Genomic DNA, 115,343 nt, shown 5'->3' with positions numbered 1-115,343 from the left:
TTCATCGTTGATCCGGCAGCTCCTCCTGTTACAGGCACAGTAACTTCTAATAGTGCTTCTACACAAATTAATAACGCTACTGTTACAACGCTTTTAGAAGCAGATCGAACAATCGTATCTATTGGAGATATAATTACGTACACTGCAACATTAACAAACACTGGAAACTTCCCTGCAAACTCGGTATTACTCATTAACGGCGTTCCTGAAGGGGCATTATTTGTTCCAAATAGTGTCACGCTTAACGGGATTTCACTTCCAGATGCAAGTCCAACTCTCGGTATTCCAGTTGGTATTATCGCACCAGGTGATTCTGCTACGATTACGTTCCAATTTCTTGCAAGCTCTATTCCACCGCAAGGAGCAATTATAAATCAAGCACTTACAAGTTACACATATATTGTCGATCCAAGTCAACCTCCAGTTACAGCAACATCTTCATCTAATACAGTTACTACAACTGTCGTTGATGCATCACTATCTGTAATTAAAAATACAGATTCCCTCGTACAATCTACAGACGGTACAATCACTTACACTGTAGTCGTTCAAAACAACGGTAATACAGCTGCAAATACAGTTACTTTAACAGATTTGGTCCCAGAAGGAACTGCATTTATTCCGAATAGTGTGACCATTAATAGCGTCTCAATTCCAGGCGCCGATCCAAACGTAGGAATACCCTTAAACTCCATCGCGCCGTCAGAAATCGTCACCGTCACATTCCAAGTTATCGTTCAATCTATTCCAAGCGTGAATCCAATTTCTAATATAGCCCGTATTGACTATACTTTTATCGCCGATTCAACTGCTCCTATCGTCTCTCGAACAATTACTTCGAATCCAGCTTTCACACAAATTTCAGATGCGAATATTCTTTCTTTAAAAGCCGTCAATACACAACAAGCAACAACTGGCGACATTTTAACCTACACGATAACACTAGAAAATACCGGAAATATTCCAGCTACAAATCTCATATTTTCAGATACTATTCCAGAAGGGACTACATTCGTAGAAAATAGTTTTACACTTAACGGAACAGCTACTGGGTGCAAATCCAAATGTAGGTGTTACTTTGCCTAACCTAGCAGCAAACGCTACTCACCTTATTGCGTTCCAAATTCTTATTAACGATCCATTCTCGCAAGAATTGATTACAAATCAATCTAATACAACATATACAATTCAATCAGACCCAGGGCAACCGCCTATTACGGAAACATCTACAAGTAATATTGTCATTACAAATTTCGTGCAAGCACAATTGACAATTACAAAAACGTCCAATCCAATAACTGTAGATATTGGCGGAACTATACTTTATATTTCTGAAGTGAAAAATAGCGGCAATGTTGACGCAATAAATATTATTTTTACAGATTCGATTCCAGCTGGGACTACATTCGTTCCTGACAGTGTCACAATTAACGGTGTACTTCAGCCTGATGCAAATCCAGAAAACGGAATACCAATTGGAACGATTCCATCAAACAGTTCCAAAACAATACTATTTCAAGTACAAACAAATAATCCACCTACTGAAACCGAAATTGTAAATCAATCTTCAGCAACTTACCAATATGTAAGTATTCCTACAGCTCCACCAGTGAATCGCTCTGCAAATTCTAACATTGTTACAACATCACTTCAAAATGCAAATATTATTTCTGTTAAAAGCGCAGATGTAACTTTCGTATCCATCGGACAATTTATTACCTACACAAATACACTACAAAATGTAGGAACTGTTCCAGCTAACAATACGGTGTTCATTGACAACATTCCAGAAGGGACTATATTCATTGAAGATAGCTTATCAATAAATAATGTCATTCAGCCTGGCGCGAATCCCGAAAACGGAGTAACTCTCGGCACGATACAACCAAATGAAACAGTCACTATTTCATTCCAAGTACAACTTATAAGTATACCTCCAGGTAATACAGTCATTAACATTTCAGACACTTCGTATGAATACCAAATTGACCCTAGTTCCCCTATTATTCAGCGTAGATCATTATCAAATGCAGTAAATACTGAAGTACGGACGGCAAATGTTAGTGCAATTAAATCTGCTAACAGATCCATTACACGCATCGGTCAAATCATCACATATACAGTCGCAGTTACAAATGCTGGTACAGTACCTATTACAAATACTCTCCTAATTGACGCAATCGCTGCTGGCACCACATTCGTTCCAAATAGCATTCTTGTAGATGGCATACCAAGACCTAACGAAAATCCAATTACCGGAATCACCCTAGATATTATCCTTCCAAACAATACGATTATCGTTACGTTCCAAGTAAATGTAGTCTCTACACCTTCTCAAAATAACATTAATAATATCGCCGTCATTCACTATGAGTATCAACCAGACCCAAGCTTACCACCAATTTCAGAAACGACCTCTTCCAATACTACAAATATACAATTTATTGATGTTATTCTTATCGCTACAAAATCCGCTAATACAGTATTAGCTAATATTGATGAAACCATTGAATATACAGTACTCATTCAAAATAACGGATCCACTATAACTAACTCCATCTTTTTTACAGATACGATAGAAGATGGAACAGTCTTTATTCCTGGAAGTGTTATAGTTAACAACACTGTACTTCCTGCAGCAGATCCAAATATCGGTTTTTCTATTCCTAATATTGCGTCAAGTCAAGTGACTACAATAACATTCCAAGTTTCCGTTACGAATTTACCTGCTGTAAATCCAACACCTAATACTGCAAACATCGTCTACGACTTTATTTTCAATCCTGACTTTGCACCAATTCAAAAATCTACTACTTCTAATACTACTTTCGTTCAAATTAATGATGCTGATATCGTTTCACTGAAAACTGTTGATTTGACTTCTGTAACGATTGGTGACATTTTAACTTATACAACAACTTTAACGAATACAGGGAATACGGATGCTACTGCTGTTGTATTTACAGACAATATCCCTGATGGAACAACCTTTATAGACGGTAGCGTTTTAGTAAATAACATTCCGCAGCTTAATGCCAATCCAAGTAACGGTATACTTGTAGGAACGATTGCTCCTAACGTTACGATCCCAGTCACATTTTCCGTTACTGTGGTAGCTCTTCCAGCTAGCGGCCATGTTCAAAATCAAGCAACTTCTCGTTATACAATAAATGGTGAAGAACAAATATCAACTAGTAATATTACCTTCACTGAAGTTATTTCTGCAAATGTAATTGCAACAAAAACAACACCTATCCAATATGCTGACCTACAAACTATCATCCCTTATACAATTTCCATCACAAACAATGGGAATATACAAGTGGAAAACATTATCGTTACAGATATCATCCCAGCAAATACGGGCTTTATAGAGAATAGTGTTATTGTGAATGGAAACGCTCGTCCAAATGACGATCCACTTAGCGGTATACCAATTGATAACATTCCGCCTAATACGACAGCCACTATTCTATTCCAAGTACGGGTTACTTCGATTCCGCAAACAAATCCAATCTCTAACACGAGCACAATTGAATACCAATACACGGTACCAGATCAACCACCTATTACCGAAACTATTATTTCATCAGCTGCTTTAACAGAAATTAATCATGCGAATTTGGATAGTAATAAAGCTGTTGACCTTGCATTTGCAACGGTCAGTGATACGTTAACGTATACGATTACACTTAATCAAACTGGTAATGTTGCAGCAAATGATGTAATCATTCAAGATATTATTCCTCAAGGTACTACGTTTATAGAAAATAGCGTTATTGTAAACGGAGAAACTCTTCCTGGAGTGAATCCAGTAAGCGGCATACCAATTGGTACTATAATTGTAGGTGGAGACGCTATCGCTTCATTCCAAGTAACTGTGACTTCTATTCCAATACAAAACGAACTCAACAACCAAGCAATCACTACTTTTAACTATATAGTCAACCCAAATAACGTACCTGTTACAAATACGACTACAACAAATACAGTCACAACAACCGTCCAAAATGATAATGTCATTGCCATAAAAGCTGTTGATTTCACGAGTGCCTTACCTGGTCAAATTTTAACGTACACCATTACTATTACTAATAGTGGTAATATCACTATTGAAGATCTTCTTCTAGTAGACACGGCACCTGTAGATACGACATTCGTTATTGGTAGTGTTACGATTAACGGAATCAATCAGCCTAATGCGAATCCTGAAAATGGTATTACGTTAGGAACTCTTGCTCCAAATGAATCTGTTATTATTACATTCCAAGTGACAATATCTTCTTCTACTCTTCAATCTACAATCAATAACGATGCTACTATTTCCTATACGCCTATTGTCGGTCCAATCGAACCACCTATTACGATTACAAGACAAATAAATACCGTTACAAAGCAAACAAATACTGTTACAACGACAGTAGTTGATCCGATGGTTAGTATTGAAAAAACAGCCGATAAATCTATCATAGCGACAGGAGATACCATAACTTTCACATTAGAAGTGATAAATCATTCACCAATTCCTACAATCAGTACTTCCGTCCTAGATATAATTCCAGCTGGTACAACATTTATAGAAAATAGCGTAACAATTAACGGGACTCCGGTTCCAAATGTTCGTCCAGACACTGGTATTAATATTGGCGCTTTACCTGCAGATACAGTAGCAACGATAACATTTAAAGTTCTCGTCACTTCTATTCCTTCAAACAGTACAATTATAAATTCTGCAACATTTACTGCTGCTTCCCAATTGACACCACAGGATCCAATTATTACTTTTATTGTTAATTCAAATATTGTTCGTATACCAGTTCAATTTGTTACTGCAACAGTCACGAAAAACGCTTCCTTCAGCTCGGCTTATTTAAACCAATATTTTGATTATACAGTGCGTATTACGAATACTTCTGCTATTTCACTTTCAAATGTTTCTTTACAAGATACTATTCCAGCAGGCTTACAATTTATGAACGGCACTGTCTCCATTAATGGGGAACGTTCTCCACTAGCAAATCCAAATATCGGTTTCCTAGTCGCTACTAATTTGGAACCAAACGAAACTATTATTGTGTTATTCACAGTACAAGTGATAAGTCCACCTGTTAATAATGAGTTTAAAAATACGGCCAATATTTCGTTACAACTTCAAGTTTCACCTATCGACCCACCAATTACAGTAACCGTCACAAGTAACGAAAATATTGTCACCTTTGTTCCAGAAAATCCAGATGAAACACTTCCAAATTTTAATTGCTTCTTTGACGGTGAACGCTTCATACGCATTACTCCTGGAAATGTACGAAATTACCTTTGGACTTGGATTTGGTGGAGTTAAATGAAACAAAAAAGAGATTGTAGTTTGGTTTCAACCAAACTACAATCTCTTTTTCATTACCTTTATCGCACTACGTTGTAACTCGTCCAATGATATACAATTAAGCATCATCTCAAGTTATTTTCGTCGTAACAAGTTGGCCAGCCTCATTTATAGTAACTTTCCATTTCGCTCCACTAGCAGTCTTCATAACGATACCTTTACTTGCTTCTATTTCAATATCTCCAAACATTCTTCCGCCAGTTGTTGCTAACCAAGCATTCCCATTTTCCATAGAAGACCTTGCAAACATACGATTAATCCGAAAACGCTTATGGTCTTGAGAATAACCACTCAATGTAATTCTAACTTTATATAACTGACTCGCTTTCATATTCGATATAATTGTATCGCCTACATTTAAAGGAACATCCGATGCAACAACCCAATTTCCAGTTGCACTTAATGCATATTCAATTTTAATTTTCTTCGGACTCTCTCCCCATCCAAAATACATTCCAAAACAATTCAACATTTTGATTGGATTCTTCGTAAAATCTAGTTCAATGACAACTGGATTACTATCAGGAACATCAATATAGTTTACACTTTGTTCATCTATTAAATTAAAGCAATTTGCGAGATTTCCCCCGTATGGTACTTTCCCACTTACTTGCTTAATCGTATACTTCTGCTGAGCATTTACTAAAATATCATCTTGATTCCCTATTAAATGTGGTTTATTTAACGTAATCGGTAACTGAATTCGAAGAGATTCTTCATAGGTAGACTTGCAAACATTGTATTGCCCTTTATCTACAATAGTTGTAGAAAGTAAATTTGAAAAAAGATAGTTACGATGCGAATTAGAAGAAAATTCAATGACAATCTGTTCACTACTCATCCGGTACGTATCCCAAATCATACAATCAAATGTATTATAGGCACCCGTACAACGAATGACTTTTTTCGTTTGCTGTCTACATTGCACTTGAATATCATGAAACGTATTGCCTGAACTTTCATTTGGTAAATCACTGTTTCCATCAACTTCTATCCCATACTGACATCCATCAATAAATATAGATTGAAATACATTTGCGTTAATCCAGCAAGGTGTATTTATATCATCTATATATTCTGTCTTCAAATGTATTGCAGTTTGAAAGTTTTTAATTTGAATAAAGTTAACTTGAAAGAAACTAATATAATCCCATGCTTTTTGACAATAAAAGTATATAGCCTTACCTTTATATAACGACGTTGTATTTATTATATTTATATTAGATATAAGAGAGTGATTAGGAACTTCTATTTGTTGTGAACCGGAAACATAAATAACAGCAGATTGAAACACTGGATTTATAACTTGAACTGTACCACCTGTTATAGATGCATTTTGTTGCAGTTCAAACGCATTAAAATCTCCATCAATTTGCAGCGTAACAGTAGGATCTAACTCTAATCTTACGTTTGATTTAATAACAATCGGCTTTACAATTTTGTACGTATTTACCCCTGTAATTCTAACCGTCGAAATTCGATTCGCTACACAATAATTTATAGCTTGCTGAATTGCTAATGAACTATCATTTCCCGAGTTCGGAACTGCACCAAAACAATCAATATGAACACTATTTTCCGGTGCACAATCTCCTTGTGATAAAATATACTCTGACAAAACAAATTCACTCCTCATATTACCTTTTTCATATAATATGTGAGTTGTCCCTTAAAAGTTTCTATAATAAAAAAAACAAACGACTTCTACCGTCATTTGTTTAATTCATATATATCTTTCGTTTCTTCTATCATTTTAGTTAATGAGAAATACCTCTCTGCTTTCTCTCTTGCTTTCAACCTAATATCATTCGCCTTTTCTTCATTCCCTTGTAGTTCCTCAAGCGCACTTGCAAATTCAGATTCGCAATATTCATGTATCAAAACACCTGATTTCCCATTTATTACCGCTTCATTTATCCCGCCAACATCTATTGAAACAATCGGTGTTCCTGTAGCCATTGCTTCAATTACTACCATTGGAAACACTTCACGAAAAGATAATAAAAGTAAGGCATCCATATTTCCTATAAATCCGTGCGGATCGGAAATATTCCCCAACATCTTTACACTTTGCTGCAATCCATATTTTTCTATTTCTTTCATAATAGATTCTTTCTCTGGCCCATCACCAGCAATATAAAACTTAAAATCATTTCTCTCTTTCAACACATTTGCAATTTTTACAAATAGTTGATGGTTTTTCTCTTTGGATAATCTAGCTAATATCCCTACATTATAAGTAGATTCTTTCTTTTTCTGCTGGAATAAAAACTTTTCTATATCCACACCATTATAAATTGTCTTTATTTTCTCTTCAGCTACATACATTGAAATTAAGTTATTTTTTTCAAACTCACTTACTGTAATAATATTGTTCACATATTTATTCATGAAATAACGAAAAAGAGTTGGCATTTTCTTTTCTAATATCGTTACATTATGTTTCGTATACACGACTTTTATCTTTCTTCTCACAAACTTTTGAAGTAGAAAAGCATATAATACCATTCGCAAACTATTTGCATGAATAAGTTCTATCTTTCGTTTACAAATTTCTTTTCGTAAGTAATGAATATTTCTCAAATGATTCCATCGGCTAAGTAACATGAAATTTTCTTTTTTAGTAAGAGATTCATATAGTTCCCCCTCACCTGCAGCTGTATAAACTGTAAAGTTCTCATAGCGTAAATTGCTTTCCAATTTACAGAAATAACTCTCGGCTCCACCAGTTATTAATTTATCTGTCATCAACAGTATATTCATATTTTTGTCTTCCCAACTACATTGATTTTATTTTTTCTATAGGCATGATAAGCATACTTACTAAAATAAAAAAAGGTTTGAAATGAATTAAGTGGTTTTTGTTTTCTTAATAAATTCCAATATCGGAAAGCCGCTCTTATTTTATTTCTCGAAACAGAATTTTCAACAATCCTATATTTTGCTAATACTTGTTGTATCCCCCTTGCTTCATATCCTTCACTTAACAAGTTCAACCATAATGCAGTATCTTCAGGTTGCATACTAGGCATTTCAATATAAGAAATTTTCTCCCTATCAAGCATTACTGTTAAACAGCCGATAATTGTATTTCCCGCTAAATAATGATAATCCACAAATTCTGGTACATTCACTTCTCGATTTAGTTCATTACCGTTTTCATCTATTAAACTATACGATGTATACGAAAAGTCCACATCCATTTCTTCCATAAATAACAATTGCGTCTTCAATTTATGTGGCAACCATATATCATCGCTATCTAAAAAAGCAATATACCTTCCTCTCGCCTCTTTGATCGCTAAATTCCGAGCTTTCGCAGCACCAACATTTTCTTTTAATGATAATATCCTAATACGCGAGTCCCCTTTTATTATCTCTTTAATTTTTGTAGCAGATTGGTCAGTTGAAGCGTCATCAACGATAATCATTTCCCAATTTTCATATGATTGATTCTGTACAGATAAAATCGTCTCACCTATAAATCGTATACTATTATAAGAAGGTGTTATTACGGAGACATGAGGCGTCTTATTATGCGCTAATAGACATTTTACCATCTATCTTTCCCCTTCCTTCATATATTGAAATGTACTTCACAACAATTGCTAAAAATAAAAAGAACGCTTCGTTAATAATGAGTGACAATGACATCATCTGAAATAAAAATGCAATCATAGTTAATAAAAGATACGGTTTTTCGCGAAACAAAGTATACTGCGTTAACTTGGACATTAATATGATTAAAAACGCGCTATATAAAAGAAAACCAATTGTACCTGATTCAGACAAAATTTCTAAAAATGTATTGTGCACATATAATTTTTCATTAAATTGAAACTCATAATAATTCGAAAAATTAAACGCACCGATTCCGATATATGGATTGGATACATAATATTTAAAAGCAGCTTCCCATAATGTAAATCTGCCACTTCCATTATCGTGCGAAAAATCAGAAATTCTTTTATTCAATATGTCATCCAATTGACCACCCATTACACTATTCGATAAACTAAAAATTACTACACTAAACAATAGTAAACTCACCATTATTTTTATTTTTTTTGCAAAACTAGATGTACATACATATACAAAAACGACAAGCACAAGTGCTAATATACCTCCTCTTGAAAAAGTTAATAAACTCGTCGTAACACATAAAATCAATCCTATAATGTTCGTCATATTATGTAAATTTGTCATATAATACATAAAAAATATTGTATTATAAAAAATAAAAATGTTAGGATCATCTAGCAATCCAATTAATCTTGGATATCCTCTATCAACTAATAGTCCAGCAAAAATTTCTCTCTCTTCTCCACCGTATAATCCAAAGTGCTGTAAACCGACTATATAAAGTATTAGGCTTACAATATTAAATAATAATCCAACATAGACAATGGATGATTCAAGTGTTGCTATTTCAACATTTCCTAATAAATTTCTCATTATAAAATAGCACCCTAAAACAAGTAGCACGCCAAAAATCATACGAATACTAGCATTTAAATATATAGAAAAAATTCCACTCAAACAATAGATGAAATAAAATAGTAAAAATACAACTTCATGAAAATATAGCTTTTGAATATGAAAGTTTTTAATTGTTAAACAAAAATATATGACTAAAAAAATCATATATATCTTCAACGAAAATCCAATATATATGTTGTATTTACTTAACATAACAAATAATATTAGAAGCATAATCCATTTCATCGATATTTTCATATTATTTTCCATAGGCTATATCCCCTGTTTCGTAATATAATCCTTTTTGCGTGTTTTTCTTATAAATGACAGAAGAAGTTTTTTCAGCTCATAATCATATAGGAATATACCAACTACTACGATTAACGTATTAAGAATGAGCGCAATTAAATGATATGTATGCAATATATATTGCACTCCAATAAAAGTTACGCCAAAATAAATTGTATAAGGTATGACAATTTGGAATACAATTTTTTTCTTCACTACACTTACCACTATATACCCAACTAGAGCCACAATTTCAAATAAAACCATAGCATAAGCTGCTCCTATTACTCCACCAATACTACTAAAGCTATAAAGCATAACCCCACCTATCACTAACGCTATACATTGCACAACAGTTCTTTTATTTTGACGTCCACTCGTTGTTAAGCCGTCAGCTATAGCAATATTTAAACTTTGCAACACAATGAGAAATGATAATATTTGGAGTGGCTCTACTGCATTACTCCACTCCCCATGAAAAAATATAGAAATAAAGTATGGCGCTAAATAATATAAACCTATCGTCATACATATTCCCACAATCGCCATTGCTTTTATTTGAAGTAAGTTTAATTTCGTATGCTCTTCTAAATTATTCTGGTTATAATGCTTAAAGAGCACTGGAAAAAATGCACCTGCAATCACCCCTGGTACTTGATATAAAGCTGCTGGCATCCGGTACGCCACTGCAAAAACACCGATCATACTTAATGGCAATGTATAGTTGAGCAAGATTGGCGCTAATTGTGGCGTACTCATTATTAAAAAACCGCTAATAATAAACGGAGTTAATTGCCAAAATAATGCTTTATGAATTACGACCTTCATATTCATACTCGTCTTTTTTCTCATGATATATATGCTGAATACACCACCAATCATATAACCAAAAGCATATAAACGAGCTGTTACATACACCGGTAACTCTCCGAAAATACAAAAACATGTAATTAAGATAACAACTGACGCTGATACAACTTTAATAAGTGCTATATACTTCATACGTTCCGTCAGTTGAAAATAGGCAATCCCTATATTTTGCCAAGTTAATCCTATTAACATGAAAAACATTACGTTTATCATCATATAAATTAAATTTCTATCCGCATACATATAATGAACAGCAATATAACCGATTATAGAAATGAAAATAAGTAGAATCATCCTTATTTTTATATACGACGATAAAATCGTCTCTAAGTCTACGCCATCTTTTGCTCCTTCTCGAAGAAACGTATTCGTAAGTCCTAAATCTGTAAAAAATAACATAACAAACGTCACTGCTATAGCAACACTAAACATCCCATAATGTTGTGCATTAAAAAAATTTGCTAAAGCAATTAAACTCACAGCCTGAAGCAGATTAGCTAAAATCGTGCTATAAAATAGATGAATAATATTATTTAGAATAGATCTACCCATACCAGTTCTCCTTTGCGAGCAACCTACTTACATATTATTTATCTTGCACCGTTACCGTTCAATACAATTAAAACAGTTTTACATAAAATACGAATGTCCATCCGAATCGTTTTCATTTCAATATACTCCATGTCCAATTTCAATTTTTCTTTCGGATCAAGATTATATCCTCCATTTATTTGTGCCCATCCTGTTAACCCTGGCTTCACGATTAAACGATCCTTGAATTCTGGAATATACGTATCAAATTGTTTATAAAAATACGCTCTCTCTGGTCTAGGTCCAACAAAGGACATATCACCTTTTAAAATATTTAAAAGTTGCGGTAACTCATCAATTCTCGTTTTTCTTATAAATGATCCAACTTTAGTAATTCTTGGATCATTTTCATTTGCCCATTGCGGTCCATTTATTTCAGCATCTTTTACCATCGATCTTAATTTAAATACATTAAATTTCCTCCCGTTTATCCCTAAACGTTCTTGAAAATAGATTGGAGCTCCTGCTGTTTCGAAAGCAATCATAATACAAAAGAACAACATAATTGGTATCGTTACTAGTAACAATATGAGTGAAAATATAATATCAAACAAGCGCTTTATACTTCGATTCAACATACTGGTCTTTGCTTGAGCTGGAATCGTATACAACTTGGCTTGGTTTGTTTCACGAATCATAGATCGTTACCCCCACATTCAAGAATATAAAACTATACCTATTAATTCACATTCTTTCCTCTTTATGTCCGCTATTACTTTTTGCACAGTACGCAGGGAATCTTTTCTCTTTTTAACTGCTAAGACCACTCCATCGCATTTCCCTGTAATAATGTGCGTGGCAGGAAGCTCAAATACTTCAGAGGAATACAAGAAAATGTAATCAAAATCTTCTTTCCACCTCTCAATTGCACGATCAAATTCATCCATAGCAACTAAAGTCGTTCCGGTGTGTACTGTTTTTTTTGCAGGAATACAATATAAGTATTTAGATAAATTACTAGAAAAGGATTCGTAACTACAGGTGGAATCGCTTATTATATCATTCACTGTTTTCGTATGATTGCTTTGTAATAGTAGATGTAGTTTAGGATCAGAAAAATTCACGTCGATAAGTAACACCTTTTTTTTCATTTCCGCAAATACTAGCCCCATATTTACTATAAGCGAAGCGACAACACCTCTATCCTTCGTTGAACTAACTGTGAACACTTGTTTTCCCGATTTTTTCAACTCGTGATACACAGTATAAAACTGCTCTTTCATTAGAGCATCATGCGGATCAAATGGCAGCTGTTTCTTTGTCTTAAACATCGACATGTTCACCTCGATATATAGATGATTGCGGATCAACTTCTGTAGATTTCTTTTTTCTTTTCGGTTTCATATTTATGTGACCAATAACAGAGACTGTTGTTATTTTCTCTAAATCCTGTTCTTCGTATATACGTTCATCAAAATAATCTCGAAATACCGCTAAACCTACCCCAACAAAAAAACTAACAATTAAAGAGATAGGAATGATAAGTTGAAATTTCGGAAACAACTTTTCAGCTTTTTCTTGTAACTCAGGGTCAGTTAATATTTTTATCCCCTGTACATTCGTATACTGTTGAAAGCTTTTTTGAGATTGTTCTGCCAATGACTTTACAATTTCCTTCACGATTTTAGGGTCCGAATCTTTTACTGTAACAGTAACAATTTGTGAATTGTCCATATTCACCACTGAAATTTTTTGTGCTAACTCATAACTTGATTGCTCTAATTTCAAAGTTTTTTTGACTGTTGAAATAATAAGCGGACTTTTTAAAATATCAACATACGAAGTTACGAGCTGCTTATTTTCTTGTGTTTTATTCACTGCATTTTCCTTATTAAACCCATCTAAATTCCCAACAAGAATTTGCGTTGAATATTGATATGAAGGCTTTAATACATACATAGAGATAAGAATTAAAGAGATAGTTAAACAGCACATCGTCAAAATGATTGTTACTATCCTTCTTTTCAATAACTGTTGAAAATCCTTCATACTAATTTCTTGCTTCAATTATTTCACCGCCTTTGTTTGAATGGCATCCTGCAACTCACTTTCTACAGATAGTCCTTTCTTTTCTAAATTCGATTGCTTTGTTACATACTTTCCGATCCTGAATGCAAATTTTTCTACAAACAAATAAGAAATCATCGCAAGTATAAACGAAAGAATAAGCGAAAAAATTAAAACAAGAGATAACGGGAATATTTCATGGAGCATGTACATAAGGGAAAATAAAGATATGATATGGTATAAATAAAGACTGTAAGAAATCTTCCCCAAATATAATAAGTATTTATTACGCAGCAAGGATGACAAAGTTGATACTGACAAACTTAATATGACAAATAAACACGCACTTATCGCTACTACGTAGTCTCGAAATATAAAATTATTGAGCAATTTAATTTCTCCAATAAGCCCTTCATACATATAAAGTAAAATCGCAAATAAAAACCATGCAATTTTCTCATTTTTAGTACGATTACTATAAAAAACTATTAAATTATTTTTATACTTCGCAACTAGTGCTCCTAGTAAAAACAGCACCGTGTAATGTGGCGTTAATACATAGCTTGTTAATGTTAAACTCGAGCGAAATAAAAATAATATCACGACAGAGCATATACTAAAACTAAACAATGATAATAATGAATACATCAACGTTTTTCGTAAACAAACCATCAAAACTAACGGGAAAATTATTGATATTCGCATTTCATGGACAAGTGACCAAATTACGCCGTTATATGCATCTGTATTATATTTCCCAACCAATAAAATATGTTGCGCTATTAGGCTTAAAGAACCTTCAATCGTCCATGAGCGATTAAACCATTCACTTAAATTAGAAATACCATATTTACTCATTGTAGTTTGGCATAAAATAGCTATAATTATTGCTACGATATATGGAATATATATTCTGCATATACGCTTTACAACAAATGACCTATAGCTATCGTAGTTTTTTTGAATGGATGTATACAAAACAAATCCACTCAAAACAAAAAAGATAATAACAGATTCGTTACCACTACTAAAAATTAGACGAGCAGGCGTTTCTTTTAATAGATAAATAACAAATGGTTTATTATCTTCATAGCTATAATTTTGAAATACTGAAAAAATCATTAAATGATGGCCAATCATTACTACCAATGAAGAAATCCCTCTAATTGAATCCAGTTCTTCATACCTATCCATCGCTTTACATCAACTCCTACTGAAATGATAATAATCATTTCGAAGCGACACCATTATTCATATTCCTCTCCTTTCTTTTCATTCCAATTTTCATTTTAAAGCGATTTTATAGCATAAATTTGAATGTATTGTAACATTTTTTGTAATATTATGAATAGCGAATCTTAAAAATTGGCATATACCAATTTCAACCTCGAAAAATGAGTAATATTGATAGAAAAACACTATAAAAATATCTTGCATATTTACATAAATCAAGAGAGGAATAACGTTTTTTCAATATAAAATAAAAAAGATAGCCTTGTAAGGCTATCTTTTTTATTTTATTTAATTACTGGCACCACTATATGCTACATGTCGTTTCTCAATTCGTTCCTCAATTTCTTTCATATTTTCTTTATTATTTAATAGTGATTGTTTATTTTCAATTAATAATTGTTTAAAAGACTTTCTCACTTTTTTTCTCATTTTCATTGTCCTCCTTGGGGGATGGTTTATATAAAAGATAAAGAATTATCTGGTTGTTCTTATAATAATTGATTGTTGTGAATTCTATTTGAACTTCATATGAAAATTCCACTTATTTTCTGACAACTTTGTGAACACGAAAAAAAAGATCCTCCTACAATCATTTTGAAGTCGATTCATTTGATTATATAAATTGCTATCTTCATCCTCTTATATCGATTTATCTTGTCGAAATATTTATATATTTCAAGCTAAGTCCCCTATACTTTCACTTACTAACATACTGTTTTCGAAACAAAAAAGAAGGTGTCACCTAGTCAACGTTCGACTCATGCAACATCCCTCTTACCAAACTATTTACAGCATATTGATTAATATTTCAGGTCTTCCCCAATTCATTTCTTCACATACGAATCGTAGTTTTTCTTCGTTCATTGTGTGTAATCCTTCTTCTAATGAACATGAAATAGGAACTTCACAATGAATTTGTGCTAATTGTAATGAAATATTTAAATTCTCTAAATCACTTTCAATCTTCGTACGCTGTGCTTTCGTTAACGATGATACATTTTCTAGTACGGTTGCTACTGTCCCATGCTCTTGAATAAGCTTGTACGCTGTTTTTTCACCAATACCTTTTACACCTGGATAATTATCACTCGTATCGCCCATGAAAGCTTTCGCATGCACGATTTGCCAAGGTTCTACACTTTTTTCTTCCATAATTTTCTCTGGTGTGTAATATTCGTAATTTCCAATTCCTTTGCGCAAAAGCATAACTGTAACGTTCTTATCGACAAGCTGAAGTAAATCCGTATCACCTGTTAAAATATAAACTTCCGCTTCATTACAATATTGTTTTGCAAGCGTACCGATACAATCATCCGCTTCATATCCTTTCATACCGATGACTGGAATTGATAATTTCGCAGTCATTTCTTGTACTAAATCAAATTGCGGAATTAATTCTTCAGGCGGCGCTGCACGATTCGCTTTATAATTTGAGAACGATTCTGTTCTAAATGTCGTACTTCCCATATCCCAGCATGTTACGATGTGTGTCGGTTCAATTGCTTGCATAGCTGTTAATAAATGTTTCATATAACCATGAATCCCGTTTGTAGGGGTACCATCTTGTCGTTTCATAAATTGTCCGTAGACACTTGTTGCATAAAAAGCACGAAATAATAGTGCCATACCATCAACTAATAATACTTTTTTCATAATCCCTCTCCTACTAAAAAAAAATAATAACCCCACGTCATCACGTAAGGTTATATAAATAGATTACCATTCTACGTTTTTTCAACTTTGTCTATTATACATTGTTTTTGTATATTTAGCATCATTTACACATTAAGACGTTCTACTACAACAAGTATGAAGAATTCCTGAATACGTATTTTTCCCAGTTGAAACAACTACAGCCTTTGCATTTCCACCAACAATATACGTCCCTTTGAAACATACGTTTTCAAGTTCAAGTGGATTATAGTCTTTCATTCGTTTTAAAGGAATAAATCGTTTGCGCTCAAGATGATAGCAGCTTTCAAATTTTTCAATACTTACATCGTTTCCTGTTAGCACAGCTTCATTTACTAATAAATCATTCGCATAAATGATACGTACATCTGCTGGTACTGTATCACCTTCTGAAAGAAAAATCATATCGCCAGGAACAAGCTCTTGTACTGGCAAATTCATCATTTTCAATTCACCATTTAAACCTGTTATACTAGAACATTCTACTCGAGACACAGTAATTTTCTCACATTGTAATCCATCACGCACATGTTGTTTTGACAGACCTGGGATCATTCCAGTTAGCTTCATCATTACTTCCGCAATACGCGCTCTTTTTGAAGTTAATTCATTTCGGCCGTATAATTGAATACGTTTTTGTGCCTCTTTCATAGATAATCCGTCTCTTGTTGTTTTAAAATACGCAAATACAGATTTTACATCTCTCGTTGCGATTTCAATTAATAAATCTTTATTTTTTTGAAGCATTGTTTGTTCTTTCATTGATTTTTTACTTAATTTATATGACGTGTTACCCACAGTTTTGTTTGCATATAACATATTATCGTCTCCTCCATTACAACATAGGAAGAAACGCTTTGTTTCTCAATTTATCCACTTTACTGTGAAAGTGTCTAGCGCTTAAACATACATATAAACGCTACATGATGATAAATATAGAGGGAGGAACAAGTCGTTTCCTGCCTACATCATATATTTTTGATTTGAAGTATATGGGTAACGGAACCGAGTCAGAATTTGACATGCTCCTCACCTCCTCGTTTAATTTTATAGTTTATACTATGAAATTACTCATAGCTTGGTAACAAAAAGACCCTTACTCCGAAAAGAGTAAAGGCCATTACATACACAAATAAACGATTCCTAATACAATTAGAAATCTACGGACCTCTCCCTCGCCGAGTTTTAGCACTGTATAGCATAGGTACGTTACCAGCTACGTTAAGAAAAACCTTAATTCGATCATTCCTGTTGACCCATTGGCGTCTCTCGACATTTTTGGGCAGTAGCATTTCTCTATACAGGAGCCTCACCTAACAGAGACTTATTTTATTACATAGAAAATGTTACTCTTATTTAAAATAGATGTCAACACTTTGAATGGAATCTTTTCCTTATTAAAACAACTCCCTCTCATATACACACTATTTCTCTTTCGACTCATTAAATGAATCAAACACACATTTCAAAATTAGTAAAAATAAAAACCTTACGTTTAAACGTAAGGTTTTTAATAAGTTATACACCCAGCAATTACAATCCCAATTGAAAGCGATAAAAACATAAGAAAAAGACCGACTGCTTGATTATCTTCTTCGAGACTTTTATTTATATTAAAGCGTGGTGTAAGCCACTCAGCTAAATAAAAGACGATAATTTGAGCAAAAATCCCAACTGCCCCCCACGAAACCATATCAAGAAGTGAAATGGAATTAGCTGCTGTCGAATATAATACAATAGCTAACCCAAGTAATCGCCCTCCAAGTACATAGCTTACCGCCTTATTTCCTTGGGCCATTAGCTTAAATTCTTTTACTTTCGTTGTCACTTCCATTAGGAAAAGACCAATGCATAAAAGGCCAAGTGTTACCGCTAAATATAATAAAAAATTAATCATATACTTTCCTCCTTTTTTATACCTACTGGTAAATAGTACGATTCATTCCCCGTAATTTTTTCCCCTGCACGAATACCGATACTACTCGCTTTTCCGGCAATTAAAAACGAACCAAACACATACGACAGTTTCTCTATCCCTTTTTCTGTTTCCAAGGATACGACTGGCAGTATTGTATACTTTTGAAAAATCGGCAGTGACGCCTTATACGTTTGATGTGCATTTTGAAGCATAATATGTTCGTTCTTATCACGAATGGTAATTGTGTCTCCTTCTCTACCAAATGAAGGTTTTTGAACGAAAGAATCTTTTCCTAAAAATAAATCTGGTTCTAAGTATGTAGGTAACATATATTCTTTAATCCACTGTTGTTCCTCATTTGTATAAAAAGCCTCTTCTTCTGCTAATCCCCAAATAAGACACTGAACTGATTTAGGCTGAAGTAAAACTGCTGACAATGGATTGATTATAAAAAGCTTTCCGGCTTTTACAAGTTCCAACAGTTCCACACCTACCAAATCTCCTGTTTCAGGATCTTGATCCTCAATTAAATCTTCTATCGGATATGTTTGGCGATATAACACATCAATCTGTACCCCATCCCTATCCACTAAAGCATCTTTTGTAATTCTAAGTTCTGACATTGGCACTACTTTATTTTCAACATGGCATAATTGACTCAAATACACAGTCGTATTCCAATCCTCAATATGTTCATGATGTGCTGTAAAAACAACATTTGGGTTGTCTATTCCCTTTGTCGCTTCCATAACAGCTTTTGTAACACCAGAAGATAGTAGTCGTTCTTGATCCGAGTTTGGATCATCATAGCCTAGTTGCTCGCAAACTTTCCCATTCATTTGAAAGCATTCCATAATAAAAGTTGGTGTATCACTATTAAATTCGAGCATTTTAATTTGGTTATCATCTGTTAAAACGAAATCAAACCGCGAAATAACAGATTCAGGATATAATCCTTTCATTCTAATGAACGATAAGCTTGCAGGAGGAAACCCGAGTTCAATAAGCTGTTCGTCGCTTAAATTGCGCAGAAGTCTAGCAGTCTTAAAAAATATTTTCCCCATTCGTTCAGTTGCTAACTGTAATTGTTTCATAGTCTCATTTGTTATAGAGAAAACATGAAACAAACTATATTCACATTCATATAAATCCGACCAAAAATTCGGATATTTCGAATAAAATTCTTTTCGATTCCTTATGTATTGCGACATATTTTAGCCCCCAAATCCTCCCTTTGAACCGCTTCCAATTCCACCTTTAAATTCCGCAGACGATTGATAAGATTTAAACGCCGATGAATTTTTGAAAGTGGATTTATTTTGATAGTATCTTCCACCATAGAAGTAATGCCCACGATATCCTGAACTACTATCATCACACTGCCATACCCCAAGTTCATCATCCCAATCCCAATCTGAACAACTATTATCATTCGGTTTTGGGGGAAGATCTTGCGCGCAGCCAAATAAAGTGCCAGTCATTAAAGACGTTACGACACCACCTACTAGCCATTTCGTTTTTGTCACCTTCGCACTCCCCTTTTTAAATTCTATTCCTATTATATAGGATAGCATGATAAAGTAGAAGAAAAAGGAAGAAGAGGGATAAAATGCGCTTAGAATATCGACTTAATGATGAAACGAAAGAGTATCCTGCTTTATGGAACTACGCAAATATTTCTAATTCTGAAATCATCGCACGCATGACTTGTGAATATTTTATAAAAGATAAAAATACATATGTTGTTACTGCAACTTCTGTAGATCCAGACGGAACAGCAGTTATATATATTCAAAAAGAAGAGTTTGCAAATGACCCTTCAGACCCGACATACTCCCACATCGGTTTTGAAGTTAGAGAACTAAGTGAAACGAGTTCAAGCATAATAGATAGTAAAGATGTATGGAACTATGAAGAGATTTTGCCATCTCTTCATTCAGATATTATCTATATTCAGCGCGACGGCATGTATATGGAGTTTACTTTAGATTCAAGAGAAATTGATGAAGACAGAAAGTGCTATATTTATTATGGAAACTTTACAGGTGAATCGAGATAACATGAATATATGTATGCAACAAAAAAACCTTACGTATAAAACGTAAGGTTTTTATTTAGCCCCACATATGCCGTTCTCTCTAGATGTCCATAAACCTGCTCTCACAGGTGGATGCTCTCACAAATGTTTGTAACTTCCTTCTTAAAAAGATGGCATGTTAGCTACATTTAAATATCGAACTTCCATATTAAACTTATTGGTTTAAGACATGCATAAGCTACGTACACCGTAGGAATTTTATATAATGTTAGTTGAAATAAGACCCCCGCACGTGCCGCTCCTCGTAAATGTCCAAAAACCCGCTACTCGCAGGTGGATGCCCTCACAGTTACCGTACATCTTCCTCCACAAGGAAGGCTTGATGATGGTCGCTAAATATTGAGCTTCCGTATAACTAACATCGGTTTTAGACATAAATAAGTTACGTACACCGCAGGATGTATTATTTACTTGTCGTTATATTATCACATTGTTTCCAATGTGTAAAATACAAAGTTTTTCGAGCAATCTCTTGCTTGTGTCCTTATTTTAATACAAATTATTTTTGCATGCAAGTGATTAATCTTCTTCTTTTGCAATTTGATTTTCTGGATAAGAAATCCAATCACTCCAGCTACCTGCATACAATTTAACATTTTGAAATCCAGCTAATTTTAATGCAAGGATATTTGGACATGCCGTAACACCAGAACCACAATATACAATTGTTTCCTTATCTTTAGAAAGATTTCGGAATCGTTCTTGTTGCTGAGCTTCATTCTTAAATTGTCCTGATTGTGCAATTCCATCCTTCCAAAAATAGTTTACGGCTGTCGGAATATGTCCTGCTTTTGGATCAACAAGTTCCTCTACACCAGCATAACGTTTTGGCTCTCTAGAATCAATTAACGTAACATCTGCACCTGCATGAATATTCTCTCTAACCGTTTCCATCGTTACAAGCATATGATCTTGTATATTGGCTTTGAATGTTTTTCGTATAGCAACAGGAATTTCCGTTGTTATCGGTAGTCCCTTCTCTTCCCAAGCTGGAAATCCGCCATCTAATATATATACTTTCTCATGTCCTACATAGTTTAATAACCACCATACACGAGAAGCATTTGCACCCGCTTGACTGTCATATGCAACTACTGTCGTATGTTCATCAATACCAGCTCGCGAAAGCTTGTCTGCAAACTCCTCAATGTTTGGCAACGGATGACGACCACCATGTTCTGTTATTGGACTTGATAAATCTAAATTTAAATCTAAATATAACGCATGAGGAATATGTTCTTCCTCATACTTTTCTCTACCCCAATTAGGATTCGCTAAATCAAAACGACAATCGATTATACGGACATTCTCATCTTCTATATGCTCACGTAACCATTCGACTGTAACTATCATCTTTAACGACCTTCTTTCTCTTGCAAACGACTTACATACTCCATAACCATTTCTTCTGTAACATATTTACGCTGTAGTGTAACACCATTTTTTGCAAGATCATTAATTTGCTTTGTTACAACATTAATGACATCAACCGAAAATTCTTTCCCATTTGACGCAAGAGATACGGCTGCTTCAATAGCTGCTTCACGCTGCGCATCTAATTGTAAACATGCTTTTACACTTTCATTTTGTTTACGAGAATGTGCTGTAATTGCTTTATGTACTTCCATCTTCTCTTCCCCCTAAATAAGTTATACGTTCTAATTCAATTCCATTGCAAGTCGAATCATATCTCGGCATACAATCCCATTTTCAATAATCTCTTCTTCATAATGCTTCGAAAAGTAATCAAAATCAATAGAAAAAATACGAAATCCACATTTTTGATAGAAAGCAAGTTGTGAAACACTAGAATTGCCTGTACCAACTTCAAGTTGTAACATACCATGTTCCTTAGCTGTTTCTACCGCATGCTCTAATAATTTCTTTCCAATACCTTTTCCTTGCATATGCTCTACAACCGCAATATTCATAATTTCCATCGTCTTCGGTCTTGTTTCCAAAAGAACAAATACACCGATAACACTCTCCTCTTGCTTAGCTACATATGTTAACCCTCTTTGTACATATGTATCAATTTGCTGGTCGCTTGGATCAGCAAGCAATAATAAAGGCTTCGGTATTGCTTCTTTCGAAATATACTCTATTACTACACCCATAAAAATTCCCCCTTCTCTATTGTTCTAAACCCTCCTTGTCTACCATAAGTAATAGAAAGGAGGGATTCATCATGGACAACAATGAGAAAAAATGCAACGTCATCTCTATTGATGGAAAGAAGAAGAAAAGCGACACGTATTCCTATCCAAAATTAGTAGTAGAAAACAAAACATATGAATTTTCTTCATTCGTCTTATGCGGTGAAACACCAGACGGCAGACGACTCGTTCTTACTCATATGATTTCTACCGATGAATTTGCTGGGTTTGTCAAATCTTTAGATACGGTACTACAAAAGAAAATTGAACGAATCTTTTTCTCATAACGACTATATCACATAAATTTCTTTTTCAATCTCTACTAACTGCTTTTGCAATTGTTCTTTACTTTGTTCATATAGTGATACATCAATTGTTTCAGCCAATGCAAATAATACACTTTCATAATAGTTCATCACATCTTGCTGCATCACTTTTTGGAATAGGTTCCATTTCAAATCCCACTCTTGCTTATAATGATGAACAAATAAATCTTTTTCATCAGCTACATAGTTTGATACAAATGGTTCTAATACAGCTTTAGCCTCTTCTTGCATGAAAGCTTTATCATTTTTTTCAAAAAAGCTTTTTTCATTTTTAAAATGTGCCAGTGCTTTTTTGAAATCTTTTATTTCAACTGAAGGGAACGGTTCTTTATGTGTAATATCTTTATATTCATAATCCACTGTTCCACTCATAGAAATTGATTCATTTTCTACTTTACAGTTCACCACAATTTCATTCTTTGCACGCTTCATCGCTTCATCTATCCATTTTTCAAGGCGTAACGACGTCGCACGCATTTCTTGTAATAAATCATGCTGAATAAATGCTACTAATTCCATAACGCACTGCTGCAACTGCACTTTCACATTTCCATCCGTTCGAAGCGATGCTGGATTAATAAATTCAGTAAACACATCGTTATAGCGTAGGAATAGACGTTGGTGTACATAATAAAGCAATTCTTTCACTTCATTTTGCATCGCCTGTTCTTCAGCAAGCACACTATATGATGAAATAATATGAAGTAGTTGATCACGCTCTGCTTCATATTTTTTCGTTTGCTTCTCTTTCTCTTCATTCCCCTGCTTTGCACCATTTATCATATTTACTAAAAGCTGATCTGCTCCCTGCAACGCACCATATAAAGCATGAACAGATACGAGCATTAAATCTCTCATCATAAAGGATGTAAATGATTCCTCAAACTTAGCAATCCCAGAGTTTTGTAAAATACCGTACTTCTCTTTTTCAATATTCTTTCCTTGTTTCTCTTCAAGCGCACATAAACTTGAAATTGCAAATAAACGCGGATTTCTAATACCGTATTGCAGTAGCTGGTCTGCGATATAACCTTTTACCATTTCAAGCTCATCTTCAGACGCTGCTAAATCGGCCGCATTAATTAAGAAGAACATTTTATCAAGAGCAAAAGTATCCTTTACACGACCAAGCTGAATTAAAAATTCACGGTCAGCACGAGAGAACACATGGTTATAATACGTTACAAATAAAATAGCATCTGCGTTTTTAATATACTGGAATGCAACGTCTGTATGGCGGGCGTTAATAGAATCTGCTCCAGGTGTGTCTACAAGCGCTACTCCTTGCCTTGTTAAAGCACAATCATAATAAAGCTCCATATACTCAACAAAACACGATTTTTCTTCATTCGCTACATAATCAGAAAACTCTTCTAATGTAACTTGTACTTGCTTCCCTAAATATGCAGAAACCGTATCATACCCTTTTTGTACCGCTCGTAAAAAGCTAAATGTTGTTTTTTGCTTCCCAGTTGGTGAAGGATATTTCATAACTTTATCAATTTGTGCTAACGCTTCATCTAACGTCGTAATCTCATAATGAAACAGCTTGTAAACAGCTTTCATATCCTCTAATAGAGCTTGCTTTGATTTAAATTGAACCATTACTGTTCCATGTGGTTTTTCCTCTGTAACAGGCAAAATTTGATTAATCGTTGCCGTCGTCGGATTTGGTGATACTGGAAGTACCTTCTCACCAAGCAATGCATTGGCAAATGATGATTTCCCAGCACTAAAAGCTCCGAATAACGCTACTGTAAATTGTTTCGTTTCCACACGACGCCTTTTCTCTATTACCTCTTGCTGTACATGTTTCAGTGTAGACAATGGTTCTAATATCGTTTCAGCTTTCTTCACTTTCTCTAATATACGCTGAATATTTAAAGCTGCCGTTCCTTTTATCTCTTCTTCATGAGCTACTACGTTATCATTTACAATTTCCTGCTCTTGTAATGTGAATTTCTCACTAACAATTTGTTTTTCACTTTGCAATATGTCCTCTACTTGCAACCCTTCTGGCGTAGCAACACGCTCGTGCCAAATATTTTGCAAATAACTTTCATATGTCTCCAAATTGTTACTGTATTGTAATTTCGTTTCTTTTGCCGTTTGCAACATCGTATATGTTTCAATCTCTTCTTCAATACGAGCAACTGCTTCCTTCACCTTTTGCTTTAAAACGACCGCACTTTTATCAAAAATTTGCTGTGCTTTTATAAAATAACGCTTCTTTAGTTCATTCGCTACATCCGCTGTATAAAGAAGTAAGTAATCACCAGTGAAACCTGCGCCTTGTTTAATTACTTCAGCCAACATTTCTGGTCCGAAAGCAATTTCTAAAGCATATATGTCTTTCCCAATTTCCTCTGTGAACAATCCTTCTTCTTTTAAGAAGACAACAATAAATTCTTTCACATGAAAATCAAGTTGCGTTTCAACAGTCTTTTGTAAAGCAGAATAAAAAGCATCAACACGTCTCTGTTTTTCTTGCTCCGTCTTTCCTTTCGCAAATAGCAAACCGACCTTAAATTTTGTTAATTTCGTTTCTAAATACGCATTTGCCAATTCTCTCATTTCAAATGGCATTAAATACGCGTTATCTAATATAGCTTGTAAGCCTTTTATAAATTCATTTCTCACATGAGATTCTTTACCGGCCTCACGATTTTTATTTTCCGTTAGCTCTTCTTTTTTTTCAACTACTTCTGCAATGGAAAGTGGTGATGCCAACTCTTCCTCATATTTCAAAAGAGCTTTTTCATTTTCAGAAAGAATAAACGAGAAATGTTCCCCCATTAAATATTCTGTTTCTCTTTCCATTCCATCTCTTACATACTGCTCTTTTTCTTTCATAATAGAAGTAATTAATGTTTCTAAGCTTTCAATTTCATTATGTGGATGGTTCATCATTCGTAACGACGTATAATAAACGCCATCTACTTCAATATCCCAGTTAGAGAACGATTGTTGTACACTATCTTTATAATCCTCAAACGATAATTCATTTTCTTTATGTTTATCTATTTGATTTACAACGAGATAAACCGTTTTATTACGTTGTTTCAATTCTTTAACGAATTGCAAATTCACTTCCGATTGGACGTGATTGTAATCCATCATATAAAAAATCACATCTGCTAGATGCAGCGTTGATTCTGTCGCTAGTTGATGGGCATCATCTGTTGAATCAATCCCTGGTGTATCAACTAACATAACACCCTCAGGAATTGGCGCATCATTCCGATAAATATGAACACCAATTACCTCATCGCCATCTTTACAAATTTGCTTTAATTCTTCTGCTGAATATGCACCGTCATATTCGTACTGCTCTCCAGATTTAACTGTTACAACAACACGATCCATTCCTTTTTCAATTTTAACGACGTTAGCGCTTGTCGGAATTGGACTTGTTGGTAACAACTGCGCTTTATATAGATGATTCATCATCGTTGATTTTCCTGCAGAGAAGTGACCGCAGAACGCTATCATAAGCTGCTCTCGTTTATATTTTTGAATCACTTCAAACAACTTTAAGCTATTTTCTGCATCGCCGTGTTTTTGCCACTCTTCATAAAAACAAACAAGTTTTTTCATACCGTTTGTCTGTACTATGTTTGTCATCCCCTTGTTCCCCTTTATCCAAGATGTATATACTTTTCCCCGCTATTTGCGAGCTCATAATCAGTGAGAGATACACCTACCCATTGATTACAGTTTCACTTTACTATCATACTAAATTTTCAGCATATTCTCATTAAAAATAAAAAATCCCTTTCATTCTTTTTACAAATGAAAGGGATTTTATGTCATATTACTCATTTTGCTGTTCCTACTCCATTTAAAACATACTTTGCAATAACTGCATATACAGCAACTGTACCTGCTACTAATGCATATACCATACTCATGCACCAACCTTTTTGATAATGATTATCACTTTTGAATACATTTTATCATTAAAGAGAATCATTATCAACACTTTTCATAAAGAAAGCCCCTTATAAGAAGGAGCTTCACTGCCTGTTTTGAAGAAGGTTAAAACTTGTTGTGCATTCTTATTATATCTCATCTTACATAACTTAATAGTTAAAAAAAATGGAAATCCACCCTATCCCCCCCATCTTACATTTTGTATAATAAAAGGGAATTACTTAACAAGGAGGAAAATAATGACACAAAATATTTCACAAGGCGAGAGGATACACTCCATCGATATTATTAGAGGGATAGCAGTACTAGGTATTTTTCTTGTTAACTGGCCTGTTATCGCCGGGATTGACTCACGTGATCTTTCAGGAGTTTATGAGGGGCTAGATAGCTATATCCGTCTATTTTACGATATGTTTATTCAAACAAAGTTTTATACTATCTTTTCATTTTTATTCGGCCTAGGCTTTTACATTTTTATGACTCGTGCTGAAGCGAAAACAGATCGTCCAAAAACTTTATTTGTTCGTCGCTTACTTATTTTATTATTATTTGGTTTCTTACATTACGTTCTTTTATGGGACGGAGACATTTTACATAGTTATGCAATCGCTGGATTTTTCTTATTTTTATTTTATAAGAGAGAACCTCGTACCATTTTAATATGGGCCATCGTTTTATTAAGTATTTTTCAATTTCTTATGCTAATTGCTAGTATTGGTATTGCCTTTATGCCAAAGGAGGAACTTGGATTATCCTTACCAATCATGCCACTTGAAGACTGGGTGTCACAAATACAAAATCGTTTCTATGCATTTTATGCCGATGGAATAGGGCTAAATATTTCGATGCTCCCAGAAACACTCGGATTATTTCTACTCGGTTTATACGCTGGTAAAAAAGACATTTTCCGTCGTACGAAAGAGTTAGATCCGAAACTAAAAAAATGGCAAATTATTATGTTCGTTTTAACATTACCGTTTTGGTTCTTTATGGTTCGTTATTTCTTATCAACATCGTCATATGAACCACTTTATATGCAAGGTCTTGCAATGTTTAGCGGGAAAACATTATTCATATTCTACATTTTCACGCTCATGCGTTTATTACAAAAAGAAAGATGGCAAACATTATTACGTCCATTCCAGTACGTTGGTCGAATGGCGTTAACAAATTACATCTCGCATACAATTGTTACATTACTTGTATTCGGACTACTGTTTAAAAATTATTATCCTGCTCCATTATGGGTAGGACCACTATTCTGCATCGGTTTCTACACGTTACAAATCTTTATTAGCCGCTGGTGGCTGTCACGTTATCAATACGGGCCACTTGAATATATATGGCGCCTTGGTACGTATGGAAAAATGATGCCACTTAAAAAGAAAAGCAAGGTCTCGTAACGAGACCTTGCTTTTTTATGCTTCTCTTACCGCACTTTGTATCGAGTGTTCTAGTTGCAACATTTGAAGTAGCACTAACTAAACTGTTTTATTTGATGTAAGAGGGCAAAATGTAACTGTGGAAATATTAAAAGAGACTAGAGAAGAAATAACATGATAGATTATTACAAATTAAAAAAGAACTTTATTCAAGTTCTTTTAATCTACGATACAGGGCGGCTTAACTCAAACCTGTAATTTGGCATATCTCTTCAATGGAAATCCTCTCTTTTCTTTTAATCCATTAAAGCGTGTAGCTATAGGCATACCGTCAACATTTTAACGAAAATATATGCTAAGCAAGATTTGACATGAGAGAACATCACTTTAAATTCTATTCCTACAAGAAATCACAATGTGCGATCCAATCATTTGTTTTACTATTTTTAGCAAAATAAATTCCGCCGTCATGAATAATCTTTAAATGTGCTTTTGGATCGTCTGTTATTTGAAAAATAAATTTATAATCCGCGGGCCATTGGATACCTGATTGGGCAAAGCAAGCATAGCCTCCTAATTTGTGTATGTAATGATTTTCTTCAAAAATGTCCTCGTAGTAGTCAATCTCAATTGTATTTTCAAGTTCAATAATTTTATCTTGCACGTTGTGGGGGAAATCTTCCGTATCCCATTGTGGAAACTCATCAGCTACTAACTTTGGTATTAAGGGGAATGGTTTTAGACTTGGAAACGTAAGTGACATTTCATTCGGTACTAGTTCTTCTAAAGAATCATATTCCCTAACACAAAAATTCCCTGATAAGTTGGACAAATCTTTAACAAAGTTTGGAGAAAGAAATACTGCGATTGCTTTCATATCTTTTACTGCTTCTGGAACAAAAGGTATTTGAGTTAAATTAAGCATCATGATCGCATACATTTTATCTTGATAGCGATCGATTGGGTAAGTTTCATTTGGTAATGAATAGGGAATCTTTCCAATCCAACTTTCATTTATAGATAAATCAGGTCTTTTTCCGCCTGTTTGAAAGATAGTTGCTCTTTTTCTTAAGATATTCTTTATTTGATCTATTTCCAAAATATTTCTCCTCCTAAATATATATTTTTGTTTCTCTTTATTTTAACGAGTAATTATATTGTAACAATAATGTATGTTATTTTATAATGATTCTTTTGAAAAGTATTGTTAAGCAGCAATTTCACTTCTCTTCTTATGGTTTTACTGTCGATCTAAAACAAATTTGTACTGTTTATAAAAAATCGTACCGTTTTGAGTAAAGTTTAACCCTTTGTAAAAAAGTTGCACCATTTTTCATCATCGGGTAAAACTCCTGAAGTAATGAAGCTTTAGAATTAAAAGGAAATCTAGAAATTGAGACATTATAAATTTATTAAACTAGCTCAATAATAAAAACGATGAGTTCAATTTGACTGGTGTTTTAAAAATAACCACAAATTAAAAACCTATCTCAAATGAGATAGGCTTAATTACATACAATTCATATCGTATCCTAATTGCTTTTTACGCTTCTCTTACCGCACTTTGTATCGGAACTGGTTCATCCTTTACTTTCACTTTACGCTGCGGCACCATATTAAATACGATATTTAAAAGGACTGCTGACGCACTTCCAAGTACGATTCCGTTATCTGTTAAAATACGAATACTTTCTGGAAGTTGTGAGAATAATGTAGGAACGACTGTAACTCCAAGTCCGATTCCGACAGAGCATGCAACAATTAATAAGTTTTCTTGTTTTCCAAAATCAACACTGCTTAACATTTTAATACCATAAGCCATAACCATACCGAACATCGCTAGCATTGCACCGCCAAGTACTGATTTCGGAATGATTGTTGTAATAGCTGCGATTTTAGGAATGAATCCAAGAACGATTAACATACCACCACAAGTATAAATAATAACGCGATTTCTTACTCCAGTTAATTGAACAAGTCCTACGTTTTGAGAGTATGTTGTATATGGAAATGCGTTAAAAATACCACCTAACACCATCGCTAATCCTTCTGCGCGATAGCCTTTTGTTAATTCTTTTTCACCGATCTTTTTATTGCAAATATCAGATAACGCAAAGTATACACCCGTTGCTTCTACAATCCCTACGCAAGCAACAAGAACCATCGTAATAATTGGTGTTAATTCAAATGTTGGTGTACCGAAGTAAAATGGTTGAATACCATGGAACCAATCCGCTTCTCCAACCGCTTGCAAGCTTACTTTCCCCATAAATGCTGCAACGATTGTACCGAACAATAGACCTAGTAAAATAGAGATTGAACGAATAAATCCGTCAAAGAAACGATACATAATGATGATAAATAGTAACACACCAAATGCTAATGCTAAATTTTCAAGACTACCGAAATCCTTACTTCCTACTCCACCAGCCATATCATTAATAGCGGCAGGAACAAGTGTAACTCCAATTACTGTAACGACAGATCCTGTTACAACAGGTGGAAACAGCTTTACAAGCTTTCCAAATAATTTCGCAAAAATAACAACGAATAACCCCGCAGCAATAATTGCCCCATAAATAGAAGACACGCCGTATTGTTTCCCGATTGCAATCATCGGCCCAACTGCTGTAAATGTACAACCAAGTACAACTGGAAGTCCAATACCGAAAAAGCGATTTGATAATGCTTGTAAAATTGTCGCAACGCCGCACATTAATAAATCAATTGAGACTAAATACGTTAACTCTTTTTGATTTAAACCAAGTCCACCGCCCACAATAAGCGGAACGATAATTGCACCAGCATACATAGCAAGCATATGCTGCATACCAAGCGATGCAATTTTAAATGGATGTTGCTTCATCGTTTACTTCACCTCCGCAGTTTCTTGCTGTACAAATGTAACTGTGCCGTTATCAAGTGATGCAATTTCTGCTAGTGATTCAACACGAACGCCTTGTTCACGAAGCTTCTTTCCTCCATCTTGAAATGCTTTTTCAATAACAATACCAATTCCTGCAATGCTTGCTCCAGCTTGCTCGACTAAACTCATTAAACCTAAAGCAACCTGACCGTTTGCTAAAAAGTCATCGATAATTAAAACGCGATCACTTTCATCGATATGATTTCGAGATAATGAAATTTCATTCGTTTCTTGTTTTGTAAATGAATATACGTTTGCAACGTACATATTATCTTGTAACGTTAACGATTTACGTTTTCTTGCAAAGATTACTTTTACACCAAGCTCTAATGCAGCCATAACTGCTGGTGCAATGCCTGAAGATTCAATCGTCACGATTTTTGTAATGTTCTCTTCTTTAAAACGTTTAGCAAATTCTTTTCCGATTTCTTGCATAAGTACTGGATCAATTTGATGATTTAAAAAAGCATCTACCTTTAATACGTCACCAGATAAAACCTTTCCTTCGTTCAAAATCTTTTCTTGTAATACTTTCATGTTTGTTCCCCCTCTTATGCAATAAAAAAACTCCAAAAGCCGCCATCACTCGTTACAAGTGAGAGACGCGCTTTTGGAGTTTCGCAAAAAAAGAATGCTAAACAAGCAAATATATTCGTCCTCACTCATAGTCAAAGTATTTACGGTACTTCGGTAGAAACTTGCAGGCCATATCCCCGCGATTATATGAGTGTAGCTAACTATTTATTTTATAGATGGATTATAACGCATTTTTTATACTTTGAAAAGCATTTATTAACAAAACACGTACAAATTTTATAAAATTATCATTTTCGTTCGAGTTTTGTAAACTCTTTCATTCCCAATTATAACTTCGTTAAAATGATTGGTCCATCTTTTGTAATCGCAATTGTATGCTCATATTGAGCTGATAATTTCCCGTCCATCGTTCTCGCGGTCCATCCATTTAAATCTACTTTCGAATATCGCATACCTACATTGACAATCGGCTCAATCGTAATTACCATTCCTTCTTGTAACTCAGGCCCTTGTCCTTGCTTCCCAAAATGAAAAATTGCTGGTTCTTCATGAATCTCTTTACCGATTCCATGTCCCGTAAAGTCTCTTGCAACAGAAAAACCTTCATTTGCTACATAACTTTCAATTGCATAGCCAACATCTCCTACATGATTACCGATTATCGCCTGATCAATCCCTTTATACAAAGCATTCTCAGCTACTAACAACAACTTTTCTGCTTCATCAGAAACTTTTCCAATTCTATACGACCAAGCAGAATCCGAAAGACCACCATTTAAGTTTACTACCATGTCAATTGTTACAATATCACCCTCAGTTAAAGGAATATCGGCCGGAAACCCATGACACATTTCATCGTTTACAGATGCACATATCGCATATGGATACCCGTTGTAACCTTTCTGCTCAGATGTTGCACCATGCTGTTCTAAATATGCTTCAACAAACGTATTAATTTCTTTTGTCGTAATACCCGGTTTCATTATTTTCGCAATTTCTCTATGACATGAAGCAAGTAATTTTCCAGATTCATGCATTAAATCTATTTCATTTTTCGTTTTAATTGTAACCATTCTTACCTCTACCTTCCTTGCTAGACCTACTATTTGCTACTAAATTTCAATCATACACATACTCTTCCAATACTTTCAATTATAAAAGTAAACATCATTTTTTCTATTTCCGAATGTAATTTTTATTTCATTCGTTTTTTAATATTACATCTAGTATTTTTGGTTGATGTTTACTTATAAACAAAGTATATTGTTACTATACTATTAAAAGGAGGATTGTTAAAGATGATGCATGCAGGAAGACTACGTCAGCAAACTTTGAACAATAAGTAACTTAATATGTTCAAAGGCTCTGTTTTCATAAAGCAGAGTAAACAGGATTAGTCTGCACATTTTTAATAATCTTCAACGGAAGAGTACACTTTCCATATGGAGAAAGGCAGATATGTATCTGTCTTTTTTTCGTATATTTTTCATACAAAGAGAGACGTTTATTCATTATATCCTCGTTTACTCTTAACCACAGACAGAAGCCAGTCTGTGGTTTTTTTATGATTACATTTTCTTACATCTCGCTACTTTAATCATATTGATGTAGTTAGGGACAAATAGTAACAGAAAACGTATGAAAGCATTAAAATCAGCATAAACATTTGGAGGAAATAAAAATGAATACACTTAAAGTTAAACAATTAGCAAATAAAGAAGGACTAAATATCTTAGAAGATTCAATAGAAATCAATGAATCTGGCGTTGACTTTCAAGTAGCACACGTTAAAGAACAAAACGGGGATAAATGGATACTAAGAATTCCTCGTAGACCAGAATCTATGAGACATGCTCTATGGGAAAAAAAAAGCATTAGAAATTATGAAAAAACATGTAGAATTCCAGGTTCCTGATTGGTCTATATTTTCTGAGGAACTAATTGCTTATAAACAACTAAGTGGTGTTCCTGCTGCTACTATCGATATAGAACAACAAAGTTATATATGGACCTTTAACGAAAAGAATGTACCAACTGAATACTATATTTCATTAGGAAAAGTTCTAGCGAATTTACACTCATTACCTCAACAAAAATTTAATAATATAGGTGTTGAAGTTCTTACTACTAATGAATTAAGAACTTCTATGAAACAAAGGATGAATCGAGTGAAGGAACAATACCACATCAATCAAAACTTATGGGATCGTTGGCAAGCATGGCTAGCTGAAGACTCTTTTTGGCCATCTCACGTAGGAGTAAAGCATGGGGATATCCATCCAGGTCATATCCTGATTAATAATAAAAATAATGCAACTGGCTTAATCGATTGGACAGAAGTAGGGATAGGTGATCTATCTATAGATTTCACATCGCATTATCTACTCTTTGGGAAGGATGGACTAACAAAGTTAATTCACTCTTATGAAAACGCTGGCGGTAAAACTTGGTCAAAAATGGATGAACATATTATCGAACTTCTAACAACGAGTAGTATCACTGTTGCTGAATACGCTCAAGTGTCAGGTTTGAAAGACATGCATGAAATAGCTGTACACATGCTATCAACTGAAAGTTAATGAAGTTACAAAAAAACATTAAACTAAAAAACAGAAGAACCCTCTTCTGTTTTTTAATTATTTTTTACATAAATAACTCATTTTCAAAAACTCAAAACAACTACCATTTGTTTTCTGTATAAACGTCCCAACTGCTTCAAATCCTGCTCTTTTATACACTTTGATTGCTCTCTCATTAAATGTGGCTACTGATAATGTTATATAATTGCAACCATATTTTTCTTTACTAAAATCTAGTCCAGCATTTACAAACTGTAAACCAAATCCACTTCCAGTTATATCAGGTCTCATTCCAAGCCCTATATCAACCGTTTGATTATTTACGTTACTAAAACTTAAGAAACCAATGAGAGTGCCATTTTCCTTCACAGAAAAAGTATGATCTCCTCTACTCTCCTCATGTAAAAACTCAGCTAAATCTTCTTCATCTGCTTCTATATCGTAAAAGGAATATTTCCCTTCATAATGCCAGTTATATGCCATTTCCTCCGCTTCTTTTTGCGTCATTACTGTATATGTATAAATCATTCTTCTACCCCCTATAAAAAAGAGCTGCAAGTAAGCAGCTCTTTTTTATAACTCATAGATTTCTTTATACTTCGCTTCTAAATAATCTGCTAAGTAGTTTGCATTTAATCCTTCGCCTGTCACATCTTCTAAAATTTCAAGTGGCTTTTTCGTTTTACCGTATTGGTGAATATTTTCTGTTAACCATTCACGAATTGGTGTTACGTTTCCTTCTTCTAACAATGCATCAAAGTTCGGAATGTCTTTTAACATTCTTTCCTTAAATTGCGCTGCATACATATAACCAAGCGCATAAGATGGGAAGTATCCAAATGAACCACCAGCCCAGTGAACATCTTGCAATACACCTTGTGCATCGTTTGCCGGACGAATTCCTAAATATGCTTCCATCTTATCATTCCAAGCCGCTGGCAAATCCTTCACTTGTAATGTACCATCAAATAATTCTTTCTCAAGTTCATAACGAACCATGACGTGAAGCGGATATGTAAGCTCATCTGCTTCTATACGAATGAACGATGGCTTCGATTCGTTAATCGCATCATAAAACTCATCTACTGATATATCATTGAATTGACCATCGCTATACTCTTTTAATACATCATAATTTTTCTTCCAGAATGATTTATTACGACCGATAAAGTTCTCAAAGAATAATGATTGTGACTCATGAATACCCATAGATGTTCCACTACATAGCGGTGTACCTTCAAATTTTTCTGCAATATTTTGTTCATATACAGCATGACCACATTCATGGATTGTTCCAAACACAGCCATACGGAAATCTTTTTCATCATAGCGTGTCGTAATACGAACATCCCCTCTATTTAATGTAATCTCGAATGGATGTACCGTTTCATCAAGACGACCTGCTTCAAAGTCATAATTCAATTGCTTTAATAGCTCTAATGTAAAGTTCTTTTGTTTTTCTTTTGAAAAATGTTCTGATAAAGCACTTGTCTTTAATCTCTTTTGCGACTCCGATATTTCTTTTACAAGCGGAACGATACGTTCACGAAGTTGACCAAATACGTGATCTAACACTTCTACTGTAATACCCGGCTCATACATATCTAATAATGTATTATATTTATATGTTTCGTAACCCCAATATGTAATAAATTTCTTTTTAAATTCAACAATTTTTTCTAAATACGGACGGAACATTTCGAAATCAGATTTTTCGCGAGCTTCTTCCCACACACTTTCCGCTTTCGCTTCTAATTTCACATACGCTTCATATTCCGCTTGTGGAATTTTCTTATTTCTATCATATTCTTTACGACACTCTTCAACCATTTTCTTCGTCGTTTCAGAAAGTTTGTCTTCACGTATTAAATTTTCAAGCTCTGTTAAATAATTTCCCATCTCATCTGAAGTCGACATGGCAAACACTTCTGATGAAAGCATACCAATTACTTCTGAACGCTGGTCTACACCTTTTTTAGGCGCACCTGTTCTCAAGTCCCAAAACATTAAGCTTAATGCTTCCCCATAATTCTGTATCTTCTTCACATATGTTAAAAATTGTTTTTCTACTTCATATGTAGCTACTGTCATCGTATAAAAACCTCCTTTTTCTACCTCAAACTTAATTCGACATAGAAATCTAAATTCCTTTTATAATAAAAAAAAGCTTGGCAAGCGCCAAGCTTTTTCCTTACAATTCTTTACCTTCTACTGGTAGTACGTTTTTCACCGCTTCTACCACTTTCTCATCTTCTGTATCAGATAAGAAGATTGATATAGCACCTTTATCGTCGCTCGTACGAATTAAACGTCCAATCCCTTGACGAAGACGTAAAATCATATATGGTACATCTACATCCCAGAATGGATCATTTACATGTTTACGCTTCGCTTCAAACACAGGATCGTTTGGAGGGAATGGTAATGACCAAATAATAACATGTGATAATGATGAACCAGGAATATCTAAACCTTCCCATAAATGAACGGCACAAAGCACAGTCTCTTCTTCATTTTGGAAACGAGAAACTAACTGACTAATTTCTTGATCCCCTTCATATAGGAACGGAACTGACATTTGTTCTTTACTTACATATTCTTTAAACGCTGCAAGCTCTTGTGTTGTACGGAATAATACAAGTGTACGTCCATTTGTCTTTTGTATATTTTCAAGTGTATATTGACACTTTCTTTCCCATTCATTTTCTTTCGTATGCGATAGTAGGTTTACTGCCATTTGCTCCTCATAATCAAACGGTGAGGCAACTGAGAATGATAAGTAATCTTTTACCCCTAGACTATTTGCCGTAAATGCGAATGAATCGTTGTTAGATAGTGTAGCAGAAGAGAAAATATATGGAATCTTCTTCGAGAATACTTTCTCTTGTAATACTTCTTCAACAGCACGTGGCATAATCACTAACGTGAAGGCTCCATCACCTTCTTCACCCCATGTAATTACATTTTTCTCGTGCATGAACAGACGAAGTGAATGTTCTAATACATCTAAATGTTCATCAACAATATTTAAATCATACGTGTTTACTGTATGCATTTCACTTTCAAATACTAATGCGTCTCCGACTTCACCGATTTTTGCATAAAGTCGCTTCGCTTCAGCAGTTACTTTTTCTGTCACAGTAATTTCTAAGCGATCAGAACCGGCGATTTCCTTTTTATTCTCTTGTAACACATCAAAAAATCGCTCTGTTTGCCAAATTGTTTCTTCTACTAAATGTGCAAACTCCTCACGAATATCGTTTTGCAACAATCTCGTTAAAAGTTGCTCCATCATCGTTTGCTTTAAACGATATGTTAAAGCTTTTTGAGCTGCATATTCTACAAGATGTCCTTCATCGAATACAACGCAGCTACTTTCTGGTAATAACGGAATTTGCCCTTCACGCTTACGAGCATCGTACGTCCAAATATGATCCATATAGAAATCTTGAGAACAAATAATTAAATCTGCTGCTTTACGATAATGCTCACGAGAAAGAGTCTGTCCACAACGGTGACGTGAATCACAAGTGAAGCAATCTTGGAAGTAATCCCAATTTACCTTTGACCATTCTTCGTCATTTAAAAGTGGAAATTCTTTTCTGTCACCATAGTGAGTAAAGTTTTGCATCGTACCATGATCGAATACAAACTGTGGTAATTCGTAATATACGTCTTCAATTACTTCTGGAGCTCGTCCACTCATAACATCTTCAAGTTTACGTAAGCATAAATAATTATCCATTGATTTTGCAAGCCTTACATCAACAGATAGCCCTAACGCTTCAGATAACTTAGCAATGTCCCCTTCTTCTTTTACAAGCTGCTCAATTAACGTTTCATCTGCACAAGCGATAATAGCTGGTTTTCCAGTATAACGCGCATAACAAATTGCATATAGAAGATATACAATTGTTTTCCCTGTTCCTACACCCGCTTCCGCGAACATTACTTTCTTTTCTTGGAAAGCACGCTCTAATTGAAACGCCATAAAAATTTGTTCATCACGCTCTTCAAAGCCTTTTTCCGGAAGGATGTCGTAAAATACATCTCCAATCCACTCATTCAACTTATCATAAAAATTGTCTTGTTTTCCTACTTCAAATGGTAATCTCTTCTCAGTAAACATCCTTAGCCTCCAACCAAAAAGTTTTTCTATAAAAAGATATAGCAACTGCTACTCATATGTGTGCAGCCACTTTCCCCTGTTGCCATACATAGAAATACACGAAAAAAAATTTTCCTTTCGAAAAAGGAAAATTTTCTTCTATATTAATGACTTTAAATACCGTTTATCAATTGCTGTTTCATGTGAAAGAGCTGACAAATATTCTTCTTGTGCTTTTTGTATTTCATCTACAATCACACTTTGACTATCCACTTCTTTTCCGAGCTCATCATACGTACGGTGAATAGCCTTTTGAATCATTGATAATTGGAAACTATCCATATCAGTTCCTCCTTTACGCATTACATAATAGCCAGTATATGCGTGCTGGAGGAGTTTTATACTATGAATTACGCGGTGGACGTTTTCCAAAGTACTGGTAGTAATCTGTACGGATAAATCCATTAAACAGCTTACGTTTCTTCGAAGCATCTTTTCCATAGCACTTCTCAAATGCTTCGTAACTTGTTAATACATATGCTGACCATGTATCTAATGGGCGGAATACTTGTCCCATTTCTTTATACAATTGTTCAACAAGTGCTTTTTCACTTAAACGTTCTCCGTATGGAGGATTCGTTACAACGTAGCCATAATCCTCTTTTGTTGTGAAATCTTTTACTTGCATTTGTTTAAATGTAATTAAATCACCTAAACCTACTTCTTCTGCGTTATCTTGAGCAACTCGAATCATACGATGATCAATATCTGATCCGATGATTTGCAGTGGTTGATTATAGTTCGCTAAATCTTCAGCTTCTTGACGAGCTTCACGCCAGTTTTGTTTACCTACCCAGCCCCACTCATCTGATGCGAAGCCACGGTTAAATCCTGGTGCGATATTTTGTCCAATTAATGCTGCTTCAATCGGAATTGTACCTGATCCACAGAAAGGATCCACGAAAGGACGATCTGGCTTCCAGTTTGTTAATTTAATTAAAGACGCGGCTAATGTTTCTTTTAAAGGAGCTTCCCCTTGATCCATACGGTATCCACGTTTATGAAGTCCAACACCGCTTGCATCAATTGTTAATGTTGCAATATCCTTGAGCATTGCAATCTCAATACGGAATAACGGACCATCTTCTTCAAACCAAGTTGTACGTTTATATGTTGTTTTTAATTTTTCAACGACAGCCTTTTTAACGATACGTTGGCAATCCGAAACACTGAATAATTCAGATTTTAAAGATTTACCGATAACAGGGAACTCACCGTTCTCTGGAATATAATCTCCCCAGTTTAATGCTTTCGTTTTCTCAAACAGCTCATCAAATGTTGTCGCTTTAAATTCGCCAACTTTAATTTTCACACGGTCCGCAGTACGTAACCATAAATTCGTGCGACAAATCGCCTTTTCATCTGCTTCAAATGTTACTTTGCTGTTTTCTACTTGGCACTCATAACCAAGATCACGAACTTCTCGAGCAACTAACGCTTCAATACCCATTGCCGCTGTTGCGATTAAAGTAACTTTTCCCATTTGCATTCACCTCTTATGTATAGTCAAACAATAATTAATAACAATTTTCCTTATTAATTATTACATTTTACGAAAAATTTTCTCATTAACCATTTTAACTCATAATTTATAACTTCATACAAATAAAAAGCCCTCCTCTAACAAAGGAGAGCTGAGTTATTTCATAGTTGGTTCATAACGTTCTGTAAGCCATGTTCTGTTCCTTTGTACTGCAAACGGCCCACGCCTCGTACTCCGGTGGCAATCATCTATCTACAGGTTATACAACCTGTCCTTTCCCATCGTTCATTTCCTTGGAAAAGATTCCCCTACCATTATTTGGGTTTCTCGCTCGTGGGGTTTACCTCGTTCCACTCCTATCATTTCTTCAAGGACTTCGTCACTGTGGCACTTTAAAGGTAGTCAAACCATATCCGAAAGGACTTAGGTTTTTTCCCTGCCGTTAAACCAGCCTTACAGCCAGAATACCCTAGCTTATGAATTGGCTAGGCACGAACACTACAGCCATCTCAGGCCGTGCGAGCATGGACTTTCCTCTACAACGTTGGCGTTGCAGCGATTACCCAAACGTTATGACATCCATTAGTATAGTGGAAACAAAAAGATTTTGCAATGTTTTTTTCTATGTAAAATGCTTTTACCTTTTTATCACCAAAAATTATTCGTATAACTTACTTCCAAATACAGCTTTTTCTAAATTAGATAGACGTTTTAAAATGTCCGTATTCGTGTTGTTATATACTGGTTGTGCAACTGGTGTTTGTACAGGTTGTTGTGGAGCTTGCGTTGCTACTAGTTTTTGTTCTTCTAGTTCACGCTTTAAACGAGCATTTTGTTGCTTTAATTGATCAAACTCCTTGTGGAAAGCCTCATAATCTTTAATGATCATATCAAGAAACTTGTCTACTTCTTCTTGTTGATAACCTCTCATACCTGTTTTAAATTCTTTTTCTAAAATATCTTTTGCTGTTAATTTAATTTTATCCGAAATCATTTTCTTCACCTCAAATTTTTGCCAAAACTTTCATTAACTAAATTTTTTCAGAAACAATGCTTTTTGTCAATCATATATACGAGTACTATATTACATATTACTCAGCATTATTCCATTGTTCCTCTTCTATTATATCTTGTAAATCGGAAAAAAGAATGAAATAACTGTGATAATTTTCTATTTCTCCTTTTTTCTTTGCTGCTTCTACAATATATTTAGGACTCCCTGGTTTTTCTTCATCATATACAGCTAAAAGAGCATCACTTTTTTCAATAAAAAATTGATTTTTTAATTTAAATTGCTCTGGGCTTTCATACTTCCGTTTCGTAATACTATCAATATGATCTGCTTGAGAGAGAATAAATTCGTAATACTCACGGTTATCTTCCTTCCAGTTTTCTTCTTGTTCTAAAAACGGAGTGAATACCGCTAATTTTAAATTTGGGTATTCTACTTGTATTTCAAAAACAACCTCAGCAGCCCATAATTCTACACCTAACTGGCCGCTTATTATAACCCACTCTAAACCATCTTCTACAAAAGCAGTTAATTTACGACGCAGCGCCTTTTTTATACATTCTACTCCTGGATGATCATTTTTAAATATTCCAAGTTCAAATGGCTTATATCCTGTTACTGCAATAACTTTCATATCAACACTCCAATTACAAAAAAAGAACTAGCATTTCGCTAGTTCTAACATATCATTTACTTTTTAAATATTCCACCAACGTTTGGTCCGATATTTGGACCTACTGGTGATACATTTGGTCCTGGTCCAAATGGTGATACATTCGGCCCTGGTCCAAATGGTGATACATTCGGTCCTGGTCCAAACGGTGATACATTCGGTCCTGGTCCGAATGGAGATATTTGATGGCCGTGGTGATGATGACCATGGCCACATGGTCCACATCCGCCGCCAAATCCGCCGCCAAATCCGCCGCCAAATCCACCAACAGATCCTGGATTAACAGGGTCTACAACATTTACATTCGAGTTTGTTTGCGGGAAGAAGTTTTGGTTTTTAATTTGTTGATGATGTACATGTGTTGTATGTGTTGGGAAGATGTGTGGCACCACCGTTGTTGAAAAAGAGTGTGTTACGCATTGTTTGGTCGGATGAACGACAGGAGCAGTTGTACAAATAGGTCCTACAGGCTTATGCCCTCCAAAACAAGGATGACAATGATGCATAGTTTTTTCTCTCCTCTCTCATAAAAAAAATCTGATTACACTTTACAGTATGAGAAAAGAGGGAAAGCCGTTTGTTATATATACCCATTTACTCCAAGGAAATTTGTCTAGTCCCTACTCTTCATATAAGATACTTTTTATAGACAACCCTCCAAAATTACTTACCAAAAAATCCTCCAACTTGCTTTACAATGCCTGTCACTTGATTCATCGCATTCATCATTTGTCCAGCTGTATTCATCATTTTATTTACATCATAGTTACCATCTGAATTTTTAAATTGGGAAACAAAACTAGAAAATTGACTTGGTTGCTGCTGTTGCTTTTGTTTATTTTGCGTCGGATACGGTTGTTTTGGTGGATAAAACATCGCTTGTTGATTTCCATAGGGAGATGGTGGTGGCATATAGTATTGTGAATTCATATAAGGTTGCTGCTGTTGATCCATATAGGGCTGCTGTTGTTGATTCATATAGGGTTGCTGCTGTTGCGGTTGATTCATAAACGACACTTCAAATGGCTGATAATAATTTTGATTTCCATAATGAGGCTCGAAAGGATACATATTATATCGTAAATATGTATCCTTATTATATTGGTACATATTTTGCTGTGCATATGGATTCGTTTGCTGATATACGTTAGGTTGTTGAAACATGCATTCTCTCCTCCTTCACATAAGTTTCTACATATATAATATGTACCTGCAAAATAATTTGTGTGACGGAGTATCTGTCTATTTTTGTCGGAAGTTTAAATTTTTAAAAAATTAAAAAAGAAAACCCTTCCATGCTATGATAATGAAGAAGAAGATTCTCATGGGGGAGGAATCAACATGGTATTAGGGGATTTAAAACAAGCGTTTTCTCAAAAAAAGGGGTATTACACAGAGAATGTAAATGAATTGTTAGACTTTGCGAGACATTGGTATCTCGAAGGAAAAATATGCATTTCAGATTACCGAACGTTAATAAAAGAATTAGAAATAAACGGTGCAACAAAACCTACAACAATGACAGAAGCATAAAAAAACAAGAGGGTTTCCCCTCTTGTTACTTACATTGCTCAATTATATTTTGCAAAGTATACGAAATGGCTTGATGTGTTTCAAAGAATCGCTTACCTTTTCCTTTATTTACAAAACATTGCAACACATTTGTTTGTAAATTATCGTACACTTGATCAATTTGCTGTACATGTATATACTTCGGTTTTTCTTCCTTAATCCATTTATACGCTAATTCTTTCCACACTTTTAATTCCTCATCTACCATATCTACAAATGGTTTCATATCCTTATAAAAATCATATTCAATCATTTCTCTTTTTTTCACATTCGCTTCATTATTATGCTGCATAAGTTTTTCCGAAGACTGTATTAATGCTTCATACTTCATTTTATTCCCACCTTATTATGCACTCACTACGACGTTTTGAAATGCCTTCACCCAATTCCCTTTTTCTTCGTGATGCACTAATTTATTTTCCATATGCTCAATATGCATTTCTGTTATTTCTATCTTGTTGCATATTTTTTCACTCTTATCCTTCAATGCATGATTCATTCTAATCCCTATATTCATTTCCAGCAAATCGAGAGAACTTAACATTTGATCCATCGTTTTCATTACATCTTCCTTCTGAACCATCGCCATATACAAAACGCCCCCTTCTTTGCTTTTCCTTTGTCATGTAATTTCGCCGAATGATTTCCCACTCCTGCCCACATGACAAAACTAGTTGTTATTCGTCAAAGAAATCATTTTGTATGTCATCTATAGAAATGGTAACAATACAAAAAGGAGGTGTATGAAGATGGCAAAGAACAAAAATGAAAAAAAGAAAAAACAAAACAAACAAAATAAACCCGAAACTGGCAATCCAAAGTTAGATGGTCCAAACTTCCCTGCTACATAAAGTAAAATTTTAATCAGTGGGGTCTGTTCATCTCCGACTGATTATCAACCCTCACCAATCGGGCTTTTACAAAAAGCTAATTTCTGAAGCATCCTTAATCTCTTATATTCATTAAGTTTTGAGATTAAATTTTTAGCACAAATGGCAGGATTACTTCACATTAAGAAGTCCCGTCTTCATAAATGAAGACGGGACTTCTTTTTTATTATATCACGAACTCTTCCATCCTTTTAACAAAACGATTTACAATAGAAGCAACATAGATTTGCTCTCTCTTTCTTTTATACCATTCTGTTATATCAACTTCACCCTTATACTCTTCTGGTAAAAATAGCTCATTTATTTCTGTATCTCTACAAAACCAATCTCTCATACTTATCCCCTTATGTGCAACAACAGGATAAACCTCTCTAAGGGCTGGCGTACAAGATTTTCTAGCTACTCTTACATAATATTCATAATCTGCTCTTGACCCTGTGTGTGTAGTTTGCAATGCAAACCTATGGAATAACCTTTTATAATCTGGATGAAACAGTAACTCCGCTAATTTCTTCCCTAGTTCTATACGCTTTTGTAACGTTTCAAATTGATAAACTGAAAAACCATACATATTCCCTTCAACGGTTGGAAAAATAACGGCACTAATATGAAGCATTTCTTGCAATTTAAAAAGTGCTGTATGGAATACATGTTTTTTAAAATATGCATTCTCAATAACTGGTTTTTGAATTTTATTTTGCTCATTTATAATAAGCGCTGTCATGAGCCTGTTTATATCTTTTTTCTCCCAAAAATATATCCATTCTTTTTCCATAAAAATTGATACGTTGAAATATTGTAACAAATAGAATAGTGGCACCTGCCTCCTCTTACTTTCTTCGTATAACAACAGCTGAGGAAATGCATCTAAAAAAATAATCCAATTCGCTTCTTCATACGTCAGAAACAAATGTTTTTTTACTTTTTGAGGTAAAACAGTAGCATAATACCTCCCTTCTAAATCAGTCATATTCCATCCCGCATTTCTCGAGACCATACTCGCTAAGAAGGCCCACCTGATTTCACTATTTCTTACATAATATTCTTGATAAGACTGTGTTCGAGAAATGTTGTCCATATTAGCTATTTCTATTTCCCTCTTAATGTTGTAAACGATTGTTTTTTCTTCTTCTGTACAGGCGATATTTTTACGATATTGTTTAATTTTTTCATAATCATTCCATGTAAACATGAATAAGTCATCATACCTTTCTTCAAAAAGGTCACATCTTTTTTCATTTTTTGTTATAATCACTTTTGTAAGTAATTCTTAACAAGTTGGGAGTGGACACAATATGACCATTCGTTACCCAAATGGAAAACGGTTCAATCAAGCTTCACAACCTCATAAAACACCAATTAAAAAACATACTTATAGTAATAGAGGTATGTCCCTTGAAGAGGAATTGAATGAAACAAATGAATATTACTTAACCCATAATATTGCATGTGTACATAAAAAACCTACACCTCTTCAAATTGTAAAAGTAGATTACCCCGCTCGAAGTGCTGCAGTGGTAAAAGAAGCGTATTTTAAACAACCTTCTACAACAGATTACAACGGTGTATACAAAGGGAAATACATCGATTTTGAAGCGAAAGAAACAAAAAATAAAACCAGTTTTCCACTTCAAAACTTCCACCTTCATCAAATTGAACATATGAAGCAAGTAATAGCTCATAATGGAATTGCATTTGTTATTATTAAATTTACACTTTTTGATGAGTTTTATTTATTAGATGCAAAACATATTATTGCGTTTTGGAATCGTCAAAATACTGGTGGACGGAAATCGATTACGAAAGAAGAAATAGGAGAGCATGGATCTTTATTATCATGCGGTTATCACCCTCGGATTGATTATATCCGTGTACTAGACACGGTTTATTTTTCGTGATAGAGTCATCACTAAGGCTCTTTTTTCGACTTTTGGGGAGAGAATGAAAGGTAGGAGAAAGTATAATGTCAGATAATTATCGTTCTCGTACAGAACGAAATCATGTAAAAAATCAAAATCAACAGCAAGAAACAAATAAAGAAAAAAAACCAAAGAAAAAAGGCTCCTTTTTTAAAAAATTCCTTATAGGTTGTCTACTTCTTGGTATCGTTGGTCTTGTTGCTGGCGTTTCCGCTTTCTTTGTTATGGTGAAGGACGCTCCAAAATTAGACAAATCAAAACTTGTCAATCCTTTATCAACAAAGTTTCTTGATAAAGATGGGAACTTTTTCTATGAATACGGTGCTGAAAAACGAACCCACGTTACGTATGATCAAATTCCAAAAGTAGTTGAAAATGCATTCCTTGCAACTGAGGATTCACGTTTCTATGACCATAATGGAATTGATTTTAAACGAACTACAAAAGCAGTTATGGAAAACGTCACTGGAGGTTTCGGATCTCAAGGTGGTAGTACGATTACACAACAAGTAGTCAAAAACTATTTTCTAACGATGGACAAAACTGCAAAGAGAAAAGTGCAAGAATGGTACCTATCTTACAAATTAGAGCAACAATACTCTAAACATGAAATCTTAGAAATGTACTTAAATAAGATTAACTTAGGTAACCGTTCGTACGGTATTTCAACAGCAGCAAAAAAATATTATAACAAAGATTTAAAAGACTTACAGTTACATGAAGCTGCGATGCTCGCTGGTTTACCCCAAGGTCCTAATATTTATGATCCAACAAAAAAAGACAACGTTGAACGAGCTACACAACGTCGTAACGTCGTATTATCATTAATGAATCGACATGGTTATATAACAAAAGACGAAATGAATAACGCAATAAAAATCCCTGTAACTGAAGGTCTTCAACCGTCTTCAGAAGTAACCGAGATGAAGTATCAAGCATTTTTAGATGCTGTTGTAACAGAAATTGAAAAAGAATATCCTGATATAAATATTGGTTCAGATGGTTTAACAATTCATACAACACTTGATCAAGATGCTCAAGATTACGCTGAAAAAATTATGGATGGCAACCTTATTAAGTATCCAAGCGACCAATTCCAAGGATCATTCGTATTTATGGATACAAAGTCTGGAGAAGTTCGAGCAATTGGGGCTGGGCGCAAAGACAGTAAGTCTACTTTCAAAGGTCATAATATGGCAACTGATTTAAAACGCCAAGTTGGTTCAACAATGAAACCAATTTTCGACTATGGTCCAGCATTCGAGAATTTACAATGGTCTACATACCATCAATTAAACGACTCAGAGTATACGTATTCCAATGGAAAGAAAATACGAAATGCAACAAAGAGTTACAAAGGTGACGTTTCACTACGTGAAGCTTTGAAAAAATCATTAAACATCCCAGCTTTAAAGACAGCTCAAGCGGTTGGACTACCGAAGTCACAAGCGTTTGCTGAAGGCTTAGGTATGACCTTTAAAGACGGCAAAGTATATGAATCAACAGCAATCGGTAGTAACGATAGTTCTCCATTACAATTAGCAGGTGCATATGCAGCCTTTGGTAATGATGGTAACTATAATAAACCGCACTTCGTAAAAGAAGTCATCTTCCCCGACGGGACAAAGAAAAGTTTTAAACCGAAAGAACAACGAGTGATGCAAGACTACACAGCTTACATGGTTACTGACGTTCTTCGTGACGTAGTAAAACCTGGTTCTGGTGGTACAGGTCCAACAGCATACGTTTCTGGTGTTGACGTAGCTGGTAAAACAGGGACACAAAACTTTGATGAAGACGTTCTTAAAAAATATGATATTCCAGCTGATGCAAACAGAGATAGCTGGTTCGCTGGATATACACCGCAGTATACAATGGCAGTATGGACTGGTTACGAAAAGGATGGTCCAGAAAATTACATTGGCGATCGCTCTACCAGAATTGCACAACAAATGTTCCAAGTAATGATGAGCAAATTCGCTACAGATAACTCCCGTTTTGAGCGTCCTTCTTCTGTACAAGAAATAAACGGAGAGTTATATGTAAAAGGTGCGAAAAAAGATGCAATTAAACAAATTAAAGTAGATGCACCTAGTGGTCTTAATGTCAATTTCGATGGTGCTAGCACAGTTACACTAAACTGGTCTGGACCAGCAGAGGTTGATGCATATGCAGCAAGCTATAAAGCGACAGACGGTTCAAGTGGTAGTTTATCAATAAAAGGTACAACAGCTACTCTTGGCGGTATTAAACCAGGCGTTACTTACAGCTTCTCTGTAGTAGCGAAAAAAGGTACTGGAACAAGCCCTGCAGTTGGTGCATCCTTCACTGCGCCTGGAGGAACTCCAGACGCGAAGAAAGCTGACGAAGAGGCTAAGAAGAAGGCTGACGAAGAAGCTAAGAAAAAAGCTGATGAGGAAGCACAGAAAAAAGCTAATGAAGATAAACTAAAACAAGACGAGGCTAAGAAAATAGCTGATGAAGAAGCTAAGAAAAAGGCTGATGAAGAGGCTAAGAAAAAGGCTGATGAAGAAGCTAAGAAAAAGGCTGATGAAGAAGCTAAGCAGAAAGCTGACGAAGAGGCTAGAAAAAAGGCTGATGAAGAAGCTAAGAAAAAGGCTGATGAAGAAGCTAAAAGAAAGGCTGATGAGGAAGCTAAGAAAAAGGCTGATGAGGAACGCAAACAACAAGAACAGCAACAACAGCACCAGGATACTGGAGGAGATACTACTCCTCACGCAGACGGAAATGTTGTTACAACAGAGTCTTAATAACAAAAAAGAAGTCCTTTCTCTTAACGAGAAAAGGACTTCTTTTTTGTTATCATTTTCTTTACATATAGCTTTTCTATTTCAATATACAACTGTGCTAACTGAATATAAGAATGATAATTATTTGGTTTCTTTATAATGAACGAATACCGCTCCATAAAATTAACTGGTTGTACTTCCAATTTACTCGTGTAATCTTCCATTTCATCCAAACTATGAACAGGTTGCTCATTTAACCAATATACAATTGATAACAAATGCGCTGCAAAAAGAATCATCGGACCTTCAGCTTCTTGTTTCTTTCTGTTTCGAAATAATGCGGCAATGTCTTCATGCTTATTTTTCCATACATTCAACATTACCGGAATACTATTTTCAATTTCATTCCACGGCTCATATTGTCTTTCAATATCAAATATAAAGTAAGTACATTGTATGATTTCTTCAAAAGACTGTTCTGTATGATACTCAATTGAATTTATACTTTCTTTAAAAAATGGTAAGTACCGAAATTCTCTCGGTACTTCTATAACTCGCTCCATCCTTTATTTCCCCTTCATTCGCTTCTTTCCTTCTCGACACACTTCTAGCAATCGACACTCTTCACACTGTGGTCGCTGTGCTTTACAGTGATAACGTCCAAAGAAAATCAAACGGTGATGTGTAACGCCCCATTCATCCATCGGAATTTTCTTCATTAATGTTTTTTCGACTTCTAATACAGAGTCTTTCCATCTACAAATCGCTAATCGTTTGCTCACCCGCTCTACATGCGTATCGACAGCAATTGCCGGTATTCCAAAAGCTACCGATACTACAACATTCGCTGTCTTCCGTCCTACACCTGGTAACTTCGTAAGCTCATCTCGATCTTTCGGCACTTCCCCATTGTAATCATCTAATAACATTCGGCACAATTTTTGAATGTTTTTCGCTTTATTTCTATACAATCCAATAGAACGTATATCTTGTTGTAACTCTTCTAGAGAAACACTTAAATAATCTTCTGGTGTTTTATATTTTCGAAATAAATTTTTCGTCACTTTATTTACAAGTGCATCTGTACATTGTGCAGATAATGCTACCGCTATTACTAGTTCAAACGGATTATCATGAATTAATTCACAATGTGCTTCTGGGTACATATCCGCCATTGTGTCTAAACAATAGCGGATTTGCGTTTTATTTAACATATACTTCCTCCTACATTACTGCTCCAACCAATTATAAAAAGGCACTTTTCCAGTAAATTTCGTCTCTTGTTTTGTCGTTTGCTGTGTTCGTTGTTGATTTGCTCTAAATTTTCGTCCTTGATTTTGGGCTTGATCTACTGTTTTAATACCATTCTTTTTCCACTCAAATAAAATGCGATCAATATATCGGAAATTAAGCTTACCACTCATTACAGCTTCCCTGAGGGCCGCTTGAATTAAATTCGGATGATGTTGATCTTGATCTTCCCACATCCCCAACGTTTCACATTCAAATGGAGAAAGTGGTCTTCCAAATTCTTTTTCAAATACTGTATATAAATTTACTTGCAGTTGTTTTATTTCTTTTTGTTCTTCCTCTATTGATTCATTCATTAAGAAATGCAATATTTTTTCCCATAGTGGTTGTAAAGAATAACTTTCACACATCATCGCTTCTGATCTTTGTCCACCTTCTAGTGATAAAAAACCTTTTTGAATCAATGTCTGAATTACTTCCATACATTTCATTTCAGTAATCGTCATCCGTTCTGAAATCTCTGACGGAGTCGGAAACGAATTGCCCGATTCTAAAAATGTGTGTACATGAAGTACAACCATAAATTCCGTTTCATTTAACCCTAATTTTTTATAATGCATCATAAGTAATTTTGGAATTGCAATGCTTCCCTGTTCAAACCACTGTAACATCATTTTCTTTTTCATCACCAAACACCTCGCTCTCTAGTATAACACACCTTTCGCTAATTCTTTTTGCCACAATTCGTCAAAAAAAACCTCCCTATCATGTAGGAAGGTTTTTTGTATTGCGTTAATAAAATATACAATTAAGCTTGCACTTTACTTTTCATAAACGTATGAATGCGTTCTAATGCTTTCTCTACTTGTTCAAGAGATGTCGCATATGATAAACGAACGTTGTTTGGAGCACCAAATCCTGTACCTGGTACAAGAGCCACTTTTTCCTCTTCTAATAGAGCTTTTGCCCAATCATCAACAGTTTCATATCCTGATAAAACTACCGCTTCTTTTACATTAGGGAATAAGTAAAATGCACCTTGTGGTTTAATGCAAGTAAAGCCAGGGATTTGAATTAATTTATCATAAATAATGTTTAATCTCTCTTCGAATGCTTGACGCATTGTTTCTACAGGTTCTTGTGAGCCTGCATATGCCGCGATTGCGCCGTATTGAGCGATTGAAGTAGGGTTTGACGTGCTATGACTTGCTAAGTTCGTCATCGCTTTAATAAGCTGCTTATTTCCTGCTGCATATCCAATACGCCATCCCGTCATAGAATGAGATTTAGATACACCATTAATAATAAGTGTTTGTTCTTTTAATGCATTAGAAAGCTGGGCAATTGAAGTATATTCTGCTCCACCATAAATTAATTTTTCATAAATTTCATCTGAAACGATTAAAATATCATGTTCTAAACATACTTCTCCAAGCTGTTGTAATTCTTCTTTGCTGTAAATCATTCCTGTTGGATTGCTCGGTGAATTAATAATAACTGCTTTCGTTTTCTCTGTAATTGCCTCACGCAGCTGCTTTGCTGTAATCTTGTACTCATTGTCTTCCATGCCTTCTACATAAACCGGCTTACCTCCAGCGAGTTTTACTTGTTCAGGATAACTTACCCAGTAAGGCGTTGGGATGATAACTTCATCTCCTTCATCAAGTAACACTTGGAATAATGTATATAATGCATGCTTTGCGCCGTTACATACAATAATTTCAGACGGATCATACGCAATTCCTTGATCGCGAGTAAACTTCTTCACAATTTCTTGTTTTAACGCTTGTAATCCACCTGTTGGTGTATACTTCGTATGTCCTTCTAACATCGCTTTATGTGCGGCATCCATAATATGTTCTGGCGTATTAAAATCAGGTTCTCCTGCCCCTAATCCAATTACATCATGACCTTCTGCTTTTAATGCTTGTGCCTTTGCTGTAATTTCTAAAGTTGCAGATGGTGTTAAAGCAGCTACTCGCTTTGCTAATTTCATTTGTAGTTCCCCCTACATCTATTTTTCAATGCTATATCGTTTTAAAAACTGACCATCTTGAAATGCAAGATTGTAGTAACTATAACGATTGTCATCATCAATATATGTAACTTCCCATAGTGGTATATTGTTTTCAACGCCTAATTTTACTTTTAAAATTTCTTTAGGCTTACTTTTGGGCTCTTTACTGTCATCTCCGACTTGTTCAATCGTTCTTTGTAAAGCCTCTTTTTCAGAAATACCTTCACTCTTTTTCCTTACTATTGTTTCCCCTTTTTTCTCAGGCACCCAAACGATAAGTTGTTCTCCTTTTTCATCTGTACCTTGTACGACTGTATATGAAGATTCTCCGTTATAATAATCAACAGATTTTACTTTTGTAAGCTTTGCCTTTTCTTTCGCAATTTCTACAGATTTTGCCTCTTTAGGAAGTTTCTTTTCCATTGCTTTATTATAAACATACGCCCCATATATTCCGCTAGCAACGATTACGATAATGATTGTAAAGATCCACTTTTTCATTTTATCACTACGTTCTGTAAATCGTAAATACAGCTGTTTCTTTATCTTTTTCGTCTAATGCTAATCCGAACATGAGGTCCTGCTCTTTTAACGTACGATTCAAGCTATCAACAATTTTATACAAGTCAGACGAATATTTAATACGCGTCGTTGATAGGACTTCGATTTTCTTATCCATGAAAAAACTCCTCCGTTACACAAAAATTTCTAATTATAGAAGAACGCAATGCGGTTACAATAAGAGTACATTCTTTACAACCCCTGCTTCATCACCCATCTATTATAGCAGGACATGTACAGCAAAAAAAGGTTTCAAGTCGAAAACCAATACATTTTGTATACAAGAAGTAAGAAAAATAAAATTCCTCCTACCCACATTTTTTACGCCTGAAGATTAAATGTACTTCAGGCGTATTTTTCTTCCAATTTTATTCAGTTGGCCGTTCCTTTAATTGTTCTAACAATTCTTCTAAAGAGCCTTCATAGAGCGGGACAGTTGGAATTGATTGCAAAAAATGTTTCCCATAGGAAGAGCTTGTCAAACGACGATCTAATACAAATACTGTTCCAGTATCTGTACTCGTTCTAATGAGACGACCAAACCCTTGTTTGAAACGCAGTATCGCTTGCGGGAGTGCTAACTTAGCGAATACGTCCTCTCCTTGATTTTTTAACCATTCTCCTTTTGCTTCTATCATCGGTTGATGAGGAGGCGTAAAGGGAAGCCGGACAATTACAAGACAACTAAGGGCATCTCCAGGTATATCGATCCCTTCCCAAAAACTACTTGTTCCTAACAAAATTGATTTGTCGAACTCTTGAAACTTACGAATGAGACGACTTCGGCTCTTATTATTCACACTTTGCGTTAATAATAAATACCCTTCTAACTCCTCGTCATTTTTCAAATTCGTATACGCTTCTTTCAACATCTCATACGAGGTGAATAAAACGAGCATTCTACCTTTTGTAGCTTTCGCTATTTTTGCAATATGTGCTGACACAGATTCAATATATTCTTCATTACTTGCTTTCTTAATAAAAGGCACATCAGTTGAAACCATTAATTTCATCTGTTCTTCAAAACGGAATGGTGACGGAACCTGTAATGTATTAGGAGCAAAATCATGTAAACCTAGCTCTTCTTTTATATAGGCAAATGAATCGTTTACTGTTAACGTTGCTGATGTGAAAATAACACTCTTTTTCTGTGTTAAAAATTCATCAGCAAACCTTTCACCAATATGAACAGGTTGCCCATATAAAACAGTTGAATGAATAGTTCCCTTCGTTTCAGTCTCCATCCATGTCACATATGAATTTTTTTCTAAAATGAGTAATTGTAAAGCTTGTGCCATCTTTCTCAACAACTCAATTAAATGCATAAATTCACCAGTAACAACATGCATTTCCCATTCTATTTTACTTTGCAATATATCAACTTGCTTCTCAAGTGTAGTCAATAATTTTCTTATATCATATACAAAACGATTTGTTAACTCGGTAATGCTATCCCATAACTTACCTTTCTCTACTTCTGTGTTATATCGATAAATGAGTGGCATATTGCTTATCCCTTGTTCCTGCTTTGTTTGTTTAAAGATGAACGCACGTAACATTTGGAATAGCTCATCCGCATCAAATTTCAATTCCTTCAAACTATGACTCACCATCCGGAAAGTCGAACGAGAGGCTTGTTCTGATTTTTTCATCATTTTATATACCTTAGAAAGTATATCATCTGTTTCTAGCGTACCAAGACGAGATAAAACTAGTTGGAAATACATACAGGAGAACTGTTCACCTAATGTTCTACTCGCCGCTTCCTCGATATGATGAGCCTCATCAAAAATAATATGTTCACATGAAGCAAACAATGGTTCTTCACTTGAAAAATCTTGAAATAATAACGCATGATTTGTAATAACGATATCTGCAAATAACGCTTTATTCTTTGCTCGTTGATAAAAACAACGACTAAACCAGTTACTTTGCATCCCGCCCGGACTATGTACATCACTACAAATACGGTTCCAAAGTAACTTTCCGCCCTCAGGAATATTTAATTCATCCCGATCGCCAGTTTCCGTTTGTAATAACCACACTAAAATTTTTGCCTTTGTGAGCGCCATATCATAATTTTTCTCTTCCTCTTGCAAAGCATATTCAAATTTATGTAGGCAAAGATAATGCTTTCTTCCCTTCAAAAGAGCTACTTCAAATGAAAATGGCATTATTTTCTGTAATAATGGAATTTCTTTTTCTAGTATTTGCTGTTGCAGTTGTACAGTTTGGGTACTTATGATGACAGGTTCTTCTTTTTTCTTTGCAAAATAAATACTTGGAAGTAAATATGCAAGAGTCTTCCCTGTTCCTGTTCCTGCTTCAATTAGGGAAAACCTAGAATCTCTTAGTGCTGTATATATTTCCTTCATCATAATTTGTTGGCTTTCTCTTTTTTCAAACTTTGGCATATTCAATGCAAGTTTATCGATTGTCTTATGCAAAAAAGCATCAAATTTAGATGAACATGTTTCACTGAGATTTAAAGAATAATTCCGTTTTCGAAGCGCAATATTTCGATACACTTCATACCCCTCTGCCGCTTTTTTACCATGCATCATTTTCTTTAAAATATTTTCAGAAAGTACATCCGCAATATCACTTTGAAAAACATCGCTCAATTCATAAAGCGATTGCAAGGTGACAAGTGGTAACTTTTCAATTTCATTTAAAAATTGTAAAAACAATTCCGCTGTAGCAAGAGCATCACTATCCGCACGATGCGGTTGATCGTGCTCTAGTTCATGTTGTTTAGCTAAATCACGTAATTTATAACTATCAGCCGTCGGCAATAGAATTTGTGCCAACTCAACTGTATCAACTTTTGGACAATGTACTTCTGTATATCCAGCCCGCCTTAATTCTTCCGTTAAAAAATTCCAATCAAAGTGAACGTTATGTGCAACGAAAGCTGCACCTTGTAATAGCTCAACAACCATCGGGGCTACATCTTGAAATAACGGGGCTTGCTTAACCATACCCTCATCAATCCCTGTTAGTTCTGTAATAAATGGTGGAATCTCTCTCTTCGGATTAATAAAAGATGAAAAAATCTCCAATATCTCTCCATCTTCCACTACAACAGCTGCAATTTGGGTAATTTTATCCTTCCCATCCTTCCAGGAGTTCCCTGTCGTCTCTAAATCCACAACGACATAACGCTTACTCATATATGTAACACCTCAATTTCTTACCTATCAAACACAAAATTATATAATGTTACTATACCACGTTTTATCTCATCTTAATGAAAAGATGCACAAAAAAGCTATCTCTGTAATAGAGATAGCCTTCCTACTTATAATATCGTACCCGCTTTTTCAGCACCTAACATTTCAATAATTTGATTATCATCGTCTAATACTGCAATTTTCGGCTCTTGTTTATGAATATTTTCTTCTGCCACTAAACCGTAGCAAATAATAATAACTTTATCCCCTGGCTGTACCAGCCTTGCAGCTGCACCATTTAAACAAACAACACCGCTACCGCGTTCTCCTTTAATAACATATGTCTCTAAGCGAGCACCATTATTGTTATTTACAATTTGTACTTTTTCATTTTCTACAATATTTACTGCATCCATTAAATCTTCATCAATTGTAATACTACCTACATAATTTAAATTTGCTTCTGTTACTGTTGCGCGATGTAACTTCGCTCTCATCATTGTGCGAAACATAGATGCTCCCCCTTAGTTCACCTTTAATGTTATATTGTCAATTAATCGTACATTATCAAATTTGACTGCAATTGCTAAAATAATTCGTCCTTCAATTTTATCCATTACTTGTAATGAAGGATAGGCATATAAATCAGCATAATCTACGGTGCCTTTCGTATACGTCGCAATATACTCTTTCACAAGAGTTGTAATGATTTCTGAATTACGTTCGCCTGCCTCAATTCTTTCTTTCGCTATACATAGGCTGCGGTATAAATGAGGAGCCTCTTCACGCTCTTTTTGTGATAAATACACGTTACGAGAACTTTTCGCTAATCCATCTTCTTCCCTTACAATATCAACTGGTACGATGGTAACCGGAATATTAAAATCAGCGACAAATCCTTCAATGACAGCAACTTGCTGTGCATCTTTCATACCGAAATAAGCACGCGTTGGCAATGTAATATTAAATAGTTTCATTAATACAGTCGCAACACCAGCGAAATGACCAGGTCTTTGTTTACCGCATAATACATCGGTACGCTTCACAACTTCTACCGTTGTCGTTTGTTCTACTGGATACATTTCTTCTACGCTCGGATAAAATAAATAATCTACACCGTTTTCTTTTGCTACATTCTCATCTCTATCAATATCACGAGGGTATCGATCTAAATCTTCATTCGGCCCAAACTGTAGCGGATTGACAAACACGCTTAAAACTACAATTTCATTTTCTTCTCTTGCCTTACGTAATAAAGTCGCATGCCCTTCATGTAAATAACCCATCGTTGGAACAAAACCAATACTTTTTCCACTTGTACGCAATTCGTTTGTAATTTGCTGCATCTCTTGCACTGTCGTTACGATTTTCATTATTGGTTTCCTCCGTATAACGCTAAGCATTCTTCCTCTTTCATTGTGAACGAATGTTTTTCTTCTGGAAATTGTCCTGTCTTTACTTCAGCAACGTATTGTGAAATTCCGCGCACGATCTCCTCTTGAACAGACGTATATTGCTTCACAAATTTAGGAACACGATTTACGCCGTATGAGATAAGATCATGATAAACAAGCACTTGCCCATCTACTTTTTGTCCTGCCCCAATCCCGATTGTTGGAATTGTTAATTGCTCTGAAATAAGTTCTGCTAACTGCATTGGTACACACTCTAACACGAGTGCAATTGCACCAGCTTCCTCACATTTCTTCGCATCTTCTATTAATTTTTTTGCACTTTCAGCGTCTTTTCCTTGTACTTTATATCCACCTAGCACTCCTACAGATTGAGGAGTTAAACCTAAGTGCGCCACGACAGGAATTCCCGCATTCGTCAAATAGTGAATAGTCGATATCACTTCTCCCGCACCTTCTACCTTCAGTGCATGGGCACCACTCTCTTGAACGATGCGGCGTGCATTCACCATCGTATCTTGTAACGACACATGATACGACATAAATGGCATATCAGTTACAATAAACGTCTCTTTTGCTCCGCGGCGTACAGCTTTCGTATGATGAATCATATCCTCTACTGTTACAGGTACTGTTGAATCGTAGCCAAGTACAACCATCCCGAGAGAATCTCCAACTAGAATCATATCAACTTCAGCTTCTTCTGCTAATTTTGCAGATGGATAATCATACGCCGTTAGCATTGTAATCGGCTCACCTTGCTCTTTCATTTTCAAAAAATCTGTTTTTGTTTTCAAAAACTACTCCTCCTTTATGCAGGAGAGAGGAGATGGCCGAAATCATATAAAAAACCCCTCTGGCCATAAAAGGGCAGAAGGGTTGTGTGTTAGTCGGCATTATTCATCCCTCTGTCCCAGTCCGTTATTGGATCAAGGCAGAATCCAAGTTATTATTTTTCGTATTGCTTCGAATCATGGTGCAGTTCGCTCTGATACTGCCCACATTCGAACTAATTATAGCAAACTCCGAAAAGAAATTACTACATTTTTTTGAAAAAATAATTTTTATCCTCATTACGGTATGTGAAATTTTAAACATAAATCAACCACAGAAAGATAAACAACTTTTTACATGCATAGTATAACTCTTAAAATAATGATGCAGGTTAATTGAGGAAACATACTTACAAAAGGAGAATTGCGAATGTCTATAAACAAATGGTTATTTCGATTCATCGGTTTGCTTGTGATGAGTGTAGGGATGATAACTTTTAGCTCCTTCCATGCATATGCCTCAGTTAACACCGTAACACAACCTATCGATTCAACGAAAGTAATTGAGGTCGAACTAAACGATGATTACTTTCGTCCAAACGTCATCACGATTCCAATTAAAGAGTCAACAACATTGTTATTAAAAAACAAAGGTAAGAATGAACATACCTTTACAGTAAAAAAACTCGATATTGATGTCGTAGTCGAGTCGGGAAAAGAAAAAAGCATTACAGTGAAACCTAAAAGTACTGGTACATATGAATTAATATGTCGGTACCATCTCCTGAAAGGAATGGAGGGCAAAGTAATCGTCAAATAACAAGTATAGGCAACCAGACGATATTCAAAAATTGATTATTGTATTACAAACTCAGCTCAAAAATATTGTAATAAAAAAAGAAGTTCCAAAAGAGGAACTTCTTTTACTTAATTTCGATATCCGCAGAATGAATGTGATGTACTTTTCCTTCATGGTCCTCTAGAAGTAATACACCCTCTTCTGTAATTCCTTTTGCTAGCCCTGTAATCGACTGTCGCATCGTTCGAGCGGTAATTTCTTTCCCTATGCTCACAGCGTAGCTTTCCCAAAGGATTTTAATGACAGAGAAACCATTTTGTAAATACTCTTCATATAATTTTTCTAGTTGTAAAAAGATTTGTTGCATAAGCTCTGCACGAACAATTGGCTTACCTGCTTCAATCGCCAAAGAAGTAGCAATATGCTGAATTTCCTCATCAAAATGTTCTTGTTTTTGATTCGCATTAATACCAATTCCCATAATGACAGCATTGATTTTATCAGGATCCGCCTGCATTTCTGTTAATATACCTACAGCCTTTTTCCCTTGAATTAAAATATCATTTGGCCATTTTATTCCTACGTTTACACCCGTACATTTTTCAATTGCTTGCGCAACGCTAACAGCCGCTAACAAAGTAAGTTGTGGTGCATGATGAACCGGGATTGACGGACGTAAAATAATACTCATCCAAATTCCTGTCCCTTTTGGTGAATGCCATTTTCTACTTAAACGACCTCTACCCGCTGTTTGTTCTTCTGCCACAACAATTGTTCCTTCTTCTACACCTTCATAAGCAAGTTTTGCTGCAATATGCTGCGTAGATTCAACAGACTCTTCAAAATACACTGTTCTACCAATATGTTTCGTTTGTAATCCTAACTGAATTTCATTCGCAGTCACTTTGTCCGGCTTACTCGCAATTCGATAGCCTAATCGACGTACAGCTTCAAGTTCGTAGCCCTCATTACGAAGGTCCTCCATATGTTTCCACACAGCGGTTCTCGAGCAACCAAGTTTATCACTAATCGTTTGGCCAGATACAAACTCGCCATCCGCTTCAGAAAAAACTTGCAATAACTGCTTTCTTATAGTAGATTGCATTCTTGCAGCCACTCCCTTATACACTCTTTCTCATTAACTACGTTTCCTTGTACGATTGCTTCTTCAATCTTTTGAATCATTTCAGCAACCCACGGACCAGGCTTTTTATTTGCCCAGCTTAATAAATCATTCCCAGTCACATTCATTTCTTGACGACTCTTTATTGGCAATGATTGCAACAATGTTTGTACTCGTTTAACAGATGTACAGTCATAACTTTCAATCATCGCTTCATATACTCTTTCAGCCATTTCAGCGATATGAATTCCCGTTTTATAGAGAAGGACCGTATCCCACTCCTTCTCTTTTCTCGTACGGATTGCCAATAAAACTGCAACAATATCTTTTATTTTTTTATTCGAAAACTTCCATTGACGTAAAAATACCGATGGATGCTCTTCTCCGATACAATATAAGAAAAATGCCCATGCCTCGATATCCGTCTCAAAAGAATCCCATTCATACTGCGTAGCTTTTAACAGTCTCTCCTCTGACATTTGTAAATATGGTAGATGAGAAAATAGCTTCGTTTCTACTAATTCCTGTAAGCCCTTCACGCAATATGTACCCGTTAACAGTTTCTCAAACTCCACTGTAATTCGTTCAATCGCTATATGTTCTAGTAAATGTCCATATGTTTCAATTGCTTGCTTCGTTTTTGTTTCTAAAGAAAATCCTAACGTACTTACAAACCGAATACCACGCATCATTCGTAAGGCATCTTCTTGAAAACGATCAGCAGCATCTCCAACTGTCACAATTTCTCTCTTTTGAATCGCTTCCTGTCCGGCAAATAAGTCCACCATTTCGCCTTCTTCTGTCATAGCAATTGCATTCATTGTAAAATCACGACGTTTTAAATCCTCTTCTAATGAACGAACAAATTGAACACTACTAGGTCTTCGAAAATCTTCATATTCGCTTTCTGTTCGAAAAGTGGTTACCTCATAAGGCTCACCATTTTCTACAACAATTACAGTTCCATGCTCAAGACCAACAGGCACATGTCTTGGAAATATAGCCATCACTTCTTCTGGTAAAGCAGATGTCGCAATATCAATATCTCCAATTGGCCTATCGATAATGAGATCTCTTACACTCCCACCAACAAAGTAAGCCTCATGTCCTTGTTGCTTTAATGTCTCAATAATAGAATTAGCTTTTTTAAATCTTTCCATTTTTGTCATCCCTTAGCACATCATAGTAAATCGTTTCATATTGTGAGACGATTTTTTCCGAGCGGAACTGCTCGTAAACACTTTCTCTTGCTCGTTCTCCCATATTACGGTGAAGTTCCTCATTCTTTAATAGCTGAATGGCTTGATTGGCCACTCCCGTTGCATCGCCAAATTCACATAAATACCCTGTTTCACCATGTTGAATGACTTCTGGAATACCTCCAACCCTTGTTCCAATACAAGGTACACCACATGCCATCGCTTCTAATAAAACAAGACCAAAACTTTCCTTCTCCGATAGAAGCAACATTAAATCACTCATCGCAAGTAGTTCTGCAACATTATCTTGCTTTCCTAGGAATAAGACGCGATCTTCAATATGTAAATTTTTCACTAACTGTAAAATCGTACAAAACTCTGGTCCATCCCCAACAAGAAGCAACTTCGCATCTACTTCTTGAACAATTTTAGCGAATGCATGAACAACATCCTGTACACGTTTCACCTTCCGGAAATTTGAAATGTGAATAATTATCTTTTCACTCTCACTAATACCGTATTCTTTCTTTAATTGAGACATATCACGCTTGAAATATACACGTTCGTCTATAAAGTTATATACAGTTTGAATTTCTTTATTTGGTTTTACAAGCTCATGCGTTTCGTTAATTAATGAATGCGAGACAGCAGTAACAACATCAGACTGCTCAATACCAAAACGAATCAAATTATTTAACGAAGGGTCGGAACCTAACACAGTAATATCTGTTCCATGCAAGGTTGTAACAATTTTAATACGCTCTCCAATCATTTGTTTCGCTAAATAAGCACAAATTGCATGCGGGATTGCGTAATGCACATGTAAAATATCAAGGTTTTCTCGTTGTGCAACCTCTGCCATTTTACTTGCTAACGCTAAATCGTACGGTGGATATTGAAATACAGAGTATTGATTTACCGTCACTTCATGAAAATAAATGTTTGGATACACTTTATTTAACCGGAATGGTAAACCCGATGTAATAAAATGAATTTCATGCCCGCGTTCCGCCAATTGCTTTCCTAATTCTGTTCCAACAACTCCAGAACCACCTACAGAAGGATAACATGTAATACCTATTTTTAATTTCATTTACATCCCCCTATTAAATCAGCATGTAATAAAACCGGTTTCTTACTCATAAACCCTTCGGCATACAAGGCACCAACTTCTTTCCCAAACATCTTCTCACGAGCAACCACAGTTTCAACATAACCTTCTGTTAATGGCGTTTTCACACCATCACTCCCTGTTGAAAACTGACTTTCATACGCTTCTAATGCTTCCACTTTGATAGAAAGGTACTCACTAATATCTATACAAAAATTCGGCTTATGAAAACCATTAATCATATAATTATAAAAAGACTCCACACGATGTGGTGGAAGTTCTGGCATATATTTACGAATCCCAGCTGAAAAAATAGCCTCTTCCACAAGCTTTGCACAATTGGCATGGTCTGGATGACGATCTTCATAATACGGCGCAAAAACTAGTTTTGGTTTATATGTACGGATCACCTTTACAATTTCACGTATATATTCTTCTCTCATATACAAACCACGGTCTGGCATCGCTAAATTCAGTCTCGTTTTTACTCCCATTATACGAGCAGCGACCTTTGCTTCTTCTTTTCTCAACTCTATCGTTCCATTAGAAGAAAGATCAGCCTCTGTTAAATCACAAATACCTACTTCATACCCTTGCTTCGTATATTTAGCAATGGTACCAGCCATGCCGATTTCAACATCATCGGCATGGGCACCAAACGCTAATATATGTAATCCACTCATAATTGTTCCCCTCATTTTCTAAACTTGCGGTAATCTAAATCTCCTCGCTCTAATGCATGCATTAACATTTCAGCACTTGCCATATTCGTTGCAAGTGGAATCGCATATACATCACATAAACGAAGTAATGCATTTACATCTGGCTCATGCGGCTGAGCAGTTAGTGGATCTCGGAAGAAAATCACCATGTCCATATCGTTTTTTGCAATCATGGCACCGATTTCTTGATCGCCACCAAGAGGACCCGACTGATATCTTGTTACAACTAAGCCAGTTGCCTCCATAATACGAAGTCCTGTCGTTCCTGTTGCAAATAATTCATGCTGTTCAAAAATCGGTTTATATGCATACGCAAACGAAACCATATCATTTTTCTTTTTGTCATGTGCGATTAAGGCAATTTTCATCCGTTGTCTCCCCTTTAGTCGATAATATTTTCTAAACCGTACACAAGATGATCTAGATTCATTACTGTATCAATTGATAGTTTTACACCCGACATAAATGATGCACGATTGAATGAATCATGGCGAACTGTTAACATTTGTCCGTCTCCACCAAACATTACTTCTTGATGTGCAATAAGTCCTGGTAATCGCACGCTATGAATGTGAATACCATCTACATTTGCACCACGAGCACCTTCTAGTTGCTCTACTTCGTTTGGATGACCTTGCTGCTTTGATTCACGATTTTGACGGATTAATTCTACTGTTTTTACTGCTGTACCAGATGGTGCATCTAATTTTTGATCATGATGCAATTCAATTACTTCAACATCTTGGAAGTACTTCGCTGCCATTTGTGAGAATTTCATCATAAGAACTGCACCAATTGCAAAGTTTGGAGCGATAATTGTTCCTACTGCCTTTTCTTTTGCATTCTCTGTTAATTGCTTTAGTTCTTCTTCTGTAAATCCAGTTGTACCAATAACAGAACGAAGTCCACGCTCAACTGCAAGTGTAACGTGTTGTTTCCCAACTTCTGGCGTTGTTAAATCTAACAACACATCTGCTTCTACTTCATCTAAACAAGTATGTAAATCAGCGTAAATCGGTGCATCCAGCGCTGGCATGCCAGGTAAATCAGAGATTTTCTCTCCACCATGCTTATAATCCACTACTGCTACTAAATTAAAATGTTCCGTTCTTTCCATAAGAAGGACTGCTTCATGTCCCATACGTCCTCTTGGTCCAGCGATAATTACTTTAATTTCTTTCATTATTCTTTCTCTCCCTCATCAATACGTGTCCAGCGATCTTTATCACGTGTATTAAATTTATTCATTACAATGTTATGTGCTGTTTCTAAATCAATATTTAAACTATTTGCCATACAAATCATAACAAATAATACATCTCCAAGCTCTTCTTCAATACTACGTTCTTTTTCAGTTGTTTTCTTCGGTTTCTCACCAAAATAATGATTAACCTCTCTTGCAAGCTCCCCCATTTCTTCCGTTAAACGAGCCATCATTGCAAGTGGACTGAAATAACCTTCTTTAAACTGACCAATATATGCATCTACTTCTTTCTGCATATCCTTCATCGTTTTCGCTTCCATACAATTCACCTCTAATCCTTCCTCTTTCATGTTAGCCAATTCATCGCGATTTGACAAATATTATTCCCCGCCAAACACCTATTTGTGACCCTTTTTTGGATAGACTATAATAAAGTGAAACTTCTTTTGCATGCTTTTCGCAAAAGATCAGCCCGAACCAATCGGGCTCCTACGGCTGGCTTGTACTTCTTCAGAGCTTTATCTCCTACCAGCCGTTGGAACGGGGTAAAGTGAAACTTTCTTTTGCGATTTTACAACCTTCACTATTTTTACTAACAACTAGAAATTACTTATCATTATGTTTTACCGTTTCAGCGGAGCAATGCCATTTTCATAATTAGGGGGATTTCTATATGACATCAAATTTGAAGATTCGAAATATCATTTTTATTTTAATCGGTTCCGCTATTTTTTCTTTCGGTATTGTGAATATCAATATTGAAAATCACCTTGCAGAAGGTGGATTTACCGGTATTACACTATTATTGTATTTTCTATTTAAGTTTGATCCTTCTTACTCAAACTTAATTTTAAATATCCCTATATTTATTATTGGTTGGAAGTTACTTGGAAGAACGACATTTTTATATACACTAATCGGCACCTTTAGCGTATCTTTATTTCTATGGATTTTTCAGCGTTACGAAGTTCTCAACTTACATTTAAACTTACAAAATGATATGACACTCGCGGCTTTATTCGCCGGGGCATTTATAGGTATCGGGCTTGGGATCATATTTAAATATGGCGGGACTACTGGCGGTGTAGATATTATTGCGAGACTCGCTCATAAATATGTTGGCTGGAGTATGGGGAAAACGATGTTTATGTTTGATGCTATCGTCATTATCGTCTCTATTCTTACCTATTTATCATACCGCGAGGGCATGTATACATTAGTTGCTGTTTTTATTGGGGCGAAAGTCATTGATTTTATGCAAGAAGGAGCCTATGCGGCGAAAGGAGCAACTATTATATCAGATAAAAACGATGAAATTGCTGCCAAAATTTTATCTGATATGGAACGTGGAGCAACCTTTTTAAAAGCTGTTGGCTCATATACAAAAGTAGAACGGAACGTATTGTATTGCGTTGTTGCTAAAAATGAAATCGTGAAATTAAAAAATATTATTACTTCTGTAGATCCTCATGCATTTGTTGCTGTTAGTGATGTACATGATGTAGTTGGTGAAGGTTTTACATTAGATGAAAATAAAAATCCGTTACATAAATAAATGCAACTAGAAAAGCTCTTTAGCTTTTCTAGTTTCTTATTACATATTTTTTAAGACTCTCTAAATCCTCATAAATAAGTTCCAATAAACTCCGGTTATAAAAAATTGAAGCAGGATGAAAAGTCGGAAAAATATGATATTCTTTCTCTGACCATGTAAACTCTGCACTTTTCATATCCTTTAATTTTTGAATGGGCTGTTTTAATAATTGTCCATGCACATCTGTAATTTTTTTATTTTTTCCTGTTAAACGTTGAAGGCCGATATTTCCAAGCGTGACGATAAGCTTCGGGTTTATTTTCTCTAATTCATAATCTAACAAAGGTGCATGAGCAAGTATTTCTCCTTGATTTGGCGTTCTATTATACTTTTTCTGTATGATTTCACCATTTCGTTCTTTTTTCTCTCGCCACTTATATGGTCTACTTCGAACAGCGCTCGTAATATATACTTCTTCCCTTGTAACATCAATCCGTTCTAAAAAACCCATTAATTGTTTTCCCGCTCTCCCGCTAAAAGGAATACCATTATGAATTTCTGTTTCACCAGGCGCTTCTCCTAACAACATAAATTTCGGATTTTCAGGACCTTGGCCACTTAAAAAACCTTCTAGCTGATAAGAAGCACTCTGTTCTTTCACTTGTTTTACTAAATGGCTTGGATATTTCATTTCCCCCACCGCCTTTCCGCATTACTTCTATTATTCCTATTTGCAATACATTATATAATTCAATCCACAAAACAAAAAAGACTATCAAAATTGATAGTCTTTAGTCGTCGCTACGCTGCATACCAGTGTACATTAATACGAGACGTAATAATTCAAATACCGCTACAGCTGCAGCTGCTACATATGTTAATGCTGCCGCATTTAATACTTTACGAGCTTGGCCATATTCATCTGTTGATACAATTCCTAACGCTTCAATTTGTTGCATCGCACGCTTTGATGCATCAAACTCAACTGGTAATGTAACAAGTTGGAACACAACACCTGCTGCCATTAAGATAATACCTAATAACAATAAGTTAGACATGGATGCAAAGGCACCAATCATAATAAATATCCAAGAAATATTCGAGCCAAAGTTTGCAACTGGCACTAACGAATGACGAATACGCATAAAGTTATAATCTTTTGCATCTTGAATTGCGTGTCCTACTTCGTGTGCTGCAACTGCTGTACCGGCAACTGAATGACCGTAATAGTTATCTGTTGATAAGCGAACTGTTTTTGCAGTTGGATCATAATGGTCTGATAAATGACCTGGTGTTTCTTCTACAGCTACGTTGTATAATCCATTTTCATCCAAAATTTTCCGAGCCACTTCTGCTCCTGTCATACCTGATGTTGAATAAACTTGTGAATACTTGCTATAGGCACTACGTACTTTTGACTGTGCATACAACGGTATGATCAAAATGATCGCGAAGTAAATTAAATAAAACATCATGAATCTCTGAACCTCCATTGAAGTTTTAATTATAGTACTTCTCATTCTATTTTCTTCTGCTATCATTGTCAATGAATAAACCTTACAATCCGCATCTTTGTTTATTACATTATCTATTCTTAGAATGGACATTACTTTTTCTCTTTTCTCTCTCTCCTTTATACTTTCTCCATCCAACATAAGTTAATGTGAATAAAATAAGACCTCCAGTAATTGTCATAAACCAAATGAGAGAGGGGGCAATTTCATCTTTTTTTACTGTGTGAAATATTTTTTGCAAATCCCCTTTAATGATTCCTAATTGCATTTGCCCGCCTTTCGTTTTTAACATAACGTTACGAAATTCATCCAAATAAGATAAATGGGCATTTACACGCTGCACTTCGTTTTCTGGCAAGGCGATCATTAGGCTTGGATAAATAATATTAAATTCATGTAAAAATGTGTTTAACGTTTGTTGAAACTGTCCTGTATCTTCTTTTTTCATCGCTTTTTCCATTTGAGAAAAGGCATCCATTACTTTTCTTTCTCTTTCCATCCAAAGTGGTTGATACTTCGATACTTGCGCATCAATAGCGAGCTGCAAGGCTAACACATTATCAATTTTAACTTGTTTACTTACATCTTCTTCCGCGAGAGCTTGTTTCGCCTTGTCGTAAGCTAAAGAAATAACTCTAACTTGATCTGGCGTTACTTCTTGCTTTTTTTCATTCCCCTTTATTACAAACTGCTCCGAGAAATGTTGTAATACTTGTACTGCTTTTTCATCTTCATTACGCTTCACTAATTGTAATGAGTCATCTAACAACCCTGTTAGTTCACTCCACTCTTCAGCATATATACGTAACGGAAACATTATAATTAGAAATGCAATCAGTCCAATTAATGTTCTCTTCATCACGTTCCCCCCTATAACTACTAGTACAAAATATGTTAATGTGGACAAGAATAGAACAGAACTGGACCGAAAAATATATTATCGTTTTACAAACAAAAAAATTCTCTTTAAGCAGAGAATTTTTTATTTGACATCCTTTTCTTTTTTACAAAGTATCTATACAAACTGTAACAAAGTATGCTACCAAATAAAATGAATAATAAAATAGCACACGCAGCATGCATAAAGAATTCTTCTGGTAACATTAATATAATTGGATCCGTTTCAATATCAAACATCCAATAATCATTACTGAATAAAAGCTTGTGGAATATCACAAAACTCTTTTCAAAATTAATAGCAATCGGTAACATCAGCGCTATCGGAAAGATAATTGTTAAAATCGATCCGTGCAGTAAAAACTTTTCATTTCTCTTTTTTAATAAATACATGCCACCTATCATTGCAATCATAATTGTCGCATACATTACATATTGAATCTTTACTAAAATATTTTTCACATCTACAAAATGAATACGGCCATTTGTAGACATATCTAGTGTTGGCAACTGCAATGATCCATCAAAAAATGGCGATAAATATGTGATAAGCACATCATAATTTCTTTTAATATCATCTTTCGTCATATCCGCTAAATCTGGAATGTTTAAAAAATCAATTTCAAAATAATATAGCCATTTTCCGTATACAACCGCCGTTGTTGCAAGTGCAAATATAGAAAATGCTATGCTATATGAAACAACTATCATAATCAATCGATCCAATATTTTTATACCACTCTTATTTTTCTTCATTTTCTCCCCCTAAATGTCCTAACTATCATAAAGAAAACTGTTTTCGGTTCTCACGTAAGCAATAATAATATGTAATACATAGCACAGCAATACTTAGCCAGAACGTAAAATAACCAATTTCTCCTACGAACAAATGCATAATTCCATATCTCGGCATTTGCCAAAATAAATAATCAATTGCATCATTATGTAATGTCCATATAGCTACTACCGCAAAATGCCATTTTTTTATACGGTAAAACGGTGCATATAGCACTGCTTGTACTGCCATCGCAAAATGCGAAAGCATTAACATATACCCGATAAGACCAATAGGACCTTTTACATAGATCATAACCCCATTTACAACAACAGCCCATATTCCATATTTTATTAAAGTAACAATCGCTAGTGCCTCTATTAATCCCCAATTTCTCTTTATTAAAAAAGCAATTAAAACAAAGACAAAAAAGAGACTCGCCATAGGGCTATCAGGTACAAACGGCCAAAATATAGGGGAAGTTTCTTTTAATTGATTTCCATACCATATAAATCCGTAAATTGTACCTAATATGTTAACAGCTAATAAAAATAATAATACGGAGCGTTGTCTTAACATTGCATACAAGTAAACCAAGCTGTATGTCCAACACCTTTCATTCTTTCATCAAACTCTACTCTATTATATAGTAAACTTACTTTCATCAAAATAAAAAGCTGACTACAAATTTTGTAGTCAGCTTTTTATTATTTTTTATTATACTTTGCAACAAATTCCGAAAGCTTCTTCAGTTCCTCATCTGTGCCTTTAAATACACCTTTAGGCATTGAACCTTTTCCATCTTTCGCAATTTTAGCAATTTCTTCTGGCTTTAAAGTTAAGTTTTGCAGTGCTGGTGCTGCTGCCCCGCCCTGCAAATTGTCACCGTGACATGTTAAACAAGTGTTCTTTTGCATTAATTTATAGCCATCATCATTTTTATCGACTGGTGCTGTCTTTACAATTGCTCCTTGTTTTTTTGCAGCTTCCCAATCGTGATGCGCTACAGATTCCCAAGTTAAAAAGATAATCGACGCAATCGATAAAAGCATAAATCCAGTTGCTACTGGACGCTTCAATGGACGTCTTTCTGGGCCACGATCAAGAAATGGAGCTAAAAGTAATGCACCAAACGCAATCCCAGGCATAATAAACGCTCCAATTACAGTAAATGAACCAGAAGCATAAGAGTACTTTAATAACTGATACAAGAATAAGAAATACCAATCTGGAAGTGGTATATATCCAGCATCAGTTGGATCCGCCATTCTCTCAAGCGGTGACGGATGCGCCACTGTTAAACATAAATAACCGATTAAAAAAACTGCACCTACCATCCATTCTTTTAACAAGAAGTTCGGCCAAAACGCTTCTGTTTTCCCTGGGTATTCAGAATAGTCTTTTGGAATATTTGGTTTCCGAGCTACTGGTACCCGAGAATCTCCTACAAACTTCATCCCTTTGCCGCGATGCATAATCTCCCTCCTTTAGTTCTTTCCCCTTTAATTTAGCAATCTCTTATAGCGGACCGGAAATACCTTGTTTGCGAATCATGATGAAGTGGAAGGCCATTAAACCTAGAAGTGCTGCTGGTAAGAAGAAGACGTGAATAGCAAAGAAGCGAGTTAATGTTTGAGCGCCAACAATTTCGGAATGACCAGCGAGTAATGTTTTAATATAAGGACCAATGAGCGGCGTTTGTTCTGCAATTTGAATCCCTACTTTCGTAGCAAATAACGCTTTCATATCCCACGGTAATAAATATCCGGTAAAACCAAGACCTAACATAACAAAGAAAATAAGAACACCAACAATCCAGTTTAACTCACGAGGTTTTTTATACGCACCCTGGAAGAAAACTCTAAGTGTATGTAAAAACATCATTACAATGACGAGACTAGCACCCCAGTGGTGCATACCACGAACAATTTGTCCGTACGCAACTTCATTTTGTAAATAATAAACCGATTCCCAAGCATTTTTAATATCAGGCACATAATACATTGTCAAAAACATTCCAGATAAAATTTGAATTACAGTAACAAAAAAGGTAAGTCCTCCAAAGCAATAAACGAATGCAGAGAAGTGATGTGCCGGGTTTACATGTTCAGGTACTTCATGATCAGCGATATCACGCCATATTGGTGTAATATCTAACCTTTCATCTACCCAATCATAAATTTTATTTAGCATCTACTTCGCACCCCCTTTTGGCTTCGCTTTTCCTAAATACAGCGTTCCATCTTTCACTTTAGATTCGTATACATCCAGTGGAGCAAGGGGCGGTGTGCCTTTAATGTTCATCCCGTCCTTTGTATAACGGCCCCCGTGACATGGACAAAAGAATTGATTCGGATGTGCTTTGTCCGAATTCCAGTTAACTGTACATCCTAAATGTTTACATACTGGAGAGAACGCAACAATGTCTCCGCTTTCATCTTTATGAACCCAAGCTGATTTTGGCTCTTCAGACTTGTACCAACCATCAACCTGCTTCACCTTAAAGTCGAAACGTTTCGGCTCTGTTGTAATATCCTTTACTTGTGCAACAGCAACCATATCCGTTCCCGCTTCTTTTCTTAACACCGGATCAAGCGCAAACCGCGTCATCGGCATTAAAATACCCGCTGCCATAAAGCCTCCTACCCCTGTAAGGGTGTAATTTAAAAACTGTCTTCTTGACACACGATGTTCGTTCTCGCTCACGAAAATTTCCCCCCTCTATCAGAAATTGTCCCCTCGTGATAAATTATATAAAAAATAAAAACTAGGACACTATCATGATATAATACGCTCATGCACAGGTCAATATCATACTACTCATAATAATAAGAACTTTCTGTTTATTATTACTTTCCCCATTTTTCTTCTAACATCACCATTATATTTTTTATATGTGCATGAATAACTTCTCTTTTCGCTTGATCACTAAATTGTTCTAAAGCTAACGAAGGAAACCAAAATAAATCCCCCTGTAATTCTTGCATATCTTCTTTCCATGAAAAATCACTTGTAACATAAGCAATATGCTTAAAACCTTGCTTTTGTAAATGATTTGTCCATTCTTGCAAACGACCTTTTTCATTTTTTTGACTTTCTACTAAATACGTAAATGCAGGTAGTAAAAGCACCCTTCCTTTATATTCTCTTTCCAACTCCATACTCAACAATTCGATAAATTCACCTTGTTCTACTACCATTTTCATTTCTTTCGCTGCCGAAATTGATAAAAGTGGTATAACACCTGTATCTACATATTCTCTTGCTTGCTCAAACTGTTCCACATCTTTTACAATCCATTTCAAATTTCTTCCCTCCCTCATCTACAAATGACAGAACTTTCACTTTATATATATTAAACCATACTAAAAGAGGTAAAAAAAGAAAAACTACCTATATTAAGGTAGTTTTTCTTAAAAAGTCTGAAATTTGTAAAATTTTATGAATCCAAATGAATTCTATAACATCTTTAACTCCGCTGTTAACCTATGAAACGCTTCCTTATCTTGCTTATCCAGCGCTTCATCAATTTGTTTCAAAAGACGTTCTCTTCTAAAAGAAAATACACTTTCTTCTAAAAATCTTTCTGCAAGTAAACGATCTTTTTCATTTACTTCAATATGCTTTGGTAAATACGGGTTTTCTTCTAATACAGCTACATAATTAGCATTTTGAAATGATGATTTAAAATTGAGTTGAATATAAATATCCTCATCTCGATTTAAACGAATATCATGAAACGATTTTTCAGCATCTGTTGTCATAACATTTTGTTTAAAAAAGTGAAACGGTGTATCTTTTACACAATTCGCGGACATCACTAAGCCACGCGGACAATATTTTGCATGCTCTACGAAGTGGACTTTATGCATCAATTGGTCGTGACTCATTAAATAATTCAAAATCCATACACATTCACGCTGTTTCAGTTGGTAATTATTCAAAAACCATTTTACAAAATCCTTCTTCTCGTTTACAGAAACAGGGGTATTCATAGCAATTAAGTCCCTCCTCTGTCTTTCTCTTTTCTTTTTAGATTCAAGAAGCGTCATTCAGTTTCCTTCCAACTTATGAAAAATCCTCTAAATTATATAACAATTCTTCAATATGAATTTGTGTCGGGTCTAGTTGTATTAACTGAGTAAATACTTCTTTCGCCTCTTTTCGCATACCTTCTTCCAATAAGAAATAACCGTACTCTTCCAAGAAGTCTGGATGATTCTTAAAAGAAGTATATGCACTTTCATAGTGTTTTAATGCATCAGAATACATTTCTAATTGTTTTTTTGCAAACGCAAGATCCCAAAGTAGTTGTGTATCTGGTTCTCCGCTATCGATAGCCCGCTCTACAACTGCGATTAGCTCTTCATGCTTTTCTTGTTCCTTTAAGATATACGCATATTTTAATGTTGCACCTAAATGTCCTGGATCTAACTCAAGCGCTTTTTGAAGCACTTCCTCTGCTTCCGCTATTTTCCCTAATTTCGCCGCAATGTTCGCTAATTCTACATAAAATGGTACAGAAAGCTCATCTACTTTAATTCCTTCTTGAAGTGTTTCATAGCTTTCTTGAAGCATCCCTTCTTTTTCATAGCTTTTCGCTAAATACATGTAAAGCGATGCATATTCAGGATCTAATTCTTTTAGTTCTTGCCAAGCACCAATTGCTCTTTGGTATTCTTCACCTTGGTATAATGTGAAGGCATATCCAAATAATGAATGGATATCTTTTTGTTCCTCTAAACCTGCTTCGTAGTAAGAGATCGCTTCTTCCCAATTTCCAATCGCACTTAACGTTTCTGCGAGACGAAGTGCAATGACAACACCACCCATTACTTTATGTTCCGCTAATAGCGACTCATAATGAGTGATTGCCTTTTGTTCTTCACCTTTACTACTATATAACTCTGCTAATCCAAACGTAATAACAGGCTCGTCAGGCATCATTTCTTTCGCCTTTAATAGTTTTTGTTCTGCTACATCATCGAAACCTTGCATTTGGAATAAATCCGCAACAAGTAATAACGATTGAACATATAAATCATCATTTTCTGGAATATCATGAAGCACTTCAATCGCTTCATCTTCTTTGTCTAGATCAATATATAATTCTGCTAAAAATACAGTGAATTCACTTTCTTCTGGATACAATAAACGCAAGTCTTCTGTAATAGCTAACGCTTCATCCGTAAATCCAAGTGTATGATAATAACGAGCAATATCATACTTCTCTTCATCATTCGCCATTTTTAATTGCTCTGTTAATAATTGTAATCCCTTTTCGGCTTCACCATTTTCAATATATGAAACAGCTTGTTCAAACTTTTGCATAAACGTCTCCTTTAATTCTAAAAAATATTCTTTTCTGTTCATTTATCACTCTATTTGCCGGGCAGTAAGACCCCCACCTCAAAATTCAGAGAAGGCAAAGAAGTTAGATGGGGATCGGGCTACCCGTAAAAGCCCGATTGGTGTGGACTGATAATCAGCGGGAGATGAATATCCCCACTGATTCAAGTTTCACTTTATCATAAGCAACTAGGTGTAAGAACGCAACCTTAAGAAGAAGTATGCTTCTTCTTGTACTTTCACTTATCGCGGTTCGAATATGACACCGATACCGCATTACTACTTTCTATTGTACCGTTTTCTTTCGTTACCGTGCAAATAACTTCCCTTATTAATTATTGCCCCGCACGGATTAAGATTTACACGCCTTCTTAACCTCAATCTTTATTTAAATAAAAAAGGCTCCTATAATAGGAGCCTTCACAAACTCTTAAGAGTATGTTTCTTCTTTCTTTACTTGCTCTTTTACAAGCTCTTTCAATAATTCTATAATTTCATCATTCTCTTCTTTCAAACCAACAGTAATACGAATACCATCATGTATACCAAATGCAGCACCAGAACGAACAATATATCCTTTCTTCATTAATCGTTCGAAAGCCTCATTACCAGGAATACCGAGTTTTAAGAAAATGAAATTTGTTTGAGATGGATAATAGAATACGTTATACTCCTTACAAAATGCGTAATATTGATGTAATCCTTCTTCATTCTTTTTCACACATTCTTGTAAAAATGCTTGATCTTCTAATGCAGCAAGTGCTACAGATTGCGCTACAGTCGATGTATTAAATGGTAACCTTGCTACTTCTAGCTGCCCGATTAACTCCGCATTACCAACCGCATATCCGATACGGAAAGCAGCTAAACCATATGCTTTTGAAAATGTACGTAATACCATAAGATTTTCATACTTTTCAAGAAGTGGTAATGTTTGCGGATAGTCTTCTGCTCCCGCATATTCATAATATGCTTCGTCCATAATAACAAGCGCTGACTTAGGAACTGATTCTAAAAATGAAAGTAATTTTTGTTTTTCTACATATGTACCTGTTGGATTATTCGGGTTACAAATCCATACAATCTTCGTTTTATCATCTACTTGCTGTAACATCGCATCTAGATCGTGAATGCCATCTTTAAGTGGTACTTCACGAACTTCTGCTCCTTCAATAACAGCATGGTGATGGTATTGCGAGAATGTTGGATTCGCCATTACAACATTTGTTCCTTCGTGTAGTAATGCACGACTAATCATTTGGATGACTTCATCTAATCCACTACCAAATAACAGTTGTTCCGCTTTAACACCTAAATGTTTTGCTACTTGTGTCCGAAGTTCAAAGGCATATCCATCTGGATAAAGAGCGTATTGACTCGCTAAAGAAGTTAATGCTTCTGTTACGCGCGCTGAGCAACCGAATGGATTTTCGTTCGATGCTAATTTCACAATTTTTGATAACCCATATTCCCTTTTTACTTCTTCAATATTTTTCCCAGGTACATATGCTCTCAAAGTTAACAATTGCTCTTTCACTCTCATTTTTCTTCCCCCAGTCATTTTATTCAATTCGATTACAATACGGTTATAATTCCTCATTGTAATCGTTTATCATTACTGTCACTATTACGAGAACACCTCTAAACAAGCACTTCGCACTTCTTAAACCATATCCTTTTGAAATGCCTCTAACGCAATATGAACAGTCTCATCTGGAATAGATACGACATTCACTACCCCATATTCCTGCATTAACACCATATGAATTGCTCCAGCATTCGCTTTCTTATCTTGTTTCATCAATTGAACGAGACGCTCTACATTCAAATCACTTGGCATTTTTGGATAGCCGTACTTTAAGAACCACTGCTTCATCTCTTCATAAAAAAGATCAACCTTATACACTTGCTCACTTAAAAACAAGGCAAATAACATTCCAACCGCTACTCCGTCACCGTGAGTAATGTTTCCATATCCTAGTTCTTTTTCAAGAGCATGGCCTAACGTATGTCCAAAGTTCAAATGAGCACGTACACCTTTTTCTGTTTCATCTTGTGCTACAATGTTTGCCTTTACAGGAATCGCCTTCGTTAATATATGGATTAATTTCTCATCACGAAGATCTGCTAATGTTTGCACTTCTTCTTTTAGCCAATGATACAGCTTTACATCACCAATAAGAGCATGTTTGATCACTTCTGCATAACCTGAACGCCACTCTGTCTCAGGAAGAGACTGTAAAAACGGCGTATGATATACAACCGCTTCAGGTTGATGGAATGCCCCTATCATATTTTTACCTAACGGATGATTAATCGCTACTTTTCCACCTACTGCACTATCGTGAGCTAATAAAGTCGTTGGAACTTGAATAAAGCGGATTCCACGCATAAAAGACGCGGCAACAAAACCAGCTAAATCTCCAATCATCCCGCCGCCAAGTGCAATAATTAAAGAATTTCTATCTAATTTATTTTCAAGAGCTGACGTATGAGCCGCATAGAAATTTTCAAAAGACTTCTCTTTCTCGCCACTCGGTACAACGAATGAAAATACTTTTTGCTCTATTTGCAACGCATCTACAACTGTCTGTAAATGTAAAGATGCAACAGCTTCATCTGAAATGATCATGATGTTTGATACAGATGGCTGTATGTTTTGAATAATTGTTGTCAAATGTGACAACGATTCTTTTCCTACATGCACATCATATTCTTTTGATTTCGTTTGAATATGTATGTTTCCCATTAAAATCCCCTCGCATATTCATTATGTTTCTCAATATTTTCACGAATAAGGTCCATACGATCTAATCCGAATTGTTCTATTAAAGCTGTAGCTAATTCCCAAGCTACAACCGCTTCTGCAACGACACTAGCTGCTGGAACAGCACAACTATCTGAACGTTCAATACTTGCTGTAAAAGGCTCCTTCGTATCAATATCGACACTTTGAAGAGGTTTATATAGTGTAGGTATCGGTTTCATCACACCGCGCACAACAATTGGCATACCAGTCGTCATACCGCCTTCTAATCCACCTGCATTATTTGTTCTTCGTGTATATCCACGCTCTTCATTCCAAAGAATTTCATCATGAACTTCGCTACCCGGTCTATGTGCTGCTTCAAAACCAATTCCAATCTCAACACCTTTAAAGGCATTAATGCTCATAATTGCGGCTGCTAATTTTGCATCCAGTTTTCGATCATAATGCACATAGCTCCCTACTCCAATTGGCATGCCTTCCACAATCACTTCAACAATGCCACCGATTGAATCACCATTTGCTTTCGCATCATCAATTGCTTTAATCATTTGATTACCAGCTTCTTCATCTAAACAACGTACAGGTGATGCTTCTGTAATGCTTTTTAATTCTTCAATTGAACGATACGTAGTCTCTTTAGCCTGTACACCGCCAATTTCAATTACATGGCCCGCTACTGTAATACCAAGTTCCGCTAACACTTTTTTTGCAACCGCACCAGCAGCAACACGTACTGTCGTTTCACGAGCTGAAGAACGTTCCAGTACATTTCTCATATCTCTATGCCCATATTTAATCGCACCATTTAAATCAGCATGTCCAGGTCTTGGTTTTGTTACTTTCCTTTTCATTTCTTTTTCTTCTTGTTCCGTTAACGGCTCTGCACCCATAATTTTTGTCCAATGTGCAAAATCACGGTTTTCAACAACAAGTGCAATTGGAGAACCTAATGTCTCTCCATGTCTAACACCACTTACAATTTGCGCTTGATCCGTTTCAATTTGCATGCGTCTACCACGCCCATATCCCTTTTGCCTTCTAGCTAACTCTTCATTTATATCATCCGCTACTAAAGGTAGTCCTGCTGGTACACCTTCTATAATCGTTGTAAGTTGTGGACCATGAGATTCACCAGCTGTAATATATCGCATACGTTATTCCTCTTTTCGTATATGTATTTATCTCGCTATATTAAGCAATGATATTATCTTTCATTACTCTAAAAATATGAAAGAAACTATATAATTGATCAGCCATTCGCTTATTCTCCGATAGGCCTTTTACTTTACATATCAATATATCATAACGGCTCTAACTTCGTAACTAATTGAAATAAAAAAAGCGCAAGAAGAATACCCCTATTCTTCTTGCGCTTTTTACTATTATCACAGTGATTAAAGCGTTTACAAATTATTTCAAAATAATTAGTAAATCCATTCATTCATTAATTTTGAGTAGTCAACTAATTCTTCTTCTTTAAAGAAAATAGCAATCTCGCGCTCTGCACTTTCTAACGAATCAGAACCATGGATAATGTTTTTCGCAACAGTTACACCGAAATCTCCACGAATTGTTCCAGGAGCTGCTTCATGTGGTCTTGTTTTACCCATCATGTTACGAGCTGTATCTACTACACCTTCACCTTGCCATACCATTGCAAATACAGGGCCAGATGTAATAAAGTCTACTAATTCACCAAAGAAAGGTTTTTCTGTGTGCTCAGCATAGTGTTGTCCAGCAATTTCCGGAGTAACTTGCATTAATTTTGCACCAACTAATTGAAAGCCCTTCTTCTCAAAACGAGCTACAATTTCCCCAATGAAGGCACGTTGTACACCGTCTGGTTTAACCATTAGAAATGTTTTTTCCATAAAAAATCTCTCCACTTCTGAATTATGTATGTAATTGTATATCCCCACACACATATTAACACCCTTATCACAATTGTGCAATAGTTTTGAAATAGAGAGATTATTTTATTTTTTAGAAAAAACACTAAAATTTTCGTTTTCCAATATACTTTGCTACATTTTGTAATGCATACTTCGCTTGTCCACGTGGGAGTGGTTTTATAATTTCTAATGCTTTATGTAAATAACGTTCACTAAACGCAAATGCTTTATCAATAGCATCACTATTCTTTACAGCCTCAATAATTTCTTTCATTTCATCCGCTTGTGTATTTTCGTGTACAGATCTGATTTTCTTACGAAGCACTGGATCTTCCATAGCGTATAGGGCAGGAAGCGTAATATTTCCTTGCAACAAATCTCCGCCAGCAGGTTTCCCAAGCTTCTCTTCTGTGGAAACGAAATCTAGAATGTCATCAATAATTTGGTACGACATTCCTACAAAATACCCATACCAAAATAGTCGATTTACCGTATCACGACTAGCGCCAGCTGCAATTGCTCCTAATTGACAACTCGCAGCAATTAATAACGCTGTTTTTCGCTTTATCCTTCTTAAATACGTTCTTAAGTTTTGATCATAGTTATATTTATCTTTAATTTGTTCTATTTCACCTTTACAAACTTCTAAAATGGTATGCGATAGCGCCTGATGCGCCTCCGGAATTTCGATATTTGTTATACATTCAAGAGACTTAGCGAATAGATAATCTCCTGTATACATTGCAATACGATCTCCCCATTTCGCATTCACAGTTGCGCTACCACGTCGTAAAAATGCAGCATCAATAACATCATCGTGAACAAGAGAAGCCATATGAATAAGTTCTAACGCAACAGCTACATGCTTAATTGCGTCTAACTTATAATCTCCAAATTTCCCCGCAAGCAACACAAATACAGGACGAATTCGCTTCCCACCAGCTTCAATAAGTTGTAATGCCGCCTCTTCTACTAATGGCTGTTCAGAAGCAACTGTCTTTTTTAATTCTTTTTCTATCACATTAATATCCGATCGTAAAAAAGAGTACATAAGTTGTAACTTCATATTGTTCACCTTAACCTAAAACTTCTTTTTTCTTTTTTCTATTTTGATTCTGGTTTCATACCTAAATGCATCGCTGCTACCCCAAAAGTAAACGGCTTCACTTGTACACGTTCAAGTCCAGCTTTTTCGAACATCTTAGCCAATTCTTTCATACCAGGGAATGTACTAGCAGATTCTTGTAGCCATGAATATTCTTTATAACTTTTCGCAAATAACTTTCCAAATAACGGCATGATATATTTAAAGTATAAAGTATACCCTTGTCGAAAACCAATCATTGTTGGTTGAGATGTTTCCAAACAAATTACTTTTCCACCTGGTTTTACTACACGTGTCATTTCTTTTAATACGTGCATATAATCCGGTACGTTACGTAAACCAAACCCAATCGTTACATAATCAAATGTGTTATCTTCAAATGGAAGTTCCATTGCATTCCCATGTAGAAGTTCTACTTGTTTTAATTGTAACGTTTCTACCTTTTGCTTACCGACAGATAACATATTTTCACTGAAGTCTAAACCAACAACCTTGCCCTGCTCACCTACCGCTCCAGCTAGCGCAATTGTCCAGTCCGCTGTCCCGCAGCATACATCAAGCGCTTTACTACCTGGTTTTACATCCATAATACGCATCGTCTCTTTACGCCACGCTTTATGTCTTTGAAAACTAATTACAGAATTCATTACATCATATTTATCAGAGATTTTCTCAAATACATCATGTACTCTTTCTTCTTTTGATTGTTGCATGCTCGTACCTTCTTCCAATGTAAAATTGCTTATGTCTTCGATTTATCTCTTAACACAGAGTTTATTTCGCTTATATCTGTGTGATTTTCTAAAAATTGATTTTCTTTCTTTCTCAATTCCATCTTCCATCCATTAATAACTGTTTCTGCATCCGCTTTATCGTTCAAAATCCCTTGAACTGCTTGAAAAACAGGTGAATGTTGTTTATCAACATGTAGTTCACATTCTTTTTGAAGACGATTTTTTCCTAGTACATACGTTATAAACGGCTTCCAATGCGATAAATGAAAATGATCACATGTTTTTTGCAAGAGTGCAGACTCAATTGTTACTACACTTTCCATTATGTCATCCATCGTTTTATGCGCTTTTTGATATAACATTATTTTGTGTTCATTAATTTCTTTAATTCCTTCAGCAAGCGCACGAATTAAAACAATATCACGATTCATAGACAATAAGTAATAATATAACCCGCTATAGTAATCACCAGCAAGTACTGTTAGCTGACGACGTTTATGCGATTCATTTGCTTCTTCTCCTGCTTTATTTGATACTCTTTCATGTGTATCAAGCGCAATTTGCACAAGCATAATCGTTACTACATAATGCTCAATTTGTTCTATATGTAAATTTGCACTTTTTAAAGCACCGTATAACAATGCTATTTTTTCTTCATCAATAAATGGTTCTTCAATATAGTTTATAAAATAAGGATGGCGTAATTTCTCCATCAATTTCTCTCTTATACCTGCATACCCTCCGTAGATGTCACACACAAAAATCACCCTTGTTTTCTAATTCATAAAACTTATTATAACACATACATTCTATTTTCTATAACCAAAACTTGGCTACTCTTTCCAAACTTCCACCGAACTAAATAACATCTTCTATTCTTTTAAGTAGTCTTTCTATTCTCACTCTGCCTTACTAAAACTATATCATTTATTTACATAAAAAAAAAAGAAAAGCAGTTTCCCACTTTTCTTTACTTCGTTTTAATAAAAGATAAAATTTCACTACGTGCTGCAGCATCATTTTCTAGCACACCACGTACTGCTGTTGTTACTGTTTTCGCACCTGGCTTTTTTACACCACGCATCGTCATACACATATGTTCCGCTTCTACTACTACCATTACACCATGCGGCTCTAGTACTTCCATAATAGAGTTCGCTACTGTTGATGTAATACGTTCTTGTAGTTGTGGACGACGTGCAATTGTATCTACAGTACGAGCTAATTTACTTAACCCTGTCACTTTTCCGCCTTGCGGAATATATGCAACGTGAGCAACTCCATAGAATGGAACTAAATGATGCTCACACATCGAATAAAACGGTATATCTTTTACTAATACAAGCTCCTCGTGATCTTCTCCGAACACTTTATGCAAATGTTCTTTCGGATCTTCGTGCATACCCGCGAACACTTCTGCGTACATTTTTGCAACACGCTTTGGTGTATCAAGTACTCCCTCACGATTTGGATCATCTCCGATTGCCTCTAAAATAAGGCGTACTGCATGTTCAATTTGTTCTAAATTAACTTTTGCCATCCGCTAGCCCTCCCGAAAACCTAAAAGTGATACGAACACATTCTAGCATATTTATGTTTTTAAAAGCAAAAAGAAGAGTTCCCAAAAAGGAAACTCTTCTTCCCTGTTAATATGTAAGGATTATTTAACCGCATCTTTTAACGCTTTACCAGGTTTGAATGCAGGTACTTTACTTGCAGCGATTTCAATCTCCTCACCTGTTTGTGGGTTACGACCTTTACGAGCCGCACGCTCACGAACTTCGAAGTTACCGAATCCGATCAGTTGTACTTTATCACCTTGTTTTAAAGCTTCTAAGATAGAATCAAAAACAGCGTCTACTGCTTTTGTTGCGTCCTTTTTAGAAAGGGAACTTGCTTCTGCAACAGCATTGATTAAATCTGTCTTGTTCATGCCATTCACCTCCTCCCAAAGATAAGACTGTATAATGATCATAAAATGAGTCTTACTTTCATTTGTAGGCAATTTTTGCAAATTCTATACTACAAAGATGTAGATAAATCATTATCAACGCCTATATTATACGATTCTCCTTTATAATTCAATATTTTTAAGGAAATTGTTACTCTTAAAATGTGAAAATCTGATGAAACTTGACAATTTACAACAATATATTAGATAATGACTGTTTATTTCTCTATTCTATACGCGAAAATCAAAAAAATCCCTCTACGATGAGAGGGATTTTTTTCTTATAATATAATCGCAATTAATCCGCCAGATCCTTCATTAATAATTCTTTCTAGCGTTTCTTTTAATTTATATCTCGCATTTTCTGGCATTAAAGAAAGTTTCGCTTGAATACCTTCTCGAACAATAGAGCTAAGCGAACGTCCAAATATATCAGAATTCCAAATTGATAATGGGTCATCTTCAAAATCTTGCATTAAGTAACGAACTAGTTCTTCACTTTGCTTTTCCGTACCAATGATTGGCTCAAACGTAGACTCCACATCTACTTTAATCATATGAATAGACGGAGCTACAGCTTTTAATTTCACACCAAACCTTGAACCGTGACGAATAATTTCTGGCTCATCTAAGCTCATATCAGCTAACGCAGGCGCCGCTACACCATATCCTGTTTGCTTTACCATACGCAGGGCATCCGCCACTTGATCGTATTCTACTTTCGCATGAGACAAATCGAGCATAAGTTTCAATAAATGATCTTTCCCTCGAATTTCTACCCCTACTACTTCTTTTAAAATTTGATCATATAATTCATCTGGTGCATATAAATCAATCTCCGCTACACCTTGCCCCATATCAATGCCAGCTAGGCTCGCTCGATCAATAAATTCATACTGACTAAACTGCCAAACAACACGGTCCACATCACGAAGACGTTTTATATCCTTGACAGTCTCCTGAACGGCTTCTTGATAACTTTGGCGTAACCAATGCCCTTCATTTAGCACCATTACCCAGCTCGGAAGATTAACATTCACTTCTAAAACAGGGAACTCAAATAACGCCTCTCGAAGCACATTGTACACATCTGTTTCTCTTAAACTTTCAACACTCATTGCAATGACTGGGATATCATATTCTTCAGATAAACTTTGGCGCAATTGCTCTGTATCTGGATGATACGGCTGTACAGTATTAATGATCATAATGAAAGGTTTTCCTACCTCTTTTAACTCATTTACTACGCGTTCTTCTGCCTCTATATAATCTCTTCTTGGAATTTCACCAATCGTTCCATCTGTTGTAATCACAACACCAATTGTTGAATGTTCCTGAATTACTTTACGTGTTCCGATTTCTGCAGCTTCATGGAACGGAATAGGTTCTTCATACCAAGGAGTATTAATCATGCGCGGGCCATTCTCATCTTCATAGCCTTTTGCTCCCGGAACCGTATATCCGACGCAATCTACCAATCGAATATTCACTTCAAGACCTTCATCTACTTCGATAGAAACCGCTTGGTTTGGAACAAACTTCGGTTCCGTCGTCATGATTGTACGTCCAGCAGCACTTTGAGGCAGTTCATCCTGCGCCCTTTGACGGTCAGACTCATTCTCAATATTAGGAATAACTACAAGTTCCATAAATTTTTTAATGAATGTTGATTTTCCTGTTCGAACAGCTCCTACAACTCCAAAATAAATATCACCGCCTGTGCGTTCCGCAATATCTTTAAAAATATCTACCTTTTCCAAGTGATTCCCTCCCTCAAAATTTTTGGGAATAATTCCACGTTTATAGTCAACTAATACCTTCTCTAACGTTGCCTATAATATCTGATATAATATAATGGTATTCTAGAAGTTCGGACAATATATCATATAATTTTGTCCAATTTCATATGACTATTTAAAAATATCGTTTGTTTGCATCACAAGTTGTATAACATAAAAAACCTTTCTTCTAGAACTTATTCGCTAAAAGAAAGGTTCATGACTTATGATTTAAAAAAAATTGGTTCTCCGTCTTTTACTGTATACGGTAGAGAATAGGCAGGAACAAATGGAGAATCTTTCGATAGTATATTCCGGATATCTTCTCCCTCCTTAAATTGGCCTTCATTTTGTTTTAATGCTTCATATAGATCCATTCTATAGTCAACAAAAACTTCCCCTTTTTCATTGATTACTAAAGGCAACCCTTTACCAGAATACGGACTTGTTACTTGTGGTATATCTTTATATCCTAGTTTTTTGAAATCTAATTCATAGACACCATCTGAAATTACTTTTTTAAAAGGTGGATATTGATGGTCATCACGGTACATTTTAAGTTTCAATGTTAATTCCTGAATTTGCTCAGTCATCCTTACATCAATTAACTTTACAGTTGGATTCGTTTCAACATCTATTAATACGTACTGATATACTCCACCACTTTCATATGCGTTCCCCGGTGCTTCTTGTATGTAACGCGGAGCAATCTTTTGAAAATCGATTGGATACTTTTGATAAATAGGCGTACTCATATCCCGCGTCTTAATTGGCAATATCCCATCATTTTGTTCTTTAAATGTCGCAACAGCTTTTTGAACGACTTGTAGCTGATCTTCATAAGGAACAGCATTTTGTTTCATATTTTCTTTCGGATACAAACACCCTGTTAAAAGGCTCATACAACAAAATATTAAAATAATATGGACTTTTTTCACTAGCAATCACCTTTTCATACTAATATAGCTTGCTTCGTATGTAGCATTTTCGGACCATCCTCTTTACTGCTGTACAGGTCCACTAAATACAACAAGAAAAATAACAATTCCTGAAACAATCATAAGGGTGTACGCTACTAACGCTGTAATCCCTTTCAAAAATTTATTCTTTATTTTATATCTGCTTAGTAAAATAAAACTTACTGCAAAAAACATAAATCCAATTGCCCCTAAAGCAAACCACATTTTTATAAGCCCTTCCGACATATACACACCCCTTTTTATTATCTATTTTTATACTATTTTAACAAATTAAAATCTTTAAACAAATAAAAAAAGAACATTTTACTACGAATTTGCTAATATGTAACTTTAATCAACAGGATTTCCACATTTTCCATTAATGTATATAAAAATAAAAACCGAAACGAGTGTATCCCTCGCTTCGGTTGACCAAATATGCCCAAAACAGCTCTATTCCCATACTTTCATGGCTATCATATGCAATTTACAAACTCTTTGTTTCTCATAATTTATTTTTTAAACATTTTGCTTAACGAACCAAAATCTGCCGGCATATTATTGTTAATAATCGCTTTTACAATTTGATCCTCTTGTTCTTTCGGCACTTCACGTCCTGCCATAAGAGCCACTTGATGAATCAATTGACGAAGTACAGTCTCATCACGTAAATTCGCATTTTGTACAGATGATGCTAATTTAAAAATATCTTCTTTATTCACTTTCGCTTCTTTTTCAATGTTATTAAAAATGTTATTATCCATTCTTTTCACCCTCTCCTCAAGTTACTCTTCATCCTATGCAAAAATAAAAAAATGGTGAAAAGACCCAAAAAAATAAAAAGCGCCAGAAGTACAATTGTACTTCTGGCGCTTTTCTTTAAAGTAAGTCCGGTATAGCTTCCACTTCATGTTTTCGAACACGTCCCATTAATGAGCCTACCGCATCTTTTACGTTATTCCCATTGAACAGTACGTCATATAAAGCAGCTGTAATCGGCATTTCAACTTCCATTTTCTCTGCTAATTCATGAGCAGCTTTCGTTGTTCTTACACCTTCTACAACCATACCCATACTTTCTAACACTTCTTCTAAAGAGTGTCCTTTTCCAAGCATATTTCCAGCGCGCCAATTGCGGCTATGAACACTTGTACACGTTACAATTAAGTCTCCCATTCCAGTTAGACCAGCAAACGTTAACGGATTTCCGCCCATCTTTCTTCCTAAACGAGCAATCTCCGTTAAACCGCGTGTCATTAATGCTGCTTTTGCATTATCACCTAATCCAAGTCCATCAGTTATTCCGGCAGCTAATGCGATAATATTTTTTAACGCACCGCCAAGCTCAACTCCAACGATATCTGGATTTGTGTATACACGGAAGTAGCTATTCATAAACAAGTCTTGTACTTCCTCAGCCGCTTCCATACGCTTTGCTGCAGACGTAACAGTTGTCTCTTGGCGTAAGCCGACTTCTTCAGCATGACTCGGTCCAGACAGTACAACAACATCTTTAATCAAGTTCTCTGGAATTTCTTCCTCAATCACTTCCGAAATACGTTTTGACGTACCAGGTTCAATTCCTTTACTTGCATGAATCCAAGTAGTCGGACCTGCTACATATTTCTTCATATCTTGTAGCACTTCTCTATACGCTTTTGTTGGTACTACAAGAAGTACTACATTTACATCTACTAATGCTTCTTCTAAAGAAGAGTAGGCTACGATTGTGCTTGGCAATGTAATGCCTGGGAGATATCGACTGTTCTCATGTTTCGTATTAATCTCATCCATAAGTTCAGTACGATGTCCCCAAATACGTACATCATGTCCATTGTCAGCTAATACCATCGCTAACGCTGTTCCCCAACTACCTGCTCCTACTACTGTGATTTTTGTCATAAAATCACATCCTCTCCATTAGTCTCTTGCTCTAGCGATAATGTGAATCGGCGTTCCTACAAAACCGAACGCTTCACGTAAACGATTCTTTAAGAAGCGCTCATATGAAAAGTGCATTAATTCTGTATCGTTTACAAACACAACAAATGTTGGTGGTTTTACCGCAACTTGTGTTGCATAGAAGATTTTCAGACGGCTACCATTATGAGTCGGCGTTGGATTCATCGCTACCGCATCCATAATTACATCATTTAATACGTTCGTTTGAATACGGATACTATGACTTTCATTTACTTCATTAATAACTGGTAATAATGTTTGTGTACGTTTTTTCGTTTTCGCAGATAAGAATACAATCGGCGCATACTCTAAAAATTGGAAATGAGCGCGAATGTTTTCTTCAAATGCTTTCATTGTTTTTTCATCTTTTTTCACGGCATCCCATTTGTTTACGACGATAATAACAGCACGTCCTGAATCATGAGCATATCCAGCGATTTTTTTATCTTGTTCAATAATTCCTTCTTCTCCGTCTAAAACGACTAAAACAACGTCAGAACGTTCAATCGCTCTAAGTGCACGAAGTACACTATATTTTTCTGTACTTTCGTATACTTTCCCTTTTTTACGCATACCAGCTGTATCGATGATTACATAATCTTGACCATCTTTGCTATATGGTGTATCAACCGCATCACGTGTCGTTCCCGCTATATTACTTACAATTACACGTTCTTGACCAAGAAGTGCGTTTACAAGTGATGATTTCCCTACGTTTGGACGTCCAATTAAAGAGAAACGGATTGTTTCATCGTCATACGCTTCTTCTTCAATCTTTGGAAAATGCTTTGCAGCTTCATCTAACAAATCACCAAGTCCTAAGCCGTGTGTACCTGAAATCGGGAATGGCTCGCCAAATCCTAATGCATAGAAATCATAAATATCACTACGCATCTCTGGATTATCAACCTTATTTACCGCAAGTACAATTGGTTTTTTAGAGCGGTATAAAATTTTAGCAACTTCTTCATCTGCTGCAGTTACACCATCTCGACCATTCGTCATAAAAATGATAACATCTGCTTCATCAATCGCTACTTCCGCCTGTTGACGAATTTGTGTCAAAAATGGCTCGTCTCCAATATCAATTCCACCTGTATCAATAATGTTAAACTCATGATTTAACCATTCTCCCGCACTATAAATACGGTCTCGCGTTATACCTGGTATATCTTCTACAATTGAAACTCTTTCTCCAACAATTCTATTGAAAATAGTAGATTTTCCTACGTTCGGGCGGCCTACTATTGCTATTACTGGTTTCGGCATATACTTTCATCCTTTCAACTTACATCTGTTTATTATGTAAAAAACCCTTCTTTGTGCAAGAAGGGATTTGCATTCCAGAATAATTCTCAACGTATCAAAACACCTCGTATTATACCACACGTTGCTAATGTTTCACAATAATATATACATTCTCTTGTAAGCGATGCGCAATACCATCTAAAATAGCCTCTAAATTATTTGCAACAAATTCTAGTTCCTCTGTCGTCTCACAAGTAAACAAAGGAGCACCACCTCCAAATTTCTCTGGTTTCGTTGTAATAACCGCGAGAATAACGCTTTCTAACATCATCTCTTATCTCCCCTTCCTTTCGGGGCTTCCGATGACATATGAACGGCACTCTCTAACGTCGGCACATTCCCTATGACACCTATCGCTTTCTCTGCATCTTGATCTTGTGGCAAGACAAATATCCCAACTCTTCCATCCTCTAAATCACGCTTTGCTAACGGTACAAGCGCTGGTGTACCAGAATCTCTATATATCCCTAAAGCAACAGAAACATCGTGCAAAATAGCTTGTCGTTGCCCTAAATTTGCAATTGTAACCATCGCATCAATTGACTTCGGCTTTAGAATAAAACCCATTCCATATTTCATAATTTCCTCTTGTCTTGCTGGCAATCCAATATTCATAATGTAAATATTATCAATATATAGCCCGGCCCCTTCAAAACGAAGCGGAACATGCTCGATTTCAACAAGATCATGTAACCTCTTACCAGACATTAATTTTTTCGCGATAAAAAATGCAATTAGAGCCATAATTACTCCAGCAACCCATGAACGGAATCCTATATACGCAAACGTCGTTGCAAACGACGTTAACATCGCCAAATAGTTACGACTTTCAAAAACTAATGCAATTCCTTCAATGTATGTATTTCCACGTGGTACGAGCTCATATCCATCTAATTGTTGGAGTGTATTTCTTTCCATATTACGCACATCACGAAACTGTGTTGCCGCTAACGTAAGAAACGTAATAGCAGAAAAATCTTTTTTCAAAATTGACGGGATCGCAATTGCTCCTAAGGCCGCTGCAATTAACCCCATCGCAATGTGAATAATTTTCCCATGGAGCCTCGTCGGATATTGCCGCGTATCTGTCCGGAGCATTAGCAATCTTGTTACTGTCCCCGCTATTACGCCGCATAAAATGGCCGGTGTATATTCAGTCATGTATTACCCTCGCCTTTCTTTTACGTGTTTTTCTCTTGAACTGTTCTATATATACTGATGCTTTTGCCATCCAAAACAAAATTGCCATGAAAAATGTAGAAACGGCGACGATATCAAAAAACGCTAAACTACCATAATCGTAAGGGAAATGTAGCTTTCGAAAAATAAGCGTCACTAACAATTCTCCCTGTAACATTCCTATATAAAGAGAACATAATCGTAATATGCGATCCTCGTGTAATAAAACCGATGCATACACAAGAGCACCACTTAACAAAAACAACCTGTCCACCACAATCCAAATCGGATCATATACTTCTAACAAATGAAAACTTGTATATAACATTGCAATAATAAGCGCCGAAAGTAAGCTATATAATTTTTTCCAAATAGAATATAGTGTGATTCCTATAAAAGCAACAACAGAAAGTAAAAGTGCATTTACTGATACCGTGAATGAAGCAATCGTTACATGTAACGGAGAGCAAATAATAAAAATCAATATACAGGCGCTTATCTTCCACCGAATAGAGTCCTTTTTCATAAAAAAAGTTACGATAATCCACCCTATCCAAGCTACAAAATAAAAAGTACTCCCTTCCATCATTTCACCTCCTATGTTTTCCATTATGGGAACTTTTTATGAAAGTTAATCCACTTTCTTCGCGCATAGTTTTTTCATAATACAGCAACACTTTTAATAAGGAGGTGCAATTCATTATGGGTAAAGATCGTCAAGAACGAAAACTAAGAGAATCACGCCGCGTTGAATCTGACCGTGACCAATCATTACAATATCCGGGTGCTACTGGGCTCGATACACCAGAGCAAGCTCGAAAACAAAATCAGCACTAATGAATACAAAAAGACGGTTTCGATATTGTACGAAACCGTCTTTTACATAATTATTTTAATAATTTTTATTTATATCAAAATAATATTTCATTTACGAATTTTCCACTGATTAATTTTCCCCTCCACTTATTTCCCTTGGCCAAATTAAACCTTATCCAATAATCCAGTAGTACATTATCTACATTTTCCAGTCGTAACTTTTATGATTCAACATTTATATATCTCGATAATTTCATTTCATTTTTATTTTGATAGAATATTAATTCCATTCCTCACTTTATATTACTAAAAAAGAACAGCAAATAAAAAACCAACCAAACGGTTGATTTTTTATCTTCTACTATAATGCGTCGTATCAATACCACGCTGCGTTAACCAATGGTATGTTTCGCCCTTTACAACAAGAGGTACAGATTGTAACTCTTCTATCGTCTTCGCACCAAGAGCAGTCATAATAAATTTCAAATCTGTATGTAATAGATTAATTTCATCCACTAACTTCTCGATACCATCTTGCATTAAAATGCGTAAAAAGTATCCAGCAAACGCAGTTGTATTCGCCCCTAATGCGATTGCTTTCGCTACGTCAAGCGCTGTTTGTATACCCCCAGATGCAATAAAAGAGAGGTTATTATTTGTAGAGGTTGCTTCAATAATCGAGGTTGCTGTTTGTATGCCCCAGTTATTAAAATAAGAAAGCATTCGCTGTCTTCTTTCATTTTCAACAGCAGCAAAATTCGTACCACCTTGTCCACCAATATCAATTGCCGTTACACCTATGCTTGCTAACTGTTGTACAGTTTCCTTACTCATCCCAAATCCAACTTCTTTTACAATGACAGGAACTTTACTCTTTAAAACAATTTTCTCAATGCGTTGAAGTACACCAGTAAAGTCACGGTCTCCTTCTGGCATTGTTAACTCCTGTATAACATTTAAATGAATTTGCAATGCATTCGCTTCAATCATATCAATAGCACGCTTTGCCTGTTCGATAGTTGCCTCACTACCTAAATTAGCAAAGAAAGTACCATTTGGGTTTACCTTCCTGATAATCTTAAAAGATGCAGCCTCACTTTCATCTTTTAACGCCGCCATTTGCGAACCTACAGCCATAGCAAGATTATGATGTTTCGCTACATATGCTAATTGCTCATTAATATGTAATGTTCTCTCTCCGCCACCACCAGTCATCGCATTGATAAAAATCGGCGAACTTAGTGAAAGTTCGCCGATTTTTGTTCCACATGTTATTGTGTCATAACTTGAATTTGGCAAGCTTTGATGCACAAAGTCAATATCATGAAAGCCATGCGTACGAGACTGACCAGTAGAAAGAGCGTATTCAATATGATCTAATTTACGTTTTGCCCTTACCACTTGTACCCCTCTTTATTTCTTTAATTTTTTCAGTTGTTCACCAATAATATCACTTAATTGGAAAGTAGCAGAATCAGCATTTGGTTCATACTGACTGTAATCTTCAGTTACATTATTTTCTTCAAGCGCTTCTTTTATACTTAAAGAAATACGTTTCTCTGCTACATGGACTTCAAGTACTTTCACTTTTACTTCTTGTCCCATTTCCAATGCTTCATTTGGATTTTTCACATGACGATTTGCAATTTGAGATACGTGCACAAGACCTTCAACACCAGGTAAAATTTCAACAAATGCACCGAATGTAACAAGGCGTTTTACTACTCCCTCACGAATATCTCCAGCTTTTATTTCACCAGCAACATTTTCCCAAGGTCCCGGTTGAGCTGCTTTAATTGATAAAGAAATACGTTGTGTATCAGCATCAACTGATAACACCTTTACTTTTACCTTTTGACCTTGCTCTAATACTTCAGAAGGTTGCTCTACACGTTCGTGTGAAATTTGTGAAATATGAACTAAACCGTCCACACCACCAACGTTAACGAAAGCACCAAAATCCGTTAATCGTTGCACTGTTCCTTCAACAACGTCTCCTTCTTTTAATGAAGAAATTGCTTCTTTCTTCTTAGAATCTAGTTCTAATTCTACTACTGCTTTATGCGAAAGAATTACACGATTTTTTTCGCGGTCTAATTCAACAATTTTCACAGCTAATGTTTTGCCTTTATAGTCAGTAAAATCTTCTACATAATGTACTTCTACAAGTGAAGCTGGGATGAACCCACGAACACCAAGGTCCACAACTAATCCACCATTCACGATATCTTTTACAGTAACATCAAATACATGACCAGAAGTAAATTTCTCTTGTAATTCTACCCATGCTTTTTCTGCATCAACAGCACGTTTAGATAAGACAAGATCATCCTCTTCTAATTTAATAATTTTTAATTCTAGTATTTGATCTAATTCTACCACATCGCTTGCTTTTTCAATATGAACGTTAGCTAATTCACTAATTGGAATTACGCCATCTGTTTTGTATCCAACATTTACAAGCACTTGTTTCTCTTCAACTTTCGTTACAGAACCTGTAACAACGTCACCAACTTGTAATTCTTTTGAATCCATAACTTCTTCATTCATTTTCTCTACCATGGAAATACCTCCCTACAGAATTGACAAAGCATTTTTTTATGTATATACGAAATGAAAACAAATGTTTTCATTTGCATGTTTAAGAATTTATCATCACATACTCAGTTTTCATACATTTCACCAGAAAATATATTAAACCTATATAAATAGTATACAGCAAAATCATCTTGAAGAAAGTATGTTTTGAAATATAATAGCGAATATATTCTGAAAGTTTTATCTCTCTTTTACTAACTTCTTACAAATCCGATCATTTGTCAAGGAAAGAGCTTCACAATTCACGTATCCTTTACATTTCTATACAAACAAAAAAGAAAGAGGCTATCCCCTTTCTTTATTTCGCAAACACTCCTGAAACAATGCCCATAATTTTTTGGACAACTTCTTCAATTGATAAAGAAGTTGTGTCTAATTCCAATGCATCATCAGCTTTTTTCAGAGGAGAAACTTCGCGTTCTGAATCTAATTTATCACGCTGAGCAATTTCTTCTTTTAACTGCTCTAAATTAGAATCGAAACCTTTATTTATATTTTCTAAATGTCTTCTTTCTGCTCTTTCTTCAACAGAAGCAAGCATAAAGATCTTCACTTCAGCATCTGGTAACACATGTGTACCAATATCACGGCCATCCATTACAACGCCGCCTTTTTCCGCTAGCTCTTGTTGACGACGTACCATTTCTTCACGAACAAGGCGATGTTTCGCCACAATAGATACTCGATTCGTCACCTCTGGTGTACGAATTACTTCAGAAACATCTTGTCCATTTAAAAATACAAGTTGTGTATTTTCTCCTTGCTGAAATTCAATATTTACATTCTTTACAACTTCCATTAACTGCTCTTCATTTTCAATATCCACTTTTTGCTCAAGGGCTGCATATGTAATTGTACGATACATTGCCCCTGTATCAATATAAACGTAAGAAAGTTTCTTCGCTACAACTTTTGCGACTGTACTTTTTCCAGCAGCTGCTGGACCATCTATAGCAATTGAAATTCGTTTATCCATTGTAACACCTCATTTTTTCACTTATAAAACAAAACGAAAAGCAGGTATTCTCCTGCTTCTTCTCATTTGCTTCACGTCATTAAATCCTCAATTATTGTAGCATACTCCTTCCTAGAAGAAAATGAAAACTACCTATTCACCTGTAAGATTTCTGTTTCGTTTTTTACCGTGACACCTTCATAATAAACAATTTTAGATAAATATTTCACTGATGACTTATGTATAAATAACAATTGCACAACACAAAGACAAATAAATTGTATTATTAATATACGAATAAAAATTTTCTCCACCTTTTTCAACGTAATTGCTCCCTTCTACCTTATATTTATATATTTCGTTTTGAGATTTTATACATCATATATATAGCAGTTAATTTTATTGTCATTTTCGAGGCATACTTTTATACATTTCCATTGTCGAATTTACTCAAAACATGTTATGTTCTAAATGTATTTTTCAACTTGAAAGGGGTATAAGCATTGAAAAGAATCCTAGTTTTACACACAGGTGGAACAATTGCAATGGAGGAAGATAAAGAAACTGGAGTCGTACAACCAGGTGAAAAAAATCCTCTTTTAAAATTTATTCCTGATTTAGAAGGCGATGTTGATTTAATCGTTGAAGATGTGTTCCATCTACCATCTCCTCATATGACACCGAGCGAAATGTTACAATTACAAGTCATCATTGATGAAAGAGTAAAACAAGAAAACATTCATGGCGTAGTCATTACGCATGGTACGGATACATTAGAAGAAACAGCCTATTTCCTAGATTTAACAGTACAAGCAACTATTCCGATCGTCGTGACTGGCGCAATGCGTTCTAGCAATGAATTAGGTGCTGATGGTCTATATAACTTCTTATCAGCTGTAAAAGTCGCTAGCAGTAGTGAAGCTGCAGAAAAGGGTGTTCTAGTCGTATTAAACGACGAAATTCATTGCGCTACAAATGTAACGAAAACACATACAAGTAATGTAGCAACATTCCAAAGTCCACAGTATGGACCAATTGGTATGGTAACAAAACGTGGTGTTGTATTCCACCATGCTTTAGTACATCACGAAACATATTCCGTAAATAAGGTTTCTAAAAACGTAGTCGTTCTAAAAGCATACGCGGGTATGGACGATACATTATTAGCAGCCATTGAAACCCTTCCAGTAGACGGGATTGTTATCGAAGCACTTGGACAAGGTAATTTACCTCCAAGAACACTTCCTAGTCTAGAACGATTAATAAACAAAGGAATTCCTGTCGTATTAGTTTCCCGCTGTTTCAACGGTATCGTTCAAGATGTATACTCATATGAAGGCGGCGGCAAACAATTAAAAGATATGGGTATTGTATTCACATACGGTTTAAATGCTCAAAAAGCACGTATTAAATTATTAGTTGCATTAGAGAATACAACTTCTCATGAAGCAATCCAAAATATGTTTATGCACAATTAAAAAAGAAGCTGTCGAAGTTTATTTCGACAGCTTCTTTTTACATTTCTCTTGTTACAATGGTTTGCGCAATCGCATTTCCATGAAATCTACCGTTCTCGATAAATATTTCATTCGCATTATTTCCAGCAGCAATTACACCTGCAATGAAAATATTTTCAGCGTTCGTTTCCATTGTATCCTCTGCATGAATTGGACGCCCTGTTTCTTCATCAATCCGAACACCCATATTCGTTAAGAAACTATGATTAGGGTGGTAACCAGTCATCGCAAATACAAAATCATTTTGGATTGTTTTTTCCTCGCCATCAACTGTATACGTTAATGTATGTTCAGTAATTTCTTTCACATGAGCCCCGAAATGCATTTGAATTGTGCCGTTTCGTACTAATGCCTCAAACTCCGGCAAAATCCACGGCTTTATGCTTGTTGAATACTCACTTCCGCGATATAGTACCGTTACACGCGCACCCGCTTTAACAAGTTCTAACGCGGCATCTACACTCGAGTTTTTCCCACCTATAACTACTACATCTCGGTCAAAATAAGGATGCCCCTCTTTAAAATAGTGAGCTACTTTCTTCAGTTCCTCACCTGGAACATTCATATAATTTGGATTGTCATAATATCCAGTTGCTACAACAACGTATTTCGCTATATACATTTCTTTACTTCCGTCACGTTTTGTCGTCTCAACCTTAAAGACTTCTCCATCTTTTTGAACTTTCTCTACTCGTTCAAAAGCATTTACACGTACAGATTTACGCTTTACTACTTCACGATAATACGCAAGCGCTTGATTTCGAACTGGCTTACGGTTTTCTGTAATAAAAGCTACTTCACCAATTTCTAATTTTTCACTAGAAGAGAAAAATGTTTGATGAGTTGGATAATTATAAATGGCATTTACAATGTTTCCTTTTTCAATTACTAACGGATTTATCCCTACCTTTTGCAATGAAATTGCTGCTGCTAATCCGCACGGACCGCCTCCGATTATAATAACTGTTTCTTTCTGCATACTCGTCCACTCCTAGTCTTCTACCTCTGCACTATTTATAAAAACAAGAAAAAACCTACTTACAGCAGTAGGCACCTATCTTTATTGTATTCATTTTTCATATATTTGTCATCTAAACGAAACGTACATCCGATAGACATCTGCTAAAAACTGCTGAAATTTAATACCTTGTTTCCCTAATACATTTTCAGGATCAATCTTTCTAGCTGGGTCAAGTGTTTTATGTGATACGATATCTTTTTTCGGATTCAAGCCGAAGTTTTGACATAAATACGCATGATACCACGTAAAACGTGTATATGCTTCCCAAAAGTTAACATCACCGCCATAACAAAGTTCCACTCCAATAGCAGCCTTATTTGCATCATAACCATATAAGTCATTATCTGTCGGCACACCATATCGAACATGATAAGCAACTTCACTTATAGGAATAATTTCTAATATTGTTTTGTCATCTATAAATGTATGTGCCGAGGCTTTCGGTTGTATCTCATTAAAATAATCCCGATTCCCTATCGCATTGCTACCAGGATTCCCCGTATCATGACTTACAATAAACCTTACTTTAGAGAGAGGAATTCCCGGTCGTGAACTTCCATATCCAATATAATTACGCTCTATAGGAAACATCGCCATTACTACCAACTCCCGCTTCAGAAGATTACCTTACTTCCTTATATATGTATTCGGTAGCAATGTCCTTATCGCATATTTCTTACGCGAAGAGAAAATCGAAAATATTTGATGTGAACACCATAAATAATAAAATACTTACAGCCACTCCATAAAAACCGTAAAACCAAACACAATCTTCTTTCGTATCTAAACCGAAAAATTTATTTACTGATTGTAATAATGTGCCACGCTTACTTTGCTTGTTTCGTAATACTTCCACTCGTTCTACAACATCCGCTGGCATCATAAATCTTTGGTCTACTGTCATTTTCATCATTTATCTCTCCTTAAAATCATTTCCGTTTTGTTTATCTAAGGAGAGTATAGCACGTTTGTTCGTGTAGAACAAGCGTTCTTTTTATTTTTTATTTTATTTTTCAGCAAGCCAAGTAAGAATTGAGATTACAACGGCGATAATCGGTCCTACTACAACCAAACCAAATATTAAAAACAGTAGCCCTTCCCCGAACACCCGAACGATACTTGTTTTTGGGGCTTTCATCGTTCTTGCGAGCTCTCCCTCTAACCTCTTAACCTTTTCTTCTAATTGTTCTACTCGTTCCATTATTTTATTTTCCATATACAACACCTCAATTTAATACTTCAACAAAAAAAAACGTGATTCCTTCGAAAGGAATCACGTTTTCTCACGCTATAATATTATACCCAACCTCTGAAGCGACTTGCTTCAGCCATTTTACGAACACCGACCATGTACGCTGCTAAGCGCATGTTCACTTTACGAACTTGTGCTGTTTCATAAATAGAATCAAATGATCTTACCATTACTTTTTCTAAACGTTGTTCTACTTCTTCTTCAGTCCAGTAGTAACCTTGGTTATTTTGTACCCACTCAAAGTAAGATACTGTTACACCACCAGCACTTGCTAATACGTCTGGAACAAGTAAAATTCCGCGATCTGTTAAGATTTTAGTTGCTTCTAATGTTGTTGGACCGTTTGCAGCTTCAACAACGATTTTCGCTTTAATATTATTAGCATTTTCTTCTGTAATTTGGTTCTCAATTGCAGCTGGAACTAAAATATCGCAATCAAGTTCTAACAATTCTTTATTTGAAATTGTATTATTAAATAATTTTGTTACTGTACCGAAGCTATCACGACGGTCTAATAAATAATCAATATCTAATCCGTTTGGATCATGCAACGCACCGTAAGCATCTGAGATTGCAATAACTTTCGCACCTGCATCATGCATAAATTTAGCTAAGAAACTACCAGCATTACCGAATCCTTGAACAACAACGCGCGCACCTTTAATATCAATGTCGCGTTTTTTTGCAGCTTCGCGAATACAAATTGTAACACCTTTCGCCGTTGCTGTTTCACGTCCATGTGATCCACCTAATACAAGTGGCTTACCTGTAATAAATCCTGGTGAATTAAATTCATCAATACGGCTATACTCATCCATCATCCATGCCATAATTTGAGAGTTTGTGAATACATCTGGAGCTGGAATATCTTTCGTCGGTCCTACGATTTGGCTAATTGCTCGTACATAACCGCGGCTTAATCTTTCTAACTCACGGAATGACATTTCACGTGGGTCACAGATAATTCCACCTTTACCTCCGCCATATGGTAAATCAACAATACCACATTTTAAACTCATCCAAATTGAAAGTGCTTTCACTTCATTTTCTGTTACATTCGGATGGAAGCGAATTCCACCTTTCGTTGGACCAACAGCATCATTATGTTGTGCACGATATCCTGTAAATATTTTAACAGTCCCGTCATCCATACGAACTGGTATTTTCACTGTCATCATACGAATTGGTTCTTTTAATAATTCATATACTTCGTTTGGATAACCCAATTTTTCTAATGCTTCACTAATAACAATTTGTGTCGAATTCAATAGTTCAAAATGTTGTTCCCTTTGTTGTTGTGTTTTTGTTTGAGTTCCCTTTTCGGCTACCATAGTAAGTAAACCCCCTGTAATTTCACTTGTTTAGTAAACCTTCATTGCCTAGTATACACCGTTAAATTTGGAATGCAATAGAAAACGCTAACAAATATATACAAACTATTTTATGTTGCAAGCGTTTTCACTATTATTATAGTCCTTTTATTGCTTTTAGAAAAGTAAAATACTTAAATATTTAAATATTTTTCATTTTACTTAAATGCAATACCTTGAAAAGATATATATTTAAGTACAATAAAGAATGCCCAAATATTTATGATTCCCTCTATACCGTGGATCGTTTTAAAATTTCCAAATCAATATTTTAAGTTTTCCAAACAAAAAAAAACAAAAAAAAAAAACAAAACCTTAGCTATGTTATATTAGCTAAGGTTTTGTTTTTTCACAAAGTAATTGTGTATTTGTTCAATTGCTTGAGAAGACATTAATTCTTTACCATACTCCATTAGACGATAAATAGTTGCTGTAGACGGATTACCATATTCCGCTAAAATAGCTATAAAATCTGCCTTCAGCAATTGTATTTGCTCCTCTTCTTCCATCCAAAGATAGAAACGCCCATCCCACGTATATAATTTCCCGCCAGTTACATCAAGGTTATATAAACGATTCGACAGGTTAATTACGTCATCTAGTGTAGCAAACTCATAAAGGATATGCTCACTTTCATCTAAAGTCACTTGCATTTCAATAAACTCGTCACGGAACTCATCATCTGTATCCGCTTCTTGATGTTCTTTCGTTACAATTACGACCATTCCTTGCGCTTGTAGAGAAAATACTTCAACTGCAATCGGACCATCCGCTTCAAATCCTAATTCTTTATTTGCTTCTTGCATCATATCACGAAATAATTGCTGTACTTTCGGTGCATTTCTCCACAAATCTTCTTTCGTTAATCCTCGCTCAGTTAAATCATCAAATGTTAAGAAAATTTTTATCTTATTGTAATTTAATCGTTCCAGCCTCATCTCATACCCTCCCTACGCAACCAATGAATATAATTTTTATTATATGAAATAGAAAATAGATGGTTCTTTTCGAACAACTATTCTAACATTTTTAACCAATCATCCCATTCTTCTTTCGTATCACCAATTAGGCTTGTTTGAATGTTCAACTGATCTCGAGCACCTATTTCTCCTATAACCCCAACAGAAAGGTTCTCATTTTTTTCTTGCAACACATTCACGTAGTTCATTGCGTTCTTAAGTTCTCGTCCGTCATCAAAAGAGATTACTACATATTTAGGTCTTATTTGCTCAACAGCTAACGAAATACTATCTTCCGCTAAGCTTACCCTAATATATATCACCTCATATCCTTTTAATCGTAAATACGTTGAGAAAACAAACCCTCTCAACATATTACTTTCTAACACGACAACTTTGTGTATAGAAGAAAACGATGATGCATTATGATACACCATCCCTAGACGCGTTTGTAAAAATGATACGACATATTGGAATTGCACCATTGTAACTTCATTATTTTTTTTTAACATTAACAATTTATTTGACACTTGAAGAACAATATTTGCGATAACTTTTTCTGTGGCATAAATACTAAAAGCCTCGTTTAACAATGCAGAAGTTGTAATTTCATCAAATTTTAACAAAGCTTGTAGTAAATCGTCCACTAAAACAACTTCTCTATCGTAATGTATTTCATTTTGAACATTACTTTGCAAACGATTCCCTTCTAATAATTGAACTGCTTGTCCAATCATCATGCCGGAAGAAACCTTGTCCATTAACCATTTCAAAATTTGAATATGCTCTTCTGTATATAATCGATGCCCCGCATGATTCCGCTTTGGGGCAATCATTTGATATCGTCTTTCCCATGCACGAAGTGTGCTCGGCTGAATTCCAATTATATTCGAAACAGCTTTTATGTTATATTTTCCGTTTAGAGTTGGCATTATCTCCCTCCGCATAACGTAATAATATGTGTTTGAGCAGGTGCTCGGAAGCGAAGTGGAATCAACGTTGTTCCATACCCATTACTAACAAAAAGAGTCACATTTGAATGCTTATATACACCACCTTTTAAATATTTTTTAGATGGGAATAATCGGATTTGCCCTCCATGTGTATGTCCACTTAACACAAGTGAAATTTGTTCTTTTCCAGACATTTTATTTATTATATCAGGGTTGTGGCTAATTAATATGCGAAAACCATCTTCTTTACAATCAGCCAACGCTAAATCTAAACGATCACGTTCCAAACCAACATCATCTACACCGAGTAAACAAATTTTCTCTCCTAATTCAGACTCAAATACAACTCTTGTATTATCTAAAACTTTCACATTATTTTCTAATAACAAAGCATCTAACTCGTGATATTCAATCTCATAATCATTATTTCCCCATACAAAATATACAGGAGCTATCGTTCTTAACTTTTGTATATTTGCAGAGATTTTTGATAAAGGGACACCTCTTTCCGCTAAATCACCACCAATAATTACAAGATCTACTCTTCCTTTTACTTGTTCAATTAACGAATTTGAAATGATCCTTCTATGAATATCAGATATAAAAAATACATTTACTTTTTGAAAACTTTTCGGAAATTCTTCAAATGTTAAAGTATGTTCTAGCACCGTATCACGCATTGCTTCTGTATACATTACAAGAAGAAATATAATACCAATACATATGAGAGTACTTAATAAGATAATCCATATCATATATTTTTTACTCCCCTCCTTATAAAGATAATCCTCAGTTTTTATAGTAAGTATTCCACTAACTCTCTTGCTTTGTGGACTTATCTTTTATTGGAATTTTTAATTCTTGACCTACATTCACTTCATTTCCTTGTAAATCATTATACTTTTTAATCACTTCGATCCCAGTTTCATCTGAAAAATATTGCTTTGCTATACTTTCTAAAGTTTCTCCCTCTTTCACCGTATGCGTGACGACTTTCTCAGATGGTGCCTCGGACTCAGATTTAGCTGAATCAAAGAAAATGACCTCAAATGCACTTTTTCCAGCGTTATTACCATCGCTTTTCACCTGAATATATTTATCTGTATACCATAAGATACTAATTGGTAGTAATATGAATAGAAATGTTAAAACTCGGACGAAAATATGATTCATTTTAAACTTTTGTTTTTTCTCTTTATTTCTATGAATTTCACTACGCGGCGGTAAACCTTCTTTTTCTTCCACTCGCTCAACTTCTAATTCCTCTTCAAAATCAGGAATTCGTTTTCTCATGTTGTTCACCACCACCTTCCATTTATTTTCTTAATTGGAGTCCCATTATAAAATCAACAAGAAAGTGTGCAAAGATTGTTATAAACAAATTTCCTGTCCATTCAAATACATAACCAAAGACAAAACTAATGAAACAGACGAAACAAAACAAAAATGGCTTTTTTATATACCGAATATGTAACACTGCAAATACTAAACTCGCTATTACAATTCCAAAGTGCGTCTGCACTACACCTCTAAATAAAAATTCTTCTGCAAAGCCGATAATGAACGTAATAACGAGTAGATGCATAACTGACATCCCTTGAAACATCCTATCGTTAATACCACCATCATCAAACCAAGACTCTGGAAATACTCGCATTGCAACATAATCTAATAACACAATACCAATCGCTAACAAGCCACCTATTATAAGTATAGACACCGGTTCCCATTTCCACAGACTATACACCGATTTTATATCTCGGAATAGTATATATGCTAGTAAACAACCAATACCGATAATAATGAACTGTGTAATATACAGATTCAGCCTTATTTCTTTCGGACTCATATCTTCAATATTATGCCTTTGAATGTTCATCATTCCCCCATCTTTTCTAGACCGAAAAGCTTTTGTAACTCTGTTTCCCAATTATAGTCGAAATCCGATTGTTGCGCTTGTCTTTTTTTATAATCTGTTTTTGTAATATGACAATAGTCGCAGCAATTCTTTAACTCGCCCTCTTTTCTATAACCGAACTGTTGCAGCAAATATTCACGTCTACATCCTTTCACTTGTATCCATGATTTCATGTTTTCTAGCTCACTATATTTATTACGTAGCCTTATTTCTACTTCAGCTATTAATCTGTTCATAATTTCATCTGACAAGCTCTCTAATATTAATTTTCGCTGTTGTATGATTCCAAGCTGTTCAAGATGATAGCGGATGAAACGCCAATATTGTTCATTAAATCTTGCTGCATTATAACAAATTTCTTCTACCTCTTCTATTGGTAATTCTTTCGTTTGAAACATTCTTTCTTGCAATAAAGAAAATAAAAATTGTATTTGTGACTGACTTGGCAATTCATCTTCAATTATTGAAATTGGTAAATCGTGATCTAACGGACTACATAGTAAGATAGCTATACTCGGTTCACCATCTCTTCCCGCTCTTCCGATTTCTTGTAAATAAGAAGCGATATTAGTCGGGTAATGGAAATGAATAATATATCTCGTATTCGACTTATTTACTCCCATACCAAAAGCACTTGTACATATTACAAGCTGCAACTGGTCATTCATAAACTGCTGTTGAATTAACATACGCTCTTCATGTTCCATACCACCATGATAGAAAGCGACACCAGTAACGCCTTTTCCTCTTAAATATTCCGTTAAACGTTCTGTCCACGCTCGGCTTGAACAATATACAATCCCTGGGCCTTGTAAATACATTACCTGTTCCAAAAGCGCTTCTTTCTTCTCTTCTATCGTCGTAACAAATTGTACTTCCATTGCAATATTTGGACGATCAATAGAGTATACATGCTGCGTCACATTCTCCAAATTTAAACTCTCTGCTATATCTCGGAGTACATCTTTCGTCGCTGTTGCCGTTAATGCTAGCACTGTAGGAGACCCGATATTCTCAATGACTACATTTAGTTTTTTATAATCTGGTCTAAAATCATAACCCCATTGCGAAATACAATGAGCTTCATCCACAACAAATAATGAAATATGAACTTTCTTCAATTCTCTTATTAACAATTCCGACTGCAACATCTCTGGTGAAACAAAAATAAATTTATATGAAGCTAATCTTTTCATCGCTTCTCTTTTTTCATGTAATGTCCGAAAACTATTAAATGCTATCACTCGGTTTTTCACAACATATTTTAATTGTGTAACCTGATCTTCCATCAAAGATAATAATGGTGATACAACAAGTACTGTCCCTTCTTGCATTAGCCCTGGAAGTTGATAACACATAGACTTCCCTCTTCCCGTCGGAAGCATCGCTATGACATCTTTTCCTTCCAATAAATCTGTAATTACCCCTTTTTGACCTGGACGAAATTCAGAATATCCAAACCACCTATATAAATATTCCTCAAGTTTCATTTATACCCTCCATCCGCGCCAATACAAGACGAACTTCAAAATAAGAGATATCCTCTCCAACCGCTTGTTTCAACTCACGCAACTTACGTGTTTGTAATGCATCAATTACTTCTGTTACTTTATCTATTTTGTCTTTTTTCATAAACATCTCGATAGAAAAATCTCTTTCTCTCAAAGCAATTTCAACAAAATGATCTTCTATCGTTGCAACCTTTAGATTTCTAATTGTCGCTATTTCTTCTAATGAGCGCCCTTGCCTCCAAAAATTATATGTTTTTTTCGTTGATAAACTAAATAATTCAGCTCTCTCATTCGGATAAGAGATAATCTCAGCTAATAACGGAAATTCATTTTCTTTATCGCGAACTTCTTGTATGAGGAAATGAATTGCACCCCAAAATAAAAAGTACACCCTAAATATATCTTGTTTCGTAATTTCCGCTAACTGCTGCAATGTACAACCGATACGTTCATATCCTGTTAATCTATATGTTACAATCGTCGCTTCTACCACATCACATTTCCCTAAAAGATTATGTATTTCTTTCCATAATCTTTTAGCCAATTCATTTCGCCTATACGGCATACCTGTTAAAAAGCGTTTCACCCACATCATTATTTCTGTATCTTGTTGAATAGGAATAAATTTCGTATTATTCTGTTGTAAATTAGATATAGTTTGAATAATTAAAGATAATCTTTTCCAAAATGTTTCACCTAATTCACCATAGTGCAAACCATGTAAATGCGCTGGAAAAGCATACACTCCCTCCCATGTATGCAACTGCATTTTACCTTTAGGTGTTAACAAATATGTATTCTCATGTATTTCTTGAATCAAATCTGCTTGCAACAACTTTGCAACTTCACGATCATATTCAATTCTATTTAATGATTTATATATCCCAAACAAAAAAGAAATTCGGAACATATTTCCATCTTGTAATGTTTGCGAAGATCGTTTTCCCTTTAATAAATAATAAATAGAAGAAACGGTCCTTTCACCATTCAATTGTTTTAAACAATACAATAAAGTATATTGTAGTTGCATTACCGCTTCCACCTTTCAATCTAACTTAATTGCTTTTTGGTATAATTACACTAACTTATCATATCGGCACTATATACTTGTATATATTCTATTGTACCAAACGAAATAACATTTACGTATTTTGAAAATCTTATGACATAATGCAAAAATTAGTTGACACCCTAATTGATAAGCATTATCATTATAATTTTATGTTGAAAAGTTTTAAAAACCGTTTTACAATAAGGTTATAATTTTTATGGCGAGCTTTTCACATACATATTATCAGGAGGGAAAAAAGATGGCAAAATATACAATCGTTGATAAAGATACTTGTATTGCATGTGGTGCTTGTGGCGCTGCTGCACCAGACATTTATGACTATGATGATGAAGGTATTGCATTCGTAACATTAGACGATAACCAAGGTATCGTTGAGATTCCAGATGTATTACTTGAAGATATGATGGATGCATTCGAAGGTTGTCCAACTGACTCAATTAAAGTTGCTGACGAATCATTTGACGGCGATGCTTTAAAATTCGAATAGTCTTTTATTAACTTCAAAAAATGTCCCTCATTAATATGAGGGACATTTTTTGTTTTCATGATACTTATAAAAAAAACCATTAGTAGTTCCATACTACTAATGGTTTTTTTGCCTCGCTATTTGCCGGGCAGCCCGATTGGTGAGGGCTAATAATCAGTGGGGGATGAACACCCCCACTGATTGAAGTTTCACTTTATATTTTATGCATTTTTCATTTTTGCAAACATCCATACTTTCAGGCGTGAGAATAACGCTACAAATACAATTGTCACAACAATCCCTTTAATCAAATTAAACGGTAAGATTGCCGTTACAACCGTTGTTCTTATAGCCTCACTAGACATAGCTGGCGAATTTAAAAACCAAGTGTAAGCTGGGAATATGATGATGTAATTTAATACACTCATAATAAGCGCCATTGTAATTGTCCCTAGCATTAATCCTGTCGTTAAACTCTTAACAGTACGATACTTCCTAAATAAGAAAGCTGCTGGTCCAATAAATAAACATCCTGCAATAAAGTTAGCTATTTCTCCAACTGGTACTCCCGTTAAACTTCCTTGAATCCCGTAATGTAAAATATTCTTTATCGCCTCTACAATTACTCCCGCAATTGGTCCGAAGATAATCGCTGCAATTAGAGCCGGTACATCACTGAAATCGATTTTTAAGAATGGCGGAAGCCCTGGGAACGGGAAATCCAACATCATCAGTAAATATGCAATACTACTTAGCATCGCTACACTCACCATCTGCACTACACTGTTTTTTTGTTTCATCTTTCTCTCTCCTTTTCCATCGATCATCTCATGGAAAGTGGAAAGGTTCTGCTATGCCTACTTTTTCATAGAACGAAAAAACCCTTTGTGTTTTACACAAAGGGAGAATTTAAGGCACATCAAACAGACGTTCAAATCCATATCTTTTTTGAACGCTTGAACCTCCATCTTCTCCCATCCAGACTATACTGTCGGCTTTGGAATCACACCAAATCCTGCCTTAACGGCTCGCGGGCTTAGAACAAAATCACATATAGTTCATCACCGCCGGTCGGGATTTTCACCCTGCCCCGAAGATAGACCGATATTCTATTTTCCACTTCATTATACAACAACATGATTGGATTGTGAACAAAAAAATCGTAACTTATTAAAAATAAGTTATTAATTTTACATAATCAAAACCATTCATTATATTTTACAATACACCCCATATTTTTTAGCATTCGGCATTTCTCCTATAAATCCCCTAGTCATATATAATTAAAAGTGATAAGATGTTGAATTGTTAAGATAAGAACATTTTCTGGATTATGGAGGAAATGTCATGAAGAAAGAAAAGAGACACTCTATTCGAGAAACAATGAAAAAAAACTTAAGAAAAGAATACTTTTACTTAAAAAAAGAATTACTTTTCTACTGTCCAATTGATTTAGGCACATTCTCAAGCGAGACATACTATGCTACTTTCGACGAAGATGGCATCAGTATTTATCAGTATGATAAAAAAACAGAGAGTAAATTAAAATTGTGTGAGCGTCATCCGTGGAAAAGTTGGAATAAAGTGAAGGTGGATCATTATTTAACAACTTCTCAATTTATTTTTCAAGGGAAGCGAAACTGGATATTATCCCTTTTCCAAAAAGGAAAAGAAGCTCAAAAAATAATCGAAGAGCATACATCTTTACAAACTGAAGTTGTTTCCCGCTCTTTCTTAAAAAAGCTTCCAGGTTTCCGTTCTAATGCACCGTTGAATAAATACATTGGCAGCATTTGCTACACTGCACTTATTGCATTTTTATTAAAATGGATGATTCCATTTCAAGCACCACAAATCGCCCTGTACTCCATTTCAATTGGTTGTATGCTCCTTGGTCTACTTTGTTTGACAATCGGTTTAATTGAACCGACTATTGTACTTTTTCGAACAAACGAAAAAACCAGAACAAAAGTATTTTACTTATATAGCTACTTAGCTATTTCTGGATTTATATGTGTCTTTATTTTTTGGTAAAAAAAGAGCTAGTTAAACTAGCTCTTTTTTTACTTTACGTATAATTGTTGATTTGGATAAATCAGCTCTTGCTGCAGCCCATTTTTTTCTTTAATTTCCTTAACAGACATGCTAAATTTCCGTGCAATACTAACTAAAGTGTCCCCTTTTTGAACGACATATAACGAGGAAGAAACGACTTCGTTTCTTTGTTCATGTAAAACAAGCAATGGATTCATCGCATTCTTTTTTGCCATCGTCCATCTTCCTTGATGAACTTCTAAATGTAAGTGTGCACCTCGAGATTCTCCTGTATTTCCTACTTCTCCAATTATTTCTCCTTTTGAAATATAATCCCCTTGAACTACATATCTCTTATTTAAATGTGCATACACAGCCTCATATTCTCCATGTTTAATAAATACAACATTTCCATAACTACTTGAATAATAAGACTTTGTTACCTTACCATCTTGAATAGCTGCCACCGCCGCGCCGATCGGTGCCGCTATATCTATACCGTAGTGTTTTCCATGCCTTGTCCCAAAATAATCACTTATCTGCCCTTCAACAGGCCATGTCCACCGGTTTTCCTCTGCGTACACATGTAATTGAGATAAAAACAATATAGTCAATAACATGACGCCGTATTTTAAACCTTTCATATACATCCTCCGTTTTCTAATTACCACCATACCTTCTCTATTTTGGTATATTACAGAAAAAAGTATACAAAAAAAGAAAGTGGATCACTCCACTTCCTTCTCTTTCTTATCACGAAAAACGATTGCACTGCGATTATACTCAACATCTTTTACTTGTACTCGAGCGTTTATTACTCTAGCTACCGCAAACAAATAATCAGATAATCTATTTACATACTTTAGAACAACTTCGTTTATTTCCCCTTCTTTTTGTAAGGACACTATACATCGTTCTGCTCGCCTTACAACTGTACGTGCAATATGAATAGCAGCTGCCGACTCGCTTCCACCTGGTAAAATAAAGCGCTCTAACGGCGGTGCTTCTTCTATATACGAATCAATCCTTTTTTCTAAGCATTCGACCATTTCGATTTTTACTTTATAAGGAATTTTCCCCGCTACTATCGCCAAGTCTCCTCCGCAATCAAATAGTTCATGTTGAATATTTTCAAGTTCATTGTAAATATCTCCAAAAGACTCGCCTTGAAGCTTAGTCATCGCATATCCAATATGAGAATTCGCCTCATCTATCGTGCCATATGCTTCCACTCGGATATCATCTTTATCCACTCTGCCGCCTATTACACTTGTTGTCCCTTTATCTCCTGTTTTTGTGTATAATTTCATTGCTTTACGACACCCCTCTTATTCTTCATTCAACTACGATAAAAAAAGTTCTACTATTATTTATTTAATTGATTTTACAAAAAAATAAAAAACAGTAGAACTTTATTCATTATCAACTTTAAAAACGCATATCTAAATTATACGATTCGGTAAATATACAGAGAATGTAGTTCCCTCTCCAACAACACTTGAAACAGTAATTTTCCCATCATGGCCTTGCACAATATTTTTTGCAATCGCAAGCCCGAGTCCTGTTCCACCTTTTTTCCCACGTGTTCTTGCTTTATCAGCTTTGTAGAAACGATCAAATAAAAATGGAATATCTTCTTCTGGAATGCCAGCGCCCGAATCTTGCACTTCAAAAATAAGACCATTATTTTTCGTATCAATTACAAGCGTTACATGTCCACCTGCATTTGTATGACGAATTGCGTTATCAATTAAATTTGTCAATACTTGTTCCATACGATCTGCATCAAACGGGTATCGCTCAATTGGATTTTGGAAATCAACCGTTAATGCAACTTCTTTATCCTTTGCAATACCTTGGAATTTACGACCTATTTTTTCAACGAAAGGATGAATATCAACTTCACCTATATGTAACTCTACATTACCACTTTCCATACGCGCTAAATCTAATAATTCATTTACAAGTTTACCTAAACGAACAGATTCATCATAAATGATTTGAACAAACTCATTAATTTCTTCTTTCGTTTGCACAATATCATCTAAAATTGCTTCACTATACCCTTGAAGCATGACCATCGGTGTACGAAGTTCATGTGATACGTTCGCAATAAAGTCTTGACGCATCTTCTCCAGACGGCGTTCTTCCGTCATATCACGCAATACAGCTACCGCCCCGCGAATTTTCGTTTGATTGTAAAGCGGAGTCATAAGAACTACATAGTTACCTTTTTGTAAATTAATTTCAACCACTTGTTGTTGTTCGCTTTCTACAACTAGATGGAATAGTTCAACAAGTTCAGAAGGGAGCTTTTTACTTAACTCTACTTCTTTCTCTTCTTGCCAAACTTGCAAGAAATGTTCCGCTGGCGGATTGATTACAACGACTTCACCTTCTTGATTTAACGTAATAACCCCATCTGCCATACTACTTAAAATACTAGCTAACTGTTCTTTCTCTTGCTGCAAGGCATTCATATTAAACTTCAACTGTTTTCCCATTTGATTTAAGGCCGTTGCAAGCTCACCAATCTCGTCCTGAGATACCATAGGAGCTTTCGCATCAAACTTCCCACGCGAAACCTCAAAAGCAACCTCACGCATTTTACGGAGTGGTGCTGTAATTCGAGTAGATAAGAAGAATGCAAAGAAAGTTGTTAATATAATTGCAATCCCTGCTGATAAGAATATAAAATCAGTCGTTCTCTCCATACCTTGTATCGGAACTTGTAAAGATTCGTATACGAACACTGCACTTTGATTTTTGGAGTGTACTGGTTTTCCGACAATCATAATATCATTTTCAGTATTTTTATTCTTTCTACTATTAGAAGCTTTTCTAATGTTATTCTTAATTTCTTTTTTGTCTGTAAAAACAGCCGCTAATTCTTTATCTTCTTTTAAGTCATCCATTGTAAGAGTGACTAATCCTTCTTGTTTCGGTGAAGATGAAATTTCCTTACCATCTTCTACAATAATAATCCTTGAAAGTGGATCAGAGAATTTGTACGCGATATTCTCAATCGTTTTTACATCGGCACCTTCTTCAATTAACTCTGAAACACTTGTTGCAACTTTTTGAAGCCTAGCTTCACTCATATCAACATAATATGTTCTAAAAAACTGGGAAAGTAAAATCGCAACAAATCCAAGTACAAACGAAACGAGAAGTAATATGGTCATCCATAACTTCCCTACTACACTTCTCCAAAGCATCAGTCGTTCACAACCTCAAACTTGTAACCTACGCCCCAAACGGTAACAATCATCTTCGCAGCATCTGGTGATTTTTTGCTTAACTTTTCACGTAAACGCTTTACATGCGTATCAACTGTACGTAAATCTCCGAAGAATTCATATTGCCATACTTCTTTTAGCAATTGCTCACGATCAAATACTTTATCAGGAGCTTTCGCTAAGAATAATAGTAATTCGTACTCTTTCGGTGTTAAGTTCACTTCATTACCATCTGCTGTAACACGATGTGCATCATTATCAATTGTTAAATGAGGGAACACAGTAACATCTTTTGTCGTTGTATCTTGTGTAAAGAATGTTGTTGGTACAGAACGGCGTAAGACCGCTTTCACACGAAGCACTACTTCACGTGGGCTAAATGGTTTCACAATATAATCATCAGTTCCTACCTCAAACCCTTGTACTCGGTTTACTTCTTCACCCTTTGCTGTCAACATAATAATTGGCGTCGCTTTCTTCTCACGAACCCCTTTACATACTTCAATACCATCTTTACCAGGCATCATAAGATCTAATAGGATTAAATCATAATCATTTTGTAACGCCATTTCTAAAGCTGTATCACCATTATCTGCTTCATCAATTGTGTATTGTTCTCTCTCTAAATACATTTTCAACAAACGACGAATACGATCCTCATCGTCTACAATTAAAATTCTTGATTCATTTTCCATTTTTACCCGTTGCGTACTTTTACCACAACGGTTCACACCTACCCTTCTACACTATTATGTTGCGCTATTCTCGTTTATTTAAGCAATCCTCTAACTGTTTCACTTCCCATATTATGCTTCACAAGAATAATAAAGTTTGTTCAATTTTTTTCCAAAACTATGTATTTTTTTTGAACAGTATATAATGTCCTCGACATCATTTTACAAAATCAACCGCTACTTTGTCATGTTTTTCTCAAAAAAGAAGAAAAATTGACAAAAATAAAATAGGAAAGTGACATTCACTCTCCTATTTTATTTCTCTATGCATATGAATGTAAACCCGCGATAATTAAGTTTACTACAATAAAGTTGAACATAATGATTGCAAAACCAATTACCGCTAACCACGCTGACTTCTCTCCGTGCCATCCTTTTGATAGGCGTAAATGTAATACCGCAGCATAAAAGAGCCAAGTAATAAGCGCCCAAACCTCTTTTGGATCCCAGCCCCAAAAACGTGTCCAAGCTATTTGTGCCCAAATCATCGCAAAAATTAATGCACCTAATGTAAAAACCGGGAATCCAATTGCAATAGCACGATATCCGATTTCATCTAGTAAATCACTATTCGTATTCTTTACTAGCGGCTGAAGTGCTGCTGATACTCGTTTCCTTAAAACAAGTCTTAATACAATATAAAGTAATGTTCCAACTAACACTGACCAAATTACAGTATTTAATTTTTTTGCATTTACAATCGCTGGAACTTCAACTGTCGGTTCTAATTTATTTTCTGTCAGCAACTTCCCTTCATGCGGTCCAACTAAAGCCGGAAGATTGTACTTCATTTCCACTTGCTGTTCATTTTTATCAATCCATTGAAACTTCGCTTCATATTTCATACTAGAAAATACCGTTGTTACTCCAATAAATCCAACTGTACAAACAAGCGTGAACACTACTGTTTCTAACCAAAATGTACGTTTACTTTTCACTGATTGATCTACATTTTTCAATAAATACATAACGCCCGTAATAAAACTAATCGCTAAAATTGCTTGTCCTGCAGCCGCAGTCGTCACGTGAATATGTAACCAATTACTTTTCAAAGATGGAATAAGTGGCGATATTTCCCTCGGAAACATACTCGCGTAGGCAATTAATAAAAGCGCAACTGGTAATGCAAAGAGTCCAATTATACTTACGCGGTACATAAAATACATGACAATAAATGCTCCGACTAGCATCATGCCGAAAAACGTACCGAATTCAAAAAAGTTACTAACTGGTGCATGTCCTGATGCAATCCATCTTGTAACAAAATATACTGTTTGTGCAATAAACCCTAAAATTGTAATCGTTATTCCTACATTTGCCCATTTATGACCCTTTTCTTTAATTGCTCCCCCGAAAAATAGAGTTGCAATTAAATATAAAATAAATGCGGTAAAGAGAAAGTTACTACTTATTTGCACCATATCGTTTCCCCACCTTAACTAATTTTTTTATCGACTACTTTATCGTTTGGTTGCGGAATTGCTGTACCTTCTAGTACTCTTTCAATATCTTTCTTTAAACCGAACCAATTTTTATTCGTATGTCCTGCAATCCACCATTCATCATTAACGCGTTGTATCCAAATACGGCGATGATTCCAATACATTCCTTGAATGACACCAACCATAAATATAAATCCTCCAATACCGAGAATCCAAAGCGTTAAATCTTTCCTTACAGTAAGTGCTGTTGCATTTTGCATTTCAACACCTGCGAATGACATTTTATACTTATTGTTCCCATCAGGTTCTATATTTTGCTGAATACCAACAAAACTCACTTCACCATCTGGTGTTTCAGGCGTAAACATTTTAAAGACGAATGCAGGATTGTTTGGTAATTTCGTTTTTGTGTTCGGTCTTCCACTCTCGTCAAAATAAAAATCAGGGAAATAGCTTAATAGTTCTAGAGAATAACCATTTCCTAAATCATATTTTTCTGTAGGATTCGTTAAATCAACTTTAATTGGTCCCCACTTTTGATTGTTTTCTTTATTTTGCAAATGGAAGGACATGCTTTTAAATTCACTTTCTTTATAATCCACTTGATAAATAGCAAATTGATCAAATTTCAGCGGTTCATTCACTCGAATTTCCGCTTTTTTTACCTTTTCCAATTTCGGTTTTTGTCCTGCTATATTTTCGCCGACCGCTTTATATAATACAGCATTCGTTTGGAAGTTTTTCGCAATCATTTTATCACCTACACGGTCAATTGCTTCATCAAAAACTTCCTTGTCCTTACTTTTATCATAAACTTCCTTTATAAACTTCTCATTTTTCAAATAGTATTGGCCATCCGTCCCTGGTATTTCTTTCGTTTCACCATCACGTAACCAAAGCGCTTCGTCTACGTACATACTCGGTAAAAAACGAAGCATCGCACCGAATAAAAAAATAATAAGACCGATATGATTCACATATGGACCCCAGCGTGAAAACCGTCCCTTTTCTGCTAAAACGTTTCCGTCTTCCACTTTCACATTATAGTTCGTTTTCTTTAAATTCATTTGGACTCTTTCCAAATCACCATCTTGCGGTGTACCAGTGCCGTATAATCTTTGTCTCTTTAAAAAGCTAGGGTGTCTTTTCACCCCTTGTTTTTTTAAAGCTTTATAAAGCGGAATGACACGATCTAAACTACAGATCACAAGCGAAATACCGATTGAAGCAATTAACATCATATACCACCATGAACCGTATAAATTATTAAATCCTAATTGATAGTATAATTGTCCTAAAAATCCGTATTCTTGTTTATAATATTCAGCTGGTGCAACCCCTGGAGTTATGTACATTTCTTGCGGAAAAATAGTTCCAATCGCTGATGCAGCTAAAGTGATTACAATGAGCCATACACCCACTTTTACAGAAGAGAAAAAGCTCCAAATTTTATCGACGATCGTTTTTGTTTGCGTGAGAGATCTACGAGCACTCCCCTCATAGCGCATATCCAATAGTTTTATATTTTCATTACTTTCAAATGGTTTCCCACAAGCTTCACAAAAAACA

117 protein-coding genes, 3 other RNA genes, 2 pseudogenes and 3 riboswitches (2 of these 125 only partly in view) are annotated in these 115,343 nt (G+C 35.4%); of the genes and pseudogenes, 15 read left to right on the top strand and 107 right to left on the bottom strand.

What is annotated here, in order from left to right:
• A pseudogene (locus ACYVEC_RS10250) lies at positions 1–5,341 on the top strand (cell surface protein) (it extends 9,654 nt beyond the left edge of the window).
• A 112-nt stretch (positions 5,342–5,453) separates the two neighbouring features.
• Here ACYVEC_RS10250 and ACYVEC_RS10245 read toward each other — a convergent pair.
• The 15 genes from ACYVEC_RS10245 to ACYVEC_RS10175 form a co-directional block, all read right to left on the bottom strand.
• On the bottom strand, positions 5,454–7,001 hold the full coding sequence (locus ACYVEC_RS10245) for a glycoside hydrolase family protein (RefSeq protein ID WP_336448136.1): 1,548 nt from the start codon (positions 6,999–7,001) through the stop codon (positions 5,454–5,456).
• 92 nt (positions 7,002–7,093) lie between these two features.
• On the bottom strand, positions 7,094–8,146 hold the full coding sequence (locus ACYVEC_RS10240) for a glycosyltransferase family 4 protein (protein WP_275719603.1): 1,053 nt from the start codon (positions 8,144–8,146) through the stop codon (positions 7,094–7,096).
• Complete coding sequence (locus tag ACYVEC_RS10235; protein ID WP_098556788.1) at positions 8,143–8,943, bottom strand: glycosyltransferase family 2 protein; 801 nt, start codon at positions 8,941–8,943, stop codon at positions 8,143–8,145. Before ACYVEC_RS10235 ends, ACYVEC_RS10240 begins: the two co-directional genes overlap by 4 nt.
• Positions 8,918–10,132 (bottom strand): O-antigen ligase family protein, encoded by a 1,215-nt coding sequence (locus tag ACYVEC_RS10230; protein WP_275719604.1) that lies wholly within the window; start codon positions 10,130–10,132, stop codon positions 8,918–8,920. The genes ACYVEC_RS10235 and ACYVEC_RS10230 overlap by 26 nt, the downstream gene beginning before the upstream one ends.
• A gap of 3 nt (positions 10,133–10,135) precedes the next feature.
• Positions 10,136–11,572: an oligosaccharide flippase family protein gene (locus tag ACYVEC_RS10225; RefSeq protein WP_275719605.1), complete on the bottom strand. Its 1,437-nt coding sequence runs from the start codon at positions 11,570–11,572 to the stop codon at positions 10,136–10,138.
• A gap of 38 nt (positions 11,573–11,610) precedes the next feature.
• Positions 11,611–12,249 (bottom strand): sugar transferase, encoded by a 639-nt coding sequence (locus ACYVEC_RS10220; protein WP_098556792.1) that lies wholly within the window; start codon positions 12,247–12,249, stop codon positions 11,611–11,613.
• Between the two features lie 18 nt (positions 12,250–12,267).
• On the bottom strand, positions 12,268–12,888 hold the full coding sequence (locus ACYVEC_RS10215) for a CpsD/CapB family tyrosine-protein kinase (RefSeq protein WP_142332835.1): 621 nt from the start codon (positions 12,886–12,888) through the stop codon (positions 12,268–12,270).
• On the bottom strand, positions 12,875–13,618 hold the full coding sequence (locus ACYVEC_RS10210; RefSeq protein ID WP_098556796.1) for a YveK family protein: 744 nt from the start codon (positions 13,616–13,618) through the stop codon (positions 12,875–12,877). The genes ACYVEC_RS10215 and ACYVEC_RS10210 overlap by 14 nt, the downstream gene beginning before the upstream one ends.
• A complete protein-coding gene (locus ACYVEC_RS10205; protein ID WP_098556798.1) occupies positions 13,619–14,812 on the bottom strand; it encodes an acyltransferase family protein in 1,194 nt (397 codons plus the stop codon).
• Between the two features lie 327 nt (positions 14,813–15,139).
• Entirely contained in the window at positions 15,140–15,280 is a 141-nt protein-coding gene (locus ACYVEC_RS10200; RefSeq protein WP_001228048.1) for an FbpB family small basic protein, read from the bottom strand.
• Positions 15,281–15,637: 357 nt separating this feature from the next.
• Positions 15,638–16,504: a 5'-3' exonuclease gene (locus ACYVEC_RS10195; RefSeq protein ID WP_098555659.1), complete on the bottom strand. Its 867-nt coding sequence runs from the start codon at positions 16,502–16,504 to the stop codon at positions 15,638–15,640.
• Positions 16,505–16,636: 132 nt separating this feature from the next.
• Positions 16,637–17,362: a P-type ATPase gene (locus ACYVEC_RS10190; RefSeq protein ID WP_098555657.1), complete on the bottom strand. Its 726-nt coding sequence runs from the start codon at positions 17,360–17,362 to the stop codon at positions 16,637–16,639.
• 343 nt (positions 17,363–17,705) lie between these two features.
• Positions 17,706–17,871, bottom strand: a riboswitch (M-box (ykoK) riboswitch).
• A 182-nt stretch (positions 17,872–18,053) separates the two neighbouring features.
• Complete coding sequence (locus ACYVEC_RS10185) at positions 18,054–18,440, bottom strand: DUF350 domain-containing protein (RefSeq protein WP_000606858.1); 387 nt, start codon at positions 18,438–18,440, stop codon at positions 18,054–18,056.
• The gene (locus ACYVEC_RS10180; RefSeq protein WP_098555656.1) at positions 18,437–19,672 is read right to left on the bottom strand and encodes a glutathionylspermidine synthase family protein; all 1,236 of its coding nucleotides are present in this window, start codon (positions 19,670–19,672) and stop codon (positions 18,437–18,439) included. The genes ACYVEC_RS10185 and ACYVEC_RS10180 overlap by 4 nt, the downstream gene beginning before the upstream one ends.
• A gap of 3 nt (positions 19,673–19,675) precedes the next feature.
• Complete coding sequence (locus tag ACYVEC_RS10175; protein WP_000169030.1) at positions 19,676–19,987, bottom strand: hypothetical protein; 312 nt, start codon at positions 19,985–19,987, stop codon at positions 19,676–19,678.
• 83 nt (positions 19,988–20,070) lie between these two features.
• On the opposite strand from ACYVEC_RS10175, the gene ACYVEC_RS10170 reads away from it, so the two are divergent.
• The gene (locus ACYVEC_RS10170; protein ID WP_063224114.1) at positions 20,071–20,520 is read left to right on the top strand and encodes a hypothetical protein; all 450 of its coding nucleotides are present in this window, start codon (positions 20,071–20,073) and stop codon (positions 20,518–20,520) included.
• Positions 20,521–20,574: 54 nt separating this feature from the next.
• Here the strand turns inward: ACYVEC_RS10170 and ssrS (ACYVEC_RS10165) are convergent.
• The 5 genes from ssrS (ACYVEC_RS10165) to ACYVEC_RS10145 all read right to left on the bottom strand — a co-directional run bounded on the left by ssrS (ACYVEC_RS10165) (position 20,575) and on the right by ACYVEC_RS10145 (position 22,676).
• A non-coding RNA gene (gene ssrS / locus ACYVEC_RS10165) (6S RNA) lies at positions 20,575–20,758 on the bottom strand.
• Between the two features lie 21 nt (positions 20,759–20,779).
• Positions 20,780–20,962: non-coding RNA, 6S RNA (gene ssrS, locus ACYVEC_RS10160), on the bottom strand.
• Positions 20,963–21,078: 116 nt separating this feature from the next.
• A complete protein-coding gene (locus tag ACYVEC_RS10155) occupies positions 21,079–21,912 on the bottom strand; it encodes a sulfurtransferase (RefSeq protein ID WP_063224115.1) in 834 nt (277 codons plus the stop codon).
• Between the two features lie 2 nt (positions 21,913–21,914).
• Positions 21,915–22,187, bottom strand: a complete 273-nt coding sequence (locus ACYVEC_RS10150) for a YpbS family protein (RefSeq protein ID WP_000451820.1) — start codon at positions 22,185–22,187, stop codon at positions 21,915–21,917.
• A 30-nt stretch (positions 22,188–22,217) separates the two neighbouring features.
• Entirely contained in the window at positions 22,218–22,676 is a 459-nt protein-coding gene (locus ACYVEC_RS10145) for a GNAT family N-acetyltransferase (RefSeq protein ID WP_063224116.1), read from the bottom strand.
• Between the two features lie 71 nt (positions 22,677–22,747).
• Here ACYVEC_RS10145 and ACYVEC_RS10140 point away from each other — a divergent pair, with 71 nt between their 5' ends.
• The gene (locus ACYVEC_RS10140) at positions 22,748–23,002 is read left to right on the top strand and encodes a DUF3931 domain-containing protein (RefSeq protein ID WP_000369740.1); all 255 of its coding nucleotides are present in this window, start codon (positions 22,748–22,750) and stop codon (positions 23,000–23,002) included.
• A gap of 3 nt (positions 23,003–23,005) precedes the next feature.
• Here the strand turns inward: ACYVEC_RS10140 and ACYVEC_RS10135 are convergent, their stop codons facing one another.
• Positions 23,006–26,665, bottom strand: coding sequence for a dynamin family protein (locus ACYVEC_RS10135; protein WP_098555654.1), 3,660 nt, complete (start codon positions 26,663–26,665; stop codon positions 23,006–23,008).
• 548 nt (positions 26,666–27,213) lie between these two features.
• On the opposite strand from ACYVEC_RS10135, the gene ACYVEC_RS10130 reads away from it, so the two are divergent.
• Positions 27,214–28,377 (top strand): DUF418 domain-containing protein, encoded by a 1,164-nt coding sequence (locus tag ACYVEC_RS10130; protein ID WP_098555653.1) that lies wholly within the window; start codon positions 27,214–27,216, stop codon positions 28,375–28,377.
• 379 nt (positions 28,378–28,756) lie between these two features.
• Here ACYVEC_RS10130 and ACYVEC_RS10125 read toward each other — a convergent pair whose 3' ends face one another.
• The 4 genes from ACYVEC_RS10125 to ACYVEC_RS10110 form a co-directional block, all read right to left on the bottom strand.
• A complete protein-coding gene (locus tag ACYVEC_RS10125) occupies positions 28,757–29,455 on the bottom strand; it encodes a DUF1963 domain-containing protein (protein WP_275719607.1) in 699 nt (232 codons plus the stop codon).
• A 444-nt stretch (positions 29,456–29,899) separates the two neighbouring features.
• Positions 29,900–31,222: a xanthine permease PbuX gene (gene pbuX, locus ACYVEC_RS10120; RefSeq protein WP_063224120.1), complete on the bottom strand. Its 1,323-nt coding sequence runs from the start codon at positions 31,220–31,222 to the stop codon at positions 29,900–29,902.
• A gap of 3 nt (positions 31,223–31,225) precedes the next feature.
• On the bottom strand, positions 31,226–31,819 hold the full coding sequence (locus ACYVEC_RS10115) for a xanthine phosphoribosyltransferase (RefSeq protein ID WP_460506280.1): 594 nt from the start codon (positions 31,817–31,819) through the stop codon (positions 31,226–31,228).
• 108 nt (positions 31,820–31,927) lie between these two features.
• A riboswitch (purine riboswitch) is annotated at positions 31,928–32,029 on the bottom strand.
• Positions 32,030–32,145: 116 nt separating this feature from the next.
• Positions 32,146–32,892 carry a type I methionyl aminopeptidase gene (locus tag ACYVEC_RS10110; protein ID WP_063224121.1) on the bottom strand — a complete coding sequence of 249 codons (747 nt, stop codon included), beginning with the start codon at positions 32,890–32,892 and terminating at the stop codon, positions 32,146–32,148.
• Positions 32,893–33,500: 608 nt separating this feature from the next.
• On the opposite strand from ACYVEC_RS10110, the pseudogene mphL reads away from it, so the two are divergent.
• Positions 33,501–34,398, top strand: a pseudogene (gene mphL, locus ACYVEC_RS10105) (macrolide 2'-phosphotransferase MphL).
• Positions 34,399–34,455: 57 nt separating this feature from the next.
• On the opposite strand, the gene ACYVEC_RS10100 reads toward mphL, so the two are convergent.
• From ACYVEC_RS10100 to ACYVEC_RS10055, 10 genes are all read right to left on the bottom strand, one after another.
• Positions 34,456–34,926, bottom strand: a complete 471-nt coding sequence (locus ACYVEC_RS10100; protein ID WP_063224123.1) for a GNAT family N-acetyltransferase — start codon at positions 34,924–34,926, stop codon at positions 34,456–34,458.
• Between the two features lie 45 nt (positions 34,927–34,971).
• Positions 34,972–36,489 carry a carboxypeptidase gene (gene ypwA, locus ACYVEC_RS10095; protein ID WP_098555648.1) on the bottom strand — a complete coding sequence of 506 codons (1,518 nt, stop codon included), beginning with the start codon at positions 36,487–36,489 and terminating at the stop codon, positions 34,972–34,974.
• A gap of 100 nt (positions 36,490–36,589) precedes the next feature.
• Positions 36,590–38,527 carry an ATP-dependent DNA helicase gene (locus ACYVEC_RS10090; protein WP_000493699.1) on the bottom strand — a complete coding sequence of 646 codons (1,938 nt, stop codon included), beginning with the start codon at positions 38,525–38,527 and terminating at the stop codon, positions 36,590–36,592.
• Positions 38,528–38,665: 138 nt separating this feature from the next.
• A complete protein-coding gene (locus tag ACYVEC_RS10085) occupies positions 38,666–38,848 on the bottom strand; it encodes a DUF3921 family protein (protein ID WP_098555647.1) in 183 nt (60 codons plus the stop codon).
• Positions 38,849–38,909: 61 nt separating this feature from the next.
• A complete protein-coding gene (locus ACYVEC_RS10080; protein ID WP_000521229.1) occupies positions 38,910–40,049 on the bottom strand; it encodes a THUMP domain-containing class I SAM-dependent RNA methyltransferase in 1,140 nt (379 codons plus the stop codon).
• A 180-nt stretch (positions 40,050–40,229) separates the two neighbouring features.
• Positions 40,230–40,620, bottom strand: an RNA gene (rnpB, locus tag ACYVEC_RS10075) — RNase P RNA component class B.
• 87 nt (positions 40,621–40,707) lie between these two features.
• The gene (gene gpsB, locus ACYVEC_RS10070; protein WP_063224127.1) at positions 40,708–41,043 is read right to left on the bottom strand and encodes a cell division regulator GpsB; all 336 of its coding nucleotides are present in this window, start codon (positions 41,041–41,043) and stop codon (positions 40,708–40,710) included.
• Positions 41,044–41,140: 97 nt separating this feature from the next.
• Positions 41,141–41,695: an SLOG family protein gene (locus ACYVEC_RS10065; RefSeq protein WP_063224128.1), complete on the bottom strand. Its 555-nt coding sequence runs from the start codon at positions 41,693–41,695 to the stop codon at positions 41,141–41,143.
• 56 nt (positions 41,696–41,751) lie between these two features.
• A complete protein-coding gene (locus ACYVEC_RS10060; RefSeq protein ID WP_431113584.1) occupies positions 41,752–42,240 on the bottom strand; it encodes a CotD family spore coat protein in 489 nt (162 codons plus the stop codon).
• 157 nt (positions 42,241–42,397) lie between these two features.
• On the bottom strand, positions 42,398–42,898 hold the full coding sequence (locus ACYVEC_RS10055; RefSeq protein WP_063224130.1) for a YppG family protein: 501 nt from the start codon (positions 42,896–42,898) through the stop codon (positions 42,398–42,400).
• A 177-nt stretch (positions 42,899–43,075) separates the two neighbouring features.
• Between ACYVEC_RS10055 and ACYVEC_RS10050 the strand changes: the two genes are divergently transcribed.
• Positions 43,076–43,267, top strand: coding sequence for a YppF family protein (locus ACYVEC_RS10050; protein ID WP_000242661.1), 192 nt, complete (start codon positions 43,076–43,078; stop codon positions 43,265–43,267).
• Positions 43,268–43,292: 25 nt separating this feature from the next.
• Here ACYVEC_RS10050 and ACYVEC_RS10045 read toward each other — a convergent pair whose 3' ends face one another.
• Together ACYVEC_RS10045 and ACYVEC_RS10040 are read right to left on the bottom strand one after the other, a co-directional pair.
• Positions 43,293–43,637 (bottom strand): YppE family protein, encoded by a 345-nt coding sequence (locus tag ACYVEC_RS10045; RefSeq protein WP_097949079.1) that lies wholly within the window; start codon positions 43,635–43,637, stop codon positions 43,293–43,295.
• A gap of 15 nt (positions 43,638–43,652) precedes the next feature.
• A complete protein-coding gene (locus ACYVEC_RS10040; RefSeq protein ID WP_001252039.1) occupies positions 43,653–43,895 on the bottom strand; it encodes a hypothetical protein in 243 nt (80 codons plus the stop codon).
• A gap of 85 nt (positions 43,896–43,980) precedes the next feature.
• On the opposite strand from ACYVEC_RS10040, the gene ACYVEC_RS10035 reads away from it, so the two are divergent.
• The gene (locus ACYVEC_RS10035) at positions 43,981–44,157 is read left to right on the top strand and encodes a hypothetical protein (RefSeq protein ID WP_001982922.1); all 177 of its coding nucleotides are present in this window, start codon (positions 43,981–43,983) and stop codon (positions 44,155–44,157) included.
• Positions 44,158–44,362: 205 nt separating this feature from the next.
• Here ACYVEC_RS10035 and ACYVEC_RS10030 read toward each other — a convergent pair whose 3' ends face one another.
• Positions 44,363–45,388 (bottom strand): DUF2515 domain-containing protein, encoded by a 1,026-nt coding sequence (locus ACYVEC_RS10030; RefSeq protein ID WP_098555661.1) that lies wholly within the window; start codon positions 45,386–45,388, stop codon positions 44,363–44,365.
• Between the two features lie 103 nt (positions 45,389–45,491).
• Between ACYVEC_RS10030 and recU the strand changes: the two genes are divergently transcribed.
• The gene (gene recU / locus ACYVEC_RS10025) at positions 45,492–46,094 is read left to right on the top strand and encodes a Holliday junction resolvase RecU (RefSeq protein ID WP_063224132.1); all 603 of its coding nucleotides are present in this window, start codon (positions 45,492–45,494) and stop codon (positions 46,092–46,094) included.
• Between the two features lie 65 nt (positions 46,095–46,159).
• Complete coding sequence (locus tag ACYVEC_RS10020) at positions 46,160–48,886, top strand: PBP1A family penicillin-binding protein (protein WP_063224133.1); 2,727 nt, start codon at positions 46,160–46,162, stop codon at positions 48,884–48,886.
• Between the two features lie 23 nt (positions 48,887–48,909).
• Here the strand turns inward: ACYVEC_RS10020 and ACYVEC_RS10015 are convergent, their stop codons facing one another.
• From ACYVEC_RS10015 to panB, 10 genes are all read right to left on the bottom strand, one after another.
• A complete protein-coding gene (locus tag ACYVEC_RS10015) occupies positions 48,910–49,428 on the bottom strand; it encodes a YpoC family protein (RefSeq protein ID WP_063224134.1) in 519 nt (172 codons plus the stop codon).
• Between the two features lie 3 nt (positions 49,429–49,431).
• Positions 49,432–50,079: an endonuclease III gene (nth, locus tag ACYVEC_RS10010; protein WP_063224135.1), complete on the bottom strand. Its 648-nt coding sequence runs from the start codon at positions 50,077–50,079 to the stop codon at positions 49,432–49,434.
• A 15-nt stretch (positions 50,080–50,094) separates the two neighbouring features.
• Positions 50,095–50,802: a DNA replication protein DnaD gene (gene dnaD / locus ACYVEC_RS10005; protein ID WP_060630206.1), complete on the bottom strand. Its 708-nt coding sequence runs from the start codon at positions 50,800–50,802 to the stop codon at positions 50,095–50,097.
• Between the two features lie 122 nt (positions 50,803–50,924).
• Positions 50,925–52,112, bottom strand: a complete 1,188-nt coding sequence (gene aspB, locus ACYVEC_RS10000; RefSeq protein WP_063224136.1) for an aspartate transaminase AspB — start codon at positions 52,110–52,112, stop codon at positions 50,925–50,927.
• Between the two features lie 18 nt (positions 52,113–52,130).
• Entirely contained in the window at positions 52,131–52,634 is a 504-nt protein-coding gene (locus tag ACYVEC_RS09995) for a cell wall elongation regulator TseB-like domain-containing protein (RefSeq protein ID WP_063224137.1), read from the bottom strand.
• 7 nt (positions 52,635–52,641) lie between these two features.
• Positions 52,642–52,812 (bottom strand): YpmA family protein, encoded by a 171-nt coding sequence (locus ACYVEC_RS09990; protein ID WP_000358352.1) that lies wholly within the window; start codon positions 52,810–52,812, stop codon positions 52,642–52,644.
• A gap of 250 nt (positions 52,813–53,062) precedes the next feature.
• Complete coding sequence (gene dinG, locus ACYVEC_RS09985) at positions 53,063–55,867, bottom strand: ATP-dependent DNA helicase DinG (protein WP_275719016.1); 2,805 nt, start codon at positions 55,865–55,867, stop codon at positions 53,063–53,065.
• A 128-nt stretch (positions 55,868–55,995) separates the two neighbouring features.
• Complete coding sequence (panD, locus tag ACYVEC_RS09980; protein ID WP_000490176.1) at positions 55,996–56,379, bottom strand: aspartate 1-decarboxylase; 384 nt, start codon at positions 56,377–56,379, stop codon at positions 55,996–55,998.
• Positions 56,380–56,391: 12 nt separating this feature from the next.
• On the bottom strand, positions 56,392–57,240 hold the full coding sequence (panC, locus tag ACYVEC_RS09975; protein ID WP_063224139.1) for a pantoate--beta-alanine ligase: 849 nt from the start codon (positions 57,238–57,240) through the stop codon (positions 56,392–56,394).
• Positions 57,240–58,076, bottom strand: coding sequence for a 3-methyl-2-oxobutanoate hydroxymethyltransferase (gene panB, locus ACYVEC_RS09970; RefSeq protein WP_098555644.1), 837 nt, complete (start codon positions 58,074–58,076; stop codon positions 57,240–57,242). The genes panC and panB overlap by 1 nt, the downstream gene beginning before the upstream one ends.
• A 406-nt stretch (positions 58,077–58,482) precedes the next feature.
• Here panB and ACYVEC_RS09965 point away from each other — a divergent pair, with 406 nt between their 5' ends.
• Positions 58,483–58,872, top strand: coding sequence for a cupredoxin domain-containing protein (locus tag ACYVEC_RS09965; protein WP_063224142.1), 390 nt, complete (start codon positions 58,483–58,485; stop codon positions 58,870–58,872).
• 103 nt (positions 58,873–58,975) lie between these two features.
• Here the strand turns inward: ACYVEC_RS09965 and ACYVEC_RS09960 are convergent, their stop codons facing one another.
• From ACYVEC_RS09960 to ACYVEC_RS09930, 7 genes are read right to left on the bottom strand one after another with little or no spacing between them, the layout of a single operon-like run.
• A complete protein-coding gene (locus ACYVEC_RS09960) occupies positions 58,976–59,956 on the bottom strand; it encodes a biotin--[acetyl-CoA-carboxylase] ligase (protein ID WP_063224143.1) in 981 nt (326 codons plus the stop codon).
• Complete coding sequence (locus ACYVEC_RS09955; RefSeq protein WP_275719017.1) at positions 59,941–61,134, bottom strand: CCA tRNA nucleotidyltransferase; 1,194 nt, start codon at positions 61,132–61,134, stop codon at positions 59,941–59,943. The genes ACYVEC_RS09960 and ACYVEC_RS09955 overlap by 16 nt, the downstream gene beginning before the upstream one ends.
• Positions 61,121–62,266, bottom strand: coding sequence for an N-acetyl-alpha-D-glucosaminyl L-malate synthase BshA (bshA, locus tag ACYVEC_RS09950; protein WP_063224145.1), 1,146 nt, complete (start codon positions 62,264–62,266; stop codon positions 61,121–61,123). The genes ACYVEC_RS09955 and bshA overlap by 14 nt, the downstream gene beginning before the upstream one ends.
• A complete protein-coding gene (gene bshB1, locus ACYVEC_RS09945) occupies positions 62,263–62,967 on the bottom strand; it encodes a bacillithiol biosynthesis deacetylase BshB1 (protein ID WP_063224146.1) in 705 nt (234 codons plus the stop codon). The genes bshA and bshB1 overlap by 4 nt, the downstream gene beginning before the upstream one ends.
• 11 nt (positions 62,968–62,978) lie before the next feature.
• A complete protein-coding gene (gene mgsA / locus ACYVEC_RS09940) occupies positions 62,979–63,374 on the bottom strand; it encodes a methylglyoxal synthase (RefSeq protein ID WP_000684766.1) in 396 nt (131 codons plus the stop codon).
• 14 nt (positions 63,375–63,388) lie between these two features.
• On the bottom strand, positions 63,389–64,189 hold the full coding sequence (gene dapB, locus ACYVEC_RS09935) for a dihydrodipicolinate reductase (RefSeq protein WP_063224147.1): 801 nt from the start codon (positions 64,187–64,189) through the stop codon (positions 63,389–63,391).
• Complete coding sequence (locus ACYVEC_RS09930) at positions 64,189–64,530, bottom strand: nucleotide pyrophosphohydrolase (protein WP_275719019.1); 342 nt, start codon at positions 64,528–64,530, stop codon at positions 64,189–64,191. The genes dapB and ACYVEC_RS09930 overlap by 1 nt, the downstream gene beginning before the upstream one ends.
• Before the next feature lie 353 nt (positions 64,531–64,883).
• Between ACYVEC_RS09930 and ACYVEC_RS09925 the strand changes: the two genes are divergently transcribed.
• Positions 64,884–65,765 (top strand): YitT family protein, encoded by an 882-nt coding sequence (locus ACYVEC_RS09925; protein WP_063224148.1) that lies wholly within the window; start codon positions 64,884–64,886, stop codon positions 65,763–65,765.
• Between the two features lie 28 nt (positions 65,766–65,793).
• On the opposite strand, the gene ACYVEC_RS09920 is transcribed toward ACYVEC_RS09925, so the two are convergent.
• The 29 genes from ACYVEC_RS09920 to ACYVEC_RS09780 all read right to left on the bottom strand — a co-directional run bounded on the left by ACYVEC_RS09920 (position 65,794) and on the right by ACYVEC_RS09780 (position 90,503).
• Positions 65,794–66,435 (bottom strand): uracil-DNA glycosylase, encoded by a 642-nt coding sequence (locus ACYVEC_RS09920; protein ID WP_063224149.1) that lies wholly within the window; start codon positions 66,433–66,435, stop codon positions 65,794–65,796.
• 100 nt (positions 66,436–66,535) lie between these two features.
• Positions 66,536–67,216, bottom strand: a complete 681-nt coding sequence (locus ACYVEC_RS09915; protein WP_033659816.1) for a zinc metallopeptidase — start codon at positions 67,214–67,216, stop codon at positions 66,536–66,538.
• Between the two features lie 112 nt (positions 67,217–67,328).
• Positions 67,329–68,117 (bottom strand): sporulation protein YpjB, encoded by a 789-nt coding sequence (ypjB, locus tag ACYVEC_RS09910; protein ID WP_063224150.1) that lies wholly within the window; start codon positions 68,115–68,117, stop codon positions 67,329–67,331.
• Positions 68,118–68,224: 107 nt separating this feature from the next.
• Entirely contained in the window at positions 68,225–68,911 is a 687-nt protein-coding gene (gene lit, locus ACYVEC_RS09905; protein WP_063224151.1) for a lipoprotein intramolecular transacylase Lit, read from the bottom strand.
• A 25-nt stretch (positions 68,912–68,936) separates the two neighbouring features.
• Complete coding sequence (gene lhaT / locus ACYVEC_RS09900) at positions 68,937–69,527, bottom strand: lipoprotein heptaprenylglyceryl N-acetyltransferase LhaT (protein ID WP_142332727.1); 591 nt, start codon at positions 69,525–69,527, stop codon at positions 68,937–68,939.
• 110 nt (positions 69,528–69,637) lie between these two features.
• Entirely contained in the window at positions 69,638–70,405 is a 768-nt protein-coding gene (qcrC, locus tag ACYVEC_RS09895; RefSeq protein WP_063224153.1) for a menaquinol-cytochrome c reductase cytochrome b/c subunit, read from the bottom strand.
• A 43-nt stretch (positions 70,406–70,448) separates the two neighbouring features.
• Positions 70,449–71,123, bottom strand: a complete 675-nt coding sequence (gene qcrB / locus ACYVEC_RS09890) for a menaquinol-cytochrome c reductase cytochrome b subunit (protein WP_000932700.1) — start codon at positions 71,121–71,123, stop codon at positions 70,449–70,451.
• Positions 71,124–71,636 (bottom strand): menaquinol-cytochrome c reductase iron-sulfur subunit, encoded by a 513-nt coding sequence (qcrA, locus tag ACYVEC_RS09885; protein WP_063224154.1) that lies wholly within the window; start codon positions 71,634–71,636, stop codon positions 71,124–71,126.
• Between the two features lie 143 nt (positions 71,637–71,779).
• Entirely contained in the window at positions 71,780–72,253 is a 474-nt protein-coding gene (locus ACYVEC_RS09880; protein WP_142332904.1) for a YpiF family protein, read from the bottom strand.
• Between the two features lie 135 nt (positions 72,254–72,388).
• Entirely contained in the window at positions 72,389–72,925 is a 537-nt protein-coding gene (locus ACYVEC_RS09875; RefSeq protein WP_001095923.1) for a ReoY family proteolytic degradation factor, read from the bottom strand.
• Between the two features lie 73 nt (positions 72,926–72,998).
• Positions 72,999–74,261 carry a tetratricopeptide repeat protein gene (locus tag ACYVEC_RS09870; protein ID WP_098557348.1) on the bottom strand — a complete coding sequence of 421 codons (1,263 nt, stop codon included), beginning with the start codon at positions 74,259–74,261 and terminating at the stop codon, positions 72,999–73,001.
• A 448-nt stretch (positions 74,262–74,709) separates the two neighbouring features.
• Positions 74,710–75,822 (bottom strand): histidinol-phosphate transaminase, encoded by a 1,113-nt coding sequence (gene hisC / locus ACYVEC_RS09865; RefSeq protein ID WP_063224156.1) that lies wholly within the window; start codon positions 75,820–75,822, stop codon positions 74,710–74,712.
• Positions 75,823–75,942: 120 nt separating this feature from the next.
• Complete coding sequence (gene aroB, locus ACYVEC_RS09860; RefSeq protein ID WP_063224157.1) at positions 75,943–77,028, bottom strand: 3-dehydroquinate synthase; 1,086 nt, start codon at positions 77,026–77,028, stop codon at positions 75,943–75,945.
• A complete protein-coding gene (aroC, locus tag ACYVEC_RS09855; protein WP_063224158.1) occupies positions 77,028–78,200 on the bottom strand; it encodes a chorismate synthase in 1,173 nt (390 codons plus the stop codon). Before aroC ends, aroB begins: the two co-directional genes overlap by 1 nt.
• Before the next feature lie 273 nt (positions 78,201–78,473).
• A complete protein-coding gene (gene ndk, locus ACYVEC_RS09850; RefSeq protein ID WP_000415885.1) occupies positions 78,474–78,920 on the bottom strand; it encodes a nucleoside-diphosphate kinase in 447 nt (148 codons plus the stop codon).
• 124 nt (positions 78,921–79,044) lie between these two features.
• The gene (hepT, locus tag ACYVEC_RS09845) at positions 79,045–80,007 is read right to left on the bottom strand and encodes a heptaprenyl diphosphate synthase component II (protein WP_063224159.1); all 963 of its coding nucleotides are present in this window, start codon (positions 80,005–80,007) and stop codon (positions 79,045–79,047) included.
• 38 nt (positions 80,008–80,045) lie between these two features.
• Entirely contained in the window at positions 80,046–80,759 is a 714-nt protein-coding gene (gene menG, locus ACYVEC_RS09840) for a 2-heptaprenyl-1,4-naphthoquinone methyltransferase (protein WP_098557342.1), read from the bottom strand.
• 29 nt (positions 80,760–80,788) lie between these two features.
• A complete protein-coding gene (locus ACYVEC_RS09835; RefSeq protein ID WP_063224161.1) occupies positions 80,789–81,538 on the bottom strand; it encodes a heptaprenyl diphosphate synthase component 1 in 750 nt (249 codons plus the stop codon).
• A gap of 212 nt (positions 81,539–81,750) precedes the next feature.
• Positions 81,751–82,320: a GTP cyclohydrolase I FolE gene (folE, locus tag ACYVEC_RS09830; RefSeq protein WP_001151478.1), complete on the bottom strand. Its 570-nt coding sequence runs from the start codon at positions 82,318–82,320 to the stop codon at positions 81,751–81,753.
• 120 nt (positions 82,321–82,440) lie between these two features.
• Positions 82,441–82,713, bottom strand: a complete 273-nt coding sequence (locus tag ACYVEC_RS09825; protein WP_001043860.1) for an HU family DNA-binding protein — start codon at positions 82,711–82,713, stop codon at positions 82,441–82,443.
• A gap of 299 nt (positions 82,714–83,012) precedes the next feature.
• Positions 83,013–84,491 carry a stage IV sporulation protein A gene (gene spoIVA, locus ACYVEC_RS09820; protein ID WP_000416522.1) on the bottom strand — a complete coding sequence of 493 codons (1,479 nt, stop codon included), beginning with the start codon at positions 84,489–84,491 and terminating at the stop codon, positions 83,013–83,015.
• 242 nt (positions 84,492–84,733) lie between these two features.
• Positions 84,734–85,447: a hypothetical protein gene (locus ACYVEC_RS09815; RefSeq protein ID WP_199677581.1), complete on the bottom strand. Its 714-nt coding sequence runs from the start codon at positions 85,445–85,447 to the stop codon at positions 84,734–84,736.
• 63 nt (positions 85,448–85,510) lie between these two features.
• Entirely contained in the window at positions 85,511–85,714 is a 204-nt protein-coding gene (locus ACYVEC_RS09810) for a DUF2768 domain-containing protein (RefSeq protein ID WP_001288995.1), read from the bottom strand.
• Positions 85,715–85,980: 266 nt separating this feature from the next.
• Positions 85,981–86,232: a stage VI sporulation protein F gene (locus ACYVEC_RS09805; RefSeq protein ID WP_000369753.1), complete on the bottom strand. Its 252-nt coding sequence runs from the start codon at positions 86,230–86,232 to the stop codon at positions 85,981–85,983.
• Between the two features lie 115 nt (positions 86,233–86,347).
• On the bottom strand, positions 86,348–87,370 hold the full coding sequence (locus tag ACYVEC_RS09800) for an NAD(P)H-dependent glycerol-3-phosphate dehydrogenase (protein ID WP_063224163.1): 1,023 nt from the start codon (positions 87,368–87,370) through the stop codon (positions 86,348–86,350).
• An 18-nt stretch (positions 87,371–87,388) separates the two neighbouring features.
• Positions 87,389–88,699, bottom strand: a complete 1,311-nt coding sequence (der, locus tag ACYVEC_RS09795) for a ribosome biogenesis GTPase Der (RefSeq protein WP_060630177.1) — start codon at positions 88,697–88,699, stop codon at positions 87,389–87,391.
• Between the two features lie 124 nt (positions 88,700–88,823).
• Complete coding sequence (locus tag ACYVEC_RS09790; RefSeq protein WP_060630176.1) at positions 88,824–89,009, bottom strand: capping complex subunit for YIEGIA; 186 nt, start codon at positions 89,007–89,009, stop codon at positions 88,824–88,826.
• A complete protein-coding gene (locus ACYVEC_RS09785) occupies positions 89,006–89,899 on the bottom strand; it encodes a YIEGIA family protein (protein ID WP_063224164.1) in 894 nt (297 codons plus the stop codon). Before ACYVEC_RS09785 ends, ACYVEC_RS09790 begins: the two co-directional genes overlap by 4 nt.
• Positions 89,892–90,503: a YphA family membrane protein gene (locus ACYVEC_RS09780; protein WP_063224165.1), complete on the bottom strand. Its 612-nt coding sequence runs from the start codon at positions 90,501–90,503 to the stop codon at positions 89,892–89,894. The genes ACYVEC_RS09785 and ACYVEC_RS09780 overlap by 8 nt, the downstream gene beginning before the upstream one ends.
• A gap of 116 nt (positions 90,504–90,619) precedes the next feature.
• Here ACYVEC_RS09780 and ACYVEC_RS09775 point away from each other — a divergent pair, with 116 nt between their 5' ends.
• The gene (locus tag ACYVEC_RS09775) at positions 90,620–90,754 is read left to right on the top strand and encodes a YpzI family protein (protein ID WP_000513900.1); all 135 of its coding nucleotides are present in this window, start codon (positions 90,620–90,622) and stop codon (positions 90,752–90,754) included.
• A 330-nt stretch (positions 90,755–91,084) separates the two neighbouring features.
• Here the strand turns inward: ACYVEC_RS09775 and ACYVEC_RS09770 are convergent, their stop codons facing one another.
• The 4 genes from ACYVEC_RS09770 to ACYVEC_RS09755 form a co-directional block, all read right to left on the bottom strand.
• A complete protein-coding gene (locus ACYVEC_RS09770; protein ID WP_063224166.1) occupies positions 91,085–92,134 on the bottom strand; it encodes a type 2 isopentenyl-diphosphate Delta-isomerase in 1,050 nt (349 codons plus the stop codon).
• 12 nt (positions 92,135–92,146) lie between these two features.
• Positions 92,147–93,295: a 30S ribosomal protein S1 gene (rpsA, locus tag ACYVEC_RS09765; RefSeq protein ID WP_063224167.1), complete on the bottom strand. Its 1,149-nt coding sequence runs from the start codon at positions 93,293–93,295 to the stop codon at positions 92,147–92,149.
• 334 nt (positions 93,296–93,629) lie between these two features.
• Positions 93,630–94,307 carry a (d)CMP kinase gene (gene cmk, locus ACYVEC_RS09760; protein ID WP_063224168.1) on the bottom strand — a complete coding sequence of 226 codons (678 nt, stop codon included), beginning with the start codon at positions 94,305–94,307 and terminating at the stop codon, positions 93,630–93,632.
• A gap of 128 nt (positions 94,308–94,435) precedes the next feature.
• Positions 94,436–94,609 carry a YpfB family protein gene (locus tag ACYVEC_RS09755; RefSeq protein ID WP_080468633.1) on the bottom strand — a complete coding sequence of 58 codons (174 nt, stop codon included), beginning with the start codon at positions 94,607–94,609 and terminating at the stop codon, positions 94,436–94,438.
• A 180-nt stretch (positions 94,610–94,789) separates the two neighbouring features.
• On the opposite strand from ACYVEC_RS09755, the gene ansA reads away from it, so the two are divergent.
• Positions 94,790–95,764, top strand: coding sequence for an asparaginase (gene ansA / locus ACYVEC_RS09750; RefSeq protein ID WP_080468634.1), 975 nt, complete (start codon positions 94,790–94,792; stop codon positions 95,762–95,764).
• A 37-nt stretch (positions 95,765–95,801) separates the two neighbouring features.
• Here ansA and ACYVEC_RS09745 read toward each other — a convergent pair whose 3' ends face one another.
• The 12 genes from ACYVEC_RS09745 to ACYVEC_RS09690 all read right to left on the bottom strand — a co-directional run bounded on the left by ACYVEC_RS09745 (position 95,802) and on the right by ACYVEC_RS09690 (position 105,817).
• Entirely contained in the window at positions 95,802–96,782 is a 981-nt protein-coding gene (locus tag ACYVEC_RS09745) for a YpdA family putative bacillithiol disulfide reductase (RefSeq protein WP_063224169.1), read from the bottom strand.
• Between the two features lie 108 nt (positions 96,783–96,890).
• Positions 96,891–97,421, bottom strand: a complete 531-nt coding sequence (locus ACYVEC_RS09740; protein WP_001240646.1) for a peptidoglycan recognition protein family protein — start codon at positions 97,419–97,421, stop codon at positions 96,891–96,893.
• 79 nt (positions 97,422–97,500) lie between these two features.
• Positions 97,501–97,737, bottom strand: a complete 237-nt coding sequence (locus ACYVEC_RS09735; RefSeq protein WP_001983018.1) for a DUF3961 domain-containing protein — start codon at positions 97,735–97,737, stop codon at positions 97,501–97,503.
• A gap of 93 nt (positions 97,738–97,830) precedes the next feature.
• Positions 97,831–98,040, bottom strand: coding sequence for a hypothetical protein (locus tag ACYVEC_RS09730; RefSeq protein WP_063224170.1), 210 nt, complete (start codon positions 98,038–98,040; stop codon positions 97,831–97,833).
• An 80-nt stretch (positions 98,041–98,120) separates the two neighbouring features.
• Positions 98,121–99,407 carry an NAD-specific glutamate dehydrogenase gene (gene gudB / locus ACYVEC_RS09725; RefSeq protein ID WP_000225171.1) on the bottom strand — a complete coding sequence of 429 codons (1,287 nt, stop codon included), beginning with the start codon at positions 99,405–99,407 and terminating at the stop codon, positions 98,121–98,123.
• A 368-nt stretch (positions 99,408–99,775) separates the two neighbouring features.
• On the bottom strand, positions 99,776–100,384 hold the full coding sequence (locus ACYVEC_RS09720; protein WP_060630167.1) for a genetic competence negative regulator: 609 nt from the start codon (positions 100,382–100,384) through the stop codon (positions 99,776–99,778).
• Between the two features lie 77 nt (positions 100,385–100,461).
• Positions 100,462–101,337: a MerR family transcriptional regulator gene (locus tag ACYVEC_RS09715; protein WP_063224171.1), complete on the bottom strand. Its 876-nt coding sequence runs from the start codon at positions 101,335–101,337 to the stop codon at positions 100,462–100,464.
• Entirely contained in the window at positions 101,337–102,113 is a 777-nt protein-coding gene (locus ACYVEC_RS09710; RefSeq protein WP_060630165.1) for a metallophosphoesterase, read from the bottom strand. Before ACYVEC_RS09710 ends, ACYVEC_RS09715 begins: the two co-directional genes overlap by 1 nt.
• A 58-nt stretch (positions 102,114–102,171) precedes the next feature.
• Positions 102,172–102,651 (bottom strand): LysM peptidoglycan-binding domain-containing protein, encoded by a 480-nt coding sequence (locus ACYVEC_RS09705; protein ID WP_063224172.1) that lies wholly within the window; start codon positions 102,649–102,651, stop codon positions 102,172–102,174.
• Positions 102,652–102,673: 22 nt separating this feature from the next.
• A complete protein-coding gene (locus ACYVEC_RS09700; RefSeq protein WP_061677819.1) occupies positions 102,674–103,237 on the bottom strand; it encodes a CPBP family intramembrane glutamic endopeptidase in 564 nt (187 codons plus the stop codon).
• A complete protein-coding gene (locus ACYVEC_RS09695; protein ID WP_063224173.1) occupies positions 103,237–104,766 on the bottom strand; it encodes a RecQ family ATP-dependent DNA helicase in 1,530 nt (509 codons plus the stop codon). The genes ACYVEC_RS09700 and ACYVEC_RS09695 overlap by 1 nt, the downstream gene beginning before the upstream one ends.
• The gene (locus ACYVEC_RS09690) at positions 104,756–105,817 is read right to left on the bottom strand and encodes a YpbB family protein (RefSeq protein ID WP_063224174.1); all 1,062 of its coding nucleotides are present in this window, start codon (positions 105,815–105,817) and stop codon (positions 104,756–104,758) included. The genes ACYVEC_RS09695 and ACYVEC_RS09690 overlap by 11 nt, the downstream gene beginning before the upstream one ends.
• A gap of 280 nt (positions 105,818–106,097) precedes the next feature.
• Between ACYVEC_RS09690 and ACYVEC_RS09685 the strand changes: the two genes are divergently transcribed.
• Positions 106,098–106,346: a ferredoxin gene (locus ACYVEC_RS09685; protein WP_001151996.1), complete on the top strand. Its 249-nt coding sequence runs from the start codon at positions 106,098–106,100 to the stop codon at positions 106,344–106,346.
• A 200-nt stretch (positions 106,347–106,546) separates the two neighbouring features.
• Here ACYVEC_RS09685 and ACYVEC_RS09680 read toward each other — a convergent pair whose 3' ends face one another.
• Positions 106,547–107,125 (bottom strand): ECF transporter S component, encoded by a 579-nt coding sequence (locus ACYVEC_RS09680; RefSeq protein WP_060630160.1) that lies wholly within the window; start codon positions 107,123–107,125, stop codon positions 106,547–106,549.
• A gap of 162 nt (positions 107,126–107,287) precedes the next feature.
• A riboswitch (FMN riboswitch) is annotated at positions 107,288–107,427 on the bottom strand.
• Between the two features lie 245 nt (positions 107,428–107,672).
• On the opposite strand from ACYVEC_RS09680, the gene ACYVEC_RS09675 reads away from it, so the two are divergent.
• Positions 107,673–108,359: a hypothetical protein gene (locus tag ACYVEC_RS09675; RefSeq protein WP_060630159.1), complete on the top strand. Its 687-nt coding sequence runs from the start codon at positions 107,673–107,675 to the stop codon at positions 108,357–108,359.
• Positions 108,360–108,388: 29 nt separating this feature from the next.
• On the opposite strand, the gene ACYVEC_RS09670 is transcribed toward ACYVEC_RS09675, so the two are convergent.
• From ACYVEC_RS09670 to resB, 6 genes are all read right to left on the bottom strand, one after another.
• Positions 108,389–109,003, bottom strand: coding sequence for a peptidoglycan DD-metalloendopeptidase family protein (locus tag ACYVEC_RS09670; protein WP_063224404.1), 615 nt, complete (start codon positions 109,001–109,003; stop codon positions 108,389–108,391).
• A gap of 84 nt (positions 109,004–109,087) precedes the next feature.
• Entirely contained in the window at positions 109,088–109,669 is a 582-nt protein-coding gene (locus ACYVEC_RS09665) for a cob(I)yrinic acid a,c-diamide adenosyltransferase (protein ID WP_063224405.1), read from the bottom strand.
• Between the two features lie 132 nt (positions 109,670–109,801).
• Entirely contained in the window at positions 109,802–111,577 is a 1,776-nt protein-coding gene (gene resE / locus ACYVEC_RS09660) for a sensor histidine kinase ResE (protein WP_080468676.1), read from the bottom strand.
• Entirely contained in the window at positions 111,577–112,293 is a 717-nt protein-coding gene (gene resD, locus ACYVEC_RS09655) for a DNA-binding response regulator ResD (protein WP_002017976.1), read from the bottom strand. Before resD ends, resE begins: the two co-directional genes overlap by 1 nt.
• 302 nt (positions 112,294–112,595) lie before the next feature.
• Positions 112,596–113,753: a cytochrome c biogenesis protein ResC gene (resC, locus tag ACYVEC_RS09650; RefSeq protein WP_063224406.1), complete on the bottom strand. Its 1,158-nt coding sequence runs from the start codon at positions 113,751–113,753 to the stop codon at positions 112,596–112,598.
• Positions 113,754–113,767: 14 nt separating this feature from the next.
• On the bottom strand, positions 113,768–115,343 hold the 3' portion of the coding sequence (gene resB / locus ACYVEC_RS09645) for a cytochrome c biogenesis protein ResB (RefSeq protein ID WP_098557125.1). 50 nt of this gene lie beyond the right edge of the window; only the last 1,576 of its 1,626 coding nucleotides appear in the window; its start codon lies beyond the right edge, outside the window; the stop codon is at positions 113,768–113,770.

This window comes from Bacillus sp. MN7755 (genome assembly GCF_054771475.1).
The sequence above is the reverse complement of the archived record's forward strand: the minus strand, read 5'-3'. Positions and strand labels throughout refer to the sequence as shown.

Coding starts and splice junctions, on each gene's coding strand:
- ACYVEC_RS10200 (WP_001228048.1), bottom strand. CDS start 15,280: ATGAGAAAAAAAGTGAGAAAGTCTTTTAAACAATTATTAATTGAAAAT.
- dnaD (WP_060630206.1), bottom strand. CDS start 50,802: ATGAAAAAGAAAATGATGTTACAGTGGTTTGAACAGGGAAGCATTGCA.
- ACYVEC_RS10085 (WP_098555647.1), bottom strand. CDS start 38,848: ATGGATAGTTTCCAATTATCAATGATTCAAAAGGCTATTCACCGTACG.
- ACYVEC_RS10065 (WP_063224128.1), bottom strand. CDS start 41,695: ATGAAAGTTATTGCAGTAACAGGATATAAGCCATTTGAACTTGGAATA.
- qcrB (WP_000932700.1), bottom strand. CDS start 71,123: ATGCTAAATAAAATTTATGATTGGGTAGATGAAAGGTTAGATATTACA.
- ACYVEC_RS09920 (WP_063224149.1), bottom strand. CDS start 66,435: ATGAAATATCCAAGCCATTTAGTAAAACAAGTGAAAGAACAGAGTGCT.
- dinG (WP_275719016.1), bottom strand. CDS start 55,867: ATGAGTAAGCGTTATGTCGTTGTGGATTTAGAGACGACAGGGAACTCC.
- ACYVEC_RS09995 (WP_063224137.1), bottom strand. CDS start 52,634: ATGAAAAAGTGGATCTTTACAATCATTATCGTAATCGTTGCTAGCGGA.
- ACYVEC_RS10015 (WP_063224134.1), bottom strand. CDS start 49,428: ATGGAGCGAGTTATAGAAGTACCGAGAGAATTTCGGTACTTACCATTT.
- ACYVEC_RS09690 (WP_063224174.1), bottom strand. CDS start 105,817: ATGCAACTACAATATACTTTATTGTATTGTTTAAAACAATTGAATGGT.
- qcrC (WP_063224153.1), bottom strand. CDS start 70,405: ATGCATCGCGGCAAAGGGATGAAGTTTGTAGGAGATTCTCGGGTACCA.
- ACYVEC_RS10145 (WP_063224116.1), bottom strand. CDS start 22,676: ATGGGTGTAGTAATAGAGTATATTTCGAAAGAAGCAATACCGAAGCCT.
- ACYVEC_RS09785 (WP_063224164.1), bottom strand. CDS start 89,899: ATGACTGAATATACACCGGCCATTTTATGCGGCGTAATAGCGGGGACA.
- ACYVEC_RS09705 (WP_063224172.1), bottom strand. CDS start 102,651: ATGAGAAAACGAATTCCTGATTTTGAAGAGGAATTAGAAGTTGAGCGA.
- ACYVEC_RS09870 (WP_098557348.1), bottom strand. CDS start 74,261: ATGCAAAAGTTTGAACAAGCTGTTTCATATATTGAAAATGGTGAAGCC.
- ACYVEC_RS10170 (WP_063224114.1), top strand. CDS start 20,071: ATGCGCTTAGAATATCGACTTAATGATGAAACGAAAGAGTATCCTGCT.
- ACYVEC_RS09685 (WP_001151996.1), top strand. CDS start 106,098: ATGGCAAAATATACAATCGTTGATAAAGATACTTGTATTGCATGTGGT.
- ACYVEC_RS09930 (WP_275719019.1), bottom strand. CDS start 64,530: ATGGAAGCGAAAACGATGAAGGATATGCAGAAAGAAGTAGATGCATAT.
- ndk (WP_000415885.1), bottom strand. CDS start 78,920: ATGGAAAAAACATTTCTAATGGTTAAACCAGACGGTGTACAACGTGCC.
- ACYVEC_RS09800 (WP_063224163.1), bottom strand. CDS start 87,370: ATGACAAAAATCACAGTAGTAGGAGCAGGTAGTTGGGGAACAGCGTTA.
- ACYVEC_RS09990 (WP_000358352.1), bottom strand. CDS start 52,812: ATGGATAAGAAAATCGAAGTCCTATCAACGACGCGTATTAAATATTCG.
- ACYVEC_RS09665 (WP_063224405.1), bottom strand. CDS start 109,669: ATGAAATTATACACAAAAACAGGAGATAAAGGGACAACAAGTGTAATA.
- ACYVEC_RS10135 (WP_098555654.1), bottom strand. CDS start 26,665: ATGACAAACATAGTACAGACAAACGGTATGAAAAAACTTGTTTGTTTT.
- panD (WP_000490176.1), bottom strand. CDS start 56,379: ATGTTTCGCACAATGATGAGAGCGAAGTTACATCGCGCAACAGTAACA.
- ypwA (WP_098555648.1), bottom strand. CDS start 36,489: ATGACAGTAGCTACATATGAAGTAGAAAAACAATTTTTAACATATGTG.
- ACYVEC_RS09955 (WP_275719017.1), bottom strand. CDS start 61,134: ATGGAAAGATTTAAAAAAGCTAATTCTATTATTGAGACATTAAAGCAA.
- hisC (WP_063224156.1), bottom strand. CDS start 75,822: ATGAGAGTGAAAGAGCAATTGTTAACTTTGAGAGCATATGTACCTGGG.
- ACYVEC_RS09780 (WP_063224165.1), bottom strand. CDS start 90,503: ATGGAAGGGAGTACTTTTTATTTTGTAGCTTGGATAGGGTGGATTATC.
- ACYVEC_RS09730 (WP_063224170.1), bottom strand. CDS start 98,040: ATGGAAAATAAAATAATGGAACGAGTAGAACAATTAGAAGAAAAGGTT.
- ACYVEC_RS10225 (WP_275719605.1), bottom strand. CDS start 11,572: ATGGGTAGATCTATTCTAAATAATATTATTCATCTATTTTATAGCACG.
- ACYVEC_RS10050 (WP_000242661.1), top strand. CDS start 43,076: ATGGTATTAGGGGATTTAAAACAAGCGTTTTCTCAAAAAAAGGGGTAT.
- dapB (WP_063224147.1), bottom strand. CDS start 64,189: ATGAAAGAAATTAAAGTAATTATCGCTGGACCAAGAGGACGTATGGGA.
- ACYVEC_RS09710 (WP_060630165.1), bottom strand. CDS start 102,113: ATGATATGGATTATCTTATTAAGTACTCTCATATGTATTGGTATTATA.
- ACYVEC_RS09965 (WP_063224142.1), top strand. CDS start 58,483: ATGTCTATAAACAAATGGTTATTTCGATTCATCGGTTTGCTTGTGATG.
- ACYVEC_RS09670 (WP_063224404.1), bottom strand. CDS start 109,003: ATGAAAGGTTTAAAATACGGCGTCATGTTATTGACTATATTGTTTTTA.
- ACYVEC_RS10155 (WP_063224115.1), bottom strand. CDS start 21,912: ATGATAGTTACAGTCGAATGGTTACGTGAGCATATAGAAGATGAGAAT.
- resE (WP_080468676.1), bottom strand. CDS start 111,577: ATGCTTTGGAGAAGTGTAGTAGGGAAGTTATGGATGACCATATTACTT.
- ACYVEC_RS09880 (WP_142332904.1), bottom strand. CDS start 72,253: ATGAGGGAGGGAAGAAATTTGAAATGGATTGTAAAAGATGTGGAACAG.
- ACYVEC_RS10090 (WP_000493699.1), bottom strand. CDS start 38,527: ATGTTTACTGAGAAGAGATTACCATTTGAAGTAGGAAAACAAGACAAT.
- ACYVEC_RS09720 (WP_060630167.1), bottom strand. CDS start 100,384: ATGAGGCTGGAACGATTAAATTACAATAAGATAAAAATTTTCTTAACA.
- recU (WP_063224132.1), top strand. CDS start 45,492: ATGACCATTCGTTACCCAAATGGAAAACGGTTCAATCAAGCTTCACAA.
- nth (WP_063224135.1), bottom strand. CDS start 50,079: ATGTTAAATAAAACGCAAATCCGCTATTGTTTAGACACAATGGCGGAT.
- gpsB (WP_063224127.1), bottom strand. CDS start 41,043: ATGATTTCGGATAAAATTAAATTAACAGCAAAAGATATTTTAGAAAAA.
- ACYVEC_RS09960 (WP_063224143.1), bottom strand. CDS start 59,956: ATGCAATCTACTATAAGAAAGCAGTTATTGCAAGTTTTTTCTGAAGCG.
- rpsA (WP_063224167.1), bottom strand. CDS start 93,295: ATGGTAGAGAAAATGAATGAAGAAGTTATGGATTCAAAAGAATTACAA.
- ACYVEC_RS09790 (WP_060630176.1), bottom strand. CDS start 89,009: ATGATGTTAGAAAGCGTTATTCTCGCGGTTATTACAACGAAACCAGAG.
- ACYVEC_RS09745 (WP_063224169.1), bottom strand. CDS start 96,782: ATGCAGAAAGAAACAGTTATTATAATCGGAGGCGGTCCGTGCGGATTA.
- pbuX (WP_063224120.1), bottom strand. CDS start 31,222: ATGAAGCAACATCCATTTAAAATTGCATCGCTTGGTATGCAGCATATG.
- ACYVEC_RS10220 (WP_098556792.1), bottom strand. CDS start 12,249: ATGATTCGTGAAACAAACCAAGCCAAGTTGTATACGATTCCAGCTCAA.
- ACYVEC_RS10100 (WP_063224123.1), bottom strand. CDS start 34,926: ATGATTTATACATATACAGTAATGACGCAAAAAGAAGCGGAGGAAATG.
- ACYVEC_RS10240 (WP_275719603.1), bottom strand. CDS start 8,146: ATGAATATACTGTTGATGACAGATAAATTAATAACTGGTGGAGCCGAG.
- folE (WP_001151478.1), bottom strand. CDS start 82,320: ATGGCAAAAGTTAATTTAGAACAAATTGAACATGCAGTACGCCTTATT.
- ACYVEC_RS10195 (WP_098555659.1), bottom strand. CDS start 16,504: ATGAAAAAAGTATTATTAGTTGATGGTATGGCACTATTATTTCGTGCT.
- ACYVEC_RS10055 (WP_063224130.1), bottom strand. CDS start 42,898: ATGTTTCAACAACCTAACGTATATCAGCAAACGAATCCATATGCACAG.
- ACYVEC_RS10115 (WP_460506280.1), bottom strand. CDS start 31,819: ATGAAAGTATTACAAGAAAAGATTTTGAACGAAGGAAAGGTTTTATCT.
- bshB1 (WP_063224146.1), bottom strand. CDS start 62,967: ATGAGTGGATTACATATATTAGCGTTTGGTGCCCATGCCGATGATGTT.
- ACYVEC_RS10230 (WP_275719604.1), bottom strand. CDS start 10,132: ATGGAAAATAATATGAAAATATCGATGAAATGGATTATGCTTCTAATA.
- ACYVEC_RS10060 (WP_431113584.1), bottom strand. CDS start 42,240: ATGCATCATTGTCATCCTTGTTTTGGAGGGCATAAGCCTGTAGGACCT.
- panC (WP_063224139.1), bottom strand. CDS start 57,240: ATGAAAATCGTAACGACAGTGCAAGAGATGCAGCAAATTACAAACGAA.
- menG (WP_098557342.1), bottom strand. CDS start 80,759: ATGCAACAATCAAAAGAAGAAAGAGTACATGATGTATTTGAGAAAATC.
- ACYVEC_RS09695 (WP_063224173.1), bottom strand. CDS start 104,766: ATGAAACTTGAGGAATATTTATATAGGTGGTTTGGATATTCTGAATTT.
- hepT (WP_063224159.1), bottom strand. CDS start 80,007: ATGAAGTTACAACTTATGTACTCTTTTTTACGATCGGATATTAATGTG.
- ACYVEC_RS09915 (WP_033659816.1), bottom strand. CDS start 67,216: ATGTTTTATTTAATTTACTTCGCGATCATTTTGATCATACCGTTGTAT.
- ACYVEC_RS10150 (WP_000451820.1), bottom strand. CDS start 22,187: ATGGAAGTACATAAAGCAATTACAGCACATTCTCGTAAACAAAATGAA.
- ACYVEC_RS09775 (WP_000513900.1), top strand. CDS start 90,620: ATGGGTAAAGATCGTCAAGAACGAAAACTAAGAGAATCACGCCGCGTT.
- ACYVEC_RS09875 (WP_001095923.1), bottom strand. CDS start 72,925: ATGAATACCCCTGTTTCTGTAAACGAGAAGAAGGATTTTGTAAAATGG.
- gudB (WP_000225171.1), bottom strand. CDS start 99,407: ATGGTAGCCGAAAAGGGAACTCAAACAAAAACACAACAACAAAGGGAA.
- ACYVEC_RS10130 (WP_098555653.1), top strand. CDS start 27,214: ATGACACAAAATATTTCACAAGGCGAGAGGATACACTCCATCGATATT.
- ACYVEC_RS09715 (WP_063224171.1), bottom strand. CDS start 101,337: ATGCCAACTCTAAACGGAAAATATAACATAAAAGCTGTTTCGAATATA.
- ACYVEC_RS09925 (WP_063224148.1), top strand. CDS start 64,884: ATGACATCAAATTTGAAGATTCGAAATATCATTTTTATTTTAATCGGT.
- cmk (WP_063224168.1), bottom strand. CDS start 94,307: ATGGATAAACGAATTTCAATTGCTATAGATGGTCCAGCAGCTGCTGGA.
- ACYVEC_RS09805 (WP_000369753.1), bottom strand. CDS start 86,232: ATGGATAATAACATTTTTAATAACATTGAAAAAGAAGCGAAAGTGAAT.
- ACYVEC_RS10030 (WP_098555661.1), bottom strand. CDS start 45,388: ATGTTTACATGGAATGATTATGAAAAAATTAAACAATATCGTAAAAAT.
- ACYVEC_RS10020 (WP_063224133.1), top strand. CDS start 46,160: ATGTCAGATAATTATCGTTCTCGTACAGAACGAAATCATGTAAAAAAT.
- resD (WP_002017976.1), bottom strand. CDS start 112,293: ATGGAAAATGAATCAAGAATTTTAATTGTAGACGATGAGGATCGTATT.
- ACYVEC_RS09680 (WP_060630160.1), bottom strand. CDS start 107,125: ATGAAACAAAAAAACAGTGTAGTGCAGATGGTGAGTGTAGCGATGCTA.
- ACYVEC_RS10215 (WP_142332835.1), bottom strand. CDS start 12,888: ATGTCGATGTTTAAGACAAAGAAACAGCTGCCATTTGATCCGCATGAT.
- bshA (WP_063224145.1), bottom strand. CDS start 62,266: ATGAAATTAAAAATAGGTATTACATGTTATCCTTCTGTAGGTGGTTCT.
- ACYVEC_RS09675 (WP_060630159.1), top strand. CDS start 107,673: ATGAAGAAAGAAAAGAGACACTCTATTCGAGAAACAATGAAAAAAAAC.
- ACYVEC_RS10180 (WP_098555656.1), bottom strand. CDS start 19,672: ATGTCGCAATACATAAGGAATCGAAAAGAATTTTATTCGAAATATCCG.
- ACYVEC_RS10080 (WP_000521229.1), bottom strand. CDS start 40,049: ATGGGAAAAGTTACTTTAATCGCAACAGCGGCAATGGGTATTGAAGCG.
- aroB (WP_063224157.1), bottom strand. CDS start 77,028: ATGGGAAACATACATATTCAAACGAAATCAAAAGAATATGATGTGCAT.
- der (WP_060630177.1), bottom strand. CDS start 88,699: ATGCCGAAACCAGTAATAGCAATAGTAGGCCGCCCGAACGTAGGAAAA.
- ACYVEC_RS09700 (WP_061677819.1), bottom strand. CDS start 103,237: ATGAACATTCAAAGGCATAATATTGAAGATATGAGTCCGAAAGAAATA.
- ACYVEC_RS10185 (WP_000606858.1), bottom strand. CDS start 18,440: ATGATTAATTTTTTATTATATTTAGCGGTAACACTTGGCCTTTTATGC.
- aspB (WP_063224136.1), bottom strand. CDS start 52,112: ATGAAATTAGCAAAGCGAGTAGCTGCTTTAACACCATCTGCAACTTTA.
- ACYVEC_RS09740 (WP_001240646.1), bottom strand. CDS start 97,421: ATGGCGATGTTTCCTATAGAGCGTAATTATATTGGATATGGAAGTTCA.
- ACYVEC_RS10110 (WP_063224121.1), bottom strand. CDS start 32,892: ATGGTTACAATTAAAACGAAAAATGAAATAGATTTAATGCATGAATCT.
- mgsA (WP_000684766.1), bottom strand. CDS start 63,374: ATGAAAATTGCCTTAATCGCACATGACAAAAAGAAAAATGATATGGTT.
- ACYVEC_RS09825 (WP_001043860.1), bottom strand. CDS start 82,713: ATGAACAAGACAGATTTAATCAATGCTGTTGCAGAAGCAAGTTCCCTT.
- ACYVEC_RS10235 (WP_098556788.1), bottom strand. CDS start 8,943: ATGGTAAAATGTCTATTAGCGCATAATAAGACGCCTCATGTCTCCGTA.
- ACYVEC_RS10140 (WP_000369740.1), top strand. CDS start 22,748: ATGGACAACAATGAGAAAAAATGCAACGTCATCTCTATTGATGGAAAG.
- ACYVEC_RS10045 (WP_097949079.1), bottom strand. CDS start 43,637: ATGAAGTATGAAGCATTAATACAGTCTTCGGAAAAACTTATGCAGCAT.
- ypjB (WP_063224150.1), bottom strand. CDS start 68,117: ATGAAGAGAACATTAATTGGACTGATTGCATTTCTAATTATAATGTTT.
- ACYVEC_RS10190 (WP_098555657.1), bottom strand. CDS start 17,362: ATGTTATATGCAAACAAAACTGTGGGTAACACGTCATATAAATTAAGT.
- ACYVEC_RS09810 (WP_001288995.1), bottom strand. CDS start 85,714: ATGTCGGAAGGGCTTATAAAAATGTGGTTTGCTTTAGGGGCAATTGGA.
- resC (WP_063224406.1), bottom strand. CDS start 113,753: ATGGTGCAAATAAGTAGTAACTTTCTCTTTACCGCATTTATTTTATAT.
- aroC (WP_063224158.1), bottom strand. CDS start 78,200: ATGCGATATATTACAGCTGGTGAATCTCATGGTCCACAACTTACAACG.
- ACYVEC_RS10205 (WP_098556798.1), bottom strand. CDS start 14,812: ATGGATAGGTATGAAGAACTGGATTCAATTAGAGGGATTTCTTCATTG.
- lit (WP_063224151.1), bottom strand. CDS start 68,911: ATGAAGAAAAATAAGAGTGGTATAAAAATATTGGATCGATTGATTATG.
- ACYVEC_RS10040 (WP_001252039.1), bottom strand. CDS start 43,895: ATGGCGATGGTTCAGAAGGAAGATGTAATGAAAACGATGGATCAAATG.
- ACYVEC_RS09735 (WP_001983018.1), bottom strand. CDS start 97,737: ATGATGAAAATGACAGTAGACCAAAGATTTATGATGCCAGCGGATGTT.